This window comes from Nocardia sp. NPDC006982 (genome assembly GCF_042869435.1).
Taxonomy (GTDB): domain Bacteria; phylum Actinomycetota; class Actinomycetes; order Mycobacteriales; family Mycobacteriaceae; genus Nocardia.
In genome coordinates this window covers 265,228-380,570 of the sequence record NZ_JBIAFV010000004.1, presented here as the reverse complement: position 1 = coordinate 380,570, position 115,343 = coordinate 265,228, and the positions used below count along the sequence as shown (strand labels likewise).

Genomic DNA, 115,343 nt, shown 5'->3' with positions numbered 1-115,343 from the left:
CGACCGCCGAGGGTAGTCGAATGGCGGCGGGTCAGCCCGCAGGGAACCACCATTCGACTACCCTCGGCGGTCGTCGGTGCTAGGAGGGGGTGATGCTGATGGTGGAGTCGAGCTGGCCGCCGACTTCGATGCGGCCGCACTTACCGTCGCTGAGATCGAGATGGGCGGTCCTGGTCTTGGTCCGGCTCTTCTGGATGGTGGTGTCGACGATGACCTGGACCTTGCCCACCGAGCACACCTTCACGAGCGCGGGTGAGCCGTCGAAGCTGTAGGTGCCGCCACTCTGGCAGGTGTTGGTCTCGTCGTGGAAGAAGATCCGGGCGGTTCCGTCCGGACAGGGCGCCTCGGCGGCAGCTTGGGGCGGTCCGAGCACGACCAGCGGGCCGAGTGCGAGCGCGGCCGCGACGGAGCTGCGGGCCACTAGACGACTAATCGTCAGGTCCATCGTTGAATCCCTCATCAGTACATTTCCGGCAGATGCCAGCGGGTAGCCGCGGCGCCTGCATGATAACGCGTGACGTGCGCATTTGTCCGGCGTAAGCCTCCTGAGCGACGTCTGTCCAGGTCTGTGAAGCGGGTGCGGTGTCGCGGTGCGCAGGGCGAACCGACAGGATGGCGGGATGCTGCGCAGTTTTCAGGTGACGAATCACAGATCGCTGGCCGAACGGCAGGACTTGCGTTTGAGCCGGGGGAGCGGACCGGTCGCGGTGCCGGTGACGGCGGTGCACGGTGCGAGTGCCGCGGGCAAGACGAGCTTGATCGACGCGCTGGGGCAGATGCGCGATGCGGTACTGCATTCGGTGACCGGCTGGGATCCCTACGCGGGACCGGTACGCGCACCGCACCGCGGATTCCCGGATCGCCCTTCGGAATTCGTGGCGAGCTTCGTCGCGGAGGGCGTGCCGTACACCTACGGGTTCCGCCTGGACAACGCGGATGTGACGGCCGAGTGGCTCTACACGCATCCGCGCTCACGCAAGCGAATTGTGTTCGAGCGCAACGGCGAGCAGATCAAGATCGGCCCGATGTTCGAGGCCGCACGCTACGGTATCGCCGCATTGTTGCCGCTGGTGCGGCCGAACGCGTTGCTGCTCAGTCTGGCCGGGCAGATGTATGCCGAGGCGCTGGTGCCGGCGTATCGGTGGTTCTCCGCGATGCTCGAAGTGCAGCACGGCGCGACGGACGCGACGGCGGTCGCGCATCGGCTCGGCAGTCATCTGTCCGCGGCACCGGACCATGCGGTGCGGCTGCTCATGCTGCTGCGCACCGCCGAACTCGGCATTACCGATCTGCTGATCGCCGAGCCGGACCCGATGTACGCGGACTATCTGCGTGAACTCGATGGCGATATCGCTGGGACCGCCAAACAGGTGGAGTTGTGTGCGACCTCGCCGGCGCACGCTGACCAGTTGTTGCGGGAGAACGGCATCACCGAGGTCATGCTCGAACGCGAGCTGAGCAACCTGAAGGCCGCGCGCGATGCCCTCTACACCCGGATGGTCGAGCGTCGCGGCGTCGGCCTCGGACTGGTGCACGCGGGCATCGACTCCGCCTTCGATATCACCGACGAATCCGCCGCCACCCTCTCGATGCTGCGCTTGCTGCCGGCCATGCTCGACGCACTGGACTCCGGCCGGGTGCTCGCGATCGACGATATCGGCGCGCACCTGCCGGTCGAGGAGACCGATCGGCTGATTCAGCTCTTCCAGAATCCGGAGACCAATTCCCGTGGCGCGCAATTGATCTTCACCACGAACAATCGGTCGCTGATCGATCGCGCGAACGGTCGCTCCCAGCGCACCCGCACCGCGGTCTGGCAGATCCGCCGCACCGATCACGGCGCCAGCGAGCTCGCCTCGCTGTAGTCCGTGTCCTCAGGGCCACGTGAGCCGTCGATCGCTGCCAGTTGGCGTGGCGCGCTGCCAGTGCTGGGTTTGTGTGTCCGGATGAGCGCGGGTGGCGTGGTGCAACTCTGGGATGCTGGCGAGCACCTGCGCCGGACTCGGTTGTTGCCGCGCCCGGTGGCGCCGTGGTAGTGGTCTGGGCTGCGCGTGGGTGGTGTGGTCCGGGCGGTGAGCGTGTTTCGCGGGACTTGGTTGTTGCCGTGCCTGATGGCGCTGCAGTAGTGGTCTGGACCGTGCGTGGGTGGTGTGGTCCGGGCGGTGAGCGTGTTTGCGCCGGACTCGGTTGTTGCCGTGCCCAGCGGCGCCGCGGTATGCGTGCCTGGACCAATAGCATGGGTGCCATGGTGCAGTTCGCGATGCTGGTGATCATGGTCGGCGCGCTGGTGGCGATGGTCATGCTCTACCTGCGTGGCCGCAACGGTGTCCGGCTGTCGAATCCGGAAACGGGGACGCTGTATGTCACCGGGGTGAGTCCGCGGCCCGACGCGACCGGTGAGCAGTACGTGACCATCACCGGCAATCTGACCGGCCCGTCGGAGCCCGGCACCGTGGTGTATGGCCGCCTGGTGTGGGATGTGAACAACTGGCCTGCCATCGGGGATTTCATCCCGGTCGTCTACCCGTCGGGGAAGCCGGAACGCTGGCAGATCTCGAATCCGGGCGCGCGTCCGGGGCTCGGTTCCTGACCGCTCGCCGTCGCCCGGCGGGCGGGGCAGTGACACGTTTATCCCGCGCTGCATGCCGTGCGTTGGAGCATGGACCGAGTGGCCGGAGTCTGTGCCTTCGGCCTATGACATCCCACCGCGCGACTGCCACGACGGACCGTGTCTCGGCGGCGGCCCTGCATAGAGTAGGCGGTTTTGCGCGGCGAGTCTTGTCGATCGACCCTCTCTCTCGGTGGCGGTCCTGCATCGTGGCGGCGGACGTGCGCGGCGAGTCCGGGTCGACCGACCGGGTTGTTTGGGAGTGGCTGCCTGGGCGGTGGGAGGATGCCGGTATGGATGTGCAGGACTCCCAGGTCGTTGTTCGCGACGCTCGCCCGGACGAATACGACGCCGTCGGTGACCTGACGGTCGAGGTCTATGTCGGGGAGGGCTATGTGCGTCCCGGCAGCCCGTATGTCACCGAACTCGCCGATATCACCCATCGCGCGGGTTCGGCGCAGGTGCTGGTCGCGGTGCACGACGATCGGGTGGTCGGTTCGCTGGCGGTGGCTCGGCCGGGAACGCCGTACGCCGAAATCGCCCGTCCGGGGGAGTTGGAGTTCCGGATGCTCGCCGTGTCGAAGTCGGCGCGCGGGCTCGGTGCGGGAACGGCGTTGGTGCGCACCGTCATCGAGACCGCACAGGCCGAATCCTTTGCCGCCGTGGTGCTTACCACGATGCCCGCCATGGCGGACGCGCGGCGGATCTATGACCGATTCGGTTTCGTCCCTGTGCCGGAACGGGATTGGAAGACCGATGCGGGCGAGTGGCTGTCGGTGCTACGGCTGGATCTCCCAGCCTGAATATCCGACAGCATCGACCGGCGCGGCGGTCGGAATTCGGGCGTCCTCAGCCCAATACGGTCGCGACGATCCCCGCGAGATAACCGAGTCGCGCCACCTCGGACGGGCGGAAGTCGGGCCCACCGGGACGTCCGAGCAGCAGCACCTTGCCGGTATTTCCGAGCGGCGCGGCGGCCAGCTTCGTGTCCATATCGCGCCAGATCTGCGGCACCCAGTCGCCCTCGGGGTCCAGGGTGGCGGGCTTCTCCAACGGCATCCACGGCGCCGAACCCGCCTGCGTCTGCGGCGCACTCTGGCTGCCGACGACGCGGTAGGCACCCTGCGGACCCATATCGATGATCGTGCTCCAGCCGACGCGCAGCACTCGCGGCACTCCGTCGACGAGCACCTGTAGCCGATCGTCGCGGGCACTGGCGACCTGATCGATCAACTCGAGTTCGCGATGGGTGTCCAGCACACCGGAATACGGGCGGATGGAGTCCACGTGCACGTCGCCGATCGATTCGGCGGCGGTGATCAACGTGTCGGGTAGTGCACCCTGCGGCACCTCGACCACGAGATCGTCGACCGCGAATCCCGCACCCCGCTCGACCACGTCGAGGGAGAGGATGTCGGCGCCGACGGAGCCCAGTGCGAGCGCGAGCGCACCGAGGCTTCCCGGTCGATCCGGAAGTTGCACGCGGAGCAGGTAAGACACGCGCGTTCCTTTCCTTGGCGGCCGAGGCTCTCAAACGAATACCCGGGTCACGCAATACTTACACCCACAAGTCCGAGTTATCGACTCGAAGTGCGGCCGGTGACGGATGCCACAGCTCTAATTCGCGTGGAAGCGGCGTGTCACGCTAGCTGGTGGGGTGTGTCGTTGCATGCGCGGCTCCTGTGAAAGTTGTGGAGTGGGGAGTCGCTAGGCTGTTCGGTGGCCGTTCACCAAGCTCAACCATGCCGAAAGGGGTCCGCGGTGCCCGCCATCTCCCGCGACGAGGTCGCACACCTCGCCCGGCTGTCCAGGCTCGCCCTGTCCGAAGCCGAACTGGATCAGTTCGCCGGTCAGTTGGATTCGATCCTGAGTCACGTGCGGACCATCTCCGAGGTCGCCGCCGCCGATGTGCCTGCGACCGCGTCGCCGAATCCGGCGACCAATGTGACGCGTCCGGATCAGGTCATCCCGTGCCTAACCCCGGACGAGGCGCTCTCGGGCGCCCCCGCGGTCGAGGACCAGCGGTTCCTGGTTCCGCAGATCCTGGGAGAGGGCGAATGAACGAACTGACTGCGCTGCCTGCCGCCGAGTTGGCGGCGAAGATCCACGGCCGCGAGGTGACCTCGGTGGAGGTCACCCAGGCGCATCTGGATCGGATCGCCGCCGTCGACGGCGAGTACCACGCATTCCTGCACGTGGCAGGCAACGAGGCGCTCAGCGCGGCGGAAGCGGTGGACGCCGCGCTCGCCGCGGGCGATGCGCCCGCCTCGCCGCTGGCCGGAGTTCCGTTGGCGCTCAAGGACGTTTTCACGACCACGGATATGCCGACCACATGTGCCTCGAAGATTCTCGAGGGCTGGGTTGCACCGTATGACGCGACGCTGACCAGTCGGTTGCGTGCCGCAGGCATCCCGATCCTCGGCAAGACGAACATGGACGAGTTCGCGATGGGCTCCTCCACCGAGAACTCGGCCTTCGGTCCGACCCGGAATCCGTGGGATACCACCAGGATTCCGGGTGGTTCGGGCGGTGGCTCGGCGGCCGCACTTGCTTCGCATCAGGCGCCGCTGGCGATCGGCACCGATACCGGTGGGTCGATTCGGCAGCCCGCCGCGGTGACCGCGACCGTCGGAACCAAGCCGACCTACGGCACGGTCTCCCGGTTCGGTCTGGTCGCGTGTGCGTCTTCGCTGGATCAGGGCGGTCCGTGTGGTCGCACCGTGCTCGATACCGCGCTGCTGCACGAGGTGATCGCCGGATACGACCCGCGCGACTCCACCTCCCGCAATGTGCCGGTGCCGCCGGTGGTCGCCGCCGCTCGCCAGGGCGCCACGGGCGATCTACGTGGCGTGAAAGTCGGTGTGGTGAAGGAACTGCACTCCGACAGCTACCAGCCGGGCGTCATCGCATCCTTCGATGCGGCGGTCGGTGTGCTGAAGGATCTGGGCGCCGAGGTTATCGAAGTATCTTGTCCGCACTTCGAATACGCGCTCGCCTCGTACTACCTGATCCTGCCGAGCGAGGTGTCCTCGAACCTGGCGCGTTTCGACGCCATGCGCTACGGACTGCGCGTCGCCGACGACGGCAACCACAGCGCCGAGCAGGTCATGGCCGCGACCCGCGCGGCCGGATTCGGTCCGGAAGTCAAGCGCCGCATCATGATCGGCACCTACGCGCTCTCGGCCGGATACTACGACGCCTACTACGGTCAGGCGCTCAAGGTGCGCACGCTGATCGCCCGCGACTTCGACAAGGCCTACGAGCAGGTCGACGTCCTGGTCTCCCCGACCAGCCCGTTCACCCCGTGGAAGCTGGGTGAGAAGGTCGACGATCCGTTGGCGATGTACCTCTCCGACCTGTGCACCCTGCCCACGAATCTGGCGGGGCATCCGGCGATGTCGGTGCCGTCCGGATTGAGCAAGGACGACGGCATGCCGGTGGGTCTGCAGATCATGGCTCCCGCACTTGCCGATGATCGGTTGTACCGCGTCGGTGCGGCGTATGAGGCCGCGCGGGGTCCGGTCGCGTAAGAAGTATTGACCTGAGCGCCAATTCCTGTCTCGATCATGCGGGATTCCGCGTGAGCTCGACGGGAATGGGCGCTCGGCACATCCCTATGCGGGCCAGGCGAACTCGGGGTCGCTGAGGTAGTCCTGGCGGCGCTGATCCAACGCCATTGCGACCATTTGGTGCGCACCGGGGCCGATTACCTTGCGCACCGGTGGGTTCGGCGTATTCACCAGCGCGATCAGTTCCGCCGCAGCGACTTCCGGGGCCGCTTCCACCCACTCGGACTCGGCATCTGTCTCCGGCGGTGGGGCGGTCGGGTCGGGGTAGTCCGGCATGCCCAGGATGCCGGTGCGCAGTTCCTTGTACGCCGGAAGCGCCTTTGCGAACTTCATGCTCGACTTCGCCCAATCGGTATCGAAACCGCCGAGCTGTGCCAGCGTGACGTGAATTCCGAAGGGCCGCAACTCATCCGCGAGTGACGCGCTGAAACCCTCGAGCGCCCATTTACTCGCGTTGTACATGCTGAACAGCGGCAGGCTGCCGACCGCGCCGACGGTCGAGATCTGCACGATATGCCCCGAGCCCTGTTTGCGTAGATGCGGCACCGCGGCCTGCGAAACCCACAGTGCGCCATAGAAATTGGTATCAATCTGGGCGCGGATCTCGGCTTCGGTCACTTCCTCGACCGCACCGACCAAACCGTATCCGGCGTTGTTCACGATCACCTCGATGCGGCCCGCGATCGCGAATGCCTTGTCCACCGTGGCGATCGCGCGGTGGCGGTCGCGAACATCCAAGGGCAGCACCGTCAATCGGTCGTCGCCGATATCGGCCATCGATCGTGGGTCGCGAGCGGTCGCGACAACGCGGTCGCCACCGGCGAGCGCGGCGAGCGTGAACGCCCGCCCCAGCCCGCGGTTCGCGCCGGTGATGAACCAGGTTCTGGTCATTGTCGATCCTTTCGTCGCGAGACGCTCCGTCTCGTTTGATGACCATGCCAACCTGATTCGGTCTTGTCAAGACGAGACGTTTCGTCTCGTTGTTGGTACAGTCTCGTCATGGCCGAAGCACCCAGCGCAGCCAGGCGCAGCGAACGAGCGCGTGCCGCGATTCTCGGCGCAGCCACCGAACTGATCCGTGAGCTGCCCTACGCGAAGTTGAGCGTCGAAGCCATCGCATCCCGCGCCGGGGTCGGCAAGCAGACGATCTACCGTTGGTGGCCGTCGAAGGGGGCCGTCGTATTCGACGCGCTGCTCGAACTCAATTCCGGCCCGGATGGACTCGTACTTCCCGATACCGGCGATATCCGCGCGGACCTGCGTGAACTGCTCCGCGGCGCGATCGCCGAGCTCACCGATCCGGGTTTCGAGGCCTTCCTGCGGGCGATGTACATCGAGATACAACAGGATCAGGAACTCGCCCACGCCTACCGCGAGCGACTCCTGCTCCCACAGCGTGCCGCCATCGCCGAACGCTTGGCCGCTGCCGTCCGGGCCGGACAGTTGCGCTCCGATCTCGATACGGAGTTCGCGATCGATCTGCTCCTCGGCCCCATCCAATCCCGTTGGTCCCTGGGACTGCCCGGCCTGACGGAGTCCTACGCCGACGCCACCCTCGAAGCGGCCCTGTCTCACCTTGCGCCCTGACCACCGTCCCTCGAACGGTCGCAACGCATCGGCCCTGGCCACACCGTCACCCTGAACGCGCTCTTCAAGGGCGCGGCGATAACTCTGGAGTAATTTCCACCTGGCAGCCGGTGGTCAACACGGTGACTTCGGGGCAGTGCGTCGCCGGAGTCGTCGCGGAGTTCGCGGGCTACTAGCCCTGGCCGGGCTTGGCATTCGTGCCGATCCGCGATGTCGCGCCCTCCCGCTGGGCGCCGGTGTGGCGCACCGCCGCGCAGAGTCCACTGATCCGGGCATCCGCCGAAACGGTGTCCGATGTCGTCGATGCGACACAACGACAGTGCGCCCGGCACCGCACTCGGATAGCGACAGCCCACGAAAGGGGCAGTGGAACAAGCTGATTCGGTGCGGGCGGGTCAGCGGATGTCGGTGAGGTCGACGGTTGCGGCCATGGTGCGGTACCCGGCGTCGTTGGGGTGCAGGTGGTCGCCGCTGTCGTAGGCGGGGGCCAGGCGGTGCGGATCGGTCGGGTCGGCGAGGGCGGCGTCGAGGTCGACGATGGCGTCGTATTCGCCTGCGATGCGGATCCATTCGTTGACGGCGAGGCGCTTGTTTTCGGCCGCATCGTTGAAGTAGGGCGAATCGCCGAAGGGGGGCAGCGTCGCACCGAGGACGCGGAGTCCGGCGGCGCGGGCCTGGCCGATCAGGTCGCGGTAAGTGGTGATGAGCTGTTCGGGGGAGACGTCGACGACGGTGTCCACGGCGGTCACGCCGGAGCTGAGGCCGATGTCGTTGGTGCCCTCCAGGATGATCACTGTGCCGACGCCGGGCTGGTCGAGCACGTCGTGCCGGAACCGGGTACGGGCGCTCTCACCGAGCCAGCTGGAATCCACGGTGACGCGATTGCCGCCGATCCCCTCGTTGAGTACGGCACGCGGTATGCCTGCCGCGGCCAGGCGTTCGGCGAGTTCGTCCGGGTAGCGATTGTCGGAATTGCTGGTGGAGCCGACGCCTTCGGTGATCGAATCGCCGAAGGCCACCAATGCCGAGCGCGGCGGCGCGACATTCGCGACCTCGACGCCGGTCAGGTAGTACCAGGATTGGCTGGTCTCGGTGAAGGCCGCGGCGGTCGGGTCGGCGCGGTGGTCGCCGTTTGCCCGGTAAGTGGTGGCGAAGGACTGGGCGTGCTGGGTCGCCGGGCCGGTGGGTTCGGCCAGGTACAGGGTGATGGTCACCGACTCCAGCGGCGCCGGCGACAGTGCGGCCGGATCGGTCACGAGATCGGCTCCCGGTGCGATGCGGAACGACGGTGCGAAGCCGACAGTCAGATTCTGCACGCTGTCCGGATCGATCGCGCCATCGGCGGCGCTGCGGGCAATCGTCGCGCCCGCGACCACGAGCGGTGTCGTCCCGTAGCGGTTGGTCAGCCGCACCCGAGTGGTCAGACCGCCGTCACTGACCCGAACCACCTGGCGCACCGTTTGATTCGTGAATCCGCTCTCCGCCCAATTGGCCACGAATGCCTTGCTCGGCTGATGCGCCGAGGTCGCCCAGACCGTCGTCCAAACGAATGGTTTCGGTGGATTCGCGCTCGCGGTGCCGACGGTGGCGGGCAATAGCATCAGCAGCAGCGCTACCAGGGCACGAACTGTACGCACGACGAAACCCCTTCTGTGGCAGTGGATCCGATCCGCTCATCGGACGGTCCACTCAACCACCCGACCCGAACCCGCATTCCCCCACCCCGCCTTTACCCCGAACAGATCCCGACCACACTCGAGATAGTCGATCCGCGCGCTCCCGCACATCTTCGCGGACGGGGCTCGGCGCGTCGGGCAGCGACGTACCCGGGAGGTGTGCGGTAACCGCGCAGGGGTTTTGGATCGGCGGGGCGTGCGGTCAGTGCCGCGGGCGCTCAGTTGGCGCGCAGGGACTCGGCTTGCTTTTGGATGCCTTCGGTCATGCCCGCGAAGCCGCGTTGAAGGTTTTTGCCGAGGGCGGCTACTACCAGGGGGTGCAGCCAGCCGCCGAGTTCGAAGTGGGATTCGTAGCGGGTGCGGTCGGGGCCGAGTGCGGTGACGCGATGTGAGCGCAGGCTGTGCAGGGCGCCGAGGGGGACCGGCTTCATCGAGTAGCTGAGTTCGGTGCCCGGGGTGTGCGAGACCATCCATTCGCGCTGGCGGCGCGGGCTGGAGCCGGAGAGCGCGACCAGCATATCGATCGGTTCGCCGGGGACGAGGGTGCTGCGGCATTCGATGCAGAAGGGGTTCCACTCGCCGTAGCGGGGCAGGTCGGTTATCACCTGCCATACCAGTTCGGCGGGGGCGTCGATTTCCACGGTGGCATCGATGACAAAGGGCATGGTTAGCAAATTAGAACATGTTCTATAGCCGATCAAGCCTCCCAGCAGGAAAGTCACGGGTCAGCAGGCGCCCATGGCGGTGCCCTGATCGGTGCCGTAGCGGTGACCGTGGCCCGGCGGCGCGTTCAGTGCGGCGAGCAGATCCGCGCTGGTCTGCAGGAAGCTGATCACCGGAAGCCATTGTGGCACAGGGGCATCCACCCGAACATCGCCGAGCTCGGGTGCGCGCCACAGCAGCGACGGCGACCAATGCACCACCGGATCCGAGCTGTTGGCCAATACCGTCGCGCCCGCCCGATGCACCTGACCGGCGGGTGGGCCCGCCCAGAGTGCCGCGCAGGTCCGACGGTCCTGGTCGGCGTCGTCGGCGAATATCGAGCTCCCACCGAGCGCGCCGAGACTCTGCCCGTAGACGTAGAGCTCGGGCTTGTGGTCGAGCGTGTCGATGCGGCGCTCCACGGCTTCGAACAGCGCTCGCGCATACGTCACCGCATCGTCGCGCCCGAAGACGAAGGTCACCCAGCTGGGGGCGTAGGAGTACTGCATCCCGACGAGTGCGACATCACCGCCGAAGCGTTCGTAGAACCCGTGAACCGCATTCGCATCGATCCATCCGGACCCGGTCGGCACCGCGAGCACGATATTCGACCGCTCGAATCCACCGGATCGTTCCAGCTCTCGAACAGCCAGGGCCACACGGGAATCGAGATCGGGTGCGGAGTCGAGTCCGACGTACACCCGGATCGGTCCCGCGGGCGATCCGGTGACGAACTTGCGTCCCTCCGCGCCTAATGAAGGCCAGCTGACGGCAGATTCCGCGCTCCCGGACCGAACATACGAAACCGGTTGCACCAGTGCGGGATCGATCGTCGCATTGGCGGCGGCGTAGGCACTGCGTCGCCAATCGGCAACCGCAGGTACCCCTGCGAGGTAGAGCACCGACACCGCCACCACGCCCACGGCGACACTGCGCGCCGAACCCAGCTTCCGCGCGAACCATCCAGTTGCGCGGACGATTCCGGCGACGACGCCAATGATCGCTACGGATACGAGCGCCCAGCACAGCCAATAGCCCGGACCGATCAGCGCGGTATCCATCGCCGTACGCAACCGGTTCTGCCAATGGGTTCCCTGAACGACCATGCCGACGACCGTGAGCACGGCCACACCGAGCAACGGTGTGCGGAATCGATCCATCCGACGGTTGATATCGAAATCCCAGCGCCGCAACGCAAACCGAAGAACCCCCGCGACGGACAGCGCAACTGCGGCGAGCAGCGCTGTCAACATCGCCTGGGCGCTCGATGTGCGTGGAAGCAGGCTGGGGGCCAGGGATACCGAGGTGCCGAGACCGATTCCGAGCGTCGTACCGATTCGCGGCCGCACAGCACACCGAAATCCTTTGGTGATGAGCGTCTTCCATCGATTCCTCGGTACAGGTGAAATGCTCGAGCTGGGCGACGCGCCCGAATCATTCCAGGTAGAAATCGGTCTCGCCGCGGTGAGCGTGCTCATGCCTGAACCCCCAGAGCAGCAATGCGATTCGAAGGTCGTACCGAGGAACGACGTCGATCCCGCGCATCGGCGAGCCGCCGCCGGACGGACGGCAGGAACCCGGCCGCCCCCAGCCCGACCAGACCGCCACCGACGATCCACCCGCAGTTCCCGGAATCTTCTGCCCCGAAGCCGGATTCGACAACCGGCACGCCATAGTCCTGCCGCCGCGAATTCAGATCGACGAACGTATTCGCAATGCTCGCCATCGCATTGCACCGAGCCCGCGAGAACCCGTCCGCCCGAGCCGCGCACGCCTCGTGCATATGGACGGCCAGCGTCGCATCCAGCGCCTGTCTGGCCCACCCGCCCAGCGGCTGATCCTGCGCGCCCGCATAGCGCAGCAGGTCATACCCCAAATCGTGTGCCTTACAAGCGGTCTCGAACTCATCGGGCAAGGTCACCGGCGACGAGCAATCCCCACCCGGGTTCACCAGCAGCCCATCGACAACAGCTGGTCGATACCCGAACCGCTGCGCGAAATCAGCGGGAATCACATCGATCGCCCCTAGCCCGCCCGAGGTCAGGCCGACCACTGCGGCACCGGCCGACGCATTCTCCACCGGCCGCTCGACGGTGGCGGCATGCGCCGCGGGCGCCAGCATGATGGTGGCCGCCATGGTGGTCAGTGCGGCCGCTGTCAGTGCGGCACAGCGTCGTGTGATGGATCGGTTTCGGGCGCCGGCATCGATGGTCGGTGTGCTCATGGTGCTCGACGGTAGGAATCCATCCCGCTACGCCACCTCACGCCGCGGTGCGGTTTCCCGGCCCGTGCCGCCGGGGGAGCGCATGCGAGTCCTCCTACTCCGGTACTGGGCCGGAATTCACCCGTGGGTATGAGGACCCCGACCGGTCGGGCTTCCTACTGTCGTAGCCATGAGGGAAAAACGTCGTGGCTGGATCAAGGGGATGAACGCGCGGATGTGGTTCGACGCGTTCACCGTGCTGCTCGCGGTGATCTTCTACGCCGTCGCGTGGCCGACACTGCACCTCACCCATGACGTGCCGGTCGCGGTGCAGCCGTTCATCGCCGCGCTCGCCGCATTCCCCATCCTGCTGATCCGGCTCAACCCGGCGCTGGGCTGGGCGATATCCGCGGGTTCGGCCCTGCTCATCGCCCTGGCCATCCCACATCAGCCGGACAATGAGATCCCGATCCAGGTCGTGCACATCCTGTGCCTGTTCGCGCTGCTGTTCGCGGTGGCCCTGCGCGCGGCGGTCCCGATCGTCGCGGTCGCCTGGGGTGCCACCTCGCTGCTGCTGGCCACCACGATGACCAGCGACGGTGACATCTCCGGCGGCGCGTGGGCCTGGCCGATCGCCTTCGCCGCCGTCGTGCTGTTCGCGATGCTGGTGCGCTGGCTGGTGCAGTCACGCAAACAGTTGCTGGCCCAGGAGGAGGAGAACGAACTGGAGCGGGCCCGGCGCGCCATCCTGGAGGAGAAGGCCCGCATCGCCCGCGACCTGCACGATGTCGTTGCCCATCACATGTCCCTGGTCGTGGTGCAGGCCCAGACCGCGCCCTATCGCGTCGAGGGCGTGACTCCCGCCGCTCGCGCGGAATTCGAATCCATCGGCGCGACCGCCCGCGAGGCATTGAACGAGATCCGCGGCATGCTCGGTGTGCTGCGCAGCGACGGTCAACTGCCCGAACACGCACCGCAACCGAAGGCCGCCGATGTGCTCGGCCTGTTCGAGGGCGCCCGCCGCGCCGGGGTGCGCATCGATTGGACTGTCGACGGATTGCTGGATCCGGTCCCGGATTCGGTCGGCCTCGCGCTGTACCGGATCGTCCAGGAGTCGCTGTCCAACGCCTCCCGGCACGCCCCGGGCGCACCGGTGCAGGTAGCGATCGTGGTCGGCGCCGACGCGCTGCAGTTGAGCGTCGGCAACGCCCTCAGCGCTACCGTCGCCCGACCGGTCGGCAACGGCGGTCACGGCATCGCGGGCATGCGGGCGCGTGCGCTCGCGGTCGGCGGCGAGGTATCGGCGGGTCCGCGTGCGGACGGCGGTTTCGAGGTGCGAGCCCGGCTGCCGATCGCTGCGGCGTCCGGGTCGGCTCTCGACCCGGCGATGATCGCCATGATTACTGCCGCCGAAGACGTTTGAGCATCCTGCACCCTGAGAATGCCTACCGGGCGATTGATTTCGACTCGACATGGCTGACTCGTCCGGTCGCCCGAACTTGCCGCGCACCTGAAGGTGACGCATGTGGCGCCCAACTTGTCCGGCCTGAGTAGGCGGATAGGCTCTGTTGGTGGCAATTACTGTTCTGATCGCCGACGACCAGGCCATGGTGCGTCAGGGTTTCGGCGCCCTGCTCGCCGCCCAATCCGATATCAGCGTGGTCGGTGACGCGCCGGACGGCAAGGTCGCCGTCGCCGAGGCCAAGCGGCTGCGCCCGGATGTGGTGCTGATGGATGTGCGCATGCCGCAGATGAACGGACTCGACGCCGCGCGCGCCATCCTCGCCGCCGGCTTCGACCCGCCGGTGCGGGTCCTCATGCTGACCACCTTCGACATCGACGATTACGTCTACGAGGCGTTGAGCATCGGCGCCAGCGGATTCCTGCTCAAGGACGCACCCGCCGAGGAGTTGGTGCGCGCGGTGCGCGTGGTCGCCGACGGCCAAGCCCTGCTCGCCCCGACGGTCACCCGCCGACTGATCGCCGATGTCACCCGCCGCCGTAGCGCGAGCCGCGTCAAACCCACACCCGCGCTGGCGTCACTGACTCCGCGTGAACGCGAGGTGCTGGAGTTGATCGCCAAGGGCATGTCCAATACCGAGATCGCCACCGCCCTGTTCGTCGCCGAGCAGACCGTGAAAACCCATGTCTCCAAGGTATTTTCGAAGTTGAATCTGCGCGACCGCGCACAGGCGGTCGTACTCGCCTACGAATCCGGTCTGGTCACCCCTGGCTAGCGCGGCTGCTGCTGGCACTTACCGCCGTTGAGATCGTCGAGGTGTCGCGACAGCAGCCGGGCCAGCCGATCGAGCAAGGCGGTCGCATCCTCGAAGCTGCCCGAATCCGCCTGTGCCGCAAGCGCGACCGCGACACCGCCGGATCGGGTCGGCACGATGCCGAACTGACGGACCGTGTAGACGCCGGTTTCATCGTCGGGCCCCCAGCCGCCCTTGAATTCGGTGCCCTCGATGGTGCCGAGGCCCCAGCGCTGTTCCGGCGTGATCTGTTCCATCAGCTCGACCACGGTGGCGGACTCGGGCAGGCACGGCAGCTGCGAGGCGAAGCGCACCTGATTGGCCAGCGTCCATTCGGTCGCGCCGAATGCGATGTAGTCCATGCTGGTCTTCGGTCCGTACACATTGGTCAACGCGTCGCCTGCCTCGTCGAGGACCTCCTGAACGGCCCGCGCGGCCTCTTCGCCGTCACCGAGGGACTCCCAGAGTGCTTCGGCCGCATCGTTATCCGAGACAGTGATCGCCTCGTGCGCGTATTCGACGGCACCGGTCGGGTCGTGTCGCAGCGCAGCGATGGCCAGCGGCACCTTGATGGTGGACCAGGCGATGCCGCTGGTCCAGTCGCCGAAGATGGTCATCCGGCCGCCGCCGACCGGCATGATGGCCATCCCGACCTGCCCCGGCAGATTCGGCTGCAGTTGAGTGAAATCGGCGGCCAGCGAATCGGGCCGCGAGATCGACCAGCCGGGATGCCAGGATCCGGGCCTTTCGACGGGTAGCGTCGGCTCCGCGGGTGCGTCGTGGGTGCTGGGTAAGAGGGAACAGGAGGTGAGCGTGACCAAAACCGTGAGTGCCGCGCCGCGCAGCGCCACCCGATAATTCACCATCGTTCTTGTAGACCTCACCGCCGCGTTCTCCGCACCACCACAACCTGACACCCGTTGTTCCATCGGCGGTGCGAAAAACATCCTCGTCACACCCGCCCGGTCGGTGACCGGACGTCGCGCAATCAGCACCGAGTCGCGCAAGGAGCCGACACGGTGCTGACGCCCTGTTGATAGTTTCGCCGATTTTCCCGGAGAATTCGAAACGGCGTGGCCAAGGGGCTACCCGGTAGGCTCACAACTCTGTTTACGCGCTCGGACGACCGATGTCCGAGAGCCGCAGTCACCTGAAGGGGGTCGCGTTGCTGAACAGCGGTGAGGTGTTCGCCGGGTTCACCGTGGAGCGGCTGCTCGGCCAGGGGGGTATGGGCTCGGTATACCTGGCAAGACACCCCCGCCTCGGTAAGCAGACGGCGCTGAAACTGCTGAATCAGGAGTTGTTCACCGACGCCGAGGTGCGTGCGCGCTTCGATCGGGAGGCCGATCTGGCGGCGCATCTGGACCACCCGAATATCGTCGCCGTCTACGACCGCGGCTCCGAGGACAATCAACTCTGGATCTCCATGCAGTACATCGACGGCGTCGACGCGGCGACCGTCGACCCGATGACACTGCCGCCGGAGCGGGCGGTGCAGATCATCGAGGGTGTGGCGGCGGCACTGGATTACGCGCACGGCATGGGTGTGCTGCATCGGGATGTGAAGCCCGCCAACTTCTTGCTGGCCCGTTCCAGCGGTGGGCAGGGCGAGCGGGTATTCCTGACCGACTTCGGTATCGCCCGGTTGCGTGAGGACTCCACGCACCTGACCCAGACCGGCATGTTCAGCGCCACCTTGTCCTATGCCTCGCCGGAGCAGATGACCGGCGCCAAACTGGACAACCGCACCGATCAGTACTCGTTGGCGTGCGCGCTGTACTGGCTGTTCACCGGCATGGCGCCATTCGACGCGCCCGATCCGAACGACATCATCCGCGGGCATCTGCAGCACGTCGCCGCGCCATTGGCGACCCGACGCCAGGGTTTGAATCCCGCGCTGGACGGCGTGCTCGCCAAGGCGATGGCCAAACGTCCCGAACATCGGTACGCGACATGTGTCGAGTTCGCCGCCGCGGCCCGCAAGGCATTGACCGCGCCGCCGGTTGCCACCGTGCAGGTGAATCCCGGCTTCCCACCGGTGTATCCGGGACAGGCCGTCGGATCCGTGCCGCCCGCGCCGGGATTCGGTGTGCCCGCTGATCAGGGGGCCTTCGCGCAGTCCACGCAGGCGGTCGGGCCCGCTGGATATGGTGCTGCGCCGCAGGCCTATCCACCGCTACAGCAACCGATGGCGTCGGGGGTGCCGCAGGCCGCGGGTTACCCTGCGGCACCTGCGCAGCAAGCGGCGCCGCAGCCGGGTGCACCAGCGACGCAGGGGCCACCGGCGCAGGGGTCACCACAGGCCGCGGCATATCCGGCGGCTCCACCTCAGCCGGGAGCAGCGCAAGCCGCGGCCTATCCGGCGGCATCGCAGCAGGCAGCTCCGCCTCAGCAGGGCACCCAGGGGCCAGCGGCGCAGGGGCAACCGGCGCAGGGCCAGCCCATGCAGGACGTGCCGGTACAGGGCCAACCGGCGCAGGCCCCAGCGGTGCAGGGCTCGCCGATTCCGGGCCAGCCGACTCAGGGACCACCGATGCCGGGTCAGCCGCCGCAACAGCCGCCGTCTGCGCTGCGGCCTGGCGCGGCACCACCCCCTTTCGGGCCGAATGCCGTTGGCCCGCAACCGACTCCGACCCATGGCCGGCGTACGGCCGTGCTGGTCGGCTGGATCGCCGCCGGCATCGTGGTCGCGGTGATCGCCGTAATGGGCACGCTCGTGGTCGTCGGCTGGGAGTCGGAAGGCCCGCCCGATGCCGCCGTGCCGTCACCCGTTACCGCCACGACGGCGGCCGCTCCGTCCGATGTACTTGCCAAGAGCCGCAGGCTTTTTCCGAATCTGGTGCCGCAGGGCAAGGACGATTTCGGCGAGGCCTATCAAGACGCGCGCTGCATGGCATCGGAGGCCGGGGAGGCGCTGGGGATCGAGGACGAACCCTTGAAATCCAGCCCCTGGGTCACCGCATGGGAATGCCATCGCGAAACCCAGGCCACCACGCAGATGAGCTACACCATTCTCGAATACGCCTCCGCCGCAGACGCCCGAGCCGTGGTCCAGGCACTGCCCGCCAATGTCGCAACGGCCGGTAAGAAAAGCGGAATCCCGGTCAACACTCACCGCTGGGTCGTGGAAGACCCACCCGGCCCCCTCCAGCCCTTCTACCACACCGCCAAACTGGTAGTGAGCTTCGAATCCGACCCGGTCCGCTCGAATTTCCTGGTGTACGTGAGCAACCACGGCACCGCCGGAGGAGTGCAAACCGTGCCGCCGACACCGACGGCCCAAGACGCACTCACTGCCTGGTGGGACGCGGCACCGCTGTAATTGCCTGCTGGACAGCTGAACTGGTGCCGACTCGGCAGTCTGGATATTGGGCGCGCCACACGCGACCAGTCCACCTGGTGCCGCCCGGACCGAGCAACTAACCCGAGCTGGGCGCATCTGCTGTTGGGACCGCAGTCCTGCGCGCGAGGAGCCTGACCCGACGACACTGCGCACGGACGAGTCGATCACCCATGCCCGCTCACCATCGCGGCGCATGCACGGCCGTATCGCTTGCCGAACAAGCCGATCGGGCCGCCGCGCGCAATGCGGCAGCCCGATCGGGACTCAGTCGACCGCCAACGCCTCCACGATCGGCATGCGCGCCGCACGCAACGCGGGCGGAATCGATCCGAGTAGCGCCAATGCGAGTGCGGCGGAGCCGTACACCAGCAGCATCGGGCTCGGCTGGTACGCGATGTCGATTGTCAGCGCATGCCCGACGGCGACGGTGGCCAGGTATTGGATCGCCGCGCCGGCTGCGAGACCTATTGCCGCGCCGATGAATCCGATGCCGACGGCCTCGGCGAGCACCGAGCGCAGCAGGAATTTGCGGCTGGTGCCCATGGCCCGCAGTACGCCGAGTTCGCGGCGGCGTTCCAGGACCGAGAGCATCAGGGTGTTCAGCAGTGCCACGGTGGCCACCAACACCACGATCCACAAGATGGCGTAACTGATCGCCGATCCCTGCCGCAGGCTGGAGGAGATGGCGACGACCGCTTGCGCGCCGGTGTCGACGTGGATATCGGCGGGTACCACGCGCCGCACGGCGGCCTGCACTGCCGACTTGTCCACGCCCGGTTGGAAATGCACCGCGAGTACGGTTTCACCCGGTCGCTGATACCACGCGCGCATCTGGTCGAGATTCATCACGACCACGCCCGAGATGGCCGAGATATACGGAATCACGTCCAGCACCCGCACGGTGTGGTTGCCGGTCGGGGTCGGCAGGGTCAATTCGGCCCCGGCGCCGACGCCGAGCGATCGCGCGACATCCCGAGATATCGCCACCCCGTCCCCGGCGGCCAAGTGGGCCACGACTTCTCGACTCACCGAGCCGGTCTCGGATTCGTCCGCCTCGCTCGGATATCCCTGCAACATCACCCGTCCGGTGCCGAGGGTGGCGAAGGCCATCTGCGCGGGCCCGACCTCCCTGACACCGGGCACCTCGGCGATCTTCTCGCGTAATCCGTTGGGCAGCAACGGACCTGTAGGGAACTGCTCCATGGAGCTGGTGCTGACGAACAGATCGGTGTCGCTGAAGCCCGCGAAGGAGGCGGTGGCCGAATCGACCATATTGCGCGAGCCCCCGCCCATCGCGACGGTGGCGGATACGCCGATCATCACCGTCATCGCGGTGGCCCACACCCGCCGCGGTGCGCGTTCGAGGGTGGTGGCCCCGAGCGTGCCAGGTGCACCGAAGCGTCCGGCGATCGCCGCGGCGGCCCGCACGATCGGTCCGGTAGCGGCGAAGCACAGCGTCACCGCCCCCGCGAACGACATCGAGATCGACGCCAGCGACATGCGGCCGAGATCGGTCTCGGCAATGACGATCGCGCCGACGATGAGGCCGGCGCCGAGCACGATCGAGGTCCAACGCAGTGCCGCACTCGTCGCATCGGTGCGCGCCACCCCCACCGGCGCCAGCGCCTCGATCGGTTCGACCTTGTACACCTGGCGCGCCGCGATGGCAGCCGCCAGCACACTGGCCACCACGCAGGCGCCGATCGCCACCGGAATCGCGTACCCAGGCACCATGTATTCGGTGCGCGCCTCCACCGATTGCATGATGGCGGTGGGAAGTTTGCCGATCGCGACGCCACCCATGGCGGCACCGACCACCGCGCCGCCCAACCCGCCGAGCACGCCGAGCAGCGCCGCCTCGACCAGCAGATCACGCACCATCGGCCCGCGCTTGCCGCCGATCGCCCGCAGCATGGACAACACCGGCCTGCGCTGGGCGACCGCCATACTCATCGCGTTGTAGATCAGGAATGCCGAGACGATCAGGGCGGCCGCCGAGGCCATGAGCGTCGAGTACCGCACGATCTGGATGGCGCCACCGGCCTGTGCGGTGCGCAGCCCGGGATCGGCGACCACGGCGCGTCCGTCGACCACCTTGGTCAGCGTCTCGCGCAACTGGTCGACATCGGTGCCGTCGGCCGCGATGATCTGAATCGAGTCCAGCCGCCCGACGCGGTCGGTGAGTTTCTGCGCGAGCCCGAGCGGGGCGGCAATGATGTGGCCACCGTTGAGCTGCTCGGCGGTCTTTTTATCGAGAACCGCTGCGACAGTGACGGTTCCAGAACCGAGTAGGAAGTGTTCGCCCTCGGCGCGCCCCATTCCGGATCCGACAAGGACACCGTTCGGCACGGTGAGCAATTTGCTCGCCTGCGCGGCCATCGGCCCGCCCAGATTGCTGCCGAGTGCAGTGATGCTGATGTCGGCGCCGATCAGCAACGCCTTATCGGCGCCCGATCCGACCTGCGCGCGCAACATCGGCACTGCCTTGTCGACGCCGGGTGTGGTCGCGATGCGTTGCAGTTCCTGCTGATCGAAGCCCGCGTCGGTAATCCCGGTGACCTCCAATACGGCATTGCCGCCGAGACTGCGGGTGAGCCGGTCCACCGAACCGGTGACCGAACCGGCGATGCTGAACACCGCGACCAGCAGCGATGCCGAAATGGACATCACCGCCAGTGACATGAGGGTGCGGCTGCGGTGGGCGAGCAATTCACCGATATTGAACAGCCGCAGCCGATCCCATGCCGCGCCGATCACGCGCGCACCGTCCGCATGGTGATATCGACCTTGTCATTGGAGCCGATCTGCCCGTCGCGCAACGTGATCACCCGGTCGCAGTATTCGACAGCACCCATATCGTGGGTCACCATCACCACCGAGTTTCCGTTGCCCGCAATATCGCCGAGCAGTTTCAGGATGGACGCACCGGTCTTGGAATCCAGATTGCCGGTCGGTTCGTCGGCCAGGATCAGCGGCGGATCCATGATCAATGCCCGCGCCACCGCGACGCGCTGCATCTGACCGCCGGACAATTCGGCGGGCCGATGGGCGGCGCGTTCACTGAGCCCGACCAAGTCGAGCAGTTCCAGCGCGCGCGGTTTGGCCTTGCGCAATCCGGTGCCGTCCAACAGCTTCGGAATGGCGACATTTTCCCAGGCGGTGAGGGTTGGTAGCAGATTGAAGAACTGGAAGATGAAACCGACACGGTGGCGGCGGAATTCGGACTGCCGCTCGTCGTCGAGGCCGCCGATCTCCGCACCCCGAAAGCGGATCGACCCGGAGTCGGGGGTATCGAGTGCGCCGAGCAGATGCAACAGCGTGCTCTTACCCGAGCCGGACGGCCCGATGATCGAGGTGAATTCACCGGATTCGATGCGCAGGCTGATGCCGTCCAGTGCACGCACCGCCTGTTCGCCGACGCGATATTCCTTGGTGATATCCGTCAGTTCCAGCATGGCCTGGTCCGACATGGCGGTCCCCCACCCTCTTTCTCAACTATTCGATCTTGCTCGATTGTGGCGCACCGCAGTGTCGCACCTGCCGTTATCGCGCCATCGCCTCGGCCGCCTGAACTCGGCGGCGATACTGTGCGTCGAGCACGGCGCGCAGGACCGGTTGTTCGGCGGCGAGTTCGAGATAGGCCTCGACCGTGGATTGGCCCTGCACCAGTGCCTGGTCCAATTTCGCGTCGAGATGGATATTCCACCGATATCGCAACGCGAGTAAGAGACCCTCCGGTCCGCCGAACAACCGGTCCAGTTCCGGGATCTGCGCGAACAGGTCGGGGCTGGCCGGATCGATGGCCGCGCGGGTGAGCACGGTGTGCACGATCTCGGTTCGGCGGTGGTGATCTTCCCATCCGTTGCGATTGCTTGCAGGTCGCTCGAAATGATCGGACATGGCATATGCCCTTCCGTGATTTGGTAGATCTCACGCTACGGACGACGAAATACGGTGTCTTCGTGCCAGGGACGCGAATCGGTCTCCTACCGCGGTAGGAGCCGCGGCCCGCTCCGAGCACGATGCACCGCCCCGACGTGGTGGCGCTGGCGACCGAGTGCTGGCCGGGTTGGTGCTGCGCGAGGGGCGGCCTGGTTGTCGGGCGCGACGATCAGCTCGGATGTGAACGACATCGAGCCGACCCGAGCGTGGTCAGGTCGGCGCGGTCGCGGTCGCGGCGCGCTTTGTCAACGGATATTAAAGATTTTTCGGTAATTCGAAAGGCCACCGCTACGTCGGCGTGGAGCTGGCCCAATCCCCGCGCCGCCAGCAACAGCACCGAATCCGCAGAACAGGACACCAAGTCCACAGCATGCACTGCTGGACCGACAACCGAATCAGTGGTGACCGCCCTGATACAGCACGCCCCGGCGGGGTTGACCGGATCGGCTCCGATCGATACCGTCGCGACCCACAATTCGATGGCGAAAAATCTCCGCTGCTCGCCATCTCTGACCCCGGAAAGTCGTTCATGGTGACCAACAATCCGATCGCGGACCGGCGCACGACCGAGCCTGGCAATGGTCGGTATGGAACGGCGGCGAAGCTCGCGGGGTTACATGATCTGACAGCCCGGTCCAGATCCCCTGGAACGCCGCGTGCAGTTGCCAGGCAACGTTCACGTGGCAAGAAGACTGCCAGGGAACGCATTGCGCTTCTGCTCGATCCCGGCTCCTTCGTCGAACTCGATGCCTTCGCACGGAACCATTCGACCGATTCGGATGTCGACGACCATCCGAACGGCGACGGCGTGGTCATCGGCCATGGCACCGTCGATGGCAGGCCGCTTGCGGTGTTCGCCCAGGACTTCACCGTCTTCGGTGGCACGCTCGGAAAGGTGCATGGCGAAAAGATCTGCAAGATCCTCGATCTGGCCGCCAAGGCGGGTTGTCCAGTGGTGGGTATCAACGATGGAGCTGGTGGGCGAATCCAGGAGGGGGTGGTCGCGCAGGCGCTCTATGGTGAGATCTTTTTCCGGAACGTCAGCATGTCGGGTGTCGTTCCGCAGATTTCGATCATCATGGGCCCGTGCGCTGGAGGCGCGGCGTACTCGCCCGCGCTCACCGATTTCGTCGTGATGGTGGACAAGACATCACATATGTTCGTCACCGGCCCCGATGTACTGGCCGTCGCGGTGGGCGAGCGGGTGGAGCTCGAGGAACTCGGCGGCGCTCAGGTGCACAACTCTCGTTCTGGCAATGCGCACTATCTCGCTGAGGACGAGGAAGATGCGATCGATTATGTGCGGGATCTGTTGTCCTACCTACCAGGCAACAACTACAGTCTCCCGCCCGTCTATGCCGCGGGGAAGAGCCGGGTCGGGTCCACGCTGGATTCGCTGGTCCCCGACTCCGCGAACCAGCCGTATGACATGTACGCGGTGGTCGATGCCATCGTGGACGATGGCGACTTCCTCGAAGTACAGCAACTGTTCGCACCCAACATCATCTGCGGTCTGGGCAGGATCAACGGGACTTCGGTCGGGATCGTGGCAAATCAGCCACTGAAATCCGCCGGATGTCTGGACATAGACGCATCGGAGAAAGCCGCGAGATTCGTGCGGACCTGCGACGCATTCAATATCCCGATCGTCACACTGGTCGATGTACCCGGATTCCTGCCCGGCTCCGACCAGGAATGGAATGGCATCATCCGACGTGGTGCGAAACTGCTGTACGCCTACGCGGAGGCCACGGTTCCGAAGATCACCACGATTATTCGTAAGGCTTACGGCGGAGCGTACGTTGTCATGGGTTCCAAGCACCTGCGCGCGGATATCTGCTTCGCCTGGCCGACCGCCGAGATCGCCGTGATGGGCGCGGCGGCCGCAGGAAATATTCTGCACCGCGACCAGATCGTCGGCGCAGCGGATCCAGAAGCTGTTCGCAGCAAGCTGATCGACGAATACGACCAAACCCATTGCACGCCTTACCGGGCCGCCGAACGCGGATATGTCGATGCGGTGATCGCGCCGTCCGAGACGCGGCGGAATATTGCAGCCGCACTTTCCATCATGAACGACAAGCGCGAGCCATCGCATCCGAAGCGGCACGGAAACATACCACTGTAGAGAAATCCCCCTTGTTGCGCCGGTACCAGTCGGAGTAGTTGTTTGAAAGGAAATGCCGATGGTGATCGGTGACATCGCACATCTGCTGATGGACGAACCGCGGCGACTGGACGAACCTATCGCGGTCGTTGGGATGGCCTGCCGCATGCCGGGTTCGGTCGAGTCGGCGGACGATCTTTGGCGGCTGCTCATCGAGAAGCGGGACCCGGTGCGTGAGGGCCCCTTCGACCGGTGGGATGTCGACGCCTTCTACGACCCGGATCGAGAGGTGCGAGGCCGCTCCAACACTCGTTGGTCCGCCACACTCGACGACATCACCGGCTTCGACGCCGCATTTTTCGGTATCTCTCCCGCGGAGGCCGCGTCGATGGACCCGCAGCATCGGCTACTGCTGGAAGCCTCTTGGGAAGCACTGGAACACGCCGGCATCCCACCACGCGACGTCGCGGGATCCCAGGGTGGTGTGTTCGTCGGACTGTGGAGCCAGGACAACTCCGTCCGCCTCGGCACGCACTACGACGCGATAGATGCCTATGCCGCGACCATCGGAAATGTGCACTGCACCGCGGCAGGGCGGGTCTCGTATGTTCTCGGGTTGCACGGCCCTTGTGTCGCCATCGACACCGCCTGCTCGTCATCGCTGGTTGCTACCCATTTGGCCGTTCAAAGCCTGCGAACCGGGGAATCCGATTTCGCGCTGGCCGGTGGTGCGAACATCATGCTGACCCCGGAGTTCATGCTCTCCGGAACGCAGTGGGGGATGTTCTCACCCACCGGGCGCTGTCATGCTTTCGACTCTCGCGCTGATGGTCTGGTGCGCAGTGAGGGCGTCGGAATCGTTGTCCTCAAACGGCTTTCGGACGCGCAACGCGACGGTGACCGGGTGCTCGCGGTCATTCGCGGCTCCGCGATCAACCAGGACGGACGGTCGCAGGGACTCGTTCACCCTTCCGAAGATGCCCAACGCATGGTCTACGCTGCCGCGGTCGCACAGGCGGGCATCGATCCCGGCCTGGTGGGGCTGGTGGAGACCCACGGCCCTGGGACCCAGGTCGGCGATCCGATCGAATTCCGCGCGCTGACGCTGATCTACGGCAACGGCGCGGGACGATGCGCACTGGGTTCGGTGAAATCGAATATCGGCCATCTGGAATCGGCCTCGGGAATCGCGGGCTTCATCAAAGCCGTCCTCGCGCTCCAGCACGGTGTCATCCCGCCGAATCTGCACTTCCAGCAGTGGAATCCGAAAATCTCCCCGGACGGCACCCGCTTCTTCGTGCCAACCGAGCCGACGGAGTGGCCGGTGGACGCGCCGACGCGGCTGGCAGCAGTGTCGTCGTTCGGATTCAGCGGCACCAACGCTCACATTGTTCTGGAGCAGTACACGGATCCGTTCACCGCCGAGACGGCGACCGACTCCCCACCGCGTCCGGTCTTGGTGCCGCTCTCGGCGACGGCGCCCGGAATGCTCGGTGCGAGCGCCGCGCGGCTGTCCCGCTGGCTCACCGACAACCGAGACGGAGTCGAACTGGGCGATGTGGTGCATACGCTCGCGGTGCGACGTTCGCATCACCGGTCTCGGACGGGTGTGGTTGCCGAGTCCGTGGACGAGCTCATCGACGGTCTGGACCGAGTCGCCGCGGGCGATGACCAGGACGATTCGCTCGGCGACACTGTTCCCGCCGCCGCCGAAGGGGCGGTGTGGGTGTTCTCTGGGCAGGGTTCCCAATGGGCGGGTATGGGACGTCGACTGCTCGACGAGGATCCGGTCTTCGCCGCGACGATCGCCGAACTGGAGCCACTAGTAGCCGCCGAGGCCGGCTTCTCGGTGACCGAGACGCTGCGCGCCCCGACGGTGGTCACCGAGATCGACCGGGTGCAGGTCGCCCTGTTCGCCACCCAGGTGGCGCTCGCCGCGGTGTGGCGGTCCCTTGGTCTGCGACCGGCGGCGGTACTCGGGCATTCGATGGGCGAGGTGTCGGCCGCGGTGGTCTGCGGTGCCCTGTCCATACCGGACGGCGTGCGAGTCAGCTGCCGCCGCGCCGCCCAGCTGGTTCCATTGGCGGGCACCGGTGCCATGGCATCGGTGGACCTTCCGCACCAGGAGGTGGCGGAGGAACTGCGTCGGGTCGCCGACGTTACGGTGGCGGTCATCTCGTCACCGCGTGCCACCGTGATCGCGGGCGGCCCGGAACCGGTGCGACAGATTGTCGAGGACTGGCAGCAGCGTGGGCTCATGGCCAGATTCGTCGCGTCCGACGTGGCAGCACACGGACCGCATCTGGACCCCTACGCTCCTCAGCTGATCGGGGCGCTCTCCGATATCCGTCCTGAACGGCCCACTGTGCCGTTCTACTCCACCGTCACCGACGATCCGCGGCAAACCGTGCTGTTCGACGGCGCTTACTGGGCGGATAATTTGCGCAAACCGGTGCGGTTTGCCCATGCGGTGCAGGCGGCCGCCGAGGATGGGCATGCCGTATTCCTCGAAATTTCGGTACACCCCTTGGTCGGACACGCGATGCGTGAGACGCTGCAGGAGATCGACGTCGATGCGGTTGTCACGCATACCATTCGCCGCGACAACGACGATCTGCGCACCATCACCGGCCAGCTGGCCCGTCTGTACCGCGTCGGTGTTCCCATCGACTTCGGTCAGCGTCATGGGCACGGAACCCTCGTCGCAGCGCCGGCGACCACATGGAACAGGATCCGCCACTGGATTGATCTGCCGCTGCCGCACCCGGCGCGACAGCTGGCGGACGAGATTCGGCCACCGCTGCTCGGTATACACACAGTCGTCCCCGAGGCCGGGCGCAGGCATCTGTGGCAGGTCGATGTGGGCACAGGGGCACAAGCATGGCTCGCCGATCATCAAGTAGAAGGCGTCACGGTACTGCCGGGAGCGGTGTACTGCGAGACGGCACTGGCAGCCGGAATCGAATTCTTCGACTGCGCCGTAGAGCATGTACAGCTGTCCGACATCAGATTCGTCCGGCTACTGCCGGTGCGCGAACACACCACGCTCCACACCTCGCTCAGTCCACGCGGCGATGACACCGCGATCGTGGAGATGGTCAGCAAGGGTGATGGCGACGACGAGTGGATTACCCACGCGACCGCCGAGTTGCGGTACCTGCCGCAGGGGATCGGTTTCGAGCCGGTCGATCCGGTTGCCCTGGATGCGGTCTATCCCGAGCACATCGACGTCGAGGGTGGCTATGCGGAACTTCGCGCGGACGGCTACCACCATGGCCCAGCGTTTGCCGGACTGGAGAGTCTGCGCCGCGCCGGGGACGGGAGGATGCTCGCGCGGGTCGCTGTGCCGCCTGCCGCCCGTGCCCTCGCCGGCCCGGTGAGTCTGCATCCGGTCCTGTTCGATGCATGCCTGCAGACTCTGCTCATCTCGGCAGTTGCTGCCACCGGCAGTGCCGGTACCAGGATGCTGTTCCCAGTGGGTGTCGGATCACTGCGGGTTTACGCCGCAGCCGGTGCGGCAGCATATTGCGAGGCGGCACTCGTTTCGGCTTCGGCGGACGGCGCGATCGGTCGACTGCGAATATTCGCGACGGACGGCTCCGTTCTGGCCGAGGCAACAAACGTGCGGTTCGCGCCAATGGAGCGGAAAACACCCACGCGCGGGCATGAGCGATTGTTCCATGAGCTCCGGTGGACCGCTGTGCCGCTGGAAGGGACGACCAGTGCACGCGGGACATGGCTGCTCCTCGGTAACGACGACAATCCGCTGTCGGCGGCTCTGTGTGCCGAATTGACCGCATCCGGGGCGACCGCGACACTGCTGAGCGCCCGAGCGTCGGGTACGTCGTTGTCCGCGCCAGCGGTGACGAGCGCGCTCACCTCCGTGACGGACGTCGTCTTCCTCGCGACCTCATCGGCTTCAGCAGAGCCGGATATCGCGGACTCGTGCCGTGACGAGGTGATGCGCCTGATCGATCTGACCGTGCTGTTGTCCGAGTCCGAGACCGGCATGCCTCGGCTGTGGATCATTACTCGAGGTGCTCAGGCGATCTCCGGAGACGAGGTGCCTACCCTCGAGCACGCTGGGTTGCGCGGTGTGAGCCGGGTGGCGATGTGCGAGCACCCGGGTCTGCGCACGACCTTGATCGACGTGGAGCCGGATACGCGCCACCTGCGCAATCTCGTCGCCGAGCTGTTCGCCGACGGTCCCGACGACGAGATCGTATGGCGAGGCGGGCAACGCTGGACGGCACGGCTGGTCAACGCTCGGATCAGCGACGAAACCTGGCGAACACGGCCGCAGCGGATCCAACGGTACGGTCGTGACCGGATCTCGCTCGACATCGCTCGCCCGGGTGATCTGGACACGATCGGCCTAGTCGCCCGACCGCGTCGTGCCCCGGGGCGCGGTGAGGTCGAGATCCGGACCACGGCCATCGGCCTGAACTTCGCCGACGTCATGCACATGCTCGACATGTTCCCCGACCTGCACGGCACCTCCGGCCGACTCGGCCTGGAATGTGCCGGCGTCGTCACCGATATCGGTCCTGGAGTGCACCACGTGCGGGTCGGCGAGCGGGTCATGGCGTTCCACGACGGCACGGCCGACACTTTTGTCACCATGCCTGCGGAAGTTGTTGTTCCGGTACCCGAAGCGATGACCGACATTCAAGCGGCCGGTGTGCCCGCCGCCTACCTGACCGCCTGGTACGCGCTGACCCGGATCGCCCGCCTCGGTGCCGGCGAGCGAATCCTCATCCACGCGGGCACCGGTGGAGTCGGTTTGGCCGCGATCGCCATCGCGCGCTCACTCGGCGCGGAAGTAATCGCCACGGCGGGCAGCGATCGCAAACGCTCCTACCTCCGCGAACTCGGCGTGCAGCAGGTGATGGATTCCCGGTCACTGGACTTCGTCGACCAGACCCTCGCTGCCACCGGCGGCGAAGGAGTGGACGTCGTGCTGAATTCGCTATCCGGACCCGCGCTCTTCGCGGGCCTGGAAGTGCTGAACCTCGGTGGGCGATTCCTGGAGATCGGCAAACGCGATATCTACGCCAACGCCAAGTTGGGACTGCTGGCGTTGCGCCGCAACGTCACGGTGGCCGCCGTAGATCTGGCCGTCCTCGGACGAGAACGCCGGCCTCTGATCCGGGATCTGTTGAACGAACTGGTGCGGGAGTTCACCGCTGGTCGTATCGACCCGCCGACCTGTACCGAATTTCCGTTCACCGAGGCGGCCACCGCGTTGCGCTACATGGCGGCCGCCAAGCACATCGGCAAGCTGATCCTGACGGTTCCGCAAGAGGGCGAGATCGAGGTCGCGGCTCCGGAGGGCAGCACGCCGGTCGTCCGGGAAGGCTCGAGCTACGTCATCACTGGCGGACTCGGCGGGCTCGGCCTGGAAATCACCCGTTGGCTCGCCGACCGCGGCGCCGGCCGGATCGTGCTCAATGGCAGATCGGCGCCTGCCGAATCGGCCGTCGCCGTGCTGGCCGACATTCGCGCGGCGGGTACACAGATCGATATCGTCCGCGGCGACATCGCCGAACCTGGTGTCGCCGAACGACTCGTCACGGCGGCAACAGCGGAGGGGCGGCGTTTGGCGGGGGTACTGCACGCGGCGACGGTCCTCGATGACAGTGCCCTGAGCCAGCTGAGTGCCGACCGGCTCGACCGGGTATGGCGGCCGAAAGCGACCGGCGCGTGGCGGTTGCACGAGGCAACCTGTGAGCTCCCACTCGACTGGTTCGTGCTCTTCTCCTCGGTGGCTTCGCTTCTCGGCAGCCCGGGACAGGGCAACTATGCCGCCGCCAACGATTGGCTCGACTCTTTCGCCAGATGGCGACGGGCGCGCGGGCTGCCGGCACAAGCCATCAACTGGGGCGTGTGGGGAGATGCCGGCCGGGCAACGGAGCTGGGCCAGCGCGGGTACGCGGCGTTCGGTACCGCCGAGGGTCTGCGCTGCCTGGCGGATCTGATCGACCACGAGCGGACCAACGCGGGCGTCTTCATCTACGATCCCGAACACTGGTTCCACGCTTCTCCCGGTGCGGCCGAATCTCGGTTCTTCGGCGACATGCCGGAGCGAGCGGCGGGGGAATCAGAGGTGGGCAGCAACGACGGCATCAACTCCCGGCTGCGGACCGCCGCCCCCGATGAGCGGATCCGGCTCGCGCTGAGCTACCTCGGTGTGTGCACGCAGACAATACTCGGACTCGGCAGTGCCTCGGTCGACTCGAAGACGGTGCTGTCCGACCTCGGATTCGACTCGCTGACTGCGCTCCAGCTGCGCAACCGGCTCGAAGCGGACCTGCAGGTGAAGGTCCCTGCCACCATCGTGTGGACGCATCCCAGTGCGGGCGAGCTGGTCGACTATCTCCTGGAACGCCTCGATCTGGAGGCGGGGGCGGGCGATGAGCAGACGCCCAGCGTTCGTACCGACACCGTCGTCGCGGCCGGACGCTGGTTCAAGACGTTTGCGCCACGGCCCGACGCCGCGACACGGTTGTTCTGCTTCCCCCACGCTGGAGGTTCGGCATCGACCTACCTGCCGTGGAGTGAGCTGCTTCCCGAGCACGTCGAGTTGCACGCCGTCCAATTGCCTGGACGCGAAGACAGGGCGGACGAGGAACCACGGCGCGATCTGTTCGCACTGGCTGAAGAACTCGCGGCAATGATCGCGGCGGACCCGGATCGTCGTCCGTTCGCATTCTTCGGGCACAGCGGCGGTAGCCTGCTGGCGTTCGAGACCGCTCGTGCGCTGTGGGCTGGCCACGCTATCACTCCGGTGACGCTCGGGATCTCGGCCGTACCGGCACCCGACGGCCCAGGAATGGCCCAACTGTCGGAACGTCTTTTTCGTCATCCGAGTCCGGAGGCTCTGGAGGCGTTGGCCTTCATACCACAGGAGATCAGGCAGGAACCTGGTCTGTTCGAACGAGCCACACAGGCCCTGGGCTACGACTACACCATGTACCGCGGTTATCAATACACTGCCGCATCGGTTCCGCTCGACTGCCCTGTTGTGCTGTTCACTGGTGATGATGACCCGCTCTGCAAGCCCGAGCATCTGGCGGGATGGGATAAGCAGACAACCGGTCCCGTGACAACCTACGTCTACCAAGGGGATCACTTCTATCTCCGAAACCACCTCCCGGAATTGATCGAACAGCTGACGAAAACGCTCGAACGACAAACCCGGTCCACGTCAAGGCCACCTGGGGCCGGATAGCTGATCCGTTCGGTAGATCGCACGCTACGGACGGCGAAATACGGTGTCTTCGTGCCAGGGACGCGAATCGATCTCCTACCGCGGTAGGAGCCGCGGCCCGCTCCGGGCACGATGCACCGGTCCCGACCTGGCGGTTAGCCTTACAGGATGGATGTGACCCACGCCATTGCATCGTCGGCGGGCGCCCAACCGGCGATACCGTTCCGCGAGAGTGGGCGCGTCCGGGATCGGTTCGTGGCCTTCGTACGCAACCCGGTCGCGGTCCTGCGCCGCAATCTCGAAGAGCTGCCGTTCGACTATCCGCCCTCGGTGATGATCAGCGCCGATGCGGCTCTGCTTGTGGTCGGTGTCGGCGCGGTCATTCAGCGCCACGAATATTTTCCGACCGCGCTGCCGATTCTGGCGCTCGTCCTGGTCTTCGTCTCGGTGCCGCTGTTCTGCTTCTTCGGTGTGACGCCGAGCCCGATCCTGCTCGCGGTCTCCGGCCTGGTCGCGACGGCGATCATGCTCACCCAGCCGGTGTCGTCCGACCTTTCCCCGTTCATCCTGGTGGTGATGGTCGGCGAAGTCGCGGCCATCGTGCGAAAACGCTTCAGCGCATTGTTCGCGGTGGTCGCGGTACTCGAGTTGATGGCCTTCGACGCGGCCGGTCATCTGATGTGGAGCGTGTCGGGTCAGCGGTTGGCCGGCCTGCAGATGTACATCGTCGGGATCGCGCTCGGCTGGCTGGTCGGCGTGATGCTGCAGTACCAGCGCAAATTCCTTTATCAGGAACGTCAGAGTCAGCAGATCCGGGCCGAACGCGCCGCCGACGCGGAGCGCAGCCGGATCGCGCGCGAGGTGCACGATGTCATCGCGCATTCGCTGAGCATCACCCTGCTGCATCTGACAGCCGCCCGGCACGCACTGCAGACCGACCGTGACGTTGACGAAGCGGTGGACGCACTGGTCGACGCCGAGCGACTCGGCAGGCAGGCCATGGCCGATATCCGCCGCACCATCGGCCTGCTCGACGCCCGGCCGTCCAAACTCGTTCCGGAGCCCGGCATCCGCGATATCGATGATCTGGTCGGTGATTTCGCCGGGGCCGGATTGGATGTTCGCTATACCCGTACCGAGGATCTGTCCGCGGTGTCCGCTGCGGTCGGACTCGCGCTCTATCGGATCGGCCAGGAGTCCCTGGCCAATGTGATCAAACATGCGCCCGGCGCGACCGCGACCGTGCTGTTGGAGGTGGACTCGTCGGTGGCCCGGCTCATCGTGAACAATTCGCTGCCCAAGGAATTGCCGCCGGATCTGGGCGGCGGGATGGGACTGTCCGGTATGCGCCAGCGTGCCGAACTGCTCGGTGGCCGCATCAAGACCGGGCCCTACGACGACGGCTGGACGGTGCGAGCCGAATTCCCGCTCAGCGGCGCGCGGGCCTGGTCGATGCCGTGCGGCCTGCCCGACGTGATCCATGGGGCCGCGACTGCGATGCGTGACATGCGGCGCGACGGCGCGGTGGGGGAGGGCGCGTGACGACATTGCCTGCTGCCGGTGGCGAGGAGACGGTCACCGTGCTGGTCGTCGACGATCAGGAACTCGTCCGCGGCGGGCTGCGGCGCATACTGCGGCGGCGCGACGGTTTCCTGGTCATCGAATGCGCCGACGGCGACGAGGTACCCGCCGCGATAGCGGCCAACCGACCCGATGTCGTGCTGATGGATCTGCGCATGAAGCGCGTCGGCGGCATCGACGCGACCCGCATGCTGCGTGCGCGCGACGGTGCGCCGCCGGTGCTGGTGCTCACCACCTTCGACGACGACCAGCTGCTTTCCGGCGCATTGCGGGCCGGAGCGGCCGGATTCATCCTGAAGGATTCGCCCGCCGAAGATCTCATCCGGGCCGTCCGCACGGTCGCCGTCGGCGGGGCCTGGTTGGACCCGTCGGTCACCGGTCGGGTGCTCTCGGCATATCGGACGGTTCGCCCCGCCGTCACCCGCGCCGACAGCCGACTCTCCGAACTCACGGCACGCGAGTACGAGGTGCTCGAATTGATCGGGCGCGGGCGCGTCAATGCCGAGATCGCACGCGACCTCGGCATCTCCGAAGTCACTGTCAAGAGCCATGTCGGACATATATTCGGCAAACTGGAGCTGCGGGATCGGGCCGCCGCGATCGTGTTTGCGTTTGACCACGGGGTGGTCGCACCAGGACAATCCACGGGTTGACGGGCAGCCGGATCGCGCATACCCGGAGCTGGTGATGGGCGATCTTTGCCCGGGATGTGGAGGAATGACGGGGTGGACGGACCTGGATGGAGAGTCGGCAGTCGGTTCGGGCCGTATGAGCTCAGAGCACTGATCGGCAAAGGGGGTATGGGCGAAGTCTACGAGGCGTACGACACGGTGAAGGACCGCGTGGTCGCGGTCAAACTGCTGTCCGACGAACTCGCCAGGGACCCGGTCTACCAGGTGCGCTTCCGTCGCGAATCACAGGCGGCGGCGCGGTTGGCCGAACCGCACATCATCCCGATCCACGACTGGGGCGTGATCGATGGTGTGCTGTTCATCGATATGCGGCTGGTGCCCGGCACCGATCTGCGCGAGATCCTGCGCAATCAGGGGCCGATGAGCGCCGAGCGCGCGATCGGCATCATCGAGCAGATCGCGGCCGGTTTGGATGCCGCGCACGCCGATGGTCTCGTGCACCGTGATGTGAAACCGGCCAATATCCTCGTCACCGAGGCGGATTTCGCCTACCTGGTCGACTTCGGCATCGCCCATATCGAGGGCGACAGCGCGGTCACCCAGGCGGGCATGGCGATCGGCTCGTACACCTACATGGCCCCGGAGCGATTCGATTCCGGACCGGTGACCGGTCGCGCCGATATCTACTCACTCGCCTGTGTACTGCACGAATGCCTCACCGGAGCGACACCGTTCCCGGCCGGGAGTATGAGTGGGCTGATCCGGTCGCACCTCACCGAGGCGCCGCCGCGACCGAGCGTGCAGCGACCGGGCGTCCCCCCGGCGATGGACGAGGTGATCGCCCGCGGCATGGCCAAGGAGGCCGCCGATCGCTTCCCGACCGCGACCGATCTGGCGCGCGCGGCCAGGGCCGCACTCGGCACCGCGCCCGCCGCGAATACGCCGACCTTGATCGTGCGGCCGCCCGATCCGTCGCGCGGACCGTCGGATCAGGCTGTGGTGCACCGCAGTCCGGCCTCGCCCGCGGAGTCGACGGGAACGATTCCGGCGGTGATCCATCCGACCGCGCCGACGGTGGTCTCGCCCGCCGATCTCCAGTTCACGCCGTTGCCGCCGCAGCAGCCCGCGGGTCCGCCGTTCGGGTCGCCCGGGGTCGGTCGGCAGGTGCGGCCGTTTCCGGATGCGCATTTGTACGAGGAGTCGCCGCCGGAGTTTCCGCAGCACTTGCCGGCACCGCGGTACCCGGGTGATCCGGCGGCTCCGCCGACTCAGCGGTATCCGGAATCGCATTACCCCGAAGCGGGGTACCCGGAGGCTCGATACCCGGCGCGGCAGTATCCGGAACACTATGGTGCGCAACAGGATTCGTCCGCTCCGGAGACGCGCCGGGTCCCATTGCCGGAACCCTTCTCCGGCACACCGCCATTCGAGCCGCCGCGCGGTCCCGCCCATGCGGCGCCCACCCCGTACCGGCCGTCGCCACGACCGGCCGAGTATTCGCCGCAGGGCTATGCCGAACCCGACTACGAAAACGATTACTACGTACAGGATCCCGCCGCGGATCCGGATCAGCGGGATCGATCGGTCATGCTGCCGATCATGGTCACCGTCTTCGTCATCGTTGTGCTTGCGGTCGGCGGTGCCATCGGCTGGCAGGTGCTCGGCTCCGGCAAGTCCGAGGATTCGAATGTGCAGGCAGGTGCGCAGGTGACCACGACGGCCGCCATCGGCACCGGAGGCGGTTCGACCACATCGCCGTCGACCTCGACCACCAAGGCCGCACCCACCTCGGTCACCCTGCCCGCTGGCGCGACGAACTGCACGAACGGTCAACCAGTCGCGGGCAGCTTCACCCAGTCGGCCACCGGATCCGCGGTCACCAGCTGTGGTTTCGCCGAAGCGGTCCGCAAGGCATACGCCGAATCCGCCGCCACGAACGTCTCGCGCTCATCGCGCTCGGTAGTGGCAGCCAGTCCGGTTACCGGCCGGACCTACACCATGAACTGCGTCGCGGAGGGACAATTGGTGACCTGCACCGGCGGTGAAAACGCGGTGGTCTATATCTACTGACACCGGAAAGTGACATCACGGCTGTTGCGGTTGAACGGACCTCAGTCGGCGAGATAGCGCAGCATCACCACGGTGTTGAAGTGCCTCGTCTCGGCCAATCGAAGCTGGATGCGCTTGTCCAGCAATGGGAACAGCGGTGTGCCGCCCCCGAGCACCACGGGCAAGAGGAACAGCTGGTACTCGTCGATGAGCCCGTGTGGCATCAGCGAGGCCGCGAGGCTCGCGCCACCGACCTCCATGACGCCATCGCCTCCAGCCTTGAGCCTGCGCACCTCCTCGACCGCGTTCTCGCTGATCAGTGTGCTGTTCCAGTGGACTTCGGTGAGCGTCCGGGAGAAGACGACCTTCGGTTTCTCCGTCCAGAGCCTGCTGAATTCACGCTCGATACGCGGCGCGTCCTCGGGTATGTGTGGCCAGTACTCGGCCATCAGCTCGTACAGGCGACGGCCGTGCAGCGAGACCTCGATCTCGCGGTAGCGGTCATTGTGGAACTGGTGCAGCTCATCGTCCGGGTTGGTCCAGTCGATGCGGCCGTCGCGGTCTTCGATGTAGCCGTCCAGGGACACGCTCAACCCGTAGATCAGTTTCCTCATGACCGGTTAGACCTCCTACGCGTTGGAAATTCATCGGCGCTCATCGGACAAAAAGAGTGGCTCTGTGGCATCAGGTCCCGGAGCCTCCGCAAAAACCCGTTGGCGGACCACGGTTACCACTGCTACTTTTCCGGAGGCCGTGCAAGAGAACGAGGAGGTGGTATCCGTGAACGCAGTATCGACATGGGTGCTCCCCTCCGGGGTCACGGTCGGGCGATAAATCGTCCGGGAGCGCCGTTCAGCAGCACTCCCGAAAGGCACGACCGTGCAATTCATTACCGAACAGCGCCTCGACGACGACATCCTCGAGCGCGAATTCACCCTCGGCGAGATCCCCGGCATCCTGTGGACGCCCGGATCCGCATCCAAACCGGTGCCGCTGATCCTGGTCAGCCCCCCTCCCCTCGGGCTGCGCACGGCGTACCCGCGACTGCTAGCCAGGGCCCGGCAGGCCGCGGCGGAGGGCTACGCCGTGGCCACCATCGAGCTCCCCTGGAGCGGTGACCGGCCCCGTTCGGCCACCGCTGATCAGGCCCTCACCGACCTGCACCGGGCGCTGGCGGCTGGCGGGCCGGTCGACAACGAGATCATCGACCGGCTCATCCTCCCGCTGGTCGACAAGGCGGTCCCGGAATGGCGGGCCACCCTGGACGCCCTCCTCGCGCTGCCCGAGATCGGCGGCCCGGTCGGCTACTCGGGCGGGGTGATCTCCATCGGCACCCGGCTGGCGATGGTCGAGCCACGCATCGCGGCCGCGGTTCTGTTCGCCGGTAGTTTCGTGCCCCGCGCCATACTCGAGGAGGCCCGACAGGTCACCATTCCGCTGCATGTCCTGCTGCAATGGGACGACGAAGGAAACGACAGACAGATGGCCCTGGACCTGTTCGACGCCTTCGGCTCCGAGGAGAAGACGCTGCACGCCAATATGGGCGGGCACACCGGCGTCCCGCAGTACGCCGGGGAGGAGGCGAACCGGTTCTTCGCTCGGCACCTGAAGTGAGTGGGGCGATATCGGCCTCGGTTCAGCGGGTGGCGATGATTGCCGAGCCGTGACCGAAGAGGCCCTGATTCACCGCGATGCCTGCACGGGCGTTCTCCACTTGGCGGCTGTCGGCTTGGCCGCGCAGTTGCCAAGTGAGCTCGCAGATCTGAGCGATCGCCTGTGCGGGGATCGCCTCACCGAAACAGGCCAGCCCACCACTGGGGTTCACCGGTACACGTCCCCCCAAAGTCGTTGCGCCGCTGCGCAGCAGTTCCTCGGCGCCGCCCGTGTCGCAGAGCCCGATGTCCTCGTACCAGTCCAACTCCAGAGCGGTCGAGAGGTCGTAGACCTCCGCGAAGGACAGGTCGGCGGGCCCGAGCCCGGCCTCCTCGTACGCGGCGTGCGCGATGGCGGAACGGAACGCGTGCGGCGGGGGCTCGACGGCCACGGCGGAGTCCGTCGCGAAATCCGGCAGGTCGAGCACGGTTTTCGGGAACGTCGGCGTGACCGTCGACAGCGCCCGGATCCGGACCGGGTCGGTGACGCCGTGGCGGCGGGCGTACTCCATCGAGGTCAACACCAGTGCGGCACCGCCGTCGCTGGTCGCGCAGATGTCGAGTAGCCGCAGCGGGTCCGAGACGATCGCCGAGGCCGCGACCTCCTCGGCCGAAACCTCCTTGCGGTAGCGGGCGTACGGGTTGTTCAGGCCGTGCTTGGCGTTCTTTACTTTGACCGCGGCGAAATCGTCGAGCGTGGCACCGTGCAGCGCCATCCGGCGACGGGCATAGAGCGCGAAATAGATGGGGTTGGTGGCACCGAGCAGGTGGAAGCGCAACCAGTCCGGATCGTCGCGGCGTTCACCGCCGACCGGCTGGAAGAAGCCCTTCGGGGCGGCATCCGCGCCGACCACCAGCGCTACATCGGTCAACCCGGCCAGGATCTGGGCACGCGCATTGGCGATGGCTTGCGCACCGGAGGCGCAGGCCGCGTAGCTGCTCGAGATCCGCGCACCCGACCAGCCCAACGCCTGGGCGAATGTCGCACCGGATACGAAACCGGGGTATCCGTTGCGGATCGTGTCCGCACCGGCGATGTAGCCGACGTCGAGGTGGTCCACCCCGGCATCGGCCAGCGCCGCGCGTGCCGCGACCAGCCCGTATTCGACGAAATTGCGCCCCCACTTGCCCCACTGGTGCATGCCCGCACCGAGGACGGCAATGTCGCGATCATTCGTGTCAGGCATCGACCGGCCTCCACATCCACACCGTGTGCTCGGCGTCCTCGTCCTCGTACAGCACCCCGACGGTCAGTTCGACCGGCATGCCGACGGCCAGGTCGTCCACCGTGAGGCCGCGCACGACCTGCCCGAGAATCACCATCTGCTCGACCTCGAGCTCCACCGCCGCGACGACATACGGCTCGAACGGATCGGGCGAGACATAGGGTGGGGGCGGCTTGTACCGGGCATCCGCATATGACCAGATCCGGCCACGCGTCGAGAACAGGTACTCGACCAGCTCGGAGCCGTCCTTCGGACTCGCACACTGCGGGTTGCGACAGGCCAGCGTGTTCCGCGGGAAATACGGTGTGCCGCATACATTGCAGCGAGTTCCCACGAGACGTACCGCGCCGTCGTCCGCAGTGAACCAATCTGCCACTGCGGGCCGTTGTTCTTTCTGCACAAACCCGACGTTATAGGAACACGTTCTATTTTGGGGCGGAAATCTGCTCCGGCGATGTACGCGCGGAGGTACGGTGAGTGCGGATTGAGGACGCGACGAGCCCCCTCGAGTCGACCTGGAGTACCACAACGCCGATGGGCAGCAAAGCCATTGACCCGCAGTCGATCCGCAACGTCACGATCATCGGGGACCCCGACGAGACGACGCGGCTCGTCCACCGCCTGTTCCGCCGTTTCGCCAGGACCGGGTCCGGCGCGGCGGCCACGGTCCATTGGGTGACGGGCCGTGTCGATCACACTATTCATATCGCCGAGCTGTCGAGCCGCGCGCCCATCGCGGACCTGGAGCGGTCCATCCGGGTAGCCGACGGGGTGATCACGGTCGTGAACGCTGCCGTGGAGAGCACCCCGCGACTCGGGACGATACTGCGGCTTGCCGACGACCATCAGGTCGCACGGCTGTGTCTGGTGACCGGACTCGATCATCCCGCCGCCGACTTCGACCGCTGCGTCCGCACGATCACCGAGACGCGCGGGGCGGTGCCGTTGGCGCTGCAGATTCCTATCGGCATCGGTACCGAGTTCAAAGGCGTCATCGATCTGGTCCCGATGTGGGCGCTCGAATCGATGGCCGACGAATTCTACGGCAGCCATTGGAAAGTCGCCGAGCAGTGGTACCGCAACCTCGTGGCCACGGTGATGGATCGGGATGCGGCAGATTCGGACGCCGTCCTCGGCCTGCGCGAGATCCCACCACCCGAACAGTTGCACGAGCGCATCCGCTGCCTCACACGCATCGGCGACGCGGTGCCCGTCCTGTGTGATGCGGCGCCATGGAGTGACGACATCGCCCCGCTCCTGGACGCCATCGTCCGGTATTTGCCGTCTCCCATGCACGTCTGTCAACCGGAACATGCCCTCGACTATTGACGGACGCTGCCGTAGGGCGGTGTTCGTGCCGCCATCGCTGCCCTGCCGAACGCGCGGCGGTCCGCTAGTTTGGTGGTCGATACCTTGGCGGTAAGGAGGTGCGATGGAGCTCAAAGCGGTGTTGGGGCCTGTTGCGGGCGGATTCAACGCGGGCGTCATGGCGTTGACCAAGGCACCATGGATCGGGCCTCGGGTGAGCCGGGCGATCACCGAGATCACTTATGTCGGCCGACGTTCCGGACGCACCATCAGCACGCCGGTGGGCTTTCGACGTTCTGGCGACGAGGTCACCATCGCGGTCGGCATGCCGGACCAGAAGAGGTGGTGGCGCAACTTTCTCGGCGCGGGTGGCCCCATCTCGCTGAAGCTGGACGGCGTCGAAAGGTCCGGGCATGCTGTTGCCCGACGCGATGACAAGGGCCGCGTCAGCGTCATTGTGCGCTTGAACGAGGTCGATTAACCCATAGTGCCGTTGCTTGCGGCCGTGACCGCCTACACCCTGAACTGGCGCCAGGGTCAGTCCTGCGGAGTGAGCAGGACGATCGGGATTTCGCGGTCGGTCTTCTGCGCGTACTCGTCGTACAGCGGGAAGATTCGCGCCATCTGGAGCCAGAGGGGCTCACGTTCGGCCTGGGACGCGACCCGGGCGCGAGCGGTGAACCGACGGCCGCCGACCTGCACCCCGACGCTCGGGTCCGCTTCGAGGTTCTTGAACCACGCCGGATTCTCGTCGGCACCAGCCTTGGAGGCGACGACGACGAAGTCCTCGCCCGCAGTGCCGTAGATCAGGCACGTGCGGCGCGGAATGCCGGTCCTGCGTCCGGTCGTGGCGAGCACGAGCGTGTAGACGCCGTTCGACTCGTGTCCCTCGGTGCCACTCGAGGCCAGATACGTACGAGTCTGCTCAGCGACCCAGTCCCACTGCGAGTCGGTGGCGTGGTCGAGGTCATCGGCGACAGCCATGACGGATGGTCCTTTCTGGAACGGAAGTCTGGTACGGAACGTGCTGTCTACTTCAGTTGAGCTCCTCGACCAGCCCGATGATGATGCCGTCGGGGCCGCGAAGGTAGCAGTACTGGTACATGTCCCCGTACCGCGCCACCTCGCCTACGAGTTCGGCGCCGTGGGCGCGCAGATGGTCGAGGGTGTCGCCGACGGCGTCGACGACGAAAGTGAGGCGAGGGATGCCCGGGGTGTTTATCGGCGCCTTCGGCGCACTGCTGGTGGCCACCGGCGTATGGAACGTCGACAGCTCGACCCGGCCGTGGCCGTCCGGGGTCCGCACGACGGCGATATCGGCTCTGACGCCGTCCAGCCCGACGAGCTGATCCACCCATTCACCCTCGACTGCTGTCTCGCCCTCCAGTTCCAGGCCCAATTCGACGAAGAACGCGATAGCGGCCGCGAGATCTTCGACCACGACGCCGACGTGATCCATCCGGTAGATCATCGTTCCTCCTGTGTTACGCGGCCCGTAGTGGCCGCTCGTGCCCCTGGGACGGAGCTGGCGCAATGTTCTCGACACAATGACATCTGTGATGGCCGTCATAGCCCGTGGCCCGCATGCCCGAGCGTTCGCGCTCGTCCCCCAACTCCTTTCATCTGCCGCGTGGATCACCGATGAGATCGAGCATCTCGCGGCGTCGATATCAGTGATCCACCCGAGAGGAGAGCGTTATGAACCCGTCCAGCAACGAATCGGCACGCAGGCGCCTGGAGGTCTTCGCCGGGGAATGGACGATGCAGGCCGGACCTCCTGGCGGGCCGCCGTGGCCGGGCGCGGGCCGGGTCACCTTCGAATGGCTCACGGGCACACCGCTGTTGGTTCAGCGCTGGCATATCGACCTGCCCGAGGCTCCCGACGGTGTCGCAGTCATCGGTTGCGATGGAATGAACGACACCTACTACCAGCTCTACACTGACGACAGGGACGTTCAGCGAATCTACGAGATGACCCTGACCGACGGCATCTGGACCTTGCAGCGCGACGGGGAGCCCTTCGCACAGCGATTTACCGGCAGGTTTTCCGACGACGGTGCGACGATCCTGGGTCGCTGGGAGCTAGCCGAGGACCGAAGGACCTGGACGACGGACTTCGACCTGACGTACACGAAGGTCGCATAGCGTCGCACTCCAGGACCGTGCGTCTGTGTGCCGTAGCTGGTCGTCACGGTTCCGAGCTACAGGTCCCGATTCGCCTGGCAACGCATCCCTGCTGTTCAGTTGGCCGCAACTGTTCGTTGCTAACCTGCGCCCGTGCCTGCACGACTGGTGGTGAGTGTCCATGATGTTGCTCCGGCATCCGAGCAGGAAACCGCGCGCTGGTGCGCCGACGCCGACGCCTTCGGCATCCCAGTGTCGATCCTGGTGATCCCGGGTCCATGGCGGGGTGCGAGCCTGGCCGACGCGCCCGACTACGGGAAGTTCCTGCGCGAGCGCCGCGCTCACGGCGACGAGATCATGCTGCACGGCTGGGAACACCGGGCCCCGAAGGAGGGTTCGTTCGTCCGCCGCGCGGTCGCCCGGATGGTGGCACGCGGCGCCGCTGAATTCGCCGCGCTCGACGTCGCCGCGGCCGACGCCCGGCTCCGGCAGGCCATCACGGTCATGAATGAGATGGGCCTGACCACAACGGGTTTCACCCCGCCGGGCTGGCTGTCCTCGCCGGCCTCGGACTGGGTGCTGCGTCGGGCGGGCTTCTCGCACACCACCGATCATTTCGGCGTGCGGGATCTGCGGACCGGCCTTCGGGTGCGCGGGTTCGCGCTGTCGCAGCGCCCCGGCGGATGGGGTGAACGCACCGCGGCCGGGCTATTACCTCGGCTGGCCGGACGTGCCGCGAAGCGCGACGGCCTGGTCCGAATCGCCCTGCATCCCGACGATCTGCACTACCCCGGGCTCCGCGACGCCGCGCTGCGGGGAATCGATGCCGCGCTCTGCGCAGGTGCGCGCCCGGCCACCTATGCGGAGGTGATCGGCTGATGCGGATTGTGCAGGTCGCCAACTTCTACACCCCGGCGTCCGGAGGTTTGCGCACTTGCGTCGATGAGATCGGCCGCGGTTATCTCGCTGCGGGACACGATCGAGTTCTGGTGGTGCCGGGCCTGTCCGACGCCGACGTACTCACCTCATCCGGGCGCCGGATCACGGTGCGCGGCCGCCGATTCGGTGCGGCGGGCTACCATTTCCTTACCTCCGCGCGTACCCTCCCGATACTGGAGAGCGTGGGCCCCGATGTGCTCGAATGCAGCGACAAACTGAGCATGCGCTGGCTCGCACCGTGGGCCCGCCGTAACGGCATACCAGTGGTGCTGTTCTCACACGAACGCATCGACGCCATCCTGCGCACCCGGGTACCACCTGGGTTTCCACTCGTCAGGGCCGCGGATCTGGCCAACCGCCAGCTGGCCGCACGCGCCGAGCATATCGTCGTCACCTCGGGTTTCGCGGCTGCGGAGTTCACCCGCATCGGCGCCGCGAATGTGCGCCGGATCCCGCTCGGGGTGGATCTGCACACGTTCCGCCCGATCGATCCCGGCGTGGTCGGGGCGGTGGGCGGGCGAGGGCACACGACGACGATCGCCACGGTCTCGCGTTCCACGTCGGTGGTCCAGCCGTCGGCGCTGCCGCTAAAGGGCAGCAGCACAACGCATTCCGCCTGCCACCGCTCGGAGCGCACACGATGGTTGCCGCGCATAGTGCGTCCGTCACGCGCGTCGAACACGGCATCGGGCCTCGGCGAGAACCATCTTCCGAATCGCTCCGGGCGAACCCCGGTGGACCCCAGCGGTCACTCTCCGGCAGACCCTGCCGCGAGCGCACTACACCTCGGCCGGTCCGCACCGTGGAATTCCGGCCCGAATGCACTGCCGCACTGGCAGTTCCACTCGGCTCAGCACTATCCGAACAGCACGGTCCAGCTCGTGATGGTGAGCAGGCTGTCCCGCGAGAAGTGTCCCGACCGGGCGATCGATGCGGTCCGGCTGTTGTGTGACAGCGGTATTCGGGTCAGGTTGACCGTGATCGGCGACGGACCGCTGCGGGATTGCCTGCAGCGCCGGTCGGCCGACCTGCCGGTGACCTTCCTCGGCTATGTCGCGGACCGAAACCTGGTGGCGGCCACACTCGCCCACGCCGACATCGCCCTGTGCCCTTCCCCCGCAGAGACATTCGGCCTAGCCGTGCTCGAGGCGCTCGCATGCGGCACGCCGGTGGTGGTCCCGCGCGACGGTGCCGCCCGCGAACTGCTCGGTCCCGCGGGTTCCGGCGTCGACTGCGACGGCACTCCCGCCGGTCTCGCCGCCGGTGTGCGCACCCTGCTCACCCATCCCGCCGATCGGCGCCGCCAGGCCGCCCGCCGCAGCGCCGAACGTTTTTCCTGGTCGATCACCGTCTCCGGCATGCTCGCGCTCTACGCCGACCTCAAACCCGGTGCGATCTCCACCGGTCCCCGCGAGAAACGAATCCAAGCACCCAGAACGGATTTCACGACACCTGGTCGATAGCCAAGGTATCGCCATCGCGTCGGTCCCGGATGCCGCCGTCACGTTGTCCGCGAACGTCGCCGCCATGCCCGTCTTCGGCATCGCCAGCGCGTCCACCGCGAAGGTCACCATCTGGTGTGTTGTGGATGTCGCCGTCGTTTCGGCCGGGAATGGTGCTGTCACGGTGGTCGTGAATGTCGCTGTCACGTTCGTCGTGGAGGGTGGGTGAATTCGCGAGCAGTGCAACGCCTCCGAGGATCAGGGCGGCGGCACCCGCCAGGGGGAGCGGGTGCGGTTCGGTGACCGCGGCGAAGAGGGTGAGGTCGGCGACGTAGCTGAGCACCGGATCGGTGATGGTCACAGTGGTCAGCGCGGTCGGCAGGGAGCCGTGCGCGAATGCCTCCTGGATGAGGACGCCGCCGATGATGGTGGTCACCGGAACGCCGAGCAGTGTCCAACCGTACCGATGCGGCTCCGACGTGCCGACGGACACCAGCACCGCGGTGCTGGTGACGCAGAAGCCTGCCGCCACGGCGGTCAGCGAGGCGCGCAGCTGCGTCGGCCGGGTCGCCCGCGACAGCAGAAACAACACGACCACCGCTATCACCACCACCATGCCCGCCCGCGGCAGCGTCTCCGGTCGCGGCACTCCGTGCGGGACGCCCTGAGCGATCAGCAGGACCAGCCCGGTGCACACGATGGCGGCGCCCACCCAATCCCGGCGCAGCAGTCGGCGCTTCCGCTGTCGCGCGGCCAGCGGCAACGCAAACAACAGTTGCACCACCAGCAATGCCTGCACCATCGGCAACGCACCCAGCCGCAGCGCCACCGCATGGCATCCGAACCCTGCGACGCTCGCGCCCTGGCCGACGAGCCAGCGCCGGCTGGTCAGCATCCGGCGCGCAAGCGGACCCACCGCCAGTAAGCGCACGCCGCTCGGCTCCGCGGTCGCCGCCTGCCGTACGGTGTCCTGCTGCAATGCCGCAGCGACGGCGAACAGCACCGCAGCCACCACCGCACAGGCGATACTGCCCGCCAGGCTGTGTCCGTTCGCTCCCGCCACACCGCCCATCCTGGACACCCCGTATGAACCACGGTTGTCCCCGGGGTGACGGCTACGCTCTCATCACTTCGACACAGAAGCTAGTCGAGGCGGGTGGCGGTCACGGCCCATACGGGCAGGTGCACCCGGTTGTTTTTCAGCAACGGCGCGATGATCTGGAGTTGTTCTTGCATCGGCTTCATCCGCTCGGCCCATCCGGAGTCGCCGCTCATCTCCTTGGTGAGATGGGTGAACGTCTCTGGGCTGAAGGTGGCTTGGTAAGTGGTGGTTCCCAGGTGGTCGATGCGCCACCCGGCCGCGGGAAGCACCCGGTCGAAATTCTCCGCCGGCAAACCTTTGGGCTGAAGGCCATTGACGTTGTGGCGGCCGAATTCGAACATGAACAGTCGCGCCCCCGGTTTGGTGGCCCGGTGCAGGGCCTGCGCGTACTGGGTCTGGATTTGTTCGTCGTCGAGGAACACGTGGTAGAACGCGCTGTCGACGACGGTGTCGAACCGATCCTCCAGGCCCTCGAGTCTGGTGGCGTCGGCCACCTCGAAGTCCACCCTCACCCCGGCGCGCTCCGCGTTGCGCTCGGCCCGCTCGATCGCCGCCGGCGACGCGTCGATCCCGGTGGCCGAGTAGCCCTTGGATGCGTAGTAGATCGCGTGATGTCCCGGGGTCGAGCACCTCACCCCGCACAGCGCCGTAGGCCACCAACTGCTGCACCACCGGCTGTGGGCCCCCGATGTCCCAGGGGATCAACTCCGGAGAATCCTGCTCCGGCAACGCGTCACGGTACAGCGCCTCGAAGTCTGGCTGACCTTTGTGGTTCCGTTCCCTGCCCATGACTCCTCCTTCGATTGCGGACGGGCCACACCTGAAGGGTCGTGCTAGAGATGAGACCAATGGTTCCCCAATTCGGCGGCGGACGCCACCGACCGTCGTGACTGTGGGTTGGGTCGGCTCGGATCAGGGCCGTGAGGTTCCTTGCCTTCGATGACGGACAGGCGACGCTCGATTCATGGCCAAGCCGTATCGAGCATGGTGGGGTGTAAGGGTGTCCAACGTGTGGAAGCGGATCGTGATACGCGCCGGATTGCCGATGTGGACTTTCCGTGTCCTCACGGTGCCCGGACGTCGCACCGGTCGCGCGATCGGATTCGACCTCGTGTTGATTCGCCTACCGTGCGCCGTTCCCCACCGGCACAGTTGATGCCCGTTCCTCGACGGACTGGCTGCCGACTTCCAAGGTTGGACTGGGCACCGAACCTGGCGCACCAATCACCTGGCACTCGAGGCCAGACGACGCGGAGTTACCCCCGGTGCGCGGCATCACGGTGGACGTCTCACTGGCCGAGGAACTTCCGGTGAACCCTCTCGCTCTCGGAGTCCCGGTGTGGCGAGGCGTTTGGTACCCGCCAGTGAACCTTCGAACCGGGCCGAACCTCACTCCGCGCGTGTCTCGGAATCACGCTCCGCCTGAGGGCCGGTGAGACTTTGCGCGCGACGACCATGTCATCTGTCACGATGAATTCCCGTTCGCCGATTCCGGTGTGCCGGAAGTAATATCGCGGACTCGACCTAGAAAATCCTGAACACAACCTTGTGTACCCGCCAATGCGGGCAGCTTCGGGCCCGCGCCCCGCGCCCGCGCGAAAAACATCCGTACGAGTCCATTCCGACTGTTCGGGCGAGCCACAACCATTGAGCGGCAGGCAATCTCGCCGGAACGCTCGCTCATAGCCGATTATGGGATGGTCTCGGTCGGCGTGGTGCGCAAGTCAGTCCGCTCGACGGCCGGCGAGCCGGCGGAACGCCGCCGACGCACGTGTCGCCACGGCTGCGCCTCGCATCAGCCGGCGGAAGGACTTGCTCGACGGCCCGGGCAGCAGTCCGGCGAGCTGGACCGCGTCGATGAGGTCGTAGAGGGTCTCTCCCTCGGCCATAACATTGTCGGTGTTGAAGGTGTAGCGATCGACGGCGGTGCACTGCACGAACGCGCCGTTGCCGGGGATCGAGATCGCCTTGTCGTCGTATGGATGCAGCCTCAGTGGGCCGACGAGGTGACCGGAACCGAAGTATCTGACCACCATTCGCACGGTGCCGTCGGGTGCGACATCGACGTAGGACTGGCCGGGGATCGGGTCGTATCGCCAGTCGGGGATGGCGTCGAAGAAGGCGAAGTTGTAGTTCACGAATTCGTCGAGACCTACCATCGTGGCGCCCAGGGTGGTGACGTCCTTGTAGCGGAGATCCTCGGCGTAGAGCTCGTGGTTGTAACTCATGTCCCGGGCCTGCCAGCTCCACCAGTACTTCTTGGCCCAGTCGAGTGTCCAAGCGATGTCGAGGCCGTGTTCGCGGTAGAAGGCGATCTTCTCCTCGTATTCGTCGAACCACGCCGAGGTCATGGCGCACAATTCGGACTCGTCGAGGACCCGCACCGGCTCGGCGCGATTGGTCAGGATCCGCGGGATGGGTTGGGCCAACCGCGGCTGGGCTAGCGCTTCCTGAAACTTGTCCTCGTTGAACATCGACTCTCCTGAAATCGGGAACCAACTGCTTCCGGATGTAATCCTCACTGTTATCGTGGTTTCGTGTCAAGGAGCTATGGCGGCAGATCTGCGGAGGATCGCACCGCCGGCCGCCGTTCTCGCCTGATCGACGCCGGAATGACGGTGGTCGGAACCCAGGGAGTGGCCGCCCTGGGCATGCGGGCGGTGTGCCGCGAGGCGGAATTGAGCCAGAAGTTCTTCTACGAGAGCTTCGTCGACACGGACGCCCTGCTCTACGCCGTATATGGCGCCGCGCTGTCCCGATTGGAAGAGGCAGTGCAACCCGCACTCCGCACTGGCAACCTGGCCGGAATCATCGATGCCGCGGCCCAGCTGATGGAACGCGATCCGCGAATCTGCCGGATCCTGCTGATCGAGCCGATTGCCGATCAGCGCCTGCGGGTGCACGTGCGGGCCCTCGCCCCGGCATTCGGCCCGCTTCTCCTGGGCGGGATCGTCTCGGGCGACCCTGGTGATCCGCGGGTCCGGATGCGCTACTCCGGCCTGTCGGGTGCGATCATTTCGCTCTTCATCGAGTGGACCGAGGGCAATCTCGGCGACGATCGTGATGCCTTCGTGGCACACGTTGCCTCGGTCGCCGAACGATTGACGGGCGTAACCCTGCCCGACGCGACCTGACACGGGCGCCCCGAACATCGGGGACGTTCGGCTTCCATTGTTTTGTCGTCGCGAGCCTGTTCCCCAGCCCGTGTTCGGCGAGGTTCGACGACACGCCTTATGACCGGCGCGATGATGATTCCTTCTGATCGCAGATTGGGGGTCCCGTTTCGTCCAAGGTGAGTGCTGATGCTCACTGTGAAGACGAATGCGGATGATTCCTTCTGGCCGCGCGTGCGTGAGTTCGCCGTGCCGCCCTCCATGATCAGCCGACCATCTTCGACTCCAGGGGCCCGACCACCCCGATACCCTCGTCACTCGCCACAATCTCATCTACCTATGTGGCAAACGGGTAGATATCGGAAGGGCGATGATCGATTTCGAGGAATTGCTCGCCGACCGGCTGCGCATCCTCGGACCCGACCACCCGGAGACCGCTACCACCGGCGACAAACCCGCCTATCTTCGCAAGCAGTTGGCGTCGAAGTCCGGATGGATTCGAAACCCAGCGAAAGACATGTCGCTCAGCCAAAGTCATCGGATGCCGTCGTCGGCGGGGCAGTTTCGGCTACGATGCCAGTGGTGGGGCGCGGTCGATTCGGTGTTGGGCCGGCCGGACTCGGCGGGTGGGGTGCGGATTCGCTGTGACAGCGTTTCGCAGCGGCGGCGGTTGCGGTAGCGCAGCACACGTGTCGGAGAGCGGAACTGGCTCGCGGTCGGCGAATATTCGCTGGCCGTAATCCGCCTGGACGCGGGATCATTGCCTACCTGTGTCGCTCGTTCGATTCGAGACGGGGGGAGCATGAGTTCACGCGCGACGGCGGTAAAGCTGGTGCTGCGTTTTTATGGTCGGGAAATGGCCTCGCGCAAGGCTACAACGATTCCGGCGCTGCTCGGGCCGGCGCTCGGCAATATCTGCAATCTGTACATCGCTCCGCTGATCGTCGCCATGATGGTCGGCCGGGTCGCGGTGACCGGGGATGCGAGTTTCGGGGCTCTGGCTTCGTATACCCTCGCCTTCGGCGGCACCCTGTTGCTCGCGGAACTGCTGTGGCGCATCGGGATTCACTGCTTGAACCGAGTCGACGCCTACGGAATCGAGCACCTGTATGTGTTTGCCATGGACGAGCTGCTCGCCAAGGACGCGGCGTTCTTCCACAACAACTTCGCAGGTTCGCTGACGAAGCGCTCGCTCAGCTTCGCGGCTCGGTTCGAGCAGTTCGTGGACACTCTCGCCTTCGAGATTCTGGCGGCGCTGGTGCCGCTGCTGTTCGCCTCGGTTGTGTTGTGGCGCTACAACCCCGTGCTGGTGGCCGTGCTGATGGGGATGATCGTGGTGACCGTGCTGGTCATCCTGCCCTTGATCCAGCGCCGCCAGAAGCTGGTGGACGACCGGGAGGCCGCCATTGCGCTGGTCTCCGGGCATCTGGCCGACAGCCTGGCCAATATGCAGGTGGTGCGTGCCTTCGCTGCCGAACCACAGGAGGCGGCCGAGCATCAGCGGCGGGTGGCCGCATCGCGGCGAAAGTCGTTGCGCTCCTGGGATTATGCGAACCTGCGAATAGATACGCTGGTGGCGCCTCTGGTGGCGCTCACCAATGTGATCGGCCTCCTGATCGCGTTGGGTCTCAGCGGCGGGAATGCGGGGGTGGAGGCCATTGTGGTGGCATTCACTTATTACTTCAATGCCACCGGGATCATGTTCCGGTTCAATCAGATCTACCGGCGGTTGGAGACCGTGCTCACCGAGGCGGCGCAGTTCACCGAACTGCTGCTGGACGAACCGAAGGTGCTCGATACCGAACATCCGGAACTACTGCAGCCCAAGGGCTTCGACGTGCGGTTCGAGAGTGTGAACTTCACGTATGGCGGTGCGCGGCAGCTATTCCATGAATTGGATCTGCACGTGCCGAGCGGCACCAAAGTAGGTCTGGTCGGACGATCCGGTGGTGGCAAGACCACCATCACACAACTACTGCTGCGGTTGATGGATATCCAATCCGGCACGATACGCATCGGCGGGCAGGACATAGCCGGGCTGCGGCAGGCGGATCTGCGCAGTCTGATCGCCTACGTGCCACAGGATCCGGCCATGTTTCACCGGACCCTGAGCGAGAACATCCGGTTCGCACGCCCGAGCGCCACGGACGAGGAGATCCTGCGGGCCGCCAAGGCCGCGCACGTCACCGAGTTCGCGGACGCGCTGCCGCAGGGTATGGAAACGCTCATCGGCGAGCGCGGCGTGAAACTGTCCGGCGGCCAGCGTCAGCGGGTCGCGCTGGCTCGGGCCATCATCCGGGACGCGCCCATCCTGCTCCTGGACGAGGCCACCAGCGCCCTCGACTCGGAAAGCGAATTGCTTGTGCAGCAAGCACTTTGGGAGTTGATGCAGGGGCGTACGGCGCTGGTCGTAGCGCACCGGCTGAGCACTGTGGCCGGAATGGACCGGCTGGTAGTGCTCGACCACGGGCGCATCGTCGAGGAGGGGACACACGAGGAGTTGCTCGCTGCGCAAGGAACATACGCGCAGCTGTGGCGGTACCAGTCGGGCGGATTCCTCGGCGAGGACGTGGTCGCCCATTGATCGTGCGCGGCCCTTGGCGGTATTGCTGTGAGCCCGTCGAGCGGCCCGGATACATCACCCAGCGAGGGTTCGATGGCGCGCCGGTACGCGATCGACATGATCGTTCCGCCTATCGCGATCCCGATCACGCTGCAGGTCTGTCGCACGGTGTCGGTGACGGCCGACCCGGCACCGGCCTGGTCCAACGGAACCCGCACCCGCCCATGGTCAGCGCCGCCACGGTCAGCGCGGGCACGGTGACAGGGCGTAGCGACCAGCGGCGAACCAGACGCGCGCCGAGCGGCGCCCCCACGAGCGCGCCGAGCGCCGTCGGGCAATTGGAGTTGGTCATGAACACTTTCGAATGCGATCGGTGAGAATTGACGATTGGGCCGTAGGCAATCGTCACACCCCGTCAATTTTAGATTTTTTGTCTCAACCTGTTGCGGCTGAATGGATTTCATGGCCTGTAGTGAGTTTCCGATAATTTCGTGAAATTGTTGTTCAACCTGTTGTCACTGGAGGGATTTATCGCCTATGACCCGACATCGGCATTACCGCACGGGCACACCATCATTCATTCGGTCGGTCGGTCGCAGCTTTTCGACCGACCGGCGGCTGCTAATAGGTTCACGCATCGGTCTGTATTTCGATGTGGACACGATATCGAGGACTGTCACTACAACTCACCGTGCCCAGCACACACTCGAACGGCCCCAAAAGATCCAGTGATCACCTTTCATGCTTGGACACCTGTATAGGTTTGCTGACTCGAAAGGAACTGCGATATGAGCTCTCTGGGCACCCCACTCAAGAAGATCGTCGCCACCAGCGCGATCATCGGCGGAGCCGGTATGGCATATGTCGGCCACGCTTCCGCCGCTACCGATCAGGAATGGGACAGCCTCGCCGCGTGTGAATCGGGCGGTAATTGGAGTATCAACACGGGCAACGGGTTTCAGGGCGGCCTGCAATTCTCGCAGGGCACATGGGCTGCATACGGCGGTGCCGCGTATGCGCAGACTGCCGACAAAGCCACCCGTGAGCAGCAGATCGCCGTCGCCGAGCAGGTACTCGCCGCTCAGGGCTGGGGTCCCTGGGCAGGATGCTCGGCAGCGCTCGGCCTCCGGTGAGACACTGAGCCGTCCAGCGGGTAAGACCGAGCTCGCGGCCGGTGTTCCGGGTCAGTTCGGCTTCAGGGTGCCGACACTCAGCGATCCGCTCGTAGCGGTCCGCACCTTCTTCTCTGCTTCGCGGACATAGCTGACGGGATCCTTGTCCACGGGCTGGACGCCTGCGTAGTTGCGCGCCTCGTATGCGGCGAACGCGACGGCCAGCTGATGGCGGCGCGGCAGCCCGGCCAGGCGGCGAAAGTCGGTGAGGCCCTCGCGTTCTTCCTCTGCCATGTGATCGCTGTTGGCCGTGTTCGCGGCCGCGACGGCCGCGTACCAGCCATCGGTGCCGACCTGATGGTGCGCCACTTCGGCGATCGCGTCCCTGATCTGGTTGTGGTCGTGGATAGCGTCGAGTGTCTCGTCTTCGACCCCGCCGGCGCGCCGGGCCGCGATACCCACCTGCAGCAACGCGGGATAGAAGATCTCCTCCTCGGCCTGCGCGTGCAGCTCGAGGAAGGCGGCCAGCCTGTCCCAGATCGCGGAAAGCACCTCGGTCTCCGCGCGATCGATCTGCTCCAGGATTGCGAACAGCCGCCGCTGCTCATGGTGGTCATCAAGGATCAGTTGGGTAATGTCCACGATTCCTCCCTTGGGAAGCCGACGATAACGCACCTCCGAGGCGCCCGGCGGCCGACGCACCGACGTGCGCCCGCTGCTCGTCTCGCCCGTGAACTTGACATTGTCACTGTGTGAAGGCCTTCACTGGCTGTCGGAGGTGGTCCACATCAATTCGACACACAGGAATCCACAGGACATGCGACTGCTCGACGCATTGGCGGCTGGGAACTCGTCGACGCGGCTCGAGGCGGCTCTGGCGGTCGGCACGCATCCCGAGCCCGGTTTCGTCGATGCGCTCTTGGAACGGTGCGCGATCGAGCCGGACTTCTTTGTGCGCGACATGCTCACGTGGGCGCTGACCCGTCTCCCGCCGGAGATCACTGTTGCGAAACTCCGCGCGGAACTCCGTTCCGAACGCGCGCAGGCCCGCAGCCAAGCGCTGCACACGCTGTCCAAGATCGGGGACAGAGACGCATGGCCCGCGATCACGCGGTCATTGCTGCACGATGCCGACGACGAGGTCGCGCGGAGTGCATGGCGCGCTGCTGTCGTTCTCGTGCCCGACGGGGCAAAGCAAGGGCTGGCCGCGGAGCTGGCCACGCAATTCGGCCGCGGTGACCGGGAGGTACGACTGAGTTTGAGCCGTGCCCTCGTCGCGCTCGGCGACGTGGTCGAGCCGGTCCTTCGAAAGGCGCTGGCAAGTCACGACCCGACGGTGCGTGCGCACGCGAGCGCCACGCAGCGGCTTCTGCGGGACCCTGATGCCGGATTCGACCTCGCCATCGGGGCGGCCAGACGGGTCGTCGCGCTCGGTCCGGACCGAGCGGAGACAACTGCGTGCTGATCGGTGAGGTGGCGCGCCGCTCGGGGGTGAGCGCCCGGATGCTCAGGCATTACGACTCGCTCGGGCTGGTACGACCGACCGGCCGCACCGTGGGTGGCTACCGCGAATACTCTCCCGAAGACATCCGGCGGATCTTCCATGTGGAGGGGCTGCGGTCCCTGGGACTGTCACTGAGCCAGATCGGACGCGCTCTCGGCGGCCCCGGATTCACCCCGTCCGGACTGGTCGGCGACCTCATCCGAAAGACCGAGGAACGACTGAACCGGGAGCGAGAACTCCTCGACCGGCTCCGTACGGTCGATGCGGCCGAGCCCGCCGACTGGCAAGACGTCTTGCGCATCGTCGAGCTCCTGCACGGACTCGGTTCGCAGAGTGCCGCCCGGCGGCAGCAGGCCGTCCTGGCCTCGGCCGAGGACGTGCCGGTGCCCGCCGAGCTACTGGCCGAGGCGGTCCTCACCGAATCCGATCCGAACGTTGCGGGGGCCCTGCGGTGGGCCCTCGCACGGGCCGGCGGTGACGGCGTGGCGAGCGTGGCATCCGGCATGGTCTCCGAGGATGTCGACGTCCGGCGGCGCGCGGTCCTGGCGCTCGCCGAGCTCCCGGGCGACGAGGCGACCGCGGTGCTCATCGACGCGCTCGGGGACGCGGACGCGACGGTCCGTAGACATGCTGCTCTCGCACTGGGTGCGCGGGGTGTGACCCGGGCTGTGCCGGAACTTGTCGGCACGGTGGTCGAGGGTACGAACGATGTGGAGGCGGCCGAGCTGTTGGGAACGTTGGCGCGGGACGCGAAGTGGGCAGACCGGATCATGAGAGCGCTGGTCGACGAGTTCACCGCACACACAGCGGACTCGGCGGTGCGGATCCGACTGACCCAGGCCCTCGCCGAGATGCCGGGCACGATCGCGCTGGATACCCTGCGGCAACTGGCCCACGACGATGATCGGGCCGTGGCCCTGTTCGCCTCTGCCCTCGTGGAAACGCTCGAAGAACGGCCGGACGACGAGCTCAGGCAGCCCTAGAGATGTTCGCTCATCGCTCCAGCGGTGGCGGCTGGTCACGTAGCGATCTGTCGCTACGTCGCTGGAAATCACACCCAGGTGGTCGCCAGCCAACCGGTCACGGCGGCTACGAATAGAAGTGTCATGTTGAGGGTGACCCTTTGATCTTCGCCGGTCAGGTGGACCGGGATCGCGCCGAGTTGCAGGAATACGAAACCGATGGCCGCGGCCACGGCGAGCCAGGGCGCGAGGCCGGTCAGTGGTGGAAGGATCAGTCCGAGCGCGCCGAGAATCTCGAGCACGCCGACGGCCCGGACCGCCGGTAGTGGTAGGCGGTCCACCCAGGCCATCATGGGCCGGAGTTGATCCGGGCTTCGAATGACCTTCGCCCCGCCCGCATACAGATAGAAGAGGGCGAGCGGGCCGGCAATGATCCAGAATGCGATGTTCACGATCCCCCTCCAGCGATGACGTTCCTGGCTTCGTAGGTCATATTTCGATTGCACCGCCGGACCGCCGAGGACGTCCAAGACTTGTTCTGCGATGCCAATACCGAACGGGTATCGTCGCAGCGTGGAGCTACGTACGTTGCGCTACTTCGTAGCTGTCGCCGAGGAACGCCACTTCGGTCGTGCCGCCGCCCGGCTGCACATGAGCCAACCACCGCTGAGCCGCGCCATCCAGCAACTGGAGACAGAAGTCGGCGCCTCCCTGTTCGACCGAGCACCCACCGGCGTCGGTCTCACCCGGGTCGGGGCGGTGCTGCTCGACGAGGCGCGCGCACTGCTCGATCAGGCCGACCGTGTCAGCGCGCGGGTGGCCGCCGCGGCCGGAGCCTAGAACCTCACCGTCGGCATCCTGGGCGACGGCACCGACCCCGGGGTCACCAGGCTGGCCGCCGCTTACCGCCGCAAGCACCCCGGTATCGACATCCGCATTCGCGACACCGATTTCACCGACCCCACCTGCGGACTGAAGGCCGGGCTTGTCGACGTTGCGGTGACCCGCGCACCATTCGACGAAACCGCCTTGGCCGCATGTGAACTGCGCGCCGACCCGGTCGGCGCGGTACTGCGCGCCGACGATCCACTGGCCCACCGCGACCACCTGAAGCTGGCCGACCTGGCCGACCGTCGCTGGTTCCAGTTCCCCGACGGCACCGACCCCATCTGGCAGACCTACTGGAACGGAGGCGAGTCGCGGGAAGGCCCGGTGGTGCGGGTCGTCCAGGAATGCGTGCAGGCCGTGCTCTGGAACGGCACCGTCGGCATAGCCCCCCTCGGGCACACCGTGCCCGAGGGACTGGCCGTAGTCCCACTGGTCGATATGGCGCCGAGCCGTGTGGTGGTCGTCTGGAACGAAGGTGACACCAACCCCTTGATCCGGTCGTTCGTGCAGACAGCAACGGCCGCATATCGCCTGAATGGGCCGCGGTCCTGGTAGGTGTAGTGCTCGCCGAGCTGCCTGCAGATTGGGCCATGAGGTCGAATTCGCGGCATGTCCGGCAGCGCCTTTGAGAGCTTGTCAGAGCCGGGAGTGGCCGCCGTCCACCGGCAGGTTCGACCCCGGCCGTGAACGTCGCGCCGAAGGCCAGGAATTCGAATCGCGTTGCAGTGGGCCGATATACCAGCGGCGAAGGCCGGTGTGGGGGAACTCGCTGGCGGAATGCTTTCTTCGCCGAGGATGATGACCTCGCCAGCTACCCTCAATGCGGCCGGCTTGCGGCCTGGCCCGGCGCGGTCTGGGACCGGCACGCTGCAAACGAGGTCATCAACGACAGATGCGTATGTCCGTCTCCGGGCGGCTCGCGTCGCTGTTGACCGGCGTCAGTCTGTCGCCCATGCGGGCAGCGGCTCGCGCGCTGACAACCACTGTTGCGGTATTCCGTGTGTCGTGCCTCGGTTTCCGATCCCGGTGTGTGCTGCCACGATTCCGCCGACGATCGCGGCTGTGGTGTCTATATCCCCTCCGGCTTCGATGCACGCGGTGACGGCGGCCGGATAGTCATCGAGAAATGTGGCGGCTGCCCACAGCGTGAACGGAACCGTGTCCTGCGCGCTGACCTGTGCGCCATTGCCCAACTCGTACGCTGCTTCGGCTACCGATCGGCCGAGCAGCTTTCGAGCTCGCCGGACACCGTCCGCGGTCCGGCCATCAACCAGATACGGCTCTACCGCCTGCAGCAATTCACTTGGTGCACAGCCTTTTCCGCGAGTCGCCGCGGCGTGGCTCGCCGCGGCGGCGACCGCCATGGCACCCACGATGGCCTCCGGGTGCCGATGGGTGACCTCGGCGGACAGCGCGGCCTGCGCTGCGGCTCGACGGAGGTCTCCAGCGAAGTACGCCCCGAGCGGCGCGACCCGCATCGCAGCCCCGTTCCCCCATGATCCGCGCCCGCCGAAAGCAGCCGCGGCCGCTTCGTCCCAGGGGCGCCCGTCGCGAATCTCGTGCAGCACAACGACTGTGCCGCCGCCATAGCCACGATACGGCTCGCAGCGATCGGCGAAGGCGCCCGCGAGCGCGTCCCGGTCGACACAGCCGCGGCCGCGGACTTCCGAGTACACCGAACAGGCCATCTCGGTGTCGTCGGTCCACTGCCACGGCGCCGCCGGTGGTCGCCCGGCGAGCAGATCAGCGACGGAGTGGCCGGGCACGAAGAACTGAGCTCCCAGCGCATCACCAACGGACAAACCCTCGAGGCTGTGATACGCGGAATCGGAAACCAACGGCATACGGTGGCCAATAATGCCAACCGCGACCGGCCACCGCAACCCTCTCCGGAAGCCGAGTCCGGTCGTCTTTGTCAATTCGGTAGCGCGGGTCGGGTTGATGAACCTGTAGCGGCCGCCCGGTTCCAGTGCTCGAGGCCGACGGATGAGCAGATCGGCCATGCCGAACTGAAAGAGTTTGCCTCGGAACTGATTTCGGTACGTCTACTGGCACAGAACGGATCGGTTCAGGCGCGTGCGGATCGCCTGCACCGTCGCGTTGAGCCGGACCTGGTGCGATCCCTCCCAGTAGATCCGTCCGCAGTTGCCGCACTGTCGGAACGTGTCGTAATGGCGGCGGGTGAGCGGTTGCAGCCGATCTTCGACCTCGGCTTTGGCGACCGCGACAACGAAGCCACCACAGCGCAGGCAGCGGGTGAACGGCGCCAACCGTTCGACGAGGTCCAATCGGCGGATCACCTCGACGATCTGATCGACCGGCTGGTCCGATCTGATGTACACGCCGTGAGTTACGTTGCGCCGCTTCAGCAGTCCACGATCGCGGGTGAGCAGGATGCGGTGCTCGGCCGCCGACAACTCGGCCAGTACGGCGTCGTCGGCGTCCCACCGGCAGCGCACGTCCAGGCCCATCAGCCGCATCAGCTTGGCGAGGCCGCCGAGGTTGACGTCGGCGACGAAGCGCGGCTCGCGCAGTGGGTGTGGGCGCACTCTGGTAACCCGGCCGATGTCCAGGGTTTCGAATACGGGATAGGCGGTGATCCGATCGCCTTCGCGGGGGCGCTGGCCGAAGGTGACGGGTTGCCCGTTGACCAGAACCAGGTCGACCTCGGTGTGCGGGATACCAGCCGCCTCGATGACGTCCTTCACGCTCTGATGCGGACGAAACGGCCGGCACAGCACCGTGTATCGCTCGTCGGGCCGCAGAAAATCGTTCAGCTCGGCGTAGACCCGCAGGTCGACGCTCATTCGACGAATACCGCCATCGATGCCGTGAATCCGTGCAACGCATTGCGGCCGGCGATGGGACCGATCTCGCCCGCCGCGAAGATGCCCGCCAGCGGTATGCCGTCGAGCAGGTCCTCGATCATGGCGGCGTCGTGGTTCGCGACCCCGAACATCCGGCGCCCCCGCCCGTTGCAGGTGAACAGCAACGCACCCGCAGGGTGTCCTGGCAGATCCGAACCCACTCGAACGAGGGCCGCACGCAGATCCTCGTCCGCCCCCACCGCGTCGCGGACCTGGAACTGCACGGTTGTGCCGACCTCGACGAGCTCGCCGATCTCGAGCGCGCCGCTCGACGGGTCGGCACCGAGGAGGCCACGGATCAGGAAATCGCCCTGTCCGGGTACTGCCAGATGCTCGTCGACCACGATGCCGATCTGCAACCCGTGTGTCACCAGTTCCTGCTGGTCGGGTGGCATGACCTCGACGATCTCGCGCAACCGCACGATCGGCGGTCGGCCGCCCAATTCGGTGATCAGCGCGCCACGCGCGCCGGTGACGATATACGGATAGCCGATCGGTCGGCAGCCCTGCGACACGATGGGAACTCCGTGCAGTCCGGGAAGTCGCACGCCGACCGCGCCGGAGGTCACCACATCGCGGTCTCGGAACAGTCTGCAGCCGCCCGGCCCGCGCGTGCCGCTCACCAGCCCGCCCATCACGGTGGTACCGGGCAGTTCGGTATTCAGGTGCTCGAGCAGAATGTCGGCGGGGAACGAGAACGGGTCCGGCAGCAGCAGGTGGAAGTCGCGTGCGGCCTTGTCGAAGCGGTAGCCCGCGAGTACCCCTCCGGTCGCCGTGCGGACGAAGTCGAGCTGGAACGTCTCGGCGGCGGGCAGTCCGGATGCCAGCCATACCGCCACCGCGGGCTCGTCCTCGATCTCACGGCGGCCGGCGACGATCGCCTGCGCCACGCATCCGACGAGTGCGGGCACCTGGACCGTCTGGTGGACTCCGGCGAGTACGGCCGCGGCATCGTCGGTATGTGCACGTGATGCCAGCAGCACAGCAAGCGACGGCGTCTCGCCCGCGATCTGATCGCGGGCGTGCGCTGCGGCTTCCGCTCCTGCCTGCCACGCTCCCGGCGCGGTGGAGAGCCCTACTCCGATCCGCACATCTCCATCGTAGCGAACCGTATGTGAGCATGGGTGATGTTGCTGCACAAGGCATTTCAGCGGAATTCGGCGAAAACCTGCCGTCGGGGCGGTGGGTGTGAGCATCGGTAAGGGAACCAGCTGGCCGTCTGGATGCTGAGGGCACCGTAATCCCAGCCCAACACGTTGTAGGCGCGTATTTGGTCGGCGGGTGCTCATCAGCACAGGTGCTCGCGCCGAGAATTCCCGGTTTCCGATCGGGGTCGTCCTGCACCGATGTCAGCGCGGCACGGCCAGCGGGGTGCGCTTCAGGTTCTTCGTGCCGGGCTGCAGACTGGTTGGCAATGAAACTGCCCGAGCTTCCCGATCTGCCCGTGCGTGGCGCGCTCGACCGCATTGTCGCGACATTGACCGAGCGTGGCACCGCCGTATTGGTCGCGCCGCCGGGAACCGGGAAGACGACATTGGTGCCGCTGGCGTTGGAGGGTACCGGGCGGGTGGTGGTGGCCGAGCCGCGCCGATTGGCGGCGCGAGCGGCGGCGGGGCGGATGGCCGCGCTGTTGGGTGAGTCGGTAGGGGAGACTGTCGGGTATTCGGTCCGGGGAGATCGGCGGGTCGGTGCCCGGACCCGGATCGAGGTTGTCACGTCCGGGCTGCTGGTGCGGCGGTTGCAGGGCGATCCCGAGTTGGCGGGCGTGGATGTCGTTGTCCTCGACGAATGTCATGAGCGGCATCTCGACGCGGATCTGCTGTTGGCGTTGCTGCTGGATGCGCGGGCCGGGTTGCGGCCGGATCTGCGGGTGCTCGCTACATCGGCAACGGTTGCGGCCGAACGTCTTTCGGCGCTGCTGGGTAGTGCGCCAGTGGTCCAGGTGCAGGGCCGGGCCTATCCAGTGGAGACGACCTATGTTCCGTCGTTGCCACGGGAACGCAGCGAAGCGCAGGTGGCCCGCGCCACCCGGGCGGCGCTGACCGGGGGCGACGGGGATGTGCTGGTCTTCCTGCCCGGAGCAGCCGAAATCCGCCGGACCATGGATCTTTTGGTCGATGCAGACGTCGATCTGGTTCCGTTGCACGGCAGGCTTTCCGCTGCCGGGCAGGATATCGCGTTGCGGCCGGGCTCGCGGCGGCGCGTCGTGTTGTCCACCGCGGTGGCCGAATCGAGTCTGACGGTGCCGGGGGTACGCGCCGTGGTGGATTCGGGTCTGGCTCGGGTGCCGCGCATCGATCGAGGACGTGGGTTGTCCGGCCTTGCGACAGTTCGCGTTTCGGCTGCCGTCGCCGAGCAACGGGCTGGGCGCGCGGGACGCGAGGCTCCGGGAAAGGTGTGGCGCTGCTGGCCGGAGTACGAGAACGGCACCCTGCCTGCCTATCCGGAGCCGGAAATTCGCACGGCGGATCTGACTCGTCTCGCATTGGAGCTCGCGTGTTGGGGCACCCCCGATGGTCATGGCCTCGCGTGGTGGGATGCACCGCCGCAGGGCGGATTGGCCGCTGGCCGAGATGTGTTGCGTGCGTTGGGAGCCGTGACCGGAGCGGGCGAGGTCACTGAGCGCGGCCGCCACATGGCACGAGTCGGACTGCATCCCCGATTGGCACGAGCGCTGCTCGACGGTGCCGCCGAGGTCGGCACCCGGGCGGCGGCGGAGGTTGTCACGGTTCTCGACGATGACACCCTCGTGTCCGGCGTCGATCTCGTGGCCGGTCTGCGCGCGTTGCGGCGTGAGCGGCCACCGCGCTGGCGGCGGGAGGTCGAGCGTCTGTCGCGGTTGGTCGACGCGACGGATGGCGACGACGATCCGGCTTTCGTTGTCGCACTGGCACATCCGGAGCGGCTGGCACGGCGACGTGGTCCAGGCTCGGCGAGTTATCTGATGGCGGGTGGCACGGCGGTGACCCTGCCGCCGGGTTCGGGATTGGGTGATGCGGAATGGCTGGCCGTCGCGGTGGCGACACGCGATCCGGGACGTTCCGACGGGCGCATCCGGTCGGCCGCGATCGCCGACGAAAAGCTCGCCCGACGTGCGGCATCGAGTCTGCTGGAGACAACGGACGAGGTGGATTGGGTCGACGGTGACGTGGTTGCCCGGCGGGTCGAACGATTGGGCTCGATCATATTGTCGGAGCGCCAGATTAGTGATCCCGATCGCCAATTGCTCGGCGCGGCAGTGCGACGCGGCCTGAATTCGACCGGACTCGCTCTGCTGCACTGGGATTCCGATGCGGTCGCCCTCCGTCAACGCCTCGACTTCCTGCACCGCACGCTCGGTGCCCCCTGGCCGTCGGTCGACGACGAATCACTGCTGGCCGATGTCGACGCCTGGCTCGGCCCCGAACTAGCGACGGCGCGGCGCCGTGCCGACCTCGAACGCATCGATGCGGGACAGGCATTGCGCCGCCTACTGCCGTGGCCCGATGCCGCGCGCATGGACGAACTCGCGCCGGAACGCCTGCCAGTACCCTCCGGCAGTCGCGTCCGTCTCGATTACGCCACCGACCCGCCGGTGCTCGCGGTCAAGGTGCAGGAGGTCTTCGGCTGGACGCAGACACCGTCGCTGGCCGATGGGCGAATCCCGATCGTGCTGCACCTGCTCTCGCCCGCCCGACGCCCCGTCGCGATCACCGCGGATCTGGCGTCGTTCTGGCGCACCGGCTGGCCGCAAGTTCGCAGTGACCTGCGCGGTCGCTACCCCAAGCACGCATGGCCGGAGGATCCCACCAGCGTTCCCGCCCACCGCGGCACCGCCCGTAACGCCGGCTAGGTCCCAACGCGTCAGTCCGGCGAATTGGCCTCTGCTGCAATCCAATTCGCCAGGACGGCGGCCTGGCTGTGGTCTACGTCGCGGGTGGCGGTCAACAAGGTCACCGGATGTTCGCGGGCGATCTCGCGCAGCTGCGTGACGGCCGCACGGTGTTGGGTGTCGCGCAGTTCCGCTAGATATCGGCGACGGAATTCGGCGAAGCGCTCGGGCTGGTGCCCGTACCACTTGCGCAGTTCGGTCGACGGCGCGATGTCACGCATCCACTCGTCCAGGTGCGCGTCTACTTTGCGGATCCCGCGCGGCCAGACCCGATCGACGAGCACGCGGGTGCCGTCCGACGGAATCGGCGCTTCATAGATTCTCCGGTAGGTGACGTGCTGGCTCATCGTGCTCCCATCCTGAGCTGGTCACTTCTCCTCGCGTGGAGCTCTGGAGGTAGCTCCCATGCTAGGCCTCCGGCGTTCGGCAATCGTCGATTCAATCAGTGATTGAATCGATGATGGGAACCTGGTTGACTGCAGTCATGGTGGAACAGGCAGCCGCGGCGGCGGGCACGCGCGAGCGGCTATTGCTGGCGGCCGAGCGACTCTTGCTCACCGAGCGGTACGACGATGTCTCGGTACGGGCGATCTGCGCGGCGGCGGGGGCCAATCCCGCTGCGGTGCACTATCACTTCGGCTCGAAGGAAGCGCTGGTCGCGGCGTTGCTGGAGGATCGGCTCGGATCATTGTGGGCCGAACAGCTGACCGAGGTGACGGCCGCGCACGGTTCGGTAGCGGCGCTGGTGGATGCGGTGATCGAGCCGTTCATCGGATTGGCGGCCGATCCCGTCGGGCGGCTGCACCTGCGGCTGTTGGCCCAATTCGTCCTCGGTCGGCACCCGACGATGTGGCGTCGGCACTGGTTCCGCATGGACACCTGGGTCGGCTTGCTGCCGGAGCTGAGCGAACGCGAGAGTCGGCGGCGCTGGGGATTGGCGTTCGACCTGATCATCGTGCGGTTCGCTGGTGTCGGCACCGGGGAGCATGAGCTGTCGGACGAAGCGGTCCGCACACTGCGGGATTTCGTGGTCGCCGGACTGACCACGCCAGGAGAGAAATGATGAACGAAGTACTCGCACCGACCACACTCGGCCCGATCACATTGCGCAACAGGGTGATCAAGGCCGCGACCTTCGAAGGACGAACACCGGACGCACTGGTCACCGACGAACTGATCGACTTCCATCGCGAAATCGCCGCAGGCGGAGTGGGTATGACCACGGTCGCCTACTGCGCGATATCGCCGGGTGGCCGCACCGACCGGCACCAGATCTGGATGCGCCCGGAAGCCGTCGCGGGGTTGCGCAAACTCACCGACGCCGTGCACGCCGAAGGCGCCGCCGTCAGCGCCCAGATCGGTCATGCGGGACCGGTGGCCAATGCCGCATCCAATCGCGCACCCGCGCTGGCGCCGAGCCGAATGTTCAGCCCACTCGGTATGCGCCCGATGCACGTTCCGGACTTGTCCGAAATCGCCACGGTCATAGCCGATTACGCGAATGCCGCCCGGCTCGCCGAGCAGTCGGGTTTCGATGCGGTCGAAATCCACTTCGGCCACAACTATTTGGTGAGTTCGTTCCTGAGCCCGCTACTGAACCGGCGCAAGGATCGTTACGGCGGCTCCCCGGCCAACCGCGCCCGGCTCGCCCGCGAGGTCGCGGTAGCGGTGCGCGAAGCCGTCGGTGACCGCTTGGCCGTCACCGCGAAGCTGAATATGGAAGACGGTGTGCGCGGCGGCCTTTCGCTCCCGGAGTCCTTGCAGGTGGCCGCGTGGCTGGAATCGGACGGCGCACTGGATGCCTTGGAACTCACCGCGGGCAGCTCCCTGCTAAATCCGATGCTCCTGTTCCATGGCGACGCACCACGCAAGGAATTCGCGAAAGTTCTTCCTGCCCCGGCACGCTGGGGTTTCCGCCTGATGGGCCGCGGCTTCCTCCGCGAGTACCCATACCGCGATGCCTACCTACTCGAACGCGCCAGCCAGTTCCGCAGAGAACTATCAATGCCATTGATCCTATTGGGCGGCATCACCGACCTCGACACAATGCGCACCGCAATGGCCGAGGGTTTCGAATTCGTCGCCATGGGCCGAGCCCTACTGCGCGAACCAGACCTCCTCCTCCGCATCCAAGCCGACCAAAACACCCGATCATCCTGCATCCACTGCAACGAATGCATGCCCACCATCTACACCCGCACCCGCTGCGTCCTCCGTGACAATTAGCCGAGAATGTATTGGTGGCGGGGAACTCTCGAGATTTGCCGCCGCCAATACATGGTGATCGGGTGTCCAGATCCCAGGAGCCTGCGGTAGTCGAGGGCGGGCAGACTGGATTGTGGCGGCGGGTATTACAGTTTGTATCCGATTTGGCGCAGTAGTTGTTTGCGGGCCTCTTTGTCGGTGGGGCCTTCGACGCCGAGTGGCGCGCCCCCGTCGACGACTCCGATAATTCCGCGTCCCGATTCGGTCTCGGCAATCAATATCTCGACCGGATTTGCGGTGGCGCAGAATATTCCACAGACTTCGGGGACCTGCCGTACCGCATTGAGCACATTGACCGGATAGCCCTCGCGCAGGAACACGATGAACGAATGTCCCGCGCCGACCGCGACGGCATTCTTGGTGGCGAGTTCGGTCAGATCGTCGTCATTGCCGGAGGTCCGGATCAGCCGCGGCCCGGACGCCTCACAGAATGCCAACCCGAAACGCAGATGCGGACTGATCCCGACCAGTGCCTCGTGCAGGTCCTCGACCGCCTTGATGAAGTGGGCCTGCCCGATGATGACGTTGAGATCGTCCGGTTTATCGATGTGTACCGAAGTCAGCTCCATCGAACTATCCTGCGCCGCATTCGAGCCCCTGCGCCAGGGTGACACGCCCATCCCTTCGAGGCGCGCGGTACCCCCGGTACCAGGAAAAGTGGGCTGTGTCGGAATTGTCGAGTACGTTGCGAGGCGATGAACACAAGGAGTTCGCGGATGAGGGCGGCCGCGCGCGGTAATGGACTACCAGTGGCGCAAAGCGGACGTATTACGGTGTACATGCTGGTTGACCACAGTGTAAGCCGTTGTCGCTGTTCGGGGTTCGGCGGCGTTGGCGCGGTTGCGGTGGGCGGTCGGTGTCGATGCCAAGTACGGTGTCGGGACGCCGTGTTGACATCGAAACGCGGGGGAGTTCGAAACGAGAATGTGTCGAAGTATGTATTTTGAGCTATCCCGGCGCCTGCGAAAAGCGGTCGGCGGTACCGCGCTGGCGGGACTCCTCATGGTGGCCGGATGCGGCACGGACGCCGACAGGTACTCTGCGGAGCCCAGCATCACCGCGGCCGCCGCGCACACCGATCAGCAGCACCTATCCGTCACCGTGCCGGGCACACTGGCCGCCGGTTTCCAGGAACTGCAGTTGAGTGTGCACGGCAAGCTGGGCATGGCGATCATGCCGGTCGGCGGCGAGAAGATGGTGACCTTCGGCGACTGGACCACCGGACCCGCCTGGTCGACGATGAAGGTACCCCTGGTCATCGCGTCGCAGCGCAAGAGTTCGACGAGCTCGAGCTACGCGGCGACGGCGGCGATCACCCAGTCCGACAACGCCGCGGCCGATACCCTCTGGCAGTCGCTCGGCACCGGCCAGGAGGCGGCCAAGGCGGTCGAGGCAGTGCTGCGCGAGGGCGGCGACACCAAGACCACAGTGCCTGCCACCAAGACGCGCTCCGATGCCTCCGCATTCGGACAGGCGGATTGGGCGCTCACCGAACAAGTTCGGTTCGCCTCCCGGCTGCCATGCCTACCGCAGAGCTCGGACGTGATCGATCTGATGGAACAGATCACGTCGAGTCAGCGCTGGGGCCTCGGCGAACTCAAGGGCGCGGAATTCAAAGGTGGTTGGGGGCCCGACACCTCCGGCTCCTATCTGGTCCGCCAATTCGGCCTGATCCAGGGACCGGGCGGTCAGATCGCGGTCGCCATTGCCATCCAGCCCGATTCGGGCAGCCTCTCCGAGGGAACGAACATCCTGGACCGGCTCGCCACCGTGATCTCCCAGCACCTCGACGAATTCTCCGGCGGCAGCTGTTCCTGATCCCGGTCGAGTCGGCGCCCACGGGTTCGCGCGGCGGCCCGTGGGCGCGCACACTTGACCGGGTAACGGTGGCACCCGAGAATCCCGACTAAAGGGTGAGATCGCAGGACCACGACCGTGGCGCGGTTCGGCGAGGTGGAGGTAACGGGGTGGACGAAACGCAGTCGCGGGCCGGTACGCGATTCGGACCCTACGAATTACGTGCACTGCTGGGCCGCGGCGGGATGGGGGAGGTCTACGAGGCGTACGACACGGTCAAGGACCGGGTGGTCGCGGTCAAACTGCTGCCCATGGCGCTGGCCGACGATCCGCGGTTCCAGCAGCGATTCCGGCACGAATCCCGGGTCGCCGCGCGACTGGCCGAACCGCACGTCATCCCGATTCACGACTGGGGCGAGATCGACGGTGTGCTCTATATCGATATGCGGCTGGTCCGGGGCAGCGATCTGCGCTCGGTGCTGCGCGACAAGGGGCCACTGAGCCCCACCCGTGCGGTCGGCATCATCGAACAGGTCGCGGCCGCCCTCGATGCCGCGCATGCCGAGGGTTTGGTGCATCGCGACGTCAAACCCGCCAATATCCTGGTCACCCCCTCGGATTTCGCGTACCTCGCCGACTTCGGCATCGCCCGCTCCGAGCGCGACCCCAGCGTCACCGCGACCGGCCAAGCCATCGGCTCCTACAGCTACATCGCGCCGGAACGATTCGACACCGCACCGATCGGCGGCACCGCCGACGTCTACTCCCTGGCCTGCGTGCTGTTCGAATGCCTCACCGGTGCACAACCTTTTCCGGCCGACGGCATGAGTTCGCTCATCCGAGCCCACCTTTCGACACCACCACCCCGCCCGACCACCAAACGAGCCGGACTGCCCGGCGCACTGGACGAGGTAATTTCCCGCGGCATGGCGAAGGAACCCGCCGATCGCTACCCAACGGCCCGCGCGCTCGCCTCGGCGGCCAGAGCTGCGGTATCGGGCACATCGTCCGTGCCGAACTCGGACTTGCCCACCGCCGAGATCTCCAACCCACAGCCTGCCCCAGCGACCATCATCTTCCCGACCTTCGGACCGCAATCGACGATCGATCGGCAGCCGCCGAACTGGCCACAGCAGTCAGCCGGGTCGCAATCAGCAGTCGGTCCGCAGCAGTCGGGTGGATCGCAGCAGTCGGGTGGTCCGCCGCGGGCGAGTGATTCCCAGCAGTCGGGTGGGCCGCAATCGGTAGGTGGTTCGCTGCGTGCTGGTGGATCGCAGTGGGCCGGGGGTTCGCAATCGACGAGCGGACCGCAGTCGCCGGGCGGTTCACAATTGGCGGGCGGTTCGCAGACGAGCGGTCCGGCATCGGCGACTGGGCTGCAGTCGGGTGGCTCGCAATCGGTAAGTGGTTTGCAGCAGTCTGGTGGGCCGCAGCAGTCAGGTGACCCGCGGCAGTCAGGCGGGCCGTGGCAGGCGGACGGTTTGGCGCCGGAGAGTGGGCCGCAGCGGGCAGGTGGTACACCGTCGGCGAGTGACGGTCCGCCGATGGCGGGCGGGCTGCCGTCGGCGAGTGGTCCGCGGTCGACGGGCGGTCCGCGACGGACGGGAGGCCAGCCGCAAGGGAGCGGTTCGCAACAATCGACCAGACCTCAGTCGCATATCGGGCCGCACTCCGCCAGCGGACCGCAGCAGATCACCGGACTCGAGCCGACGTACGTGCCCCGGCACTCATCGGATCCGATGCGCAGCGAAATTCCACCGCATGACGCGACCACCGAGGCACTGTCGAGAACCGTCGGCATGCCGATGCCCCAATCCGACGCACCGTATCCACCGGATCCGACACCCATTCCTGCGCGTCGATCGATGCGCATCGTCTGGATCTGCGCGGTGCTTGTAATCCTGGCGATCGGGGGGATTATCGGTTGGCAGGTGCACAACGCAAGCCGGCATTTCGGCCAACCGGCGACCACGACCATGCCCGCACACCTGCCCGCCGGTGCGAAACCGTGCGCCCAGCTGTATCCGGCGCTCGGCCGCTTCACCTCGTCCGCGATCGGCACCACCGTCACCAGTTGCGCCTTCGCCGAGGAGGTGCGCAAGGCGTACGCGAACGGTGGTGACAGCACTATTACCGATCGGTCGGTCATGGCGCACAGCCCGATCAACAATCGGGATTACAAGATGAATTGCACGGCCGGTGATCAATTCGCGACCTGCAGCGGCGGCGAGAACGCCATCGTCTATGTGTATTGAGTCGTAGCCGTTACCCGGTGTTCACGGGGGTGCGACCGCGCGATCGCGCGAAGCGGTGCAAGATATGCGCCATGCGCATCGGAGTGTTGACCGGAGGCGGCGACTGTCCAGGACTGAACGCGGTCATCCGTGCCGTCGTTCGCACCGCGAACGGACGCTACGGGGACGCGATCATCGGATTCCAGGACGGCTGGCGCGGGCTACTCGAAGACCGAAAGATCACCATTCAGAACGACGATCGCACCGACCGCCTGCTCACCAAGGGCGGCACGATGCTCGGCACCGCTCGCACCAATCCTGACAAACTGCATGCCGGACTGGACCAGATCAAACGCACCCTCGATGACAACGGGATCGAGGCGCTGATCCCGATCGGCGGCGAGGGCACGCTCACCGCCGCGAGTTGGCTGTCCGACGAAGGCGTCCCGGTGGTCGGCGTCCCGAAGACCATCGATAACGACATCGACTGCACCGACGTCACTTTCGGCCACGACACCGCGCTGTCCATCGCCTCCGAGGCCATCGACCGGCTGCACACCACCGCGGAATCGCATCAGCGCGTCATGCTGGTCGAGGTGATGGGCCGCCACGCGGGCTGGATCGCGATCAACTCGGGTGTGGCGGCCGGCGCGCACCTCACGTTGGTTCCCGAGGTGCCTTTCGACGTGGACGAGGTGTGCTCGATGATCAAGCGCCGCTTCCAGCGCGGCGATAAGCACTTCATCTGCGTGGTGGCCGAGGGCGCGCATCCGGCCCCGGATTCCGGATTCGCTCTGCTCGAGGGTGGCATCGACGAATTCGGCCACGAACGGTTCACCGGTGTCGCCCAGCAGTTGGGCACCGAGATCGAACGCCGCATCGGCAAAGAGGTCCGCACCACCGTGCTCGGTCACGTCCAACGTGGCGGCAGCCCGACCCCGTACGACCGGGTGCTGGCGACCCGCTTCGGTCTGCATGCCGCCGAAGCCGTACATGCCGGACAATTCGGCCAAATGGTTGCTCTGCACGGCACTTCCATCGATCTGGTTCCGTTGTCCGAGGCCACCAAGCAACTCAAGCGGGTGCCCACCGAGCGCTACCGTGAAGCTGAGGCATTTTTCGGCTGATTCCAGCGGTTGTTGCACAATCGAGACCTGCCGAATTCCTTGTCGCACAGCTACTCTGGTCGTCGTGGCTCAACTCCAGGTATCCGACCTGCCCACCGATGCTGTCGCCGTATTCCGCCGCCGTGCTCGCATCGCGGGCATATCGATCGAAGCTCAGGTCCGTCAGGAACTGATCGCAATGGCGCATCGGCGAACTTCCGTGGACACGATCGTGGAATTCCTGGAAGCCCAGGGCCGCGATCTGACCCCGCAATTCGACTCCGATGCGGTAACCCTCATCCAGGTCTACGATCTGCCCGCCGACGCCCTCGGCATGTTCGGTCGCCGTGCCCGCGCCGCCGAACTCCCGCTCGGCGCCTACGTCCGCCGTGAACTCCTCGCCATCGCACGCCGCGGCGGCATGTCGGACGCCATGCTGGAATTTCAAGAGGCACAAGAAGACGACCCCACCCTCGAACTCGACATGGACGCGATCGCCGCCGCGGTCCGATACGCCCGCGCGGACTGAACCTCGCCCCGGCGTTTCGCTGGCGCGGGGGCGATCGGGGCGGCGGTTGCAGGGGGAATGGGAGCGATTGTCACGCCGGTTCGAGGCGCGGGCGGAGGTGATTGCCGCGCAACGATATCGGTTCGCTGAGCGGTCCTGCGCCGGTGTGGTGGGCGTGACCGTGAGGCCGCGCGCCCCGGAGTTCGTCCGAATTGTCCGCGCGGATCGGTAATGTTGTGGAATGCGCACTGGGCGATGGCTCGTCTCGGTTCTGGTCCTGATCGTTGCGTTGGTGGCGGGCTGTTCGTCATCGGATAAGGGCCAGACCCGGTCGTTGACCGGGGATTGGCACGGGTCCATCGAGGTGCCCGGCGCACCGTTGGCGGTGGGGGTGAGTTTCGCCGACAACGGCAGTGCCACCATCGACATCCCGTCGCAGGGTGTGAATGGCGCGGAGCTGAAAGATGTTTCCGCCGAACCGGATCGGGTGGCGTTCGCGATTCCGAACACTCCGGGCGATGCGGTGTTCGACGGCAAATTCGACAAGGATGCCAACCGGATCAGCGGTCAGTTCCGGCAAGCGGGCCAGAGCGTGCCATTGACGTTCGAGCCCGGCAAGATCGGGACGTCCGCGCATCCGCAGGAGCCGAAACCGCCGTACCCCTACCGCTCCGAGGACGTCACCTACCGCAACGGCGATATCGCCATCGCGGGCACACTGACTCTGCCCGAGGGCAACGGCCCCTTCCCGGCAATCCTGATGATCTCCGGCAGCGGCCCCCAGGACCGCAACGAAGAACTCATGGGCCACAAGCCTTTCCTGCTGCTGGCCGACACCTACACTCGTGCGGGTTATGCCGTACTGCGTACCGATGACCGCGGCGTCGGCGGTACCAGCGGCAAACTCGACGACGCCACATACAGCGATCTCGCCGCGGATGCGGCCGCCGGGGTGCGCTTCCTGCGCGCCCGCCCGGATATCGACCCGGCCCGCGTCGGACTGTTCGGCCATAGTGAGGGCGGCTATCTCGCACCCCTGGTGGCATCCCGCCCGGACAGCGGCGTCGCCTTCGCGATCCTGATGGCGGGCCCCTCGGTACCCGGCTGGGAGGTGCTGATCGAGCAGAACCGCGCACTGCTCAGCGCGGCGGGCGCAACGCAGTCCCAAATCGATGATCAGGTCACCTACATCACCGACTGGACCAATCTGATCCGCGCCGGTGACCTGGCCGCCGCCAAGGACCTCGCCTACCGCCACAACGAATCCCTCCCGCCGAACCAGCGCGCCTCCGCGGAAACCCTCGACGCCTACAACACCACGTACATGGCGTCCTTCATCACCTACGATCCGGCCACCGCGCTCTCCGCCCTGCGCATCCCGGTCCTCGCCTTCTTCGGCACCAAGGACATGCAGGTCCTCGCCACCCAGAACGAACAACCGATGCGCGACCGCCTGACCGCCGACCCGGACGCCACCGTGCACGTCTTCCCCGACCTGAACCACCTCATGCAACCCGCCAACTCCGGCCTGCCCAGCGAATACACCGGCATCGAAACCACCATCGCCCCCGACGTGCTCACCTACACCACCACCTGGCTCACCCAACACACCCAACCCCGCTAGCGGACCGCCCCGCTGGTCCGGTGCCGCACAGCAGGTCGGCACTGGCGATGCGACAGTCCAGCCCATGCTTCGGCGAGACACGGCAGTCGACGGGTGCGGTCGCTTGGCGAGGGCGGCGGGCGGGTCAATAGACTGATCGCTATGAGTGCACCCACCGTCGACTTGATGGACTATGCCGATGTCATCGACCGGTTCGAGCCGGTGCTCGGCATGGAGGTTCACGTCGAGCTGAACACCGCCACCAAGATGTTCTGCGGTTGTCCGACCGAGTTCGGTGCGGAGCCGAACACCCAGGTATGCCCGGTGTGCCTCGGTCTGCCCGGCTCGCTGCCGGTGGTGAACGAGCAGGCCGTGGCGTCGGCGATCCGGATCGGGCTGGCCCTGAATTGCGCGATCACCCCGTGGGGCCGGTTCGCGCGCAAGAACTACTTCTACCCGGACCAGCCGAAGAACTACCAGATCAGCCAATACGACGAGCCGATCGCCACCAACGGTCACCTCGACGTGGTTCTCGACGATGGCAGTACTTTCCGTGTCGAGATCGAGCGCGCGCATATGGAGGAGGACACCGGCAAGTCCACCCACATCGGTGGCTCGACCGGCCGCATCCACGGCGCGAGTCACTCGCTGCTGGACTACAACCGGGCCGGCGTGCCGCTCATCGAGATCGTCACCAAGCCGATCACCGGCGCGGGGGAGCGAGCACCGGAAGTGGCGCGCGCCTACGTGACCGCGCTGCGTGAGGTCCTGAAGTCGCTGCAGGTCTCCGACGTCAAAATGGAGCAGGGCTCGCTGCGTTGCGATGCCAACGTTTCGCTGATGTCCATCGGCGCGACGGAATTCGGCACCCGCACCGAGACCAAGAACGTCAACTCGCTCAAGAGCGTCGAGGTCGCGGTTCGCTTCGAAATGCGCCGTCAGGCCGCCATTCTCGCCGACGGCGGTTCGATCGTGCAGGAGACCAGGCACTTCCACGAGAGCGACGGCACCACCTCGCCCGGTCGCCGCAAGGAGACCGCCGAGGACTACCGCTACTTCCCCGAGCCGGACCTGGAACCCGTTGCGCCCGCAGAGGATTGGGTAGAGCAGCTGCGCGGCACCATCCCGGAGTACCCGTGGCTGCGCCGCGCGCGCATCCAGTCCGACTGGGGATTGTCCGACGAGGTCATGCGCGACCTGGTGAACGCGGGCGCGCTGGACCTGATCATCGCGACCGTCGATGCGGGCGCTCCGGCCAACGAGGCCCGCTCGTGGTGGGTCGCCTACCTCACCGAAAAGGCCAAGGAGCGTGAGGCTTCCCTGGAGGAATTGCCGATCACGCCCGCCCAGGTGGCCGAGGTGATCAAGCTCGTCGAATCGAAGACGGTGAACAACAAGGTCGCCAAGCAGGTCGTCGACTTCGTGCTCGCGGGCGAGGGTGATCCGGCGAAGATCGTCGAGACCAAGGGCCTCGGCATGGTCAGCGACGAGACCGCGCTGCAGGCGGAGGTGCAGAAGGCACTCGAGGCCAATCCCGATATCGCCGCGAAGATCCGCTCGGGCAAGGTACAGGCCGCGGGCAAGATCGTCGGTGACGTCATGAAGGCGACGCGCGGCCAAGCCGATGCGGCTCGCGTGCGTGAACTCGTGCTCGAGGCCTGCGCCTGAGTTCGGTCCGCACCGGCGGTTTCCCGACGAAGCCAACTGAAGTGGGCGGGTCCCTAAGGACCCGCCCACTTTGCGATCGGCGCGGTTAGTCCGGCCCGGTGCCCTGCGACGGCGGCGGGATCTTGATCACCCGATCGTCGAACGGCCCGTGATTATCGTCATTGTTGACGGTGGTCGCCCAGATGGTGCCGTCCGCACCGGCCGCCGCACCGCCGAGCCTGCCGTATTTGTCCTGCACGGTGAACGTCGGCGCCGCGGTGATCGCGTGGGTATTCGCATCCGGATTCGCGATCGCCAGCGCCTTCGCCCCCGACATCGCGATCGCCACCACATCGGGTCCGGCCGCGCAGCCACCAACGCCGGGCCGATCCGGCCAAGTCCACGCGGTGGTGATCGATCCGTCCCGGCCCAAGCGCTGCAGACGATCCTCGGTCGGGGTGCGATCGGTGATCCAGACGCTGTCCTTACCGTCGTCGCACAGATCTCCCGCCGTGCCGAGGCCGGACACCACGACCTCCGGATTGGCTCCCGGCGACGGTGAATTGATCCGTAATACCTTCCCGGCCAACGACGACGGCGCACTTGCCAGACCGGGATTGCCCGCATCGCCGGTCAGTACCAACAGTTCGGTCGGCGAAATGAATTCCAGCGCACCGTGATTACCGACCGACCCCTTCGGAATTCCGGTGAGGATGGTCTTCGGCGGCCCGTTCTCCGCGATGCGCACCACCCGGTTGTCGGATGCGGTGGTGATGTAGGCGTATATGAGTCCGTCCTCGCGGTAAGTCGGCGAGAGGGCGATATCGGAGATGCCGCCGTCCCCGGAGCCGTCCACATCGACCTGGCCGACCAGAATCGGCGGCGACTGCGGATCGCTCGGATCCACCGCGACCGTCTTGTAGATGCGTCCGGTGCGTCGCTCGGTGACCAGCGCATCCTCGCCGATCGAGATGATGCCCGCGGTGGAATCCAGGCAGGTTGTGATCACATTCGGATCCGGATCGATGCACGGGCCGGTCGGGCGCGGACGCTGCGAGGGGCTCTGCTGCGGCGATTTGGGTTCGGCGGGGTTGAAGGTCGGTTCGGGTGTGAACGGGCTGGAGGCGGAATCGTCGAATCGGGCGCAGCCGACCAGCAGGACGGAGCCGAGCGCCAGGCTCAGGGCGATACGCCCAGCGACAACCAAACTCATGGTTCAGACGTTACGGAAACCGCGGCCGATGTGCCGCTCCGGGTCGATAAACGGACACGCCGTCGCATCGAGACCGCCCACGCGGGCGCAAGGCCGCATAGGGTATCGACCGTGACCGAAGAGCCCAAAGACACATCCGCGCCCAAAACCGAGGGCGCGGCCTCGCCCACGGATGAGCAGTCGGCGGTGTCGTCCACCGGTCGTGGCGTGACCAGTCCCTACGATTCACCCACCGGCGTGCTGCCCAGACTGTCATCCGATACCGCGCGGAGCGGCCCCGAACTGACCAAGGATGTGCCGCGCACCGAGGAGGAACTCGGGCTCGATCCGGAGATCCCTTCGGTCGGTGAACAGACCAGGGCGAACGAAGCCGCGTCCTACTCCTACGCCAGCATCCCGCCCGCCCCGAACGCGTCCGGCGGCGAGCCGAGCCGCCCGCTGCGCCGCCGCAATGGCGACGCCCGCCGCGGCACTCTCGACCTCGGCCTGTTCGTGCTGCGCCTCGTCGTCGGCGGCACCTTCATCTACCACGGCCTGCAGAAGCTCACCACTTGGTTCAACGGCCAGGGCCTGGACAACACCCGCGACATGATGGCCTCGGGCGGCTGGGATCACGCGACCCTCTCGACCATCCTGGTCATCGCCGGTGAAGTCGGTGGCGGCGGACTGCTTGTCCTCGGTCTGGCCACTCCGCTCGCCGCGGGTGCGGTGCTCGCGGTGATCATCGACGCGTGGCTGTGGAAGCAGGGCATGATCCCCGGCTTCCAGTACAAGTCCTCGGTCAAGAGTGGTGTGGAACTGGAGTCCATCCTCGCGGGCACCGCGGTCGTCCTGCTGCTGACCGGACCGGGCCGCCTGTCCTTCGACCGCAACCGCGGCTGGGCCACCCGCCCCGCCTACGGTTCCTTCGTAGTCCTCATCCTGGCCGTGGCCGCCGCCATCGGCACCTGGTACTGGCTCCATGGCGGCAACCCGCTGACCGGGATCGGCCCGTTCAAGTAAACCTGCCCAATTCCACTGGCGCCCTTCGTCTTCGAGGGGCGCCCTTCGTTTCTGGGCGATGTTTGGTGGGGCACAAGGGATGCTGCGTCTCAGCGCTGATACCGACCGACGTCATCTGCTGGCGCGTAGTGCCTGTGCCGAGCACATGCGTCCGCGATCGCCGACTGTGTCCGTAGTCGGGCCGCTGTTCGACGGCGATGTTGTCGGAACGCAAGCCGTGTCACTCGCAGCGACACCGACGCGCCGATTCAAAGGTCGACGCAAGTGCATGTCTCCTGCGGCGGAACGTCGAGCCGGTGGACGGCCGCAATCCTGTTGGCTGGAATGCGAACGGCGTCCCCCATGCAAGCACGAGGGACGCCGTCGAGTGTCGGGTAATTACGGCACGCGCCGCACGGCACCCTTGTCGGCGGAGGTCGCGAGTGCGGCATAGGCACGCAGCGCGGTGGTCACCGGACGCACCCGATCGACCGGCTGCCAAGGCCGTTCGGACGCTTCCATTTTCGCGCGGCGTTCGGCCAGCACGGCATCATCGACGAGCACCTCGAGGGTGCGCGTGGTGACGTCGATGCGGATCTGGTCGCCGTTCTCGATCAGGCCGATGGCGCCGCCACTGGCCGCCTCGGGCGACATGTGGCCGATCGACAAACCGGAGGTGCCACCGGAGAAGCGGCCGTCGGTGATCAGCGCGCATTTCTTGCCGAGACCGGCGCCCTTCAGGAATGCGGTGGGGTGCAGCATTTCCTGCATACCCGGGCCGCCCGCGGGGCCCTCGTAGCGGACCACGATCACATCGCCCGGCTTGATCTTCTTGCCGAGGATCGCCGAAACGGCCTCCTCCTGCGACTCCACCACCACGGCCGGACCCTGGAAGGTGAACAGCTCCTCGTCGATACCGGCGGTCTTGAGCACCGCACCGTCGGGTGCGATATTGCCGCGCAGCACGACCAGCCCGCCCTCCTTGGTGTAGGCGTGCTCGAGATCACGGATGCAGCCGCCCGCGGCGTCGGTGTCCAGCGACGACCACCGGTTGCTCGTGGAGAACGGCTCGGTCGTGCGCACCCCGCCCGGCGCGGCGTGGAACAGTTCGACGGCTTCCTCGGATGCCTTGCCGGAGCGGATATCCCAGGTGTCGAGCCATTCGTCGAAGCTCTTGGTGTGCACCGTGGTGACGTCGGTCTCCAGCAGTCCGGCCCGGCGCAGCTCGCCGAGGATGGCCGGAATGCCACCGGCCCGGTGCACGTCCTCCATGTGGTAATCCGAGTTGGGGGAGACCTTGGACAGCGTCGGCACCTGGCGGCTGGTCTCCTCGATGGTCGACAGATCGAAGTCGATCTCACCCTCCTGCGCGGCGGCCAGGGTGTGCAGCACCGTATTGGTGGAACCGCCCATCGCCACGTCCAGCGCCATCGCATTGCGGAAGGCCTTGGCATTGGCCACGTTCCGCGGCAGCACCGACGCATCGTCCTCGCGGTACCAGCGATTCGCGATATCGACGATCACGGTGCCCGCCCGCTCGAACAGCGCGTGCCGGGCGGCATGGGTGGCCAGCGTGGATCCGTTGCCGGGCAAGGCGAGTCCGAGCGCCTCGGTGAGGCAGTTCATCGAATTCGCGGTGAACATGCCCGAGCAGGAGCCACAGGTCGGACACGCGCTGCGCTCGACCTCGGACAGGCCTTCCTCGCTGACATTCATATTGGCGCTGGCCGCGATCGCGGTGATCAGATCGGTCGGCGCCTGTGCGACACCGCCGACGACCACGGCCTTACCGGCCTCCATCGGCCCGCCGGAAACAAAGACGGCCGGGATGTTCAGGCGCATAGCGGCATTGAGCATGCCGGGCGTGATCTTGTCGCAGTTGGAGATGCACACCAGCGCGTCGGCGGTGTGTGCGTTGGCCATGTATTCGACCGAATCGGCGATGATTTCACGCGAGGGCAGCGAGTAGAGCATGCCGCCGTGGCCCATCGCGATGCCGTCGTCGACCGCGATGGTGTGGAACTCTCGCGGTACACCGCCCGCGGCGCGCACCGCGTCCGCGACGATCTCACCGACATTCTTCAGATGCACGTGGCCCGGTACGAACTGCGTGTAGGAGTTCGCGATGGCGACGATCGGCTTACCGAAGTCGGAGTCGGTCATACCGGTGGCGCGCCAGAGTGCGCGCGCGCCCGCGGCATTGCGGCCGATGGTGGTTGTCCGTGAACGAAGCGGTGGCATGTAAATCCTCGGGAGGTCGCGGGGGCTGATGTGCGACTGCGCGGAGTTCGCTCACTGAGCGAATTCAGCGACCGACCACGTTACTCCTGCGCGCGGCAGGGATTTCGGGGCGGTCGACGGCACTGCTCGCCATCGGTGTGTGGTTCGGGATGGTGTCGCCGCGAGGGTGGTCGTCGGCGCGGACGGTGTCATCGGCCGTGTCGGTTCCGGCACCGTCGGTATCCACTGGTCCGGTGCGTGCGGGCGGGGATTGTTCGTCCGACGCGGTCACCGGATCGCGCATCCGGCAGCGAGCCTACCTGGCCGCGGTCCTATCCCCGCCGCTGGTGAACCACAAGTCGTCGGAGTCGCGCGCGTCGATCGTTACGCGTCGGAGTCGCGCACGTCGGTGTCGGAGTCGCGCGCCGCGATTTCGGTGGCAGGTGCTTCGACGTCGGCGCCGGCCCCTTCCGCCTCGGCTTCGGCCGCTTCCGCGTTCGCCTCGGGCTCGGTCGCTTCCGCCTTGGCTTCGGCTTCGGGCGCTTCAATCCCGGCCTTGGTCGACTCGGCCTCGTCCTCGCTCTTGCGCGCTTCGTACTCCGCCTCCCGTGCCGCCGCCTCCGCCGCGAACAGATCCGGAATCCGGCCGTTCGACGCGCGGATCAGATCACGCAACCGGTCGTAGCTGACCGCGGGCAGCTTCACCTCGGTGTCATCGGTGAGATGGGCACGCACGAACCCGCGCTTGGGAATGCCGACGCCCGCGACCTGTGTCCAGTCGAGGTGCCGCGAACCGAAAACCGTGCGCAGATCCAGCCCGTCCTCGGACACCGTGGTGCGCGTGCGTTCGATCCACACCACTGCCGCGACCGGGAGCAGTAGCAGCCACCACAGTCCGATCGGCCAGCCGACGAAGGCGAAGAAGACACAGAACAGCAGTACGAGCACACCGAGGTGGGCCATCTGCGTAATGCGGATGACCTGCGCCGTCTGCGTCGGCTCGGTCGGTTCCGGCAAACTACCCGTCTCCGATCCCGCCGCGGGCGTGTGGGACGATTTAGCCGGTGGCACGGACTGATGCGGTGATGACACACCACCATCCTCGCATCATGGTGAACGGACTCGAGCACCCGCTCGGTCTCACATAATGAGACCTGTTTGACTGATCGACTCGCGCACACATACCGTCATGCGCGTGAATCGAAACGAGTTGCTCGTAATCGGCCGGCGCGTCCAGCGTTGAGCCTGACTACCTGAGTCGAATACGTCAGCTCGCGTTGCGACGCGCCACCCTCGAACAGCCATGCGCTGTCGGGGGCTTTTTTGTGTTCGGGACAAAAGTCCTGGCATGTGGCCGCTTCGCAAGGCACCACGTGCAAGCACAGTTGTCCGGGGTCTAGTACGAACAGTGAGGAACGAAGACGGTGAGTGCACCAACCGCACGGCCCGGGCCCTCGGCCCGCAGGCCTGCGCCTTCGGCGAATCAGCAGGCCGCGCCCGCTGGCGGTCCGACCAACGCGGCGAACCGCCGCCAGGTCCCGCCCGAGCGGGTCACCGGCGCGCAGTCCGTCGTCCGCTCCCTCGAGGAGCTCGGCGTCGACACGGTATTCGGCATTCCCGGCGGCGCGATTCTCCCGGTCTACGACCCGCTCTTCGATTCCACCAAGGTCCGTCACGTCCTCGTCCGGCACGAGCAGGGCGCGGGGCACGCCGCCACCGGCTATGCGCAGGCCACCGGCAAGGTCGGCGTCTGCATGGCCACCTCCGGTCCGGGCGCGACCAACCTGGTCACCCCGATCGCCGACGCGCAGATGGACTCGGTTCCGATCGTCGCCATCACCGGCCAGGTCGGGCGCGGCCTGATCGGCACCGACGCATTCCAGGAAGCCGATATCTCCGGCATCACCATGCCGATCACCAAGCACAACTTCCTCATCACCGATGGCATCGACATCCCGCGCATGATCGCGGAGGCCTTCTACCTGGCCTCGTCCGGTCGTCCGGGCGCGGTGCTCGTCGACATCCCGAAGGACGTGCTGCAGGCGCAGACCACCTTCAGCTGGCCGCCGGAGATGCGGCTGCCCGGCTACCGTCCGGTGACCAAACCGCACGGTAAGCAGGTGCGCGAGGCCGCGCGGATGATCCTGGAGTCCAAGCAGCCGGTGCTCTACGTCGGCGGCGGCGTGATCAAGGCCGACGCCTCGCCCCAGCTGCTGGAGCTGGCCGAACTGACCGGCATCCCGGTGGTCACCACCCTGATGGCACGTGGTGCGTTCCCGGACAGCCACCAGCTCAACATGGGCATGCCGGGCATGCACGGCACCGTCGGCGCCGTCGCCGCCCTGCAGAAGTCCGATCTGCTGATCACCCTCGGCGCGCGTTTCGACGACCGCGTCACCGGTCAGCTGGACTCCTTCGCGCCCGACGCGAAAATCATCCACGCCGATATCGACCCGGCCGAGATCGGTAAGAACCGGCACGCCGATGTCCCGATCGTCGGCGACTGCCGCGAGGTGATCGTCGAACTGATCGAAACGCTGAAGGCCGACCCCGCCGGCGCGCCGAAGCTGGACCTCACCGACTGGTGGCAGTACCTCGACGGCATCCGCAAGAGCTACCCGCTCGGCTGGACGACGCCGAGTGACGGCTCGCTGTCGCCGGAATTCGTCATCGATGCGCTGGGCCGCCTGGCCGGACCCGACGCCATCTACTGCGCCGGCGTCGGTCAACACCAGATGTGGGCCGCGCAGTTCATCAAGTACGAAAAGCCGCGCACCTGGCTGAATTCCGGTGGTCTCGGCACCATGGGCTACGCCGTCCCGGCCGCCATGGGCGCCAAGATGGGCGCGCCGGACAAAGAGGTGTGGGCGGTCGACGGTGACGGCTGCTTCCAGATGACCAACCAGGAGTTGGCCACCTGCGCCGTCGAGGGCGTGCCGATCAAGGTCGCGCTGATCAACAACGGCAACCTCGGCATGGTCCGCCAGTGGCAGACCCTGTTCTACGAGGAGCGCTACTCCAACACCGATCTGGGCACGCACTCCCTGCGCATCCCCGATTTCGTCAAACTCGCCGAAGCCCTCGGCTGCCACGGCATCCGGGTCGAGCGCGAGGAAGACGTGGAGGCCGCGATCCGCGAGGCGCAGTCCATCAACGACCGTCCCGTGGTGATCGATTTCATCGTCGGCAAGGACGCCCAGGTGTGGCCGATGGTCGCCGCGGGCACCAGCAACGACGAGATCATGGCCGCGCGCGGCATCCGCCCACTCTTCGACGAGGACGAGCAGGCCGCCGAGCCCGCCGTCATCCACGAGGCGATGTCGCACGACAAGAGCAAGGGGACCGAACAGTGAGTACGACTCACACCCTCAGCGTGCTGGTGGAGGATAAGCCGGGCGTGCTGGCACGGGTCGCGGCGCTGTTCTCCCGCCGCGGCTTCAATATCGAATCGCTGGCGGTCGGCGGCACCGAGATCCCGGAGATCTCACGCATGACCATCGTCGTCACGGTCGAGGATCTGCCGCTCGAGCAGGTCACCAAGCAGCTCAACAAGCTGGTCAACGTCATCAAGATCGTGGAGCAGGACGCCGACACCTCGGTCGCCCGCGAACTGATCCTGGTGAAGGTGCGTGCGGACGCCAGCGTGCGGACCCAGGTCATCGAGGTGGTTACGCTCTTCCGGGCGAAGGTGATCGACGTCTCGCCGGACGCGCTCACCGTCGAGGCGACCGGAACCCGGTCCAAGCTCGACGCACTGCTGCGGATGCTCGAGCCGTATGGCATCCGGGAGATCGTGCAGTCCGGTGTGGTGGCCGTGGGCCGCGGACCCAAGTCGATCACCGCGACTCGCTAACGCTCGCCGCGCTGTGTTCTTTGGGCCGGCCCAAAAGCGGGCTGGCCGGCTGAACCGCTTCGAACTAAACAACTTTCGACAAGAAGAACAAGAAGGGAACCTACAGTGGCAGTCGAGATGTTCTACGACGACGACGCCGACCTGTCGATCATCCAGGGCCGCAAGGTCGCTGTCATCGGCTACGGCAGCCAGGGCCACGCGCACTCGCTGAGCCTGCGCGACTCCGGCGTCGAGGTCCGCGTCGGCCTCGCTGAGGGTTCGAAGTCGCGGCCGAAGGCCGAAGAGGCGGGCCTGACCGTCGGCACCCCGGCGGAGGTTTCCGCGTGGGCCGACGTGATCATGGTGCTGGCCCCCGACACCGCCCAGGCGTCGATCTTCACCAACGACATCGAGCCCAACCTGAAGGACGGCGACGCGCTGTTCTTCGGCCACGGCCTCAACATCCACTTCGGCCTGATCAAGCCCCCGGCCAACGTGACCATCGGCATGGTCGCGCCGAAGGGCCCTGGCCACCTGGTGCGGCGCCAGTTCGTCGACGGCAAGGGCGTTCCGGCCCTGATCGCGGTCGAGCAGGATCCGAAGGGGGAGGGCCAGGCGCTGGCGCTGTCCTACGCCAAGGGCATCGGCGGCACCCGCGCCGGCGTCATCAAGACCACCTTCAAGGAAGAGACCGAGACCGACCTGTTCGGTGAGCAGGCCGTCCTCTGCGGTGGTACCGAAGAGCTGGTCAAGACCGGTTTCGAGGTCATGGTCGAGGCGGGCTACGCGCCGGAGATGGCGTACTTCGAGGTGCTGCACGAGCTCAAGCTCATCGTCGACCTGATGTACGAGGGCGGCATCGCCCGCATGAACTACTCGGTCTCCGACACCGCCGAATTCGGTGGCTACCTGTCGGGTCCGCGGGTCATCGACGCCGACACCAAGAAGCGCATGCAGGACATCCTGCGCGACATCCAGGACGGCACCTTCGTCAAGCGCCTCGTCGCCAATGTCGAGGGCGGCAACAAGGAGCTCGAGGCGCTGCGCAAGGCCAACGCCGAGCACCCGATCGAGGTCACCGGCGCCAAGCTGCGCGGCCTGATGAGCTGGGTCGACCGGCCGATCACCGAAACCGCGTAATACGCGCGAACAGCACAGTGGCCCATCCCGATTCGTCGGGGTGGGCCACTGTTGTTTCGGCGGGGCGCAATCGAAGAGTCGCGAAGCAACGCCGAAGTGGACTTCGGTGTTTGCGGCATTCGAGGCTATCGCAGATCGGCGTTTCTGGTCGGGATTCACCGAAAACCGATCTTCCTGGAGATAACCTCACTATCCGATTCTAGTTGCCATGGGTACTCCCAAAATCGCAGGAAGGATCAGAAATCGTGCGCAGCCGAATATTTGGATTGGCCGCAGCTTTGACGGGAACCCTCATTCTGCTCGGAGGCGGGACGGTCACTGCTCCACATGCATGGACGCAACCGGCCGGGGAGCAGTCGGTCGCGGAGGACGATTTCTACCTTCCGCCACCATCGCTGCCGGACGGACGGGGCACCATCGTTCGCGCCGAACCGGCGGTCGTGGCAATGTCGGCGCCCGGGCAGCCGGGAATGGTCCCCGCCGCGGCGACGCGGCTCATGTACGTCAGCAGTGATACCCACGATGCGCGTACGGCGGTTGTGGGCACGTATCTGCAGCCGAGCGTGCCGTGGACCGGTCCGGGCGAGCGGCCACTGGTCGCGTACGCGGGTGGTACCAAGGGACAGGGCGATCAATGCGCGCCCTCGATGCTGATGACGCAGATCGTCCAGGCCCAGCCGCCGTTGGACATAATCTTCGAATACGATCTGGTGGCAATCCGTTCGCTGCTCAACCGTGGTATGGCGGTAGTGGTGACCGACTATCACGGCCTCGGCACGCCCGATGTGCACGACTATCTCAACCGGAAAGCGCAGGCCTACGCGGTACTGGACTCCGCGCGCGCCGCGCTGCAATTGCCCGGCTCCGGCCTCAACCCCGGCACGCCGGTCATTCTCTACGGGTATTCGCAGGGCGGTATGGCCTCCGCGGGCGCGGCTGAACTGCAATCGAGCTATGCCCCCGATCTGAATGTGCGCGGCGCCTACGTCGGTGGGCCGGTGGTGGACGATGAATACTTCATCGGATACAACGACGGTCGCGCCGATTTCGCACCGGCAATCGCCTGGATACTCAACGGAATTGCCGCCGACTACCCGGAAACTCGCCCGGTGTTGGACGCCGAACTCAACGACCTCGGCAAGGCGATCCTGCAGGAATCCCTGGGCAAATGCGCGGTCCCGGTCGGACTTGCCCAGGAGCATCAGAACACGTCCGAGTGGACCACCAGCGGACAACCGCTTACCGCCGTTATCGATCGGTCCCCGGCGTTGCAATCGGCATTCGCCGAGCAGCGTATCGGCACACGCGCCCCGGCCGTTCCGGTTCTCACCGCCTCGGCCGTCAACGACCAGGGAGCACCATTTGTGCCGGTGCGCGACGTGGCCGCCGGTTGGTGTGGTGGCGGAGTGCCCGTTCAGCTGGAATCGAACGCCGAAATTCCCCCCGCATCCGGACTTGTCGGCACCCACGTGATCGCCTTCTTCCCGTCGCTGTTCGCCTCGCAGCAATGGTTGACCGATCGGCTCGCGGGTATGCCCGCTCCATCCAACTGCTCGGCGCTGCCGTAGCACGGTGATTTTCGGTGCGTAATGCCCGGCGGCGGGTCGGCTCCTGGCCGAAACCCGCCGCCGGCATGCGAATCGAGTACCGCGTTCGATCTACCAGCCGCGGCGACGATGCACTCCTCGGCTCAGGAATTCGTTAGGTCAGAAGGTGGTTTTCGGCAGTTTGCTGGCAGTCGGCGCGGGCACAGCTATTCTGGAGCGACAGTTTTACCGCAACGGATTTCGGCGGCCCCACCCCCTGTCAGTGTTGTTCTGTTGGAGGCCCGAGGCACCTATGTCGATCTTCGAGAAAACGGAAAGACGCGACCCCAAACGGTATCTGTGGATACTGGGATTGATCGCTCCGACTTGCTCAGTACTTCCTTCGCAACTCGTGGTCCATACCGGCCTCGAAATATTCTGGTGGATCGGTCCGATCATCGTGCTCGTGGTGATCCCGCTGCTGGACTGGGCGATAGGGAATGACGGGAGCAATCCGCGCGACGAGGATTACGAGTCCTTGTCCAACGATCGCTTCTACCGTTGGTGCACTTACCTTTTCCTGCCGCTACAGTTCATCGGCCTGCTCATCGCGGGATATCTCTGGGCCAGACCGGCGCTGAGCATGTCCGACAAGCTGGGTTTGGCCGTGACGCTCGGGTTCGTATCGGGCATCGGAATCAATGCCGCCCACGAACTCGGCCATCGAGTCGAGCACCTCGAACGCTGGCTGGCGAAAATCGCACTGGCGCAATCGGGATACGGGCACTTCTTCGTCGAGCACAACCGCGGCCATCACGTGCGCGTCGCGACGCCGGAAGATCCGGCCAGTGCCCGATTCGGCGAATCACTGTGGGAGTTCCTGCCGCGCACTATGCTCGGCGGCTTCCGCTCGGCTCTGGTTTTGGAGCGTGAACGCCTTTCCCGCAAGGGAAAGCGCTGGTTCTGCTTGGACAATCATCTGTTGCAGGCTTGGTCGATGAGTGTCGCGCTATTCGGCACGCTGATCGTCCTGTTCGGGCCTGCGGTGATCCCGTTTCTGGCGCTGCAGGCGCTGATCGGCGCCGGGCTGCTCGAGACGGTGAACTACGTCGAGCACTACGGACTGCTTCGCCCGCGCGGTCGCAATGGCAACTACGCGCGCTGCTCCCCGCGTGACAGCTGGAACAGTGACCGTCTGGTCACGAACATATTCCTGTTCCATCTACAACGCCACAGCGACCACCACGCGAATCCGGGCCGCCGCTACCAGACCCTGCGCAGCTCTGAGGAGGCGCCGCAGCTACCCGCTGGCTACGCAAGCATGATTCTGTTGGCCGCCGTCCCGCCGATCTGGCGCGCGGTCATGGACCATCGTGTCCTTGCCCACTACGGCGGTGATCTCAACCTCATCAACACCAAACCTCGGACCAGGCGTCGCCGCATCTCCGCTCGCTTGCGCCGGACACCTCCGCTGACCGCCGCATCGGCTGAGCCGGCTACTCGCCCGTAGCGGCGCGGTTGCCTATCGTCTTCGGGGACATCGGAGTCGGAACCATTGTCTGCCGAACAGATCGCGAGTCGTGAGCATCTCATCCACCACACTTGTCCCCACTTCCGTACCGAGCCCGGCATCGGCCGGTCGACGTGCCGAGGCCATCCACCGCTTTCTCGTCAAACCGGCCGACGCGGGCATCGCCGGTTCGGTCGACGGCGGCAAGCTACTCGAATGGATCGACAAGGTCGCCTATGCGGCGGCGGCGCAGTGGAGCGGTTGCTACTGCGTTACCGCCTACGTCGGCAATATTCACCTCGACCGTCCGATCGCGGTCGGTGAATTGGTCGAACTGCATGCGAATCTCGTGCACACCGGGCGCACCAGCATGCATATTCTCGTCAGCGTCTATTCGACCGATCCCACGCGACGCAGGCCGGTGCAGACGGCGCAGTGCCTGACGATCTTCGTCGCGATCGACGACAACCGGCGGACCGTCGAAGTGCCGCAATGGAATCCGACGTCGATTCTGGAACTCGAGCGGCATCGGCAAGCGCGAGCGCGGGTTTCGGTTCGCAAGCGGATCGAGGAGGCGATGGCCGCGCAGCAGTACACAGCGGCGGGTACGGCGCCGACGTCGATTTTGCGATTCCTGGCCGCGCCTTCGGATATCAACTGGGGTGGCAAGGTGCACGGCGGTCGCACTATGCAGTGGATCGATGAGGCCGCGTATATCTGCGGTGCCGATTGGGTTGGGCAGCATGTGATTACGTCGTACTTCGGCGGTATCCGGTTCTACCGCCCGATTGTCATCGGGCATATCGTCGAGGTGAGTGCGCGGCTGATTTACACCGGGCCGCGCAGCATGCACGTCAGCGTGCACGTGACGTCGACGGATACGCATTCCGATGAACCGGCGCTCGCCGCGCACGGTCTCGCGGTTGTTGTCGCGGTCGATGAGAACGGTAAGGCACGGCCGGTGCGCCAATGGGTTCCGGTATCCGCGGAGGATGAGGCGCTCGATGCGCATGCGCGGCATCTCATCGAATTGCGTGCCGAGGTGGAGCGGTTCACGCAGGCGAGTGATGTGCCCGCCGATGCCGAGCCCAACCATTTCCGGGTCCCGATGCCGTGACAGGTTGTAGCGGCTGGCCCGGGGTGCGACTTCCCGTTGCGGTGGTCCGGACTGGCTGAGGCCGGACCACCGCGGCGCGGGCTAGTTGGTGTTCGGTCTGTGCTGGTTGTTCGGGTTGAGCGGGCTGTTCGGGTTGGCCGGGTTATTGGGGTTGAGCGGGCTCATCGGATTAGCCGGGTTATTGAGGCTGTGCTCCCACTGGTATCGCGGGTTGGCCGGATTGTTCGGGTTCAGTGGGCTCATGGGGTTCGCCGGATTGTTCAGGTTGTGCGCCCATTCGCGGGCCTCCCGGTCCCGCCGGTCCTGCTCGTACCGCCACGCCTGTTCGCACTCGTCCCGGTGCTCGGGTGCCTCACAGTCATCCGATCCGGCGGAACCTGTTGCGGGTGCGGCCGACGCCGGAATTGCCGAGGCGGTCAAGGGAACAGCGATGAGAGCGGCGGCCACTGCCACCTGGGCCAGCATCCGGCGGGGCGTCATTGTCATTCTTCCACTCTTGCGCGCGCGTGCCGAAAAATCTCCTGCCGCAGCGGGATTCAGGGTTATTTCAGTCGAAAGTATGAGGTGCGATAAGTCTCGAGTAGGGGTGTCCCCGATTCGAATCGATCCGAAGTCGGTTGCCGACAAAGGCTTCTCGGGAGCGTCTGGACGCGAGCCGACCCGGCAACGCGATCGCACATCCAGTAACCACCTCACAAAAGGTAGAGCCTCTGTGCGGCGCGCACGGGGTATGCGACAGCTGCTCGCTTCCAGGGGTGGTTGTTGGAGAGGCCGCAGCTGCGGGATTCAGGGGTCACTGCGGGAACGTTTGGAAATGACAACGGCCCGGCTCCTGTGCGGCCGGGCCGTTTGCTCTCGATCAGCTGCTGCCGAATGTTCCGCGGGGGAACAGGTGGCGGGGGAATCGCCATGGGTCGTTCCAGCGGCCCGGGAGATCGCAGTCGTCCCAACGGCCGGGACTGTGGTTCCAGTCGTCGAAGAAGCCGGGGCGGTCGCAATCCCAATCGTTGTTGTGCGGGTGTCGCACCTCGGTCACGCCGGGGTCGCTGGTGGCCGGGTCGGCCGAGGCGGGTATGGCCAGTGCGGTCAGCGGGACTGCGGCGAGGGCGCCGGCCATGGCCACCCGGGTCAATCGGCGGGGAGTCGTTCTCGAGAACACCGTGGATCCTTTCTATCTGCGCGTCCGCGGGGACGCCGTCGTTGCTCGCCGGATGCAGGGGATGCCCGGTGACGCAACGATTTGCACGTCCACACTCGGCCGCGGCCGGTCGAATGGCAATGGTGCGAACACGATTTCAGGGAGATTCATCCTTTGGTATGACGCGTCCCCCAGGCGGTGGGTGTCGGCCTCAGGGATGGAGCGGAAATCCGCTGGTTCTAGACTGTTACCGATGAGTAAGTTCTTTAGCTCGGTCGACGAGGTGACGCGGCGGCTCACCGACGCCGGATACCTGCCCTCCACCGACATCGCCACCGCGGTGTTCCTCGCTGGTCATCTGGGCAAGCCCCTGCTGATCGAGGGTCCGGCGGGTGTCGGCAAGACCGAGCTGGCCAAGGCGATCGCCACCGCCACCACCTCCGACCTGGTGCGCCTGCAGTGCTACGAGGGCATCGATGAGGCCCGCGCGCTCTATGAGTGGAATCACGCCAAGCAATTGCTGCGCATCACCGCCACCGACAACGCGAGCTGGGATAGCACCCGCGACCACGTCTTCACCGAAGAATTCCTGCTGCAACGCCCGCTACTGGCCGCGATCCGGAATCCGCATCCGACCGTGCTGCTCATCGATGAACTCGACAAGTCCGATATCGAGCTCGAAGGACTGCTTCTCGAGGTCCTCGGCGACTATCAGGTCAGCATCCCCGAACTCGGAACCGTGACCGCGGTCCGCAAGCCCTTCGTCATCGTCACCTCGAACGCCAACCGTGACCTCTCCGAGGCGCTGAAACGCCGCTGCCTATACCTTCACATCGACTATCCGACAGCGGAATTGGAGCGCGCGATCGTCCGCATGAAGGTCCCCGAGCTCGACGAAACCCTGGGGGAGCCGGTCGTACGAACCGTCGCGGCCCTCCGCGAACTATCCCTCCGCAAACCGCCCTCGATTGCCGAAACCGTGGACTGGGCAAGAACTCTCGTAGCTCTCGGTGCCCGCAACCTCACCGGCACCGTCGTCCGATCAACCCTCGGGGTGCTCCTCAAATACCAAGCCGACCACCGCACAGCCATCGATCGCCTCGAGCTTCCGGCAGCCGATCCACACGAACGCAGACCGTTATGACCGCCGCTGCCGCGATCCGAGTCGCGCCCGAATGGAGGCGCATGCGATGCACCGCGCATGAATGCGTCGCCCATCAACTGCCGCACCGTTTATCGGGATCTTTTGCGGGCGTCTGCGACGAGTGCGGATCTCACCGACGCGTGGGGCAGGTGGGCGAGGCGGGTCGGCGCCGATCGGGCCGACGGACGCGGGCGGGCGCGCGTAGTGGAGAACCGCTCTGCGTGCGGTGCGACGATATATCAACTGCCGCACCGTATCTCGGTATCAGCACTATTCAAGGCAACGGCTCGGGATCCCGACAATGCGTGCGGATGCCGGGGGAGGGGAACGAGTAGTGACGTCACCCGTGTCGCGCAGCCCCGAGCAGCTCGCCGACACTATGACCGATCGTCTGGTCGAGTTCGTCGGATTGCTGCGTGACCACGGCATCTCCGCCGGCCCGAGCGAAACCATCGACGCCGCCGAGGCAATGCTCGCGCTCGGCCTATCCGACCGCAACCGCCTGCGCTCCGGCATGGCCGCCTGTCTGCTGCGCCGCAACGGCCAGCGCGCCGTCTTCGACCAGCTCTTCGATCTCTACTTCCTCACTGCCGAGCAACCGGCAACCCCGTCGACGTCCGAATCCATCGACGATCTACGCGACCGCCTGGTGGATGCAGTCGCTCGAGACGACCGCGCTGCCGTTACCGAACTCGCCCGGCAGGCACTCACCGCCCTGGGCGGCTATGGGGGAGTCGGCGCCGGCGAGCCCACGCGCCCGGTCACCACCGCATCGGGTGCGGGCTGGTCCTCCTATCTGACCATGAAATCTCTACGGCCAGAGGAACTTACCGATCGCATCATCGAAAGCATGGGCGCCGATCTCGACACCACCGTCCGCACCATTGAAGCCGACCGTCGCCTGCGTGAATTCCGCACCGCCGTCCAAACCGAGGCGCGCCTGCGCTCCGCCCAACTCCGTGGCACCGAGTACATCGCCCGCCGCGGCGTCGAATCCAGCACCGACCAGGTCGACTTCCTCGGCGCACGCACTCAGGACCTCGCCGAAATGCGCCGCCTGGTAAACCCTTTGGCCCGCAAACTCGCCACCCGCCTCGCCGCCCGTCGCCGCAAGGCGGTCCGCGGCCAGATCGATATGCGCCGCACCCTGCGTCGCTCCATGGCCACCGGTGGCGTGCCGATCGACCCAGTTCTTCGCGCCCGCAAACACGGCCGCCCCGACCTGGTCGTACTCGCCGACCTATCCGGCTCCGTAACGGGTTTCGCCGAATTCACCCTGCAACTGGTCCAAGCGCTGCAGGACCAATTCAGCAAGGTTCGCAGCTTCGGCTTCATCGACACCTGCGACGAAATCACCGCCCACTTCACCCCCGGCGAACCCCCGAGCCCCGACCTGGCCGCACGAATCATCCGCCATACCAACGTCGCCCGCTTCGGCAGCAGCAACTACGGCGAGGCCTTCCAGGGCTTCGTCGACAACTACCTCGACGCTCTAGGCCCGCGCACTTCCCTCTTGATCCTCGGCGACGCCCGCACCAACCGCACCGACCCCAATCTCCCCGCCCTCCAAGCAATGTCGGACCGAGCCAAACACGCCTACTGGCTCAACCCCGAACCCGCCCGCTCCTGGTCCACCGGCGACTCCGCCGCCCAGGTGTATGCCGAGCGGATAACGATGCATGAATGCCGCAACGTCAAGCAGTTGGCCGAGGTAGTCGGTCGGCTCCTGCCTGCTTGACCGCTCCGATGAGGTGTATGCCGAGCGGAATAACGATGCACGAATGCCGCAACGTCAGGCAGCTGGCCGAGGTGATCGGTCGGCTCCTGCCTGCTTGACCGCTCCGATGAGGTGTATGCCGAGCGGAATAACGATGCACGAATGCCGCAACGTCAGGCAGCTGGCCGAGGTGATCGCTCGGCTACTGGCCAGCTTGACCGCTCCGAGAGCGGACATGACCGTGGCGACGGAGGTATGCCGTAACCGCTTGCCCGACCGTTCCCTGCGGTGTCAGCCGAGAATCGGCATAACCGTATCGACAATGGACTCTGTCGTCGGCAGCGCCGCGATCACGTCTGGCGGGCTCAGTTGACGCTGTAGTGCTCGTTGGTGCGCCGCGCCGACCAGCAGCAAGGCGGCGGCTCGCAGATCCACCGTGCCGGGATCCCGCTGGTCGGCGCGCCGCATCGACAGCTGCGCAACAACCGCGTCGACCGCACGATGCGGCCCGATATCCAACTCCCGATTGCGCTCGGCAAACTTCGCGCGCAACTCCACATCCGACTGCACCGCAGCCATTACCGGAATGGCATCCACGAAGAACTCCTCCAACGCCTCGACCAGCGCCACCAGCCCCGCCCGCAACCCCGGCTCCTCCTCGACTTCCCCGAGCACATCCTTCACCGGCCGCAAATGCCGCTGAATCACCGCCTGCAACAACCCCATTCGATCGCCGAAGTGATAAAAAATGCTCGACTCGGCCACCCCCGCCCGCTTCGCAACCTCCTTCGTGGACAACCGAGCCACCCCCGCCTCCACCAAAATCTCCTGCGCCGCAACCACAACCGACTCCCGCACCCCCGTCGAGGGCCGCCCCCGCTGCCCGCGCGTCGCCCGCGCACCATCCGCAGCTTTCGCCACCGCAACCTCCTCTTCGCACCGATCAGCCCTTGCAGTATGCCCCACCCGGGCGTATTTTCTGAGTATCTACTCAGTAATTATCCGACGAGCGGAGCCACCCCCATGACCAGCACCAAAACCCCCACCACCAAATCCCGCATCCAACGCACCGGCGACGCCATCGTCCGCTTCATCCTCCGCTCCCCACTGCACCCTCTACTCAGCAAAAGGCTCCTCATCATCACCGTCTCCGGCCGCAAAACCGGCCGCGAATACGCCAACCCCGTCGGCTACGCCGAACACGAAGGCCACCTCCTCATCGGCACCGCCGCCAACTGGCGCCACAACCTGATTCCGGACGTTCCTGTCCAAATCCTCCTGCGCGGCAACCACATCCAAGCCGCCCACGAAGTCATAACCGACGAGCCCCGAGCCGCCACCCTCTACCGCGAAATCCTCACCCAAAACCCAACCCATGGCCGCTTCGCCAAAATCCACCTAAACCCCGACGGCACCGTAAACCTCCCCTCCCTCCGCGCGGCGCTATCCCGCGGCACCGCCATAGTCTGCCTCCAGCCCCTGTGACCGGCCATGATCTTCGGCATCGCCCCAACTATTCGGCCAACTAGTCCGAATCCATAGTCTTCGTGTCGACCGATGGCCAGGTCGGGACTGTCTGAAATCAGATGCTCCCAGCAGTCGGAGGTCGCAGTTCATCCTGATTCCAACGGTGCAAGTTGATTTCAACCTGCGGCTTGGAACTCGCTGAACCTCTCCTCAAGCAGTTCGGGCGAGGGCCAGTCGCTGCGCCGGTGCGGCCGGGTCAGTGGCTTTCCATTCATCTGTTGGAATCCGTGCTGGAGCATCGGCCCGTTGCTCCGGTCTCTCATCAGCTTCGGGCCGATATGAATACGGTAATCGGGGGCTACCCCAAGCAGATTCGCGTCGTACGCCGCGTGGTGGATCTTGCAGAGGCACAACCCATTTATGACATCGGCGGAACCATGCTCTTTCGCGTCGCCAATGATATGGGCGGCATCGAGCAACTGCCCGTGGCCTACGGCGCATATCGCGCATCGCCTGTCATATGCAAGCAGGATCCTGCCTCTGAATTCTGGTTGGTGTAGTCGCTGATTGGTCACCCGCTGGGCATATGCGCGCTCAATGGGTTTCAGGTTGAGTGGATCGGCTACGGAACGCAGGCTGTCATCCAGCGCCAAGAGGAATCGCTGATTCTCCATGTCGTCTGCGAGGACGTACACCGGGCATACCGGGACGTAGACGCCTTCACGGATCCATTGAAGAAGGATGATGGGTAGTCCCAACTCGTAGGCGCGCCGCAACTTCGTGTTGTCGCCGTTGACGTTCCCTTCCCGGTATGCATAGGCGTAGAGCGATTCGCCGACTTTCTCGTCGGCATACTGGCTGTCAGGTTTGGACATAATGGACAAAGTGGCCAGCAGGTTCTTCGGATTCCATATGCCCTTGTTTCGATCAACCAGCTTGTAAACCTCGCCCTTGACGCGAAACTCCGTAAGTTCGGCACGGGTCAAGGTGCCCTTCTTCTCGACCTCCTGCGTCAGGTGCTCGAACAGCATCTGACGCAACGCTAGCTCCGCCCCACTCTCCACGAGTGGAGTGTGCCATGTTCACTCGATCGGCGTTGATCGTTCAGTCGAGCCCGAGTTCAGTCGAGTGACTGGATGCTGACTCGTCGTCCTGGTCCATGTCTTCGCAGTACGCAGGCCAGCCGTCCTCGTCGACCTCGCACCACGAACCGTCTGATCGCTGCAACGTCGGATGGCTATGGGAAGGAGCCAGTTCCAGCTTCTCGGGGGTGTCTTCGTTGAATGCAGCGAGCAGCGCCTTGACCGATGGCGCGATTTCGTTCTTCTTGGGCTGGATCTCGCGCATCTGAGCTACGACCCCATTGGCTTTGGGAGGTCCGTCGCGGACAGCAGAGCGACCCAGTAGTCATTACGAAGCGCGTCCCAGAGGTCGTCGTGTTCAGGAAGCATCTGCCGAGCGTCGGCCAGATCGGGATACGTGTCGAAAATGATCGTTCCGAGTTGCGCTTCCGGAAGCTGTGTGCGCGACGGCAAACGAAAGGCGGTGAACGACCTATACGGGAACTGCACGCGCAAGATGTGCGCAGAACGCCCGACCAGTTGCCACACCGCGACCTTCCGGTCGTCCTGGGTTTGCGTGGTCCGCAACGCATCTCGGCGCATCACGCCGCCCCACCGTTGGTGCGCCCGGTGCCGGGGGCCTCGACACCCCGGCACCGAGACGATTCTGTGGGAATGGGATGGTCTGCCCATGAGCGGATTGCGGCCGCGAACCGCTCGACCATGTCGGCCGGTGCTCCGCTGTATACGGCTGGCGGCCCGACGAACGGATTGCGTTTCGGAAGCTCTCGGCTCGGCATGTGCAGACCTCCAGGACCTCGACGGTTTTGGGTGCGCCCGGTGCCCTGAAACAACTCCTGATGAGGGAAGAGAGTGTGCTCTTCGGGCGTATTACCAGCACACACTCTGTCGGCGCTGGTAGTAAGGTCGTCGGAGGTGTTGAAGGGTGGTGGAACGCCCACCATCGCTGACCAAATGGGTGATGTGATGAAGGCTCCGAACACGCAGCTCTCGCAGTGGCTCACCCGTTCCGGGTGGAGCAACAAAGAGTTGGCGCGCCGCGTGCGCTCCCTCGCGATCGAGTGGAACGAACCTCATGTCAGGCCGGACGCCTCGAGCGTGCGGCGGTGGACAGACGACGGGGAAGCCCCGCGCCGCCCGGTTCCGGCGATGCTCGCAGATCTGTTCTCCGCGCGGTTCGGATTCCGCGTGACGACCTATGACCTCGGTCTGGGTGACGCACCGTCTGTTGACCGTGCCCTCACCTATAGCCCATCGTTGGCGGAGACGGTAGAAGCTGTCGCAGATCTTGGGAGGGCAGACGTGGACCGGCGAAAGTTGCTTGTCACCGCGCCGTTTGCGGTAGTCGCGGCGATCGGACCATCCCGTGACTGGCTGCTCAACACCCTTGACCAGTTGCCTGACGAACGGCAGCGGGTTCGACTCGAAGACGTCACCGCGGTGAAGAACATGTTCGCCACCTTCCAGGAGATGGACATCTTCCAGGGCGGCGGCTCGGGTCGGTTGGTGCTGGCTGCGTACATGGACGAGCATGTCTACCCGCTGCTTCGCCGGACATTCACCGACGAGGTTCGACTGGCACTGTGCGGAGCGGCTGCCGAACAGACCTATCTGCTCGGGTGGATGGCGTTCGACAATGGCGAGCACGGGACTGCGCAGCGGTACTTGATCCAAGCACTGCGCCTGGCCGAGGAATCGCGCGACCCAGCGCTCGGCGCCCACGTACTTGCCGGAATGGCCGATCAAGCGACCCTGCTCGGCTACCCCAAGGAAGGCCGTCGACTGGCCCAGGCGGGCCGCCAAGGGCTTTCGAAGGTGAACTCTCCGGCGTGTCTCGCGGACCTATGGACGCTTGAAGCTCGCTCCCTGGCAGTCCTGGGCGACAAGGTCGGGACGGCGCAGGCGGTCAATGCCGCCGAGGACGCGTTCGCTCGGGTGGAACCCGATCATGAGCCGGAATGGGCGAAGTTCATCGATGAGGCGTACATCTGCGGTGAGTGGGCCAACGCCTTCCGAGACCTCGGACAACCTGAGGACGCTGCACCGCACGCCCGACGGTCGATCGCATACGCCCGCACGCAGAATCGTGCGCGGCGAGGTGCGTTGTCTCATGCCGCGTTGGCGGTGACGCACATTCAGAAGCGCGACCTTGATGCCGCCTACGCGGCAGGTGTGCGGACGGTTGATCTCTCCCGCAAGGTGAAGTCGTCTCGTTCGGTGGAAGCGGTCCGCGACGTTCAACGACGCATGAGGTCGTTCGGGCCACACCCTTTGGTCGCGGACTTCAACGAGCGCGCTCGGACGCTGCTGGTGGCGTGACCTGAATCGTCAGGAGTGCGACCAAGAGCTCGTAGCGGGTCACTAGCTGCTGGCGTGTTTGTGCTGCCAGGCGGCCAGTGCGAGGGTGGCTACTCCCAGTAGCAGGAGCAGGACGCCGGAAGTCATTAGGCGGGTGGAGATTTGGGAGAGGCGGGCGGAGCGGGAGCGGGTGGTGAAGTAGGCGTCGGTGGGGAGGTTGTCGCCGATGAAGCAGGATTTTGCGGCTCGGGTGGCTTTGGTGGCGAGCGAGTCGGTGGCTACGGATGCGGTCAGGGCGGTAACTGCGGCAGTGATGCAGAGGATCGAGATGGTGGTGAGTGCGGCGAATGGCATGAGATCCCCCGAGGATGTCGGTTTCTAGAGGTCGGTGAGCGGTCGCGCTGACCACGAGAAGTGTTGCAGCAGGGTCTGACATCTTTGCGGTACAACAGGTTCGTGAGCGGGCGTCGGTTTGTGCGGTTCGAAGCTGCGGAGGCGAACCGACATGGACGGCGTCCGGGGGTGTTCGCACTGGTGAATGGATTGGCGCGGGCGGGGGCGTTGACGCGGGAGCAGCAGCGGTTTCGGCGGGTCAACAATGATTGGTACAACGCGAATCTTGTTGATCCGAGTGAGGTGGATCCTGGGATCTACGACCGTGCGGTTCATCCAGGAGCGGCGTCGTGGTTCAAGGCGGTGGCTGAGGGGATGATCGCGCGGGTGGAGGGGTATCTCGCGATCCTTGACGCGCACGGCGTGAGGTGGGTGCGACTGGATTCCGGTGCGCTAGGGGAGATCCTGTACGAGGATTCGAATCAGGTCGTCGCGATGCGAGGTGTGGGATCGACGCCGGAGTCGTCTACCGCTCGGTTTGTGTAATGCGTTTGGCCAGTTTCCATTTCATGTACCCGCCGAGTGGTGTGTGGGGCCGTTCGCCGCCGCGCGACGGCAGCTGCCGGAGCACCGAATTGCACGCGACCTGAGCCAAGGACGGTGTTGCTGCAGCGCTGCTCGGTGAGGTTGCCGTGCGAGCGCCTCGTCGGAACAACGTCACCGGGAACTGGTGGCGGCCGGGTTCGGACGATGCCGCCAGGGATTCCCAATGATCGCCGGTCGAGTAGGTGTGCAGGCCTAGTGCGACGCGGGCCCGTCAGCGGCGTACTTCGGCCACCGCAACTGGCCGATTTTCGTGTCGCGAAAGTTCGCATGCCTCAGCGATATAGAACGCTTCGAGTGCGTCGGCAGGTGTGCAGGGGCTGGCGAGTTCGCCGGACACGACCGACAAGAACGCCGCGAGTTCATCGGTGTACGCCCGACGGAACCGTTCCATGAATCCTGGGTAGGCGGGGAGACCTGAAGGGGTGTAGTCGGGTTCGACCGAGGTCAAGGGTGCTCGGTCGTCCAACCCGACGACGGCATTTCCGCGAGAGCCGAGGGCTTCGAGGCGAACGTCGTAGCCTGCGCCATTGTAGCGGCTGAGGGAGACGGTTGCCAAGGTGTCGTCGTCCAGGCGCAGCAATACCGCGGCGGTATCCACATCGCCCGCGGCGGCGAAGAATTCCTCGCCGCGGTTGGCGCCGGTCGCATAGACCTCGACCGCCTCGCGCCCCGTAACCCAGCGGATTATGTCGAAATCGTGAACCCCGCAGTCGCGGAACAACCCGCCGGAACGTCCAACATATTCGGCCGGTGGGGGAGCGGGGTCGAGGGTGGTGGCGCGCAAAGTGTGCAGCCAACCGAGGGAACCGGAGGCGATGGCATCGCGGGCGGCGCGGTAGCCGGCGTCGAAGCGGCGTTGGAATCCGATTTGGACTGGGACGGTGGAGTTTTCGAGGCGGGTGATGACGTCGAGGGTGCCTTGGATGTCGGCGGCTACCGGCTTTTCGCAGAAGACGGGGATGCCGGCGTCGACGGCGCGGGTGATGAGTTCGGGGTGGGAGTCGGTGGCGGTGGCGATGATCAGGCCGTCGAGTGGGGCGGCGAAGAGTGCGTCAATGTCGGGGACGGCTTGGACGCCGAGTTTGGTGGCGGCGGCGTGGGCGCGTTCGGCGTCGGCATCCGCGACGATGACGGTGTCGACACCGGGCAGGTGTTTCAGCGTTTCGGCATGTGAGGTGCCGATACGGCCGACACCGGCCAGGCCCATGGTGAGTGCAGATGTCATCGGCTCTCCTTCGGGTGAAATAGCGCTTCAGTTGCGTGGTGCCGCGGTCGTCGCGCGGACAACCAGGGCGGGTTCCAGTCGGCGGCGCACCGGTTCGGTGCGACCGTCGCGCAGCCGTTCGATGAGCGCTTCGATCGCCAAGCGGCCCATCTGAATTCGTGGCTGATCGATGGTGGTCAAGGAAACATGTCGCAGCGCGGCCAGTGAGGTGTTGTCGTAACCGACGACCGAAACATCTCGCGGCACCGAAAGTTCGGCCTCTTCCAGTGCCGACATCGCACCGACGGCGTTGAAGTCGTTGCCGCACACCAGTGCGGTGGGAAAGTTGTCGCGGGAGAACAGGTTCAGCAGCTTCTGGACTGCGGCGATACCCCCGGAGTCCGTGTGCTCGCTGGCAATGATCATGGGCTCCAACCCATTTCGAGCCATTGCAGCGCGGTAGCCGCGGCGGCGCGAGGCCGAGGTGAAGGCACCGCCGCCGTCGAGATGCACGATCCGGCGGTGGCCGAGCGAGACCAGATGATCCACGGCGAGTGCGGCGCCGAGCTCGCCGTCGTCATTGACGGTATCGACGTCGGCAATGGTGGAGCTGCGTGAAATGAGCACGATCGGGCACTTCTCGGCGGCGTCGCGGATGGCCGCCACCGGCAGTACGGGTGAGAGCAGGATGATGCCGCCGGGGTGGAAGGACAGCAGGCTCTCCAGCGCGGTGCGCTCACGGGCGGCGCTGCGGCGGCCGGTATTGAGGATCAACTCCACGCCCGCGTCCTGGGCGGCCGCGTCCATACCCTCCACCACATCGGCGAAGAACGCATTGCGCAGGTCGGAGACCATGACGCCGATGATGTTGGAGGTCCGGCTGGCCAGCGACCGAGCCATGATGTGCGGCTGATAGCCGAGATCCTTCGCGGCCGCGAGCACCGCGCGGCGCCGATGTTCGCTGACCTTGGGGGAGTTGCGCATGACGAGGGAGACCAGCGCGCGGGACACCCCGGCGCGGGCGGCGACGTCCTCCATGGTCGGTCGAGCCATCTCGCCTCCGTTCCGCATCCCACCGTGCTCCTGCAGTGTCGGACGTTACAAGGTCGGCCAGTCCTAATCAATAGAGCGCTCTAATCCGACATTTTTCCCACTGCGAGCGCCGGTATTTCCGCTGGAAGGTGTCAGTTTTCGCAGGTAGCAGCGATAAACCAGCGACCGGTGCAGTACTTGACACAGTATGACCTACGTTACATAGTTGGAGCGCTCCAATAGCGCCATACGTCGATCGACACCGAAGGTCGGAGAGCCCGGATGACCCAACCTCGCTATCCGCTGCGCATCGCGGCCGCGCCGATCTCCTGGGGAGTCTGCGAAGTCCCCGGCTGGGGCCATGTGCTCGACGCGCGAACCGTCCTCACCGAGATGGCCGCGCTCGGCATCGCCGCGACGGAACTGGGCCCACCCGGCTACCTACCGCGCAATCCAGCCGAATTGCGCTCGCTGCTAGATGATTTCGACATCACCTCGGTCGGTGGCTTCCTAGCCCTCCCGCTGCACCGCGACCCGGAGCGGGCAATGGAGACCGCCCGCGAGAACGCCGCGCTGTTCGCCGCGACGGGCGCGGAGGTGATCGTCCTCGCGGCCGCGACCGGCCTCGACGGATACGACACGCGCCCTGCACTTTCCGACGAAGAGTGGCGGACGCTGATCGAAACCGCCGCCGCCATCCGGGATGTCGCCGCCGAATTCGGATTGCGCACCACCCTGCATCCCCACGTCGGCACCTACGTCGAGAGTGAAGCCGAAGTCGACAGGTTCCTCGCCGATTCCGATCTCGACCTCTGCCTGGATACCGGCCACCTGCTCATCGGCGGCACTGATCCGGTGCGCCTCGCACAACGCTGTCCGGAACGCATCGGACATGTCCATCTCAAGGATGTGCGCAAAGCCATCGCCGACCGAGTGCGCAGCGGCGCAATGGAATACAGCGATGCCGTCCGCCGCGGCATCTACGTTCCGCTCGGCGAGGGCGATATCGACATCGAGGCCCTGGTGCGCAGCGTGCACGCCGCAGGCTACCGCGGCTGGTATGTCATCGAACAGGACACGGCATTGCACCCCGACGATTCGGCAGAACAGCCGAGCCGCGACGCCGCCCGCAGTCTGATGCACCTTGCGGGCATAGGTGCCGCGCTGGGCTCACCCCGATCCCCTTGGGCCCGAATCTAGATGGGAAGTGATGACAACGATGTCGCTCGAAACACGCACGGCATGGTGGCGGCGATCCCGCCGCGTACTGCCGTGGCTGGCCGCGGCCACCCTCCTCGCCGCGTGTACCGGTCCGGGGGCAGATGTCCCGGCGCCGACCCAATCCCCGGTCGCCCAGGGCAAATTGGGCTCCGTCGCGGTGGTGACCCACGGCAGCCCCGGCGACGCCTTCTGGAATGTCGTCAAGAACGGCGCGGAGGCCGCGGGCAAGGACCTCGGTGTCCGCGTCGAATACAACTCCTCGGGCGATCCCGGCCAGCAGGCCAAACTCATCGATAACGCTGTCGCACAGGGCGTGCACGGGCTCGTCGTATCGATGGCGAACCCGGAGGCATTGCGGCCCTCGATCGAAAAGGCAGTCGCGGCGGGCATTCCGGTGGTGACCATCAACTCGGGTGAGAGCGAGAGCGCCAAGTTCGGTGCGATCGGCCATGTGGGACAAAGCGAAACGTTGGCCGGACAGTCCGCGGGTAAGCGCCTCGCCGACGCCGGCCGCAAGAAGCTGCTGTGCGTGATCCACGAGGCGGGCAATATCGGTGCCAATCAGCGCTGCGACGGCGCGACCAAAGCATTCGGCAACGGCACCACGCTGCAGGTGGACATCAACAATCCCACCGATGCCCAGTCCCGCATCAAGGGCGCATTGGAGGCGGATAGGTCCATCGACGCCGTGCTGACGCTGAACTCGCAGGTCGCCGCCCGCGCGGTGGACGGGGTGAAGGAATCGCAATCGTCCGCGACGATCGCGACCTTCGACCTGAATACCGATGTGGTCGAGGCGATTCGGGCCGGGAAGCTGCTGTTCGCCGTGGACCAGCAGCAGTACGAGCAGGGCTATCTGCCGATTGTCCTGCTGCAGTTGTATCGGACGAATCTGAACTCGGTCGGTGGTGGCGCACCGGTGCAGACGGGTCCCGCCTTCGTCGACAAGAACAATGTCGAGGCCGTGGCGGCCCGCGTGGCACTGGGCATGCGCTGAGGGAGTAGATGAAATGACTGTTGCCACAAAAACTTCCGAGGCCACTCCGAGTACTCCGCCGGACGGACCTTCGCTCTTCCAGCGGATGGTGGTGCGACCGGAGATCGGCGCACTGCTGGGTGCCGCACTCGTCTTCGTATTCTTCTCGATCATCACCGACCGCTTCCTCAGCCCGCTCGGGATCGCGACGTGGCTGGACGATTCGTCCACGCTCGGCATCATGGCGGTCGCGGTGGCGCTACTGATGATCGGCGGCGAATTCGACCTGTCTGCCGGTGTCATGACCGCTTCCACCGCACTGGTCACCGCATTGCTCGCGGTGCATGCGGGTTGGAATGTTTGGCTCGCGCTCTTGGTTTCGCTACTGTTCGCGCTCACAGTCGGTGCGTTCAACGGCTGGCTCGTGATGCGAACGGGGTTACCGAGTTTCATCATCACCCTCGGCACCTTCCTTGCGCTGCAAGGCCTCAACCTCGGCGTGACCCGCCTGGTCACCGGAACCGTTCAGGTGTCTGGTATTCGCAGCGCCGACGGATACAACTCGGCCGGTTGGGTCTTCGCCTCGACACTCGATATCGGCGATACGCACCTGCAGGCATCGGTCGTGTGGTGGGTGGTGCTCACCGCGATCGCCGCACTTGTCCTGGTGCGCACCAAGTTCGGCAACTGGATCTTCGCGGTGGGCGGTGCGCTGCCGAGCGCGCGGGCCGTCGGCGTCCCGGCCGATCGGACGAAGATCCTGCTCTTCATGACCACCGCCTTCGCCGGGTGGGTCGTCGGATCCTGCAGCATTCTGCGGTTCTCCAGCGTGCAGGCGAATCAGGGCGTCGGGCTGGAACTGCACTACATCATCGCGGCGGTGGTCGGCGGCTGCCTGCTGACCGGTGGATTCGGTTCGGCGATCGGCGCCGCGATCGGTGCGCTGATCTTCGGCATGGCGCGGCAGGGCATCGTCTTCGCCGGATGGGACAGCGACTGGTTCATGCTGTTCCTCGGCGTGCTCCTGCTGGCCGCGGTGTTGGTCAACAACATATTCAAGAAGCGAGCCGAAAGGGTACGCCGATGACGACACCATTGATCGAAGCGATCGATATCGGCAAGAGCTACGGCGGTGTCGTCGCACTGCGCGACGTCTCGACCGTGGTGAATGCGGGACAGGTCACCTGCATCCTCGGCGACAACGGTGCGGGCAAGTCGACGCTGATCAAGATTCTCGCCGGCGTGCATCAGCACGATCGCGGGGAACTGAAACTGGACGGCCAGCCGACTCGATTGTCCTCGCCCCGTGCGGCTTTGGACCACGGCATTGCCACCGTCTACCAGGATCTCGCGGTGGTGCCGCTGATGAGTGTCTGGCGCAACTTCGTACTCGGCTCCGAACCGACGATCGAATACGGTCCGTTGCGGCTGCTGGACCGTCGCAAGGGTCGCGATATCGCACGAGAGGCGTTGGCGGACATGGGGATCGAGATCCGCGATTTGGAACAGCCGGTCGGCACGCTGTCGGGCGGGCAACGCCAGTGCATCGCGATCGCCAGGGCGGTGCACTACGGGGCCAGAGTACTCATCCTCGACGAACCGACCGCAGCCCTCGGCGTGAAACAGGCCGGTGTCGTACTGAAATACGTCGTGCAGGCGCGGGATCGTGGGCTCGGGGTCATTCTGATCACCCACAACCCGCACCACGCCTATCCCGTCGGCGACCGCTTCCTGCTGCTCAAACGCGGTGCGATGCTCGGCTCGTACGAGAAGTCGGAGATCGACCTGCCGGAGTTGACCCGGCAAATGGCCGGTGGCGCCGAATTGGACGCGCTGCAGCACGAATTGCAGCGTGTGGTGACGCCGTGAAGCTGACAACGGCGCAGGCGCTGGTGGGCTGGCTGGTCGCCCAGCATTCGGAGACCTTCGACGGGCGCGAAGTACCACTGTTCCCGGCGGCATTCGCGATATTCGGGCACGGCAATGTGCTCGGCCTCGGCACCGCACTGTCCGAGCGTCGCGATGAAATCCCGGTCTGGCGCGGGCATACCGAACAGGGGATGGCCCTGGCGGCCATCGGCCTGGCCAAGGCGACCCACCGCCGTCAGGTCGGAATCGCGACGTCCTCGATCGGTCCCGGCGCGCTGAATATGGTGACCGCCGCCGGCGTCGCCCATGCGAATCGTCTTCCGCTGCTGCTGCTTCCGGGGGATGCCTTCGTCAGCCGCGCACCGGATCCGGTGCTGCAACAGGTCGAACACTTCGGTGACCCGACCATTACCGTCAACGATGCATTCCGCGCCGTGAGCCGCTACTTCGACCGCATCACCCGCCCGGAACAACTTATCGCAACCCTGCCCCAGGCGGCCCGGGTACTGACCGATGCGGCCGATGTGGGCCCGGTGACACTGGCACTGCCACAGGACGTCCAGGCCGAGACCTACGACTTCCCGGATGCCCTATTCGAGCCGGTCGTGCACCGAATCACGCGGTCGCGCCCCGACTCCCGGGTGGTGGCCGAGGCGGCACGGGCACTTCGATCGGCCCGACGTCCACTGCTGGTCCTCGGCGGCGGTGTGCGTTATTCGGGTGCGGGCCGGCTGATACTGGAATTCGCGGAGCGGCACGAGATTCCGATAACGGAAACGACGGCTGGCCGCACCCTCGTACCGCACGACCACGAGCTGTACGCCGGTCCGCTCGGCGTGACCGGCTCCGCATCGGCCAATGCCCTTGCCGCACAAGCGGATCTGGTGTTGGCCATCGGCACCCGATTGCAGGACTTCACCACGGCGTCCTGGACCGTCTTCGCACCCGACGTCCGGTTGATCACCATCAACACGGCCCGGTTCGACGCGGTGAAGCACGGCGCGCTCGCGGTCGTGGGGGACGCCGCCGCATCGGTATCGGAATTGGCTGCACTCCTTGTCAATTGGCGGGTGGATGCCGCATGGTCCGACCGTGCGGAAGGACTGCGCACCACCTGGGACGCGCACATCGACAAGCTGCGCGCGCCGACGCCGGGTACCCCGAGTTACGCCCAAATCGTCGGCGCCGTCAACGAATTGAGCGCACCGGACGACTACGTCATGACGGCTGCGGGCGGTATGCCAGGAGAGCTGATCGGCGGTTGGCGGGCCACCGGCACGGTGCCCACCATGGACGTCGAGTACGGATTCTCCTGCATGGGTTATGAACTCGCAGGCGCCTGGGGTGCGGCCATGGCGCATGTGCACGGCCTGGTCACCACCATGCTCGGCGACGGCTCCTATCTGATGCTCAATTCCGAACTGTTCTCCGCGGCCTTCGCGGGCCACCGGTTCGTCGCGGTCGTCTGCGATAACGACGGCTACGCGGTGATCGCCCGGCTCCAGGAGGGGCAGGGCGGCGACGCCTTCAACAACTTCTATGCCGACTGCCGCACCAACCACCCACAACCGTCCCGCGTCGACTTCGCAAGCCACGCAAGATCATTGGGCTGCGCGGTGTTCACCGCGACCGACCTGACCGAGTTCCGCGGCGCATACGCGCGGGCCAGGGCGGCGGCATTGAGCGAATCCCGTCCGGCCGTAGTGGTCGTGCGCACCCAGCCGTCCGCCTGGACCGATGCGGGCGCGTGGTGGGAGGTCGGTGTGCCGGAGCACCTAGCGGGTCGCGCGGTGTACGACGAGGCCAAGGCGGCGCAGGTGCGTTACCTGAACAGTGCCGAATCAGCGGAGTAGTCGGCCGTGAAATTCCATCTATATGACGATCGTGTGGCACACTCGGTCACGGTCGCATAACTGAAAACCGACCACTTAGTGCACATCTGAGCCCGAAGCTACGCATTTTCTTTGCGAATTCTTAGCTTCAGTCCGACGTCTGTGCCCGGTGCGGTTGCTGGGATTCCGGCAGTGTCCGCGCGGGTAGCCGAAAGTGTGCGCTGACCGGCCGATCTATGCGCGTGAACGCTTTGTGCTCAGGATTGCCAGCCCTTCGCAACCGGTGTTGCGTGCACCGCCACAGCGCTGCGCGAACGTCGGCTTGCTCACAGTTACCACTGCTGGATGTGGCCGAATTCGTCGGATGATGGCATTGTTGATCGAGAGATCGGGCTCATCGAAGTGATCTGCTCGGCTCATCAACAGGAAGTAAGAAGTAAAGAACATGGCTCAAGGCAGTGTGAAGTGGTTCAACAGCGAGAAGGGCTTCGGCTTTATCGCTCAAGACGGAGGCGGCCCTGACGTCTTCGTGCATTACTCGGCCGTTTCCGGCTCGGGTTTCCGGTCCCTCGAAGAGGGCCAGCGCGTGGAGTTCGAGATCGGCCAGGGCCAGAAGGGCCCGCAGGCCCAGGACGTCCGCGCTATCTGATCAAGCGTGACTTAGGAGGCTCGCACCCGGCAGGGGGTGCGGGCCTCTCGTCATTTCCGGGGGATATTCAGGCGGTCTTGGTGAAGGTGACATGGGTGACCGCGGGGGATTGCAGCACCGAGCTGATCTGGTAGCCCGGCAGGGTGCCGAGATCGTCGTAGAGTCGCTCGCCCGCGCCGAGGAGAAGCGGGACTACCGCGAGATGCATCTCGTCCACCAGACCGGCGCGCAGGAACTGCCGGATCGCCGATGAGCCGCCCGCGAGCCGCACATCCTGACCGTCCGCGGCCTTGAATGCTTGGCGCAGAACCTCTTCCGGCGTTTCGTTCACGAAATGGAACGTCGTGCCACCCGTCATCGGCAGCGATGGTCGCGTGTGATGGGTCATCACGAAGGTGTCGTGGTGGTAGGGCGGGTTGTCGCCCCACCAACCCTGCCATTCGTGATCGGCCCACGGGCCGCGGATCGGGCCGAACATGTTGCGCCCCATGATGGTTGCGCCGATACCGGCATCGCCCGCGACCATGAAATCGTTGTCCACGCCGGTCTCGCCGGTGTCCGCGCCGTCCATCTGGTGTGCGTAGCGTGTCGCCCACACCCAGTCGTGCAGCCGCAGCCCGCCCTCGCCGAGCGGATTCTCGGGTCCCTGATTCGGTCCGGCGATGTAGCCGTCGAGCGATATCGCGATGTTGTGTACGCGCAACTTGGCCATGATTCTCTCTATTCCGATCTGATTGCATTTTGCAATCGCTTGCGGACAGCCTAAGTGCAACTGGTTGTAGAATGCAAGCAGAAATTTCGACGGAAGGAGCGCCGCATGCGCGACGAGGGACGTTCGGGCTGCCCGATCAACGCGACCATCGAGGTGATCGGCGATCGGTGGACGCTGCTGGTGCTGCGTGACGTGATGTTCGGCAATCGCCGCCACTTCCGCGAGTTGCTGGCCGGATCGGAGGAGGGGATCGCGTCCAATATCCTGTCCGACCGGCTCAAGCGCCTCGTCGCGGCCGGATTGCTCAGTCGCGAGGACACCCGTCCCGGTCAGAAGGCCGAGTACCGGCTCACCGAGCCCGCGATCCAACTGGTGCCGATCATGGCGCAGTTGGGCGCATGGGGGCTCCGGCATCGCCCGACGACGAAACGCCTGCGCGTACGCGCCGAACTCCTCGAGGAGGGCGGGCCGCAGCTCTGGGCCGAGTTCATGGACGAACTGCGCGAGTCGCACCTCGGGATTCCGCGTCCCGATCCGGATGCCCCGACCGCCACCGACCGATTGGCGCGCGCCTACGCCGCCGCGGTCGCCGAGTGATGCGGAGCTGGCTACTGCCCTTCTTCAGCGGCCAGCACTTCCTTGCGGAAGAAGTCGGCGGTCACCGCGCGCGCCCGATCCATGTCCCGGTCGCGCGTCTTCGGGAAAGCAGCTGCCGCACGGTCGAATTCGGCCGCGATGAACTCCGCGATCGGGACCGGCACTGCGCCGCTACCCATTTCACGGGTTCGCGACTTCAGCTCGGTCAGCTCGGCGATCGCCGAAACCAGCTGCCCGGGCAACTCGCACTGCTCGAGCAGCGAAGGCAGATGCATCGGTGCCACCGCCGCATCGGGATGCTCACACAGCCAACGTAAGGCCATCGCGGGCCGCAGCGAATAGAACACCTTCTTCAGCGACCGATGGTGCTCGAACAGCACCCACTGCCTGCTGCCCAGATGCAGGTAATGCCGAGCCACTCGGTTGCGATCGGCGACTTCCGCTGCCATCGCACGCAATTCGGTACGAAATCGATCGTCGCCGCGGTACACGATCGGCGACATCAACCATTCGATCAGCACCGCATTGCCGTTCACCAGCAGCCGCAGCGCCTTGGCCAGATCCCAGCCGTTCACATCGAGCAGGCCGACCAGCGGCGTCTCGATGACATCCCTTGTCCGCCATGGCGACAGGTAGGTGTCCATATGCGCGACATAGACGAACCGGCAGTCGTAATCGGAATCGGGCGAGGGGAATCCCCAAGCCCGGCTGCCGCTTTCGATGGCCAGCGGCACCGACACCCGATGCGCGCGCTCGATCCGATCGAGCTCGGCATCGATGGACCCGACCACCATCGGGTCCATCGAAGCCGGAATCGCGCGCAGGGACATGGTCGGTGATCGTAGTTCGGCTCCGACCAAGCGGACCAGCCGTTTTCGTACTGCCGCGACGACTGAGCGTGTGTGACGATGAGCGTCGTGCCGGACTGGACTTATCACCCGTTGCGCCCGATGGCGAATGCCCTGGTCGGGGAGCGTCGCGCGCAACTATTGGCATTGCGGTTGCTGTCGGGTTTGATCGCGCTGCCGGGCGGCGGGCGGGCGATCGAGCGCGTTTTCGACCACCCGCGGTTGCCCGCCGAATGGGCCGAGCGATTCGGTGCGCGGGTTCCGGTCGAGGTCGCGCGGCATGCCATCCGGGTGCTGCCGGTGCAGGGCGCTGCAATCGTCGAGGTCGGGCCGGTGGGCCGGGACGATATCGAGGCAGTGCGTACCGCCGCCATGGATCGCCGGTGCCGGGTCGTCGCGCTGGTCGAGGACCCCGAGGTGGGCACGGATCTCGAGTCGCACGTCGATCAGGTGATCGTCGGCGAACCCGCCGATCGGCTCTACCTGACCGAGCCCGATATCGCCGCCGCGGTGACGGCCCTGGCCGACTCGGCCGCCACTGTGCTCGCGACCCCCGCGGTGCTGATCGCCGCCGGACCCGGCTGGTTCAACCGCGTCATCGAGGCCGCGCAACCGACCGCACCGGCGCCGCCGACCCTGCGCGAGGTTCCGCTTGACCCACGCCGCTGGCCCGCGTGGTGCTGGGGCCTGCTGGTCGGCATCGGCATGATCGTCGCCGGAATCGGAGCGGCGGCAATCACTTTGGGACCCGTGCTGCTCTGGTACGACAGTGACTACCTCGGCACGGACGTGGACGGACTGCACGAGATCAACCACCACCTGGTGCATTTCCTGCAGCACGATCGAATCACGATGGCGGGCAATATGATCGCGATCGGCGTGCTGTACACCGGCTTGGCCTGGGGCGGCATACGTCTGGGCAGCGTCTGGGCCCGCAACGCGTATCTGCTCTCCGGGCTGATCGGGTTTCCGACGCTGTTCTACTTCCTGGTGATCGGCTTCGTCGAGCCACTGCACGTCACCGCGGCCGCGGTGCTGTTCCCGATGTTCCTGCTCGCGGTGTGGCGCAAGCAGACCACGCCGTATTGGACGGTGCCGCGGGAGTGCCCCGAGTGGATCAGGCGGCGCGCGCTCGTCGGCCAGCTGCTGCTGGTCGCGACCGGGGTGGGTGTATTCATCGGCGGCGTCGTCATCTCGACCGTCGGACTGACCTTCGTATTCGTGCCGACGGATCTCGAGTTCATGCACACCGATGCCGCCACACTGGAAGCCGCCAACGCGCACCTGCTGCCGTTCATCGCCCACGACCGGGCCGGCTTCGGCGGCGCGCTGATGGCGACGGCGGTGGCGATTGTGGCGCTGGGACTGTGGGGTTTGCGACAGGGTGCGGCATGGGTGTGGTGGACGCTGCTCGGTGCGGCCCTCGCCGGTTCGGCCAGTGCGCTGGTCATCCACTTCTTCATCCACTACACCGCGTTCGTGCATCTGCTCCCGGTGTATTTCGGTAGCGCCATGCTTGCTGTCGCGCTGATCTTGGCGCGCCCGTATCTGATGTATCGCGCCGACTAATACCGCTGACTCGGGATATCGCGGCAGTGCGGTCTGCTGTGTCCGAAAGTTGCCGGGGTCCTGCCGGGCCTATCTCGGATAGATCTCGGGTGATGTCTATTATTTTCTCAGAGATCTCTTAGAAAGCTTCCTTTGCGGCGCTAATTACAGCTCGAAAAGGTGCTCCCGACCTGCGTTCATGCGCATAGTGCCTGATCAGAGATGCATTGGTCGGTTGTCCAGATCACAATGAAATGCGATATGTAGTCTACGTCACAATCCGCCGGAATTTCGTAACCGTATTTGTGCACGCCCCGATGTGCCATGTGTCAGCCAGTTCGACTGGATTTGTTTTCGACGAAGAGGAAATTTCATGATCCCCGTTATCATCGACACCGGTTCCGCGGCTCTGGACGGCCTGTTCTCCACCGGTAGCGCTGCTCTGCACGGTATTTTCAACACCCTGTGGACGGGTTCGTTCGGCGGCTGATAGCGCTGTCTCGGTCGATCGCTTCGACCGCGTGGACGCCGCTGTGACGGCGTACGACGAGGGAAGGCCTCGCGCCGATGGTGCGGGGCCTTCCTTCATGTTGAGGCACCCGCCTACCGGGGGGTAGGCCACGACGGATTCCGGCCAACTAAGCTGGTGCGCGGTAATTGCCGACCCCCTTTCCTCCCAGGAGTGCCCCACAGTGAGCCAAGCAGGCCGCCCTGTTGTTCTGATCGCCGACAAGCTCGCCCAGTCGACCGTCGACGCGCTCGGTGACGGTGTCGAGGTCCGCTGGGTCGACGGCCCCGACCGTCCCGCGCTGCTGGCCGCGGTGCCCGAGGCGGACGCCCTCCTCGTCCGCTCGGCGACCACCGTCGACGCCGAGGTGCTCGAGGCCGGGAAGAACCTGAAGATCGTCGCCCGCGCCGGCGTCGGCCTCGACAATGTCGATGTGCCCGCCGCCACCGAGCGCGGCGTCATGGTGGTCAACGCGCCCACCTCCAACATCCACACCGCCGCCGAGCACGCCGTCACGCTGCTACTGGCCGCGGCCCGCCAGATCCCGGCCGCCGACGCCACCTTGCGCGAGCGCACCTGGGCGCGCAGCAAGTTCAACGGTGTCGAGATCTTCGACAAGACCGTCGGTGTGGTCGGCCTCGGTCGCATCGGCCAGCTGTTCGCCGCGCGTCTCGCCGCCTTCGAGACCAAGGTGATCGCCTACGACCCCTACGTCTCCCCGGCCCGCGCCGCCCAGCTCGGCATCGAACTGCTGCCCCTGGACGAGCTGCTCGAGCGCGCCGATCTGATCTCGGTGCACTTGCCGAAGACTCCGGAGACCAAGGGCATCATCGGCAAGGAAGCCATCGCCAAGACCAAGCCGGGCGTCATCATCGTCAACGCCGCCCGCGGTGGGCTGGTCGACGAGCAGGCGCTCGCCGACGCGATCAAGTCGGGTCACGTGCGTGCCGCCGGTCTGGACGTATTCGACACCGAGCCGTGCACCGACAGCCCGCTGTTCGACCTGCCGCAGGTCGTGGTGACCCCGCACCTGGGAGCGTCCACCGCCGAGGCGCAGGACCGCGCGGGCACCGACGTCGCCAAGTCCGTACTGCTTGCCCTGGCCGGTGAGTTCGTGCCGGGTGCGGTGAACGTCACCGGTGGCGCCGTCGGCGACGAGGTCGCGCCGTGGCTGGAGATCGTGCGCAAGCAGGGCCACCTGCTCGGTGCGGTGTCCAACGAGCTGCCGGTCAGTGTCGAGGTGCAGGTGCGTGGCGAGTTGGCCGCGCAAGATGTTGCGGTGCTGGAACTTTCGGCGCTGCGCGGCATCTTCTCCGCGCTGGTCGAGGACCAGGTCACCTTCGTCAACGCTCCTGCCCTGGCCAAGGAGCGCGGCATTAGCGCCGAGGTCACCAAGGTTTCGGAAAGCCCGAGCCACCGCAGCGTCGTCGACCTGCGCGCGGTCTTCGGCGACGGCAGCACGCTGAATGTGGCGGGCACGCTGACCGAGCCGCAGCAGGTGCAGAAGATCGTCAACATCAACGGCCGCAACTACGACATGCGCGCCGAAGGCCTGAACCTGGCCGTGCTGAACTACGACGACAGGCCGGGCGCGCTCGGCAAGATCGGCACCAAGCTCGGTGAGGCCGAGATCGACATCCTCGCCGCACAGCTGAGCCAGGATGTCGACAAGGAGGGCGCGACCGTGGTTCTACGTGTCGCCCGCGAAGTCCCCGCCGACGTCCAAGCCGCGATCGCCGAATCCGTCGGTGCGGCCAAGATCGTCCTGGTCGACCTGTTCTGACCACTACCGGCGCCGCGCACGTCGAGCGTGCGCGGCGCCGTCACCTGTACCGGGCATGACATGTCACGCCGCGCACGGTGACTGCCGGGCTGCGCGGCCTGCCCGACAGCGGCGTGCGGTGCGGGACGAAGTACGGTGGCGGTCGGCAATACTGAACGGAGCCTTGTTGTTATGAAGCTTGCTGTTATCGCTGGCGATGGGATCGGCCCCGAGGTCATCGCGGAGGCGCTCAAGGTGCTCGACGTGGTGCAGCCGGGCGTCGACAAGACCGAATACGACCTCGGCGCGCGGCGCTACCACGCGACCGGTGAGATCCTGCCGGATTCGGTACTGCCGGAGCTGAAGCAGCACGATGCGATCCTGCTCGGCGCGATCGGCGACCCGTCGGTGCCCAGCGGTGTGCTCGAGCGCGGACTGCTGCTGCGCACGCGATTCGCGCTGGATCATCACGTCAACCTGCGTCCGTCGAAGCTGTACCCGGGCGTGACCAGTCCGCTCGCCGGCAATCCGGATATCGACTTCGTAGTCGTGCGCGAGGGCACCGAGGGCCCCTACACCGGCACCGGCGGCGCGATCCGGGTGCAGACCCCGCACGAGGTCGCCACCGAGGTCAGCACCAATACCCGTTTCGGCATCGAGCGCGTCGTCCGCTACGCCTTCGCCAAGGCACAGGCGCGGCGCAAGCACCTGACGCTGGTGCACAAGAACAATGTGCTGACCTTCGCCGGTTCGTTGTGGCAGCGCACGGTCGACGAGGTCGCGGCGGAGTTCCCCGAGGTGCAGACCGCTTACCAGCACATCGATGCCGCCACCATCCACATGGTCAATGACCCGGGCCGCTTCGATGTGATCGTCACCGACAATCTCTTCGGCGACATCATCACTGACCTCGCGGCCGCCGTCAGCGGCGGAATCGGCCTGGCGGCCAGCGGCAATATCGACGCCTCCGGAACCAACCCGAGCATGTTCGAGCCGGTCCACGGCAGTGCCCCCGATATCGCGGGGCAGTCCAAGGCCGATCCGACCGCCGCGATTCTGTCGGTGTCGTTGCTGCTCAACCACCTTGGAAACACCGAAGGCGCCGCCCGCATCGAAGCGGCGGTCGCCAAGGATCTCGTGTCGCGCGGCGGGGCGGCCTCGACTGTCGAGATCGGAGATCGGATCGCTGCGGCGGTCTGACGTGTTCTGCCTGACGGCCCACGCTCGAGCGAGTTCGAGCGCGGGCCTTTCGGGTTCGCAGGAACGCGAGGGAGTCCGATGAGCGAGCGTCGCGGACCGTATACCGATGTGGATCTGCACCGTTTACCGGACGGCGGTAAGGGTTTCGAGCTCGAGGACGGCTGGTTGATCGCGGTCCCGGGCGGTGCGCGTCACGATTTCGTGGTGCAGCGGCTCGGACGGCTCATCGATATCGCGGCCGGTGGCGCCGCGGTGCACGTATGTATCGGCGGTGGTTGGGAAGTCAACACGCCCAGCGGCATTCGCAAGCCCGATATCGTGGTGGTCCCGAGAGATGTTGCGCGGGCGGCGATTATCGCCGAAACTCCCAGGCTGCTCTCCGGTGCGGAGGTGCTGCTCGCCGTGGAGATCGTTGCGCCGGGCGACGGCAGCGAACGCACCGATCGGGTCAGGAAGGTTCGCGAGTACGCGGCCATCGACATTCCGCAGTACTGGATAGTCGAGCATCATCCGGAGGCCCGGATCCACCGAATGCTGCTCGCGGACGGCGTCTTTCGCGCCCATCCAACGGTGACGGCAGGAACCGTATTCACCGCGGCGATCCGAGCCGATCCACCGTTTCGGGTGAGTTTCGATCCGGCCGCCTTGATCGAGATCTGACCTATTCGCGCTCGGTCAGCGCGCGGCAGACCGCCGTGGCCCTGCCGCGAATCGAGTCGTGGACGGCGCCCGCGATGACATCGTGGACTTGCGCCGCGGGCGCGGCGATCGGCCCGATGATATCGAACACCGCACCGGCGGCCGCTCGATGCTGCTGTTCGATGACAGTGGCTGCCGCACTGACGGATTCGGTGAAGCCAGGATCAACAGGTTGGTGGGGTCGGCGGATTCGGCATGTCGGGTGGGCTAGGCATCGGGGGTGGGCTGGGTGGCGTGGGCATGCGCGGTGGGGCGGGGAATCCGGCTGGCGGGGTAGGGAATCCGGGTGGTGTCGGGGGGACTGGAGGGTTGGGCGGCATCGGGGGTGTGGGCGGAATCAGGGGTGTGAGGAACGGGCCCATCGGGGGCATCGGGCCGCTGAAGCGTTGGAATGCCGCTTGGCGGGAGGTGCCGAGGAGATCGCCGATTTCGGCCCAGGTGTGGCCTTCTTCGCGCGCCTGCCGGGCCAGGGTGTGCAGGATGTCGTCGACGAGTCGACTCAGATTTCGGGTCGCCGTGAGCGCGGCGAGCACCGGCACGCTGGGCGTGCCCTCCTCCGGGCCCAGCACACCCACGACCAGTTCCGCATTGGCGGACAACAACTTTCCGAGCATCGCCCGCTCGTCCTGCGGGTCTACGCGCTGCTGTTCATCGGACATTTGTAAAGCCTGGCTTGACACTGGCATCTTGTCAAGGCTGGGTTTACATGACCGGTCGGCGGGTGTGAATCCATTGCTTGACCTAGGGATGGCGCCTATCGCGAGGACCCGCAAGGCCCCCGCGCCGCGTTCAGTCGAAGATCGGGCGGACAACGTCTTCTCGGATCGGCTTCGATCCTGCGGCGCGACCTGAATCTGCGATTCCCTGCGGAGGCCAATATGCATCGCGCCCGCCCCGGCGAACCGGAACGGGCGCGAATTCCTAAGGGGCAGTTATTCAGATCGTCGATCAGTGGGGACCAGCGGAACCGCCGCCATCGCCAGCACGGCGGCCAACAGATATGCGGCGGGGAAACCGCTGGCGGTGATCAGCGCGCCGAAAACCGGTGGTATGGCGGCCATTGCGAGGTTCTGGCCGGTGTTCTGGATGCCGAGTCCACGTCCACTCCAGAACGGTCCGGCGATCTCGGCGACTGCCGTGAATGCCAGACCGTTATCGGAGACCGTGATGACCGATGCGGCGATCAGCAGCGGAATCGCGGCCCACCACGCATGCGTCCATGCGGCCGAAGCCAATGCGGCCATGGAGATTACGGCGGCGATGGCAACGGTGCGCAGCGGTCCCAGTCGGCTGCCGACGCGATCGGACCATGCGCCCGCGCCGATTCGTCCTATGGCGCCGAGGAATTGGGTTCCGGTCACCAGAGCGCCCGCTACGGGCAGCGACCAGCCAACGTCACTGTGCAACCACAATAATGCGAAAGTCCATACGGTCCCTTGGGGAATGCACAGCAGTACCGACACCGCATGGATGCGCCACAACGTTGAATCACCGCGATAGGGGTTGGCTCGATCCGCCGGCGCGCCCGCTGGCCGTGGCGGATCGACGATCCCGATCAGGCAGCCCAGCGCGGCGACGCCCGCCATCACCGCGGGCACCAGAACGGCTGCCGCGACCCCGTGCGCGGCCGCAACCGCCGGAATGCTGAGCGCGCCGATGCCGACGCCGATGGGCTGTGCGGTCTGTCGAATGCCCATGGCCAGTCCGCGCCGCTGCGGCGGGAACCAGCCGACGATCACCCGACCGCTGGCGCCGTTGGTGCTCGCCGCACCGACGCCGCCCAGGAACAGCAGTGCGCCGAGCAGCAGGTGATCGGTGACAGTAGCCGCCGCGACGCCCGCCCCGAACATCAGCAGCGGTCCGCTGACCAGCACCTTGTGCTCGCCGATCCGGTCCACGACATATCCCCAGGCGATCAGCGTGCACACCAGGCCGACCGTCGGCATGGCCACGAGCAGACCCGCGGTAGCAAGCGGCATGCCACCGGCCGTCAGCGCGGGCAGAAGAAATGGAACCCCGTGGATGAAGACGGCGCTGGAGGCCTGGGCGAACACGCCGAGGCCGA

General features: G+C 65.9%; 103 protein-coding genes and 3 pseudogenes (1 of these 106 running past the window's edge). 61 read left to right on the top strand and 45 right to left on the bottom strand.

Annotated elements, in window-relative coordinates; genetic code table 11:
- Window positions 1-79: 79 nt before the first annotated feature.
- Complete coding sequence (locus ACFYOW_RS18760) at window positions 80-445, bottom strand: hypothetical protein (protein ID WP_387289440.1); 366 nt, start codon at window positions 443-445, stop codon at window positions 80-82.
- A gap of 175 nt (window positions 446-620) precedes the next feature.
- On the opposite strand from ACFYOW_RS18760, the gene ACFYOW_RS18755 reads away from it, so the two are divergent.
- The 3 genes from ACFYOW_RS18755 (at window position 621) to ACFYOW_RS18745 (ending at window position 3,411) form a co-directional block, all read left to right on the top strand.
- Window positions 621-1,865 (top strand): ATP/GTP-binding protein, encoded by a 1,245-nt coding sequence (locus ACFYOW_RS18755; protein WP_387289438.1) that lies wholly within the window; start codon window positions 621-623, stop codon window positions 1,863-1,865.
- A 380-nt stretch (window positions 1,866-2,245) separates the two neighbouring features.
- Window positions 2,246-2,590, top strand: a complete 345-nt coding sequence (locus ACFYOW_RS18750) for a hypothetical protein (protein WP_387289437.1) — start codon at window positions 2,246-2,248, stop codon at window positions 2,588-2,590.
- Window positions 2,591-2,901: 311 nt separating this feature from the next.
- Window positions 2,902-3,411, top strand: coding sequence for a GNAT family N-acetyltransferase (locus ACFYOW_RS18745; RefSeq protein WP_387289435.1), 510 nt, complete (start codon window positions 2,902-2,904; stop codon window positions 3,409-3,411).
- 46 nt (window positions 3,412-3,457) lie between these two features.
- On the opposite strand, the gene ACFYOW_RS18740 is transcribed toward ACFYOW_RS18745, so the two are convergent.
- Entirely contained in the window at window positions 3,458-4,108 is a 651-nt protein-coding gene (locus tag ACFYOW_RS18740; protein WP_387289433.1) for an amino acid-binding protein, read from the bottom strand.
- A 261-nt stretch (window positions 4,109-4,369) separates the two neighbouring features.
- On the opposite strand from ACFYOW_RS18740, the gene gatC reads away from it, so the two are divergent.
- Both gatC and gatA read left to right on the top strand, forming a co-directional pair.
- Window positions 4,370-4,669, top strand: a complete 300-nt coding sequence (gene gatC / locus ACFYOW_RS18735) for an Asp-tRNA(Asn)/Glu-tRNA(Gln) amidotransferase subunit GatC (RefSeq protein WP_040693716.1) — start codon at window positions 4,370-4,372, stop codon at window positions 4,667-4,669.
- On the top strand, window positions 4,666-6,138 hold the full coding sequence (gene gatA / locus ACFYOW_RS18730) for an Asp-tRNA(Asn)/Glu-tRNA(Gln) amidotransferase subunit GatA (protein ID WP_387289431.1): 1,473 nt from the start codon (window positions 4,666-4,668) through the stop codon (window positions 6,136-6,138). The genes gatC and gatA overlap by 4 nt, the downstream gene beginning before the upstream one ends.
- An 84-nt stretch (window positions 6,139-6,222) precedes the next feature.
- Here the strand turns inward: gatA and ACFYOW_RS18725 are convergent, their stop codons facing one another.
- Complete coding sequence (locus tag ACFYOW_RS18725) at window positions 6,223-7,068, bottom strand: SDR family NAD(P)-dependent oxidoreductase (RefSeq protein ID WP_387289429.1); 846 nt, start codon at window positions 7,066-7,068, stop codon at window positions 6,223-6,225.
- Window positions 7,069-7,176: 108 nt separating this feature from the next.
- Between ACFYOW_RS18725 and ACFYOW_RS18720 the strand changes: the two genes are divergently transcribed.
- Entirely contained in the window at window positions 7,177-7,764 is a 588-nt protein-coding gene (locus tag ACFYOW_RS18720; RefSeq protein WP_387289427.1) for a TetR/AcrR family transcriptional regulator, read from the top strand.
- Between the two features lie 395 nt (window positions 7,765-8,159).
- Here ACFYOW_RS18720 and ACFYOW_RS18715 read toward each other — a convergent pair whose 3' ends face one another.
- The 4 genes from ACFYOW_RS18715 to ACFYOW_RS18700 all read right to left on the bottom strand — a co-directional run bounded on the left by ACFYOW_RS18715 (window position 8,160) and on the right by ACFYOW_RS18700 (window position 12,366).
- Entirely contained in the window at window positions 8,160-9,401 is a 1,242-nt protein-coding gene (locus ACFYOW_RS18715) for an SGNH/GDSL hydrolase family protein (protein WP_387289425.1), read from the bottom strand.
- A 257-nt stretch (window positions 9,402-9,658) separates the two neighbouring features.
- Window positions 9,659-10,105 carry an SRPBCC family protein gene (locus ACFYOW_RS18710; RefSeq protein ID WP_387289423.1) on the bottom strand — a complete coding sequence of 149 codons (447 nt, stop codon included), beginning with the start codon at window positions 10,103-10,105 and terminating at the stop codon, window positions 9,659-9,661.
- Window positions 10,106-10,165: 60 nt separating this feature from the next.
- On the bottom strand, window positions 10,166-11,491 hold the full coding sequence (locus tag ACFYOW_RS18705) for an alpha/beta-hydrolase family protein (protein WP_387289422.1): 1,326 nt from the start codon (window positions 11,489-11,491) through the stop codon (window positions 10,166-10,168).
- Window positions 11,492-11,616: 125 nt separating this feature from the next.
- On the bottom strand, window positions 11,617-12,366 hold the full coding sequence (locus ACFYOW_RS18700; protein ID WP_387289420.1) for a hypothetical protein: 750 nt from the start codon (window positions 12,364-12,366) through the stop codon (window positions 11,617-11,619).
- 169 nt (window positions 12,367-12,535) lie between these two features.
- Here ACFYOW_RS18700 and ACFYOW_RS18695 point away from each other — a divergent pair, with 169 nt between their 5' ends.
- Window positions 12,536-13,768 (top strand): sensor histidine kinase, encoded by a 1,233-nt coding sequence (locus tag ACFYOW_RS18695; RefSeq protein ID WP_387289418.1) that lies wholly within the window; start codon window positions 12,536-12,538, stop codon window positions 13,766-13,768.
- A gap of 148 nt (window positions 13,769-13,916) precedes the next feature.
- The gene (locus tag ACFYOW_RS18690; protein WP_387289416.1) at window positions 13,917-14,582 is read left to right on the top strand and encodes a response regulator; all 666 of its coding nucleotides are present in this window, start codon (window positions 13,917-13,919) and stop codon (window positions 14,580-14,582) included.
- Here ACFYOW_RS18690 and ACFYOW_RS18685 read toward each other — a convergent pair.
- A complete protein-coding gene (locus ACFYOW_RS18685) occupies window positions 14,579-15,466 on the bottom strand; it encodes a hypothetical protein (protein ID WP_387289414.1) in 888 nt (295 codons plus the stop codon). The genes ACFYOW_RS18690 and ACFYOW_RS18685 overlap by 4 nt on opposite strands.
- Window positions 15,467-15,729: 263 nt before the next feature.
- Here ACFYOW_RS18685 and ACFYOW_RS18680 point away from each other — a divergent pair, with 263 nt between their 5' ends.
- Complete coding sequence (locus ACFYOW_RS18680; RefSeq protein ID WP_387289412.1) at window positions 15,730-17,922, top strand: serine/threonine-protein kinase; 2,193 nt, start codon at window positions 15,730-15,732, stop codon at window positions 17,920-17,922.
- A 285-nt stretch (window positions 17,923-18,207) separates the two neighbouring features.
- On the opposite strand, the gene ACFYOW_RS18675 is transcribed toward ACFYOW_RS18680, so the two are convergent.
- The 3 genes from ACFYOW_RS18675 to ACFYOW_RS18665 form a co-directional block, all read right to left on the bottom strand.
- Complete coding sequence (locus ACFYOW_RS18675) at window positions 18,208-20,700, bottom strand: FtsX-like permease family protein (RefSeq protein WP_387289410.1); 2,493 nt, start codon at window positions 20,698-20,700, stop codon at window positions 18,208-18,210.
- Window positions 20,697-21,413, bottom strand: a complete 717-nt coding sequence (locus ACFYOW_RS18670) for an ABC transporter ATP-binding protein (protein ID WP_387289408.1) — start codon at window positions 21,411-21,413, stop codon at window positions 20,697-20,699. Before ACFYOW_RS18670 ends, ACFYOW_RS18675 begins: the two co-directional genes overlap by 4 nt.
- Before the next feature lie 73 nt (window positions 21,414-21,486).
- The gene (locus tag ACFYOW_RS18665) at window positions 21,487-21,843 is read right to left on the bottom strand and encodes a hypothetical protein (RefSeq protein WP_387289406.1); all 357 of its coding nucleotides are present in this window, start codon (window positions 21,841-21,843) and stop codon (window positions 21,487-21,489) included.
- A gap of 571 nt (window positions 21,844-22,414) precedes the next feature.
- Between ACFYOW_RS18665 and ACFYOW_RS18660 the strand changes: the two genes are divergently transcribed.
- From ACFYOW_RS18660 to ACFYOW_RS18640, 5 genes are all read left to right on the top strand, one after another.
- Window positions 22,415-24,013 (top strand): acyl-CoA carboxylase subunit beta, encoded by a 1,599-nt coding sequence (locus ACFYOW_RS18660; RefSeq protein WP_387289404.1) that lies wholly within the window; start codon window positions 22,415-22,417, stop codon window positions 24,011-24,013.
- A gap of 58 nt (window positions 24,014-24,071) precedes the next feature.
- The gene (locus tag ACFYOW_RS18655; RefSeq protein ID WP_387289401.1) at window positions 24,072-31,223 is read left to right on the top strand and encodes an SDR family NAD(P)-dependent oxidoreductase; all 7,152 of its coding nucleotides are present in this window, start codon (window positions 24,072-24,074) and stop codon (window positions 31,221-31,223) included.
- 147 nt (window positions 31,224-31,370) lie between these two features.
- On the top strand, window positions 31,371-32,744 hold the full coding sequence (locus tag ACFYOW_RS18650) for a sensor histidine kinase (protein ID WP_387289399.1): 1,374 nt from the start codon (window positions 31,371-31,373) through the stop codon (window positions 32,742-32,744).
- Window positions 32,745-32,782: 38 nt separating this feature from the next.
- Complete coding sequence (locus tag ACFYOW_RS18645; RefSeq protein ID WP_387290067.1) at window positions 32,783-33,436, top strand: response regulator; 654 nt, start codon at window positions 32,783-32,785, stop codon at window positions 33,434-33,436.
- A 54-nt stretch (window positions 33,437-33,490) separates the two neighbouring features.
- A complete protein-coding gene (locus tag ACFYOW_RS18640; RefSeq protein WP_387289397.1) occupies window positions 33,491-35,485 on the top strand; it encodes a protein kinase in 1,995 nt (664 codons plus the stop codon).
- Window positions 35,486-35,526: 41 nt separating this feature from the next.
- Here the strand turns inward: ACFYOW_RS18640 and ACFYOW_RS18635 are convergent, their stop codons facing one another.
- On the bottom strand, window positions 35,527-36,078 hold the full coding sequence (locus ACFYOW_RS18635) for a dihydrofolate reductase family protein (RefSeq protein ID WP_387289395.1): 552 nt from the start codon (window positions 36,076-36,078) through the stop codon (window positions 35,527-35,529).
- 265 nt (window positions 36,079-36,343) lie between these two features.
- Between ACFYOW_RS18635 and ACFYOW_RS18630 the strand changes: the two genes are divergently transcribed.
- A complete protein-coding gene (locus ACFYOW_RS18630) occupies window positions 36,344-37,078 on the top strand; it encodes an alpha/beta hydrolase (protein WP_387289392.1) in 735 nt (244 codons plus the stop codon).
- Window positions 37,079-37,100: 22 nt separating this feature from the next.
- Here the strand turns inward: ACFYOW_RS18630 and ACFYOW_RS18625 are convergent, their stop codons facing one another.
- Entirely contained in the window at window positions 37,101-38,303 is a 1,203-nt protein-coding gene (locus ACFYOW_RS18625) for a lipid-transfer protein (protein WP_387289390.1), read from the bottom strand.
- Window positions 38,296-38,718, bottom strand: a complete 423-nt coding sequence (locus ACFYOW_RS18620) for a Zn-ribbon domain-containing OB-fold protein (RefSeq protein ID WP_387290065.1) — start codon at window positions 38,716-38,718, stop codon at window positions 38,296-38,298. The genes ACFYOW_RS18625 and ACFYOW_RS18620 overlap by 8 nt, the downstream gene beginning before the upstream one ends.
- A 158-nt stretch (window positions 38,719-38,876) precedes the next feature.
- Here ACFYOW_RS18620 and ACFYOW_RS18615 point away from each other — a divergent pair, with 158 nt between their 5' ends.
- Both ACFYOW_RS18615 and ACFYOW_RS18610 read left to right on the top strand, forming a co-directional pair.
- A complete protein-coding gene (locus ACFYOW_RS18615; protein ID WP_387289388.1) occupies window positions 38,877-39,671 on the top strand; it encodes a GTP-binding protein in 795 nt (264 codons plus the stop codon).
- 103 nt (window positions 39,672-39,774) lie between these two features.
- Window positions 39,775-40,131, top strand: coding sequence for a nitroreductase/quinone reductase family protein (locus tag ACFYOW_RS18610; RefSeq protein ID WP_387289386.1), 357 nt, complete (start codon window positions 39,775-39,777; stop codon window positions 40,129-40,131).
- 56 nt (window positions 40,132-40,187) lie between these two features.
- Here ACFYOW_RS18610 and ACFYOW_RS18605 read toward each other — a convergent pair whose 3' ends face one another.
- Window positions 40,188-40,634: a nitroreductase family deazaflavin-dependent oxidoreductase gene (locus ACFYOW_RS18605; protein ID WP_387289383.1), complete on the bottom strand. Its 447-nt coding sequence runs from the start codon at window positions 40,632-40,634 to the stop codon at window positions 40,188-40,190.
- A gap of 52 nt (window positions 40,635-40,686) precedes the next feature.
- Window positions 40,687-41,121: a VOC family protein gene (locus ACFYOW_RS18600; protein WP_387289381.1), complete on the bottom strand. Its 435-nt coding sequence runs from the start codon at window positions 41,119-41,121 to the stop codon at window positions 40,687-40,689.
- A 227-nt stretch (window positions 41,122-41,348) separates the two neighbouring features.
- On the opposite strand from ACFYOW_RS18600, the gene ACFYOW_RS18595 reads away from it, so the two are divergent.
- From ACFYOW_RS18595 to ACFYOW_RS18585, 3 genes are all read left to right on the top strand, one after another.
- Window positions 41,349-41,795 (top strand): hypothetical protein, encoded by a 447-nt coding sequence (locus ACFYOW_RS18595; protein WP_387289379.1) that lies wholly within the window; start codon window positions 41,349-41,351, stop codon window positions 41,793-41,795.
- A gap of 132 nt (window positions 41,796-41,927) precedes the next feature.
- Complete coding sequence (locus ACFYOW_RS18590) at window positions 41,928-42,653, top strand: DUF2334 domain-containing protein (RefSeq protein ID WP_387289377.1); 726 nt, start codon at window positions 41,928-41,930, stop codon at window positions 42,651-42,653.
- Window positions 42,653-44,176 carry a glycosyltransferase gene (locus tag ACFYOW_RS18585; RefSeq protein WP_387289375.1) on the top strand — a complete coding sequence of 508 codons (1,524 nt, stop codon included), beginning with the start codon at window positions 42,653-42,655 and terminating at the stop codon, window positions 44,174-44,176. The genes ACFYOW_RS18590 and ACFYOW_RS18585 overlap by 1 nt, the downstream gene beginning before the upstream one ends.
- Here ACFYOW_RS18585 and ACFYOW_RS18580 read toward each other — a convergent pair.
- Both ACFYOW_RS18580 and ACFYOW_RS18575 read right to left on the bottom strand, forming a co-directional pair.
- Window positions 44,157-45,218, bottom strand: a complete 1,062-nt coding sequence (locus tag ACFYOW_RS18580; RefSeq protein ID WP_387289373.1) for a DMT family transporter — start codon at window positions 45,216-45,218, stop codon at window positions 44,157-44,159. The two genes, ACFYOW_RS18585 and ACFYOW_RS18580, sit on opposite strands and share 20 nt — an antisense overlap.
- Before the next feature lie 80 nt (window positions 45,219-45,298).
- Window positions 45,299-46,046, bottom strand: a pseudogene (locus tag ACFYOW_RS18575) (class I SAM-dependent methyltransferase).
- A gap of 382 nt (window positions 46,047-46,428) precedes the next feature.
- Between ACFYOW_RS18575 and ACFYOW_RS18570 the strand changes: the two are divergent.
- Window positions 46,429-46,683 (top strand): annotated as a pseudogene (locus ACFYOW_RS18570) (hypothetical protein); the annotation flags it as partial.
- 298 nt (window positions 46,684-46,981) lie between these two features.
- On the opposite strand, the gene ACFYOW_RS18565 reads toward ACFYOW_RS18570, so the two are convergent.
- Complete coding sequence (locus ACFYOW_RS18565) at window positions 46,982-47,731, bottom strand: nuclear transport factor 2 family protein (protein ID WP_387289370.1); 750 nt, start codon at window positions 47,729-47,731, stop codon at window positions 46,982-46,984.
- A gap of 63 nt (window positions 47,732-47,794) precedes the next feature.
- Here ACFYOW_RS18565 and ACFYOW_RS18560 point away from each other — a divergent pair, with 63 nt between their 5' ends.
- The 3 genes from ACFYOW_RS18560 (at window position 47,795) to ACFYOW_RS18550 (ending at window position 50,954) form a co-directional block, all read left to right on the top strand.
- The gene (locus ACFYOW_RS18560; RefSeq protein WP_387289368.1) at window positions 47,795-48,391 is read left to right on the top strand and encodes a TetR/AcrR family transcriptional regulator; all 597 of its coding nucleotides are present in this window, start codon (window positions 47,795-47,797) and stop codon (window positions 48,389-48,391) included.
- Window positions 48,392-48,740: 349 nt separating this feature from the next.
- Complete coding sequence (locus tag ACFYOW_RS18555; protein ID WP_387289366.1) at window positions 48,741-49,049, top strand: hypothetical protein; 309 nt, start codon at window positions 48,741-48,743, stop codon at window positions 49,047-49,049.
- Between the two features lie 177 nt (window positions 49,050-49,226).
- A complete protein-coding gene (locus ACFYOW_RS18550; RefSeq protein ID WP_387289364.1) occupies window positions 49,227-50,954 on the top strand; it encodes an ABC transporter ATP-binding protein in 1,728 nt (575 codons plus the stop codon).
- Window positions 50,955-51,078: 124 nt separating this feature from the next.
- Here ACFYOW_RS18550 and ACFYOW_RS18545 read toward each other — a convergent pair whose 3' ends face one another.
- Entirely contained in the window at window positions 51,079-51,285 is a 207-nt protein-coding gene (locus ACFYOW_RS18545) for a hypothetical protein (protein ID WP_387289362.1), read from the bottom strand.
- Window positions 51,286-51,721: 436 nt separating this feature from the next.
- Here ACFYOW_RS18545 and ACFYOW_RS18540 point away from each other — a divergent pair.
- Window positions 51,722-52,060: pseudogene (locus ACFYOW_RS18540) on the top strand (transglycosylase family protein); the annotation flags it as partial.
- Window positions 52,061-52,117: 57 nt separating this feature from the next.
- Here the strand turns inward: ACFYOW_RS18540 and ACFYOW_RS18535 are convergent.
- Window positions 52,118-52,747, bottom strand: a complete 630-nt coding sequence (locus ACFYOW_RS18535; RefSeq protein WP_387289359.1) for a hemerythrin domain-containing protein — start codon at window positions 52,745-52,747, stop codon at window positions 52,118-52,120.
- Window positions 52,748-52,862: 115 nt separating this feature from the next.
- Between ACFYOW_RS18535 and ACFYOW_RS18530 the strand changes: the two genes are divergently transcribed.
- Complete coding sequence (locus ACFYOW_RS18530) at window positions 52,863-53,510, top strand: HEAT repeat domain-containing protein (RefSeq protein ID WP_387289358.1); 648 nt, start codon at window positions 52,863-52,865, stop codon at window positions 53,508-53,510.
- Window positions 53,504-54,532, top strand: a complete 1,029-nt coding sequence (locus ACFYOW_RS18525; RefSeq protein ID WP_387289356.1) for a MerR family transcriptional regulator — start codon at window positions 53,504-53,506, stop codon at window positions 54,530-54,532. The genes ACFYOW_RS18530 and ACFYOW_RS18525 overlap by 7 nt, the downstream gene beginning before the upstream one ends.
- 68 nt (window positions 54,533-54,600) lie before the next feature.
- Here ACFYOW_RS18525 and ACFYOW_RS18520 read toward each other — a convergent pair whose 3' ends face one another.
- Window positions 54,601-54,963: a DoxX family protein gene (locus ACFYOW_RS18520; protein ID WP_387289354.1), complete on the bottom strand. Its 363-nt coding sequence runs from the start codon at window positions 54,961-54,963 to the stop codon at window positions 54,601-54,603.
- A gap of 121 nt (window positions 54,964-55,084) precedes the next feature.
- Here ACFYOW_RS18520 and ACFYOW_RS18515 point away from each other — a divergent pair, with 121 nt between their 5' ends.
- Both ACFYOW_RS18515 and ACFYOW_RS18510 read left to right on the top strand, forming a co-directional pair.
- Window positions 55,085-55,351: a LysR family transcriptional regulator gene (locus ACFYOW_RS18515; RefSeq protein WP_387289351.1), complete on the top strand. Its 267-nt coding sequence runs from the start codon at window positions 55,085-55,087 to the stop codon at window positions 55,349-55,351.
- A 15-nt stretch (window positions 55,352-55,366) separates the two neighbouring features.
- Window positions 55,367-55,954, top strand: a complete 588-nt coding sequence (locus ACFYOW_RS18510; protein WP_387290063.1) for a LysR family substrate-binding domain-containing protein — start codon at window positions 55,367-55,369, stop codon at window positions 55,952-55,954.
- Window positions 55,955-56,337: 383 nt separating this feature from the next.
- Here ACFYOW_RS18510 and ACFYOW_RS18505 read toward each other — a convergent pair whose 3' ends face one another.
- The 3 genes from ACFYOW_RS18505 to ACFYOW_RS18495 all read right to left on the bottom strand — a co-directional run bounded on the left by ACFYOW_RS18505 (window position 56,338) and on the right by ACFYOW_RS18495 (window position 59,357).
- A complete protein-coding gene (locus tag ACFYOW_RS18505; protein ID WP_387289349.1) occupies window positions 56,338-57,243 on the bottom strand; it encodes an ADP-ribosylglycohydrolase family protein in 906 nt (301 codons plus the stop codon).
- Window positions 57,244-57,444: 201 nt separating this feature from the next.
- The gene (locus ACFYOW_RS18500) at window positions 57,445-58,206 is read right to left on the bottom strand and encodes a Mut7-C RNAse domain-containing protein (protein ID WP_387289347.1); all 762 of its coding nucleotides are present in this window, start codon (window positions 58,204-58,206) and stop codon (window positions 57,445-57,447) included.
- Complete coding sequence (locus ACFYOW_RS18495) at window positions 58,203-59,357, bottom strand: FIST N-terminal domain-containing protein (protein ID WP_387289345.1); 1,155 nt, start codon at window positions 59,355-59,357, stop codon at window positions 58,203-58,205. Before ACFYOW_RS18495 ends, ACFYOW_RS18500 begins: the two co-directional genes overlap by 4 nt.
- A gap of 323 nt (window positions 59,358-59,680) precedes the next feature.
- Here ACFYOW_RS18495 and hrpB point away from each other — a divergent pair, with 323 nt between their 5' ends.
- Window positions 59,681-62,098: an ATP-dependent helicase HrpB gene (hrpB, locus tag ACFYOW_RS18490; RefSeq protein ID WP_387289343.1), complete on the top strand. Its 2,418-nt coding sequence runs from the start codon at window positions 59,681-59,683 to the stop codon at window positions 62,096-62,098.
- Between the two features lie 11 nt (window positions 62,099-62,109).
- On the opposite strand, the gene ACFYOW_RS18485 is transcribed toward hrpB, so the two are convergent.
- Window positions 62,110-62,484: a DUF488 domain-containing protein gene (locus ACFYOW_RS18485; RefSeq protein WP_387289342.1), complete on the bottom strand. Its 375-nt coding sequence runs from the start codon at window positions 62,482-62,484 to the stop codon at window positions 62,110-62,112.
- A 137-nt stretch (window positions 62,485-62,621) separates the two neighbouring features.
- Between ACFYOW_RS18485 and ACFYOW_RS18480 the strand changes: the two genes are divergently transcribed.
- The gene (locus ACFYOW_RS18480) at window positions 62,622-63,200 is read left to right on the top strand and encodes a TetR family transcriptional regulator (RefSeq protein ID WP_387289340.1); all 579 of its coding nucleotides are present in this window, start codon (window positions 62,622-62,624) and stop codon (window positions 63,198-63,200) included.
- Window positions 63,200-64,363, top strand: a complete 1,164-nt coding sequence (locus ACFYOW_RS18475; RefSeq protein WP_387290061.1) for an NADH:flavin oxidoreductase — start codon at window positions 63,200-63,202, stop codon at window positions 64,361-64,363. Before ACFYOW_RS18480 ends, ACFYOW_RS18475 begins: the two co-directional genes overlap by 1 nt.
- A gap of 125 nt (window positions 64,364-64,488) precedes the next feature.
- On the opposite strand, the gene ACFYOW_RS18470 is transcribed toward ACFYOW_RS18475, so the two are convergent.
- On the bottom strand, window positions 64,489-64,971 hold the full coding sequence (locus ACFYOW_RS18470) for an adenosine-specific kinase (protein WP_387289338.1): 483 nt from the start codon (window positions 64,969-64,971) through the stop codon (window positions 64,489-64,491).
- 367 nt (window positions 64,972-65,338) lie between these two features.
- On the opposite strand from ACFYOW_RS18470, the gene ACFYOW_RS18465 reads away from it, so the two are divergent.
- From ACFYOW_RS18465 to gatB, 6 genes are all read left to right on the top strand, one after another.
- Window positions 65,339-66,220 (top strand): hypothetical protein, encoded by an 882-nt coding sequence (locus tag ACFYOW_RS18465; protein ID WP_387289337.1) that lies wholly within the window; start codon window positions 65,339-65,341, stop codon window positions 66,218-66,220.
- A gap of 149 nt (window positions 66,221-66,369) precedes the next feature.
- Window positions 66,370-68,454 (top strand): protein kinase, encoded by a 2,085-nt coding sequence (locus ACFYOW_RS18460; protein ID WP_387289335.1) that lies wholly within the window; start codon window positions 66,370-66,372, stop codon window positions 68,452-68,454.
- 71 nt (window positions 68,455-68,525) lie between these two features.
- Window positions 68,526-69,560 carry an ATP-dependent 6-phosphofructokinase gene (locus ACFYOW_RS18455; RefSeq protein WP_387289333.1) on the top strand — a complete coding sequence of 345 codons (1,035 nt, stop codon included), beginning with the start codon at window positions 68,526-68,528 and terminating at the stop codon, window positions 69,558-69,560.
- A 64-nt stretch (window positions 69,561-69,624) separates the two neighbouring features.
- Complete coding sequence (locus ACFYOW_RS18450) at window positions 69,625-70,068, top strand: hypothetical protein (protein WP_387289331.1); 444 nt, start codon at window positions 69,625-69,627, stop codon at window positions 70,066-70,068.
- 220 nt (window positions 70,069-70,288) lie between these two features.
- Window positions 70,289-71,671: an alpha/beta hydrolase family protein gene (locus tag ACFYOW_RS18445; RefSeq protein ID WP_387289329.1), complete on the top strand. Its 1,383-nt coding sequence runs from the start codon at window positions 70,289-70,291 to the stop codon at window positions 71,669-71,671.
- A gap of 141 nt (window positions 71,672-71,812) precedes the next feature.
- Window positions 71,813-73,318: an Asp-tRNA(Asn)/Glu-tRNA(Gln) amidotransferase subunit GatB gene (gatB, locus tag ACFYOW_RS18440; RefSeq protein WP_387289327.1), complete on the top strand. Its 1,506-nt coding sequence runs from the start codon at window positions 71,813-71,815 to the stop codon at window positions 73,316-73,318.
- An 85-nt stretch (window positions 73,319-73,403) separates the two neighbouring features.
- On the opposite strand, the gene ACFYOW_RS18435 is transcribed toward gatB, so the two are convergent.
- Complete coding sequence (locus ACFYOW_RS18435) at window positions 73,404-74,510, bottom strand: PQQ-dependent sugar dehydrogenase (protein ID WP_387289325.1); 1,107 nt, start codon at window positions 74,508-74,510, stop codon at window positions 73,404-73,406.
- Window positions 74,511-74,621: 111 nt separating this feature from the next.
- Here ACFYOW_RS18435 and ACFYOW_RS18430 point away from each other — a divergent pair, with 111 nt between their 5' ends.
- The gene (locus tag ACFYOW_RS18430) at window positions 74,622-75,512 is read left to right on the top strand and encodes a DoxX family protein (protein WP_387289323.1); all 891 of its coding nucleotides are present in this window, start codon (window positions 74,622-74,624) and stop codon (window positions 75,510-75,512) included.
- Between the two features lie 378 nt (window positions 75,513-75,890).
- Here ACFYOW_RS18430 and ilvD read toward each other — a convergent pair whose 3' ends face one another.
- The 3 genes from ilvD to ACFYOW_RS18415 all read right to left on the bottom strand — a co-directional run bounded on the left by ilvD (window position 75,891) and on the right by ACFYOW_RS18415 (window position 78,728).
- Window positions 75,891-77,732, bottom strand: coding sequence for a dihydroxy-acid dehydratase (gene ilvD, locus ACFYOW_RS18425; protein WP_387289322.1), 1,842 nt, complete (start codon window positions 77,730-77,732; stop codon window positions 75,891-75,893).
- Between the two features lie 64 nt (window positions 77,733-77,796).
- Window positions 77,797-78,015: a hypothetical protein gene (locus ACFYOW_RS18420; RefSeq protein ID WP_387289320.1), complete on the bottom strand. Its 219-nt coding sequence runs from the start codon at window positions 78,013-78,015 to the stop codon at window positions 77,797-77,799.
- An 80-nt stretch (window positions 78,016-78,095) separates the two neighbouring features.
- Window positions 78,096-78,728 carry a PH domain-containing protein gene (locus ACFYOW_RS18415; protein WP_387289318.1) on the bottom strand — a complete coding sequence of 211 codons (633 nt, stop codon included), beginning with the start codon at window positions 78,726-78,728 and terminating at the stop codon, window positions 78,096-78,098.
- Window positions 78,729-79,135: 407 nt separating this feature from the next.
- On the opposite strand from ACFYOW_RS18415, the gene ACFYOW_RS18410 reads away from it, so the two are divergent.
- The 6 genes from ACFYOW_RS18410 to ACFYOW_RS18385 all read left to right on the top strand — a co-directional run bounded on the left by ACFYOW_RS18410 (window position 79,136) and on the right by ACFYOW_RS18385 (window position 86,836).
- The gene (locus ACFYOW_RS18410) at window positions 79,136-81,064 is read left to right on the top strand and encodes an acetolactate synthase large subunit (protein ID WP_387289316.1); all 1,929 of its coding nucleotides are present in this window, start codon (window positions 79,136-79,138) and stop codon (window positions 81,062-81,064) included.
- Window positions 81,061-81,564, top strand: a complete 504-nt coding sequence (ilvN, locus tag ACFYOW_RS18405; RefSeq protein WP_387289314.1) for an acetolactate synthase small subunit — start codon at window positions 81,061-81,063, stop codon at window positions 81,562-81,564. The genes ACFYOW_RS18410 and ilvN overlap by 4 nt, the downstream gene beginning before the upstream one ends.
- Before the next feature lie 117 nt (window positions 81,565-81,681).
- Window positions 81,682-82,683, top strand: coding sequence for a ketol-acid reductoisomerase (gene ilvC / locus ACFYOW_RS18400; protein ID WP_174566238.1), 1,002 nt, complete (start codon window positions 81,682-81,684; stop codon window positions 82,681-82,683).
- 245 nt (window positions 82,684-82,928) lie between these two features.
- Entirely contained in the window at window positions 82,929-84,251 is a 1,323-nt protein-coding gene (locus tag ACFYOW_RS18395; protein WP_387289312.1) for a lipase family protein, read from the top strand.
- 370 nt (window positions 84,252-84,621) lie between these two features.
- Window positions 84,622-85,719, top strand: a complete 1,098-nt coding sequence (locus ACFYOW_RS18390) for an alkane 1-monooxygenase (protein ID WP_387289310.1) — start codon at window positions 84,622-84,624, stop codon at window positions 85,717-85,719.
- Between the two features lie 145 nt (window positions 85,720-85,864).
- Complete coding sequence (locus tag ACFYOW_RS18385; RefSeq protein WP_387290059.1) at window positions 85,865-86,836, top strand: acyl-CoA thioesterase; 972 nt, start codon at window positions 85,865-85,867, stop codon at window positions 86,834-86,836.
- A gap of 81 nt (window positions 86,837-86,917) precedes the next feature.
- On the opposite strand, the gene ACFYOW_RS18380 is transcribed toward ACFYOW_RS18385, so the two are convergent.
- Together ACFYOW_RS18380 and ACFYOW_RS18375 are read right to left on the bottom strand one after the other, a co-directional pair.
- A complete protein-coding gene (locus tag ACFYOW_RS18380) occupies window positions 86,918-87,322 on the bottom strand; it encodes a hypothetical protein (RefSeq protein ID WP_387289308.1) in 405 nt (134 codons plus the stop codon).
- 373 nt (window positions 87,323-87,695) lie between these two features.
- A complete protein-coding gene (locus ACFYOW_RS18375; RefSeq protein WP_387289306.1) occupies window positions 87,696-87,995 on the bottom strand; it encodes a hypothetical protein in 300 nt (99 codons plus the stop codon).
- Window positions 87,996-88,227: 232 nt separating this feature from the next.
- Here ACFYOW_RS18375 and ACFYOW_RS18370 point away from each other — a divergent pair, with 232 nt between their 5' ends.
- Both ACFYOW_RS18370 and ACFYOW_RS18365 read left to right on the top strand, forming a co-directional pair.
- The gene (locus tag ACFYOW_RS18370; protein WP_387289304.1) at window positions 88,228-89,118 is read left to right on the top strand and encodes an AAA family ATPase; all 891 of its coding nucleotides are present in this window, start codon (window positions 88,228-88,230) and stop codon (window positions 89,116-89,118) included.
- 334 nt (window positions 89,119-89,452) lie between these two features.
- Window positions 89,453-90,856 (top strand): VWA domain-containing protein, encoded by a 1,404-nt coding sequence (locus tag ACFYOW_RS18365; protein WP_387289302.1) that lies wholly within the window; start codon window positions 89,453-89,455, stop codon window positions 90,854-90,856.
- A 270-nt stretch (window positions 90,857-91,126) separates the two neighbouring features.
- Here ACFYOW_RS18365 and ACFYOW_RS18360 read toward each other — a convergent pair whose 3' ends face one another.
- Entirely contained in the window at window positions 91,127-91,756 is a 630-nt protein-coding gene (locus tag ACFYOW_RS18360; RefSeq protein WP_387289300.1) for a TetR/AcrR family transcriptional regulator, read from the bottom strand.
- Window positions 91,757-91,858: 102 nt separating this feature from the next.
- Between ACFYOW_RS18360 and ACFYOW_RS18355 the strand changes: the two genes are divergently transcribed.
- Complete coding sequence (locus ACFYOW_RS18355) at window positions 91,859-92,320, top strand: nitroreductase/quinone reductase family protein (RefSeq protein ID WP_387289298.1); 462 nt, start codon at window positions 91,859-91,861, stop codon at window positions 92,318-92,320.
- A 158-nt stretch (window positions 92,321-92,478) separates the two neighbouring features.
- On the opposite strand, the gene ACFYOW_RS18350 is transcribed toward ACFYOW_RS18355, so the two are convergent.
- From ACFYOW_RS18350 to ACFYOW_RS18340, 3 genes are all read right to left on the bottom strand, one after another.
- Complete coding sequence (locus tag ACFYOW_RS18350; RefSeq protein ID WP_387289296.1) at window positions 92,479-93,333, bottom strand: HNH endonuclease; 855 nt, start codon at window positions 93,331-93,333, stop codon at window positions 92,479-92,481.
- Window positions 93,334-93,406: 73 nt separating this feature from the next.
- A complete protein-coding gene (locus tag ACFYOW_RS18345) occupies window positions 93,407-93,649 on the bottom strand; it encodes a hypothetical protein (RefSeq protein WP_387289294.1) in 243 nt (80 codons plus the stop codon).
- 5 nt (window positions 93,650-93,654) lie between these two features.
- A complete protein-coding gene (locus tag ACFYOW_RS18340) occupies window positions 93,655-93,966 on the bottom strand; it encodes a hypothetical protein (RefSeq protein WP_387289292.1) in 312 nt (103 codons plus the stop codon).
- 384 nt (window positions 93,967-94,350) lie between these two features.
- Between ACFYOW_RS18340 and ACFYOW_RS18335 the strand changes: the two genes are divergently transcribed.
- Window positions 94,351-95,703: a hypothetical protein gene (locus ACFYOW_RS18335; protein WP_387289291.1), complete on the top strand. Its 1,353-nt coding sequence runs from the start codon at window positions 94,351-94,353 to the stop codon at window positions 95,701-95,703.
- A 42-nt stretch (window positions 95,704-95,745) separates the two neighbouring features.
- Here ACFYOW_RS18335 and ACFYOW_RS18330 read toward each other — a convergent pair whose 3' ends face one another.
- Entirely contained in the window at window positions 95,746-96,036 is a 291-nt protein-coding gene (locus ACFYOW_RS18330; protein ID WP_387289290.1) for a hypothetical protein, read from the bottom strand.
- Window positions 96,037-96,204: 168 nt separating this feature from the next.
- On the opposite strand from ACFYOW_RS18330, the gene ACFYOW_RS18325 reads away from it, so the two are divergent.
- Complete coding sequence (locus ACFYOW_RS18325) at window positions 96,205-96,561, top strand: hypothetical protein (protein ID WP_387289289.1); 357 nt, start codon at window positions 96,205-96,207, stop codon at window positions 96,559-96,561.
- Window positions 96,562-96,832: 271 nt separating this feature from the next.
- Here ACFYOW_RS18325 and ACFYOW_RS18320 read toward each other — a convergent pair whose 3' ends face one another.
- Both ACFYOW_RS18320 and ACFYOW_RS18315 read right to left on the bottom strand, forming a co-directional pair.
- The gene (locus tag ACFYOW_RS18320; RefSeq protein ID WP_387289287.1) at window positions 96,833-97,846 is read right to left on the bottom strand and encodes a Gfo/Idh/MocA family oxidoreductase; all 1,014 of its coding nucleotides are present in this window, start codon (window positions 97,844-97,846) and stop codon (window positions 96,833-96,835) included.
- 27 nt (window positions 97,847-97,873) lie between these two features.
- On the bottom strand, window positions 97,874-98,878 hold the full coding sequence (locus tag ACFYOW_RS18315; RefSeq protein WP_387289285.1) for a LacI family DNA-binding transcriptional regulator: 1,005 nt from the start codon (window positions 98,876-98,878) through the stop codon (window positions 97,874-97,876).
- Between the two features lie 261 nt (window positions 98,879-99,139).
- Between ACFYOW_RS18315 and ACFYOW_RS18310 the strand changes: the two genes are divergently transcribed.
- From ACFYOW_RS18310 to ACFYOW_RS18285, 6 genes are all read left to right on the top strand, one after another.
- On the top strand, window positions 99,140-100,057 hold the full coding sequence (locus ACFYOW_RS18310; protein WP_387289283.1) for a TIM barrel protein: 918 nt from the start codon (window positions 99,140-99,142) through the stop codon (window positions 100,055-100,057).
- Window positions 100,058-100,067: 10 nt separating this feature from the next.
- Window positions 100,068-101,075 (top strand): sugar ABC transporter substrate-binding protein, encoded by a 1,008-nt coding sequence (locus ACFYOW_RS18305; protein ID WP_387289281.1) that lies wholly within the window; start codon window positions 100,068-100,070, stop codon window positions 101,073-101,075.
- Window positions 101,076-101,088: 13 nt separating this feature from the next.
- On the top strand, window positions 101,089-102,141 hold the full coding sequence (locus tag ACFYOW_RS18300) for an ABC transporter permease (protein ID WP_387289279.1): 1,053 nt from the start codon (window positions 101,089-101,091) through the stop codon (window positions 102,139-102,141).
- On the top strand, window positions 102,138-102,923 hold the full coding sequence (locus ACFYOW_RS18295) for an ATP-binding cassette domain-containing protein (protein ID WP_387289277.1): 786 nt from the start codon (window positions 102,138-102,140) through the stop codon (window positions 102,921-102,923). The genes ACFYOW_RS18300 and ACFYOW_RS18295 overlap by 4 nt, the downstream gene beginning before the upstream one ends.
- The gene (gene iolD / locus ACFYOW_RS18290; RefSeq protein WP_387289275.1) at window positions 102,920-104,776 is read left to right on the top strand and encodes a 3D-(3,5/4)-trihydroxycyclohexane-1,2-dione acylhydrolase (decyclizing); all 1,857 of its coding nucleotides are present in this window, start codon (window positions 102,920-102,922) and stop codon (window positions 104,774-104,776) included. Before ACFYOW_RS18295 ends, iolD begins: the two co-directional genes overlap by 4 nt.
- Window positions 104,777-105,200: 424 nt before the next feature.
- On the top strand, window positions 105,201-105,404 hold the full coding sequence (locus ACFYOW_RS18285) for a cold-shock protein (RefSeq protein ID WP_040693519.1): 204 nt from the start codon (window positions 105,201-105,203) through the stop codon (window positions 105,402-105,404).
- Window positions 105,405-105,471: 67 nt separating this feature from the next.
- On the opposite strand, the gene ACFYOW_RS18280 is transcribed toward ACFYOW_RS18285, so the two are convergent.
- The gene (locus ACFYOW_RS18280) at window positions 105,472-106,116 is read right to left on the bottom strand and encodes a dihydrofolate reductase family protein (protein WP_387289274.1); all 645 of its coding nucleotides are present in this window, start codon (window positions 106,114-106,116) and stop codon (window positions 105,472-105,474) included.
- A 105-nt stretch (window positions 106,117-106,221) separates the two neighbouring features.
- Here ACFYOW_RS18280 and ACFYOW_RS18275 point away from each other — a divergent pair, with 105 nt between their 5' ends.
- Window positions 106,222-106,713, top strand: a complete 492-nt coding sequence (locus ACFYOW_RS18275) for a winged helix-turn-helix transcriptional regulator (RefSeq protein ID WP_387289272.1) — start codon at window positions 106,222-106,224, stop codon at window positions 106,711-106,713.
- 11 nt (window positions 106,714-106,724) lie between these two features.
- Here ACFYOW_RS18275 and ACFYOW_RS18270 read toward each other — a convergent pair whose 3' ends face one another.
- Entirely contained in the window at window positions 106,725-107,543 is an 819-nt protein-coding gene (locus ACFYOW_RS18270; protein WP_387289270.1) for a DNA polymerase beta superfamily protein, read from the bottom strand.
- A gap of 87 nt (window positions 107,544-107,630) precedes the next feature.
- On the opposite strand from ACFYOW_RS18270, the gene ACFYOW_RS18265 reads away from it, so the two are divergent.
- From ACFYOW_RS18265 to ACFYOW_RS18250, 4 genes are all read left to right on the top strand, one after another.
- Entirely contained in the window at window positions 107,631-109,130 is a 1,500-nt protein-coding gene (locus ACFYOW_RS18265) for a hypothetical protein (RefSeq protein WP_387290058.1), read from the top strand.
- A gap of 671 nt (window positions 109,131-109,801) precedes the next feature.
- Window positions 109,802-111,400 carry a phosphoglycerate dehydrogenase gene (gene serA / locus ACFYOW_RS18260; RefSeq protein ID WP_387289268.1) on the top strand — a complete coding sequence of 533 codons (1,599 nt, stop codon included), beginning with the start codon at window positions 109,802-109,804 and terminating at the stop codon, window positions 111,398-111,400.
- Window positions 111,401-111,571: 171 nt separating this feature from the next.
- The gene (locus tag ACFYOW_RS18255) at window positions 111,572-112,579 is read left to right on the top strand and encodes a 3-isopropylmalate dehydrogenase (protein WP_387289266.1); all 1,008 of its coding nucleotides are present in this window, start codon (window positions 111,572-111,574) and stop codon (window positions 112,577-112,579) included.
- 78 nt (window positions 112,580-112,657) lie between these two features.
- Window positions 112,658-113,239, top strand: a complete 582-nt coding sequence (locus ACFYOW_RS18250) for a Uma2 family endonuclease (RefSeq protein ID WP_387289264.1) — start codon at window positions 112,658-112,660, stop codon at window positions 113,237-113,239.
- 1 nt (window position 113,240) lies between these two features.
- Here ACFYOW_RS18250 and ACFYOW_RS18245 read toward each other — a convergent pair whose 3' ends face one another.
- The 3 genes from ACFYOW_RS18245 to ACFYOW_RS18235 form a co-directional block, all read right to left on the bottom strand.
- A complete protein-coding gene (locus ACFYOW_RS18245; protein WP_387289262.1) occupies window positions 113,241-113,369 on the bottom strand; it encodes a hypothetical protein in 129 nt (42 codons plus the stop codon).
- A gap of 73 nt (window positions 113,370-113,442) precedes the next feature.
- Complete coding sequence (locus ACFYOW_RS18240) at window positions 113,443-113,937, bottom strand: hypothetical protein (RefSeq protein WP_387289260.1); 495 nt, start codon at window positions 113,935-113,937, stop codon at window positions 113,443-113,445.
- Between the two features lie 273 nt (window positions 113,938-114,210).
- A protein-coding gene (locus ACFYOW_RS18235; protein ID WP_387289257.1) for an MFS transporter crosses the window boundary here: on the bottom strand, window positions 114,211-115,343 show its 3' portion. Its footprint extends 49 nt past the window's final position; only the last 1,133 of its 1,182 coding nucleotides appear in the window; its start codon lies off the right edge, out of view; it ends in the stop codon at window positions 114,211-114,213.

Excerpts from the sequence above, each read along its gene's own strand:
- ACFYOW_RS18315 (WP_387289285.1), bottom strand. The coding sequence starts at position 98,878 with ATGGCTCGACCGACCATGGAGGACGTCGCCGCCCGCGCCGGGGTGTCC.
- hrpB (WP_387289343.1), top strand. The coding sequence starts at position 59,681 with ATGAAACTGCCCGAGCTTCCCGATCTGCCCGTGCGTGGCGCGCTCGAC.
- ACFYOW_RS18550 (WP_387289364.1), top strand. The coding sequence starts at position 49,227 with ATGGCCTCGCGCAAGGCTACAACGATTCCGGCGCTGCTCGGGCCGGCG.
- ACFYOW_RS18305 (WP_387289281.1), top strand. The coding sequence starts at position 100,068 with ATGACAACGATGTCGCTCGAAACACGCACGGCATGGTGGCGGCGATCC.
- ACFYOW_RS18750 (WP_387289437.1), top strand. The coding sequence starts at position 2,246 with ATGGTGCAGTTCGCGATGCTGGTGATCATGGTCGGCGCGCTGGTGGCG.
- ACFYOW_RS18500 (WP_387289347.1), bottom strand. The coding sequence starts at position 58,206 with ATGAGCGTCGACCTGCGGGTCTACGCCGAGCTGAACGATTTTCTGCGG.
- ACFYOW_RS18595 (WP_387289379.1), top strand. The coding sequence starts at position 41,349 with ATGAACCCGTCCAGCAACGAATCGGCACGCAGGCGCCTGGAGGTCTTC.
- ACFYOW_RS18285 (WP_040693519.1), top strand. The coding sequence starts at position 105,201 with ATGGCTCAAGGCAGTGTGAAGTGGTTCAACAGCGAGAAGGGCTTCGGC.
- ACFYOW_RS18330 (WP_387289290.1), bottom strand. The coding sequence starts at position 96,036 with ATGCCATTCGCCGCACTCACCACCATCTCGATCCTCTGCATCACTGCC.
- gatB (WP_387289327.1), top strand. The coding sequence starts at position 71,813 with ATGAGTGCACCCACCGTCGACTTGATGGACTATGCCGATGTCATCGAC.
- ACFYOW_RS18470 (WP_387289338.1), bottom strand. The coding sequence starts at position 64,971 with ATGGAGCTGACTTCGGTACACATCGATAAACCGGACGATCTCAACGTC.
- ACFYOW_RS18345 (WP_387289294.1), bottom strand. The coding sequence starts at position 93,649 with ATGCGCGAGATCCAGCCCAAGAAGAACGAAATCGCGCCATCGGTCAAG.
- ACFYOW_RS18640 (WP_387289397.1), top strand. The coding sequence starts at position 33,491 with ATGTGGAGGAATGACGGGGTGGACGGACCTGGATGGAGAGTCGGCAGT.
- ACFYOW_RS18655 (WP_387289401.1), top strand. The coding sequence starts at position 24,072 with ATGGTGATCGGTGACATCGCACATCTGCTGATGGACGAACCGCGGCGA.
- ACFYOW_RS18380 (WP_387289308.1), bottom strand. The coding sequence starts at position 87,322 with ATGACAATGACGCCCCGCCGGATGCTGGCCCAGGTGGCAGTGGCCGCC.
- ACFYOW_RS18240 (WP_387289260.1), bottom strand. The coding sequence starts at position 113,937 with ATGTCCGATGAACAGCAGCGCGTAGACCCGCAGGACGAGCGGGCGATG.
- ACFYOW_RS18320 (WP_387289287.1), bottom strand. The coding sequence starts at position 97,846 with ATGACATCTGCACTCACCATGGGCCTGGCCGGTGTCGGCCGTATCGGC.
- ACFYOW_RS18615 (WP_387289388.1), top strand. The coding sequence starts at position 38,877 with ATGGGCAGCAAAGCCATTGACCCGCAGTCGATCCGCAACGTCACGATC.
- ACFYOW_RS18350 (WP_387289296.1), bottom strand. The coding sequence starts at position 93,333 with ATGCTGTTCGAGCACCTGACGCAGGAGGTCGAGAAGAAGGGCACCTTG.
- gatA (WP_387289431.1), top strand. The coding sequence starts at position 4,666 with ATGAACGAACTGACTGCGCTGCCTGCCGCCGAGTTGGCGGCGAAGATC.
- ACFYOW_RS18670 (WP_387289408.1), bottom strand. The coding sequence starts at position 21,413 with ATGTCGGACCAGGCCATGCTGGAACTGACGGATATCACCAAGGAATAT.
- ACFYOW_RS18250 (WP_387289264.1), top strand. The coding sequence starts at position 112,658 with ATGAGCGAGCGTCGCGGACCGTATACCGATGTGGATCTGCACCGTTTA.
- ACFYOW_RS18555 (WP_387289366.1), top strand. The coding sequence starts at position 48,741 with ATGATCGATTTCGAGGAATTGCTCGCCGACCGGCTGCGCATCCTCGGA.
- ACFYOW_RS18275 (WP_387289272.1), top strand. The coding sequence starts at position 106,222 with ATGCGCGACGAGGGACGTTCGGGCTGCCCGATCAACGCGACCATCGAG.
- ACFYOW_RS18280 (WP_387289274.1), bottom strand. The coding sequence starts at position 106,116 with ATGGCCAAGTTGCGCGTACACAACATCGCGATATCGCTCGACGGCTAC.
- ACFYOW_RS18695 (WP_387289418.1), top strand. The coding sequence starts at position 12,536 with ATGAGGGAAAAACGTCGTGGCTGGATCAAGGGGATGAACGCGCGGATG.
- ACFYOW_RS18565 (WP_387289370.1), bottom strand. The coding sequence starts at position 47,731 with ATGTTCAACGAGGACAAGTTTCAGGAAGCGCTAGCCCAGCCGCGGTTG.
- ACFYOW_RS18650 (WP_387289399.1), top strand. The coding sequence starts at position 31,371 with ATGGATGTGACCCACGCCATTGCATCGTCGGCGGGCGCCCAACCGGCG.
- ACFYOW_RS18700 (WP_387289420.1), bottom strand. The coding sequence starts at position 12,366 with ATGAGCACACCGACCATCGATGCCGGCGCCCGAAACCGATCCATCACA.
- ACFYOW_RS18685 (WP_387289414.1), bottom strand. The coding sequence starts at position 15,466 with ATGGTGAATTATCGGGTGGCGCTGCGCGGCGCGGCACTCACGGTTTTG.
- ACFYOW_RS18455 (WP_387289333.1), top strand. The coding sequence starts at position 68,526 with ATGCGCATCGGAGTGTTGACCGGAGGCGGCGACTGTCCAGGACTGAAC.
- ilvC (WP_174566238.1), top strand. The coding sequence starts at position 81,682 with ATGTTCTACGACGACGACGCCGACCTGTCGATCATCCAGGGCCGCAAG.
- ACFYOW_RS18505 (WP_387289349.1), bottom strand. The coding sequence starts at position 57,243 with ATGCCGTTGGTTTCCGATTCCGCGTATCACAGCCTCGAGGGTTTGTCC.
- ACFYOW_RS18300 (WP_387289279.1), top strand. The coding sequence starts at position 101,089 with ATGACTGTTGCCACAAAAACTTCCGAGGCCACTCCGAGTACTCCGCCG.
- ACFYOW_RS18745 (WP_387289435.1), top strand. The coding sequence starts at position 2,902 with ATGGATGTGCAGGACTCCCAGGTCGTTGTTCGCGACGCTCGCCCGGAC.
- ACFYOW_RS18445 (WP_387289329.1), top strand. The coding sequence starts at position 70,289 with ATGCGCACTGGGCGATGGCTCGTCTCGGTTCTGGTCCTGATCGTTGCG.
- ACFYOW_RS18625 (WP_387289390.1), bottom strand. The coding sequence starts at position 38,303 with ATGCCTGACACGAATGATCGCGACATTGCCGTCCTCGGTGCGGGCATG.
- ACFYOW_RS18370 (WP_387289304.1), top strand. The coding sequence starts at position 88,228 with ATGAGTAAGTTCTTTAGCTCGGTCGACGAGGTGACGCGGCGGCTCACC.
- ACFYOW_RS18310 (WP_387289283.1), top strand. The coding sequence starts at position 99,140 with ATGACCCAACCTCGCTATCCGCTGCGCATCGCGGCCGCGCCGATCTCC.
- ACFYOW_RS18435 (WP_387289325.1), bottom strand. The coding sequence starts at position 74,510 with ATGAGTTTGGTTGTCGCTGGGCGTATCGCCCTGAGCCTGGCGCTCGGC.
- ACFYOW_RS18340 (WP_387289292.1), bottom strand. The coding sequence starts at position 93,966 with ATGCGCCGAGATGCGTTGCGGACCACGCAAACCCAGGACGACCGGAAG.
- ACFYOW_RS18335 (WP_387289291.1), top strand. The coding sequence starts at position 94,351 with ATGAAGGCTCCGAACACGCAGCTCTCGCAGTGGCTCACCCGTTCCGGG.
- ACFYOW_RS18530 (WP_387289358.1), top strand. The coding sequence starts at position 52,863 with ATGCGACTGCTCGACGCATTGGCGGCTGGGAACTCGTCGACGCGGCTC.
- ACFYOW_RS18665 (WP_387289406.1), bottom strand. The coding sequence starts at position 21,843 with ATGTCCGATCATTTCGAGCGACCTGCAAGCAATCGCAACGGATGGGAA.
- ACFYOW_RS18660 (WP_387289404.1), top strand. The coding sequence starts at position 22,415 with ATGGTGACCAACAATCCGATCGCGGACCGGCGCACGACCGAGCCTGGC.
- ACFYOW_RS18600 (WP_387289381.1), bottom strand. The coding sequence starts at position 41,121 with ATGATCTACCGGATGGATCACGTCGGCGTCGTGGTCGAAGATCTCGCG.
- ACFYOW_RS18545 (WP_387289362.1), bottom strand. The coding sequence starts at position 51,285 with ATGACCAACTCCAATTGCCCGACGGCGCTCGGCGCGCTCGTGGGGGCG.
- ACFYOW_RS18710 (WP_387289423.1), bottom strand. The coding sequence starts at position 10,105 with ATGCCCTTTGTCATCGATGCCACCGTGGAAATCGACGCCCCCGCCGAA.
- ACFYOW_RS18475 (WP_387290061.1), top strand. The coding sequence starts at position 63,200 with ATGAACGAAGTACTCGCACCGACCACACTCGGCCCGATCACATTGCGC.
- ACFYOW_RS18760 (WP_387289440.1), bottom strand. The coding sequence starts at position 445 with ATGGACCTGACGATTAGTCGTCTAGTGGCCCGCAGCTCCGTCGCGGCC.
- ACFYOW_RS18610 (WP_387289386.1), top strand. The coding sequence starts at position 39,775 with ATGGAGCTCAAAGCGGTGTTGGGGCCTGTTGCGGGCGGATTCAACGCG.
- ACFYOW_RS18485 (WP_387289342.1), bottom strand. The coding sequence starts at position 62,484 with ATGAGCCAGCACGTCACCTACCGGAGAATCTATGAAGCGCCGATTCCG.
- ACFYOW_RS18355 (WP_387289298.1), top strand. The coding sequence starts at position 91,859 with ATGACCAGCACCAAAACCCCCACCACCAAATCCCGCATCCAACGCACC.
- ACFYOW_RS18255 (WP_387289266.1), top strand. The coding sequence starts at position 111,572 with ATGAAGCTTGCTGTTATCGCTGGCGATGGGATCGGCCCCGAGGTCATC.
- ilvD (WP_387289322.1), bottom strand. The coding sequence starts at position 77,732 with ATGCCACCGCTTCGTTCACGGACAACCACCATCGGCCGCAATGCCGCG.
- ACFYOW_RS18295 (WP_387289277.1), top strand. The coding sequence starts at position 102,138 with ATGACGACACCATTGATCGAAGCGATCGATATCGGCAAGAGCTACGGC.
- ACFYOW_RS18605 (WP_387289383.1), bottom strand. The coding sequence starts at position 40,634 with ATGGCTGTCGCCGATGACCTCGACCACGCCACCGACTCGCAGTGGGAC.
- ACFYOW_RS18755 (WP_387289438.1), top strand. The coding sequence starts at position 621 with ATGCTGCGCAGTTTTCAGGTGACGAATCACAGATCGCTGGCCGAACGG.
- ACFYOW_RS18480 (WP_387289340.1), top strand. The coding sequence starts at position 62,622 with ATGGTGGAACAGGCAGCCGCGGCGGCGGGCACGCGCGAGCGGCTATTG.
- ACFYOW_RS18725 (WP_387289429.1), bottom strand. The coding sequence starts at position 7,068 with ATGACCAGAACCTGGTTCATCACCGGCGCGAACCGCGGGCTGGGGCGG.
- ACFYOW_RS18680 (WP_387289412.1), top strand. The coding sequence starts at position 15,730 with ATGTCCGAGAGCCGCAGTCACCTGAAGGGGGTCGCGTTGCTGAACAGC.
- ACFYOW_RS18270 (WP_387289270.1), bottom strand. The coding sequence starts at position 107,543 with ATGTCCCTGCGCGCGATTCCGGCTTCGATGGACCCGATGGTGGTCGGG.
- ACFYOW_RS18585 (WP_387289375.1), top strand. The coding sequence starts at position 42,653 with ATGCGGATTGTGCAGGTCGCCAACTTCTACACCCCGGCGTCCGGAGGT.
- ACFYOW_RS18420 (WP_387289320.1), bottom strand. The coding sequence starts at position 78,015 with ATGCGCGATCCGGTGACCGCGTCGGACGAACAATCCCCGCCCGCACGC.
- ACFYOW_RS18635 (WP_387289395.1), bottom strand. The coding sequence starts at position 36,078 with ATGAGGAAACTGATCTACGGGTTGAGCGTGTCCCTGGACGGCTACATC.
- ACFYOW_RS18720 (WP_387289427.1), top strand. The coding sequence starts at position 7,177 with ATGGCCGAAGCACCCAGCGCAGCCAGGCGCAGCGAACGAGCGCGTGCC.
- ACFYOW_RS18465 (WP_387289337.1), top strand. The coding sequence starts at position 65,339 with ATGTATTTTGAGCTATCCCGGCGCCTGCGAAAAGCGGTCGGCGGTACC.